This is a genomic window from Mesorhizobium oxytropidicola, assembly GCF_056174625.1.
Map to the genome: position 1 here is coordinate 3627958 of NZ_CM149692.1, position 112273 is coordinate 3740230.

Genomic DNA, 112273 nt, shown 5'->3' on the forward strand with positions numbered 1-112273 from the left:
GGCTTCGGCATTGCGAGCTTCTTCGTCTATCTGTCGAGCTCGTCCTTCATCCTGATCGACCATTACGGGCTGTCGCCTTCGGTCTACAGCGTGTTCTTCTCGATCAATGCGGTGGCCTTCATCGGCATGTCGCAGCTGACGGGACTGCTGGCCGGGCGCTTCGGGCTGAAGCGCGTGGTGTGGGTGGCAGTCACCGGCTATGCCTCGACGATGGTGGTGCTGTTGGCGATCATGGCGACGGGCGTCGACCGGCTCGACGTGATGGCGGCTCTGCTATTCGTCGGCTACGGCTTCCTCGGCCTCGTCATCCCGAGCACCTCGGTGCTGGCCATGGAAGAGCACGGCGAGATCGCCGGTACCGCATCGGCGCTGATGGGCACGCTGCATTTCGCCATCGGCGCGCTCGCCATGGGCGTTGCAGGCGTGTTCTTCGACGGCACGCCGCTACCGATGGTCGCCGGCATCACGCTTTGCGCCGTGATTTCCTTCACACTGGCCAAGGTGACGCTCGGCCGCTCGCGCGAGGCGGTCGAGGCGCCGGCGGAGTAGGCACTGTTTGCAAGCCCATGAAAAGGCCGGGTTTTCCCGGCCTTTTTCATTTCAGCCCTGCCTCGGCCAATACGAAACGCAATCGTGCCTCGACCGGCGCCAGGGGCAAGGGGACCAACTCGTAGCCCAGCTCCGTATAGACGCCGGCCAGCGCATGGTAGGTGCGCTCGGCCTCGTCTGGCGTCTGTTTGCGTTCTTCATCCTGCGCGAAAATGTCCGGCCATGGCGGCGCGATGAACACGCGCGGATTGTAGCGGAAACGCATGGGTGGCGGTTCTGATGTGCTCTGCTGCCGGCAGGCCGCTCAGCCTGAGATAGCCGAGCGTGTCCGGCACACCGCGATCGAAGAAGACCGGTCCTGTCTGATCGATCGCGGTCTGATATGAGCGCATCTCCCAGGACAGCATGAGTTCGGCGAACAGAGCGCGGTCGCTCCAGGGCAGGGCGGTTCCGCCGATGGAGGACTGGTCGCGGATGATGCCGCGTCCGGCTTCGACGGAAGTCGCGAAGCCTGCCCGGCGCAGGGCTGCGATCAAAGTGGTCTTGCCGGAGCCCGGACCACCGGTCAGCACGAAGAATCGATCGGAATCGTTTTGCATTTTTGCCCATGGAGAAAGAGACACGCGATGCGGCGGCTTCGCGGCCCACGGCGCTGCGAAGTCTGGACGGCAAAAAGCGGCCGTTGCGCATGACGTGGTTTGAAGGAGGGGAGAAGTGGAGGTTTCTGTTGCCAGGTACCTCCGAACCCCGCCTAGAAGTGCGAACCCCTAGGGCTTGATTTGAAGCGTTCGCACTGCATTAAGCAGCGAGACGAGCTTCCGCATAGTTGTCGTTGGCAACTATAAGTTTAGCCCGATGACGGTGGTACAATGCCGGGCAAAAGTACGATCTTTACACCTTCGTCGATCCTATTTCGCCCCCAGCAAAAACCGCTCTGTCGTCAACAGCGGCTTTTGGTGGAGGCGCCGGGTACCGCCCCCGGGTCCGAACGGCTTATTTCATCGCCCATTTATCGCCATAGTCGGTCAAGCCGACAAAACGAATATAGGGGGCGTTGCGCGGAAATGAAAGGCCGCAATGGTGCTTTGTCCCTGTGTCAAATAGCGACGGCAAGGGTTGACTTGGGCGCGGTCTCAACGGAAGCTTTGCGAGCGGTGAGGAGTTACCGACCTAGCGCACAAGTTGCGAAGCGCGCCACAGCCCTCATCGATCGGATCCGTGGCGCCGACGAGGGGAATTTTTGATGGCCGACTATCTTGCGGATGTGAAGAAATACGACGCGGGCGCCAGCGCCGACGCGGTCGAAAAGATCGTCAAGCATCTGGGCATTGCGCTGAGGAACCGCGATTCTTCGCTGGTGTCCTGCACCGACCCGAAGGAGCTCGAGCGCGTCAAGGAGAGCTGGGTGGCCAAGAAGCTCGGCGTCAGCGACGGGGCCAAGGCCGACGCCTCGATCGAGAAGACCTGCAAGGCGATGCACGCCGACAACACCAAGAGCCGCGTGACCTTCTATTATCTGGTGGCCAAGGATCTGGGCAAACTCGGCTCGCTCTAACGATCGCGCGTCGATTTGCGAAGGCTGGCGCCGGCGTTGCGGCCAGCCTGCGCTGGTCGACCCCCACTCCGTCTCGGCTTCGCCGAGCCACCTCTCCCCCGATCGACGGGGTAGAGGAAAGGAGCCAAGCTTTCTGCCGTCAACGCTCGTCCAGAAAAGCTCCTTTCCTTTCCCTCCGGAGGGGGAAAGGTGGCGCTGCGAAGCAGCGACGGATTGGGGGAACCACGGGGCAGTCAAGCCTCGCGCCGATCAGTCACGCCAATCACAGAAGATGTGTGCATAGCGTAGCGTAAGCGGGGGAGAATGCCCGCTAGGGCAATGAAGGGCGGCGCAAACGTCTGGAAAGAGTGGTGGGCCGAGCAACCCTTCTACCGTTTTGCTGTGTTCGGTCGCCTGTCTGGCCGCTATAATACCCACACCCTCGAATCGAGCCGGAACCGATGCGCCAATATCTCGACCTCTTGCAGCACGTACTGGACAACGGCGCCGACCGTGGCGACCGCACCGGTACGGGTACGCGCTCCGTCTTTGGCTACCAGATGCGCTTCGATCTGGCGCGCGGCTTTCCGGTCACCACCACCAAGAAGCTGCATCTGAAGTCGATCATCCATGAACTGCTGTGGTTCCTGGCCGGCGACACCAACATCAAATATCTGACCGACCACGGCGTCACGATCTGGGACGAATGGGCCGACGAGAATGGCGACCTCGGCCCGGTCTACGGCAAGCAGTGGCGCTCCTGGCCGGACGGCCATGGCGGCTCGATCGACCAGATCGCCAATCTTCTGAAGGAGATACGCCGCAATCCTCAATCGCGGCGGCTGATCGTTTCGGCGTGGAACCCAGCCGAGGTGGAAGCCATGGCGTTGCCGCCATGCCACTGCCTGTTCCAGTTCTACGTGTCCGAGGGCCGGCTTTCCTGCCAGCTCTACCAGCGTTCTGCCGACATTTTCCTTGGCGTGCCGTTCAACATCGCGTCCTACGCGCTGCTGACGCTGATGGTGGCGCAGGTGACCGGGCTGAAGCCGGGCGATTTCGTCCACACGCTGGGTGACGCGCATCTCTATCGAACCATTTCGAACAGGCGCGCGAACAATTGTTGCGCACGCCGAGGGCGCTGCCGACGATGTGGATCAATCCGGAGGTGAAGGACCTGTTCGCCTTCCGCTTCGAGAATTTCCGGCTGGAAAACTATGTCGCCGATGCGTCGATCAAGGCGCCGATCGCCGTTTGAGGCATGTCGATATTCAGGTGATGCCGGCCTGACCTGAATCTCAACACACCTTGAGTTCGGCGACCGTCAGTCGATGCCGACCATCACGTCCGAGGCCTTGACCACGGCATAGGCCTGCTTGCCTTTTTCGAGCTTGAGATCGGCGACGGCTTCGTTGGTGATCGAGGCGGTGACGATGGCGCCGCCGCCGATGTCGATCCTGACATGCGAAGTGGTGGCTCCCTTGACGATCTCGGTGATCGTTCCCTTGAGGATGTTGCGGGCGCTGATCTTCATCGGGCTCTCCATTTTCAAGTTCCCGCCCGTCTTACCAGAACAATCGAACGGGCATAGGCGTTTTCGCAAGCCGCCGGGCCTTCCCTTGTTATATTCATGCGGATATATCGATCGGCAGGCTTCGGGCCACACGGATTTCAAACCAGGGAGAGTTTTCGATGACGCGCAAAGGTTTTGGATTGAGGGCGATCGCCATTGGCGGTTTTGCGGCGGCGTTGATGGCGGCGGTGCCGGCCGCACATGCGGAAGACAAGGTCGTGGTGTTTGCCGCGGCCAGCCTCAAGGACGCGCTCGATGCGGTGAACAAGGCCTGCGAGGCCGATGTCGGCGAGGCCGCGACCGTCTCCTATGCGGCGAGTTCGGCACTCGCCAAGCAGATCGAGGGCGGGGCACCGGCCGACGTCTTTATCTCGGCCGACCTCGACTGGATGAAATATCTCTCCGACAAGAAGCTGACCAAGCCCGACACCGAGGTGAAGCTGCTCGGCAACGAGATCGTGCTGGTGGCGCCGAAGGACTCGACGGTTGAAACCAAGATCGAGAAGGGTTTCGACCTCGCCAAGCTGGTCGGTGACGGCAAGCTCGCCATGGGTGACTTCAAGGCGGTGCCGGCCGGCAAGTACGGCAAGGCAGCACTGGAATCGCTCGGCGTCTGGTCCTCGGTCGAGGGCAAGGTGGCGCAGGCCGAAAACGTCCGCGCGGCGCTCAAGCTGGTTTCAACAGGTGAGGCCGCTCTCGGCATCGTCTATGCCACCGACGCGCATGCCGAAAAGGGCGTCAAGGTGATCGGCACCTTCCCCGAGGATTCGCATCCGCCGATCATCTATCCGGTTGCCCAGACCGCCGATTCGAAGGACAAGGATACGCCGGCTTTCCTGAAATGCCTGCAGTCCGCCAAGGCCGGCGCGCTCTTTAAGGAACAGGGTTTTACCGTGCTCACGCCGAGCAACTGAACAGGGCCTGATAGCGCAATATGACCTGGCTGCTGGACCTCACTCCCGACGAATGGAATGCGGTCCGGCTGTCCATCAAGGTGGCGACTGTGGCGATGCTTTTCAGCCTGCCGCCAGGTATTCTGATTGCGCTGCTGCTGGCTCGCGGACAGTTCTGGGGCAAGACGCTGCTCAACGGTGTGGTTCACCTGCCGCTGATCCTGCCGCCCGTGGTGACCGGCTATCTCCTGCTGTTGACCTTCGGCAAGCGCGGCCCGGCCGGCGCCTTTCTGGCTGAGCATTTCGGCATCGTCTTCTCGTTCCGCTGGACGGGTGCGGCACTCGCTTGCGGCGTCATGGGCTTCCCCTTGATGGTGCGGGCGATCCGGCTGTCAATCGAGGCGGTGGACCGCAAGATGGAGGCGGCGGCGGGAACGTTGGGCGCCAATCCTTTGTGGGTGTTCGCCACCATCACGCTGCCGCTGATCCTGCCCGGGCTGATCGCCGGCGCCATCCTGGCCTTCGCCAAGGCGATGGGTGAGTTCGGCGCAACCATCACCTTCGTCTCCAACATTCCGGGCGAAACGCAGACGCTGCCGTCAGCGATCTATACTTTCACGCAGGTGCCGGGCGGCGATGAGGGCGCATTGCGGCTGACATTGATCTCGATCGTCATCTCGATGGCGGCACTGGTCGCCTCGGAAGTGCTGGCGCGGCGCGTCGGCCGGCGGATGGACATCGAATGAGTGTGCTGGTCGACATCGGCCATCGGCTCGGCGATGTCGCCATCGAGGCGCGCTTCCAGAGCGCCGGGCGGCTGACGGCGCTGTTCGGGCCGTCAGGCTCCGGCAAGACCTCGCTCATCAACATGATCGCCGGGCTGATCCGGCCCGACAAGGGCCGCATCGCGGTCGACGGCCGCGTGCTGGTCGACACCGATGCCGGCATTTTCATGCCGAAGCACAAGCGCCGCATCGGCATGGTGTTCCAGGACGCGCGTCTGTTCCCGCATATGAGCGTGGCCGGCAATCTGCGCTACGGCCGCTGGTTTACACCGGCGAAGGAGCGTTACGCCGACATGGATGCCGTCGTCGAACTGCTCGGCATCGGCCCGCTGCTGAACAGGCGCCCGGCAAAGCTGTCTGGCGGCGAAAAGCAGCGCGTGGCGATCGGCAGGGCGCTGCTGGCCAGTCCGAAACTACTGCTCATGGACGAGCCGCTGGCCTCGCTCGACGAAGCGCGCAAGGCGGAGATCCTGCCCTATATCGAACGATTGCGCGACGAGACGAAGATCCCGATCGTCTATGTCAGCCATTCGGTCGCCGAGGTAGCGCGGCTGGCGAGCGACGTGGTGATGCTGGCGCAAGGCAAGGTCGTTGCCAGCGGACCGACCGAGGCGGTGATGCAAAGGCTCGATTTGTTGCCGGCGGAAGAGCGCGGCGAGGGCGGTGCGGTGCTGGACACGAAAGTGCTAAGTCACGATGAGGCTTTCGGCATGACCGTGCTTGGCTCGGCCGCTGGCGAGATCCGCGTACCGCGTGTTGCTATGAAGCCCGGGGCTCCCGTGCGTATCCGCATTCGGGCTCGCGATGTGATGATCGCCACGGAGAGACCGACAGGCCTCAGCGCGCTCAATATCCTGCCCGGCACGATCGTCGCGATCCGTCCGGGCGAGGGGCCGGCGGTCGAGGTCGGTATCGACTGCAATGGCGCAGCCGTGCTCGCCCGCATCACCGAGCAGTCGCGGCAGGCGCTGAAACTGCGGCTCGGCGGCAAGGTTTTCGCGGTGGTCAAGACAGTGAGCTTCGACCGGGCCAACACCGGCGCCGGCCTGCCGCTCGAGGTCGATGGCTGACAGGTGCGGCGATCGGCGCTATATTGTTTTGGAATAACGGTATCGCCGCGTTGGCTTCGGTAGGAGTCCTGGTGACCGCGAAGGAGCAAAGATGCCATCGCTGAGCTTGCGGATAAATCTCGATCCAGACGGGCGGATCGGTCCGGGCAAGATCGAGCTTCTCGAGCACATCGCCACTTTCGGCTCGATCTCGGCCGCCGCGCGCGGCATGGAGATGTCCTACAAGCACGCCTGGGACCTGGTCGAGGACATGAACCGGGTGTTCGGCAAGCCGCTGGTTGCGGCACAGACCGGCGGCCGCAAGGGCGGCGGCGCGCAGCTGACGGCGATCGGCCTGGCGGTGGTCAGCCGTTTCCGCGCCATCGAGCGCGCGGCCACCGCAGCGGCTGCGACGCATATGGATGCGCTGCAGGCGGAGATCGATGCGGGCTGAGATCGACTGGAAACTCTACCCCGACGGGCGACTAGCGCGATTTTCTGCGCTTCCGGTGCTCGCGGACTTTAATGTGCGCTCCGCTCCGGTTCTCGAAATTCACGCTCATCGGGACGAGTTTCGAGCCGATCTCAGCGTTGGCGCCACAAAGGGATTAATTCTCTTTCGGCTCGCCGGGCTTGCGCAGCAGATAGGTGTCCATGATCCAGCCCTTTTGCCGCCGGGCTTCCTCGCGGACTTTTTCGATCTCGGCGCCGACATCGCCGAGGCGGCCCGAGAGAATGATCTCGTCCGGTGTGCCGAGATAGGCACCCCACTGGATAAAGACATCCTTGTCGGCCAGCGTGTTGAACGCGCATTTGCCATCGAGCATGACCACTGCCGAGCCTGCATTGGCGGGCAAGCCTTCCTCGGTCAGCCGGCGGCCGGTGGTGATCAATACGGAATCGCCGATACGGTTCAGCGCCACTCTGTGGCTGGCGGCAAGCGCCTGGATGGCGGTGATGCCGGGGATGACTTCCAGTTCGAAGGCGACGTTATCCCTCAGGCGCACGCGCTCGAGGATGCGCAACGCGCTGTCGTAGAGCGAAGGGTCGCCCCATATCAGGAAGGCGCCGCAGCCATCCTCGGCGATCTCGTCGCGGATCAGGGCTTCGTAGATGGCGGCGATGGCTTCGTGCCAGTCGTCGACGGTGGAGCGATAGGAAGACGCCGGCTCGGCGCGCACCGGGACGTCGAATTCGACGCGGCGCGATTTCGGGTTGGTGACGAAGCGGTCGCAGATATCGCGCCGCAATTCGGCAAGGTCGTTCTTCTTGGCGCCCTTGTCTGGGATGAACAGCACATCGGCACGGTTCAGGCCTGATATGGCCTGCACGGTCATATGGTTGGGATTGCCGGCGCCGATGCCGATGACGAGAAGCTTGCGCATGGGGCGAACTCCTGCCCGATCGGAAGCTGTTAGTCCAGACCGCTCGTGTCACGTCTGCAAGCGTGGAAGGGCTTTGAAACGCCACATTGAAACGGCTAGGGTCCTGCCGGCATTCTCGCCGAGGGGGCTTTCATGCTGCGATATGTTCTTACCACCGTGCTGGCCCTGTCGGCAGCACCAGCATTGGCCAACGATTCGGTTGCCGAGCTCGGCACCGGTGGCCTGATCCTGTCGCGCAGCGATGCAGTCGCGATGCAAAGCGAGGACCTCTTTATCTCGCCCGAGAAGGTGACGGTCGACTACGTCTTCCACAACAACACCGACAAGGATGTCGACGCGATCGTCGCTTTTCCGATGCCTGACATTTCGGGCGATCCGGAAGAAATGCCGGCGATCCCTGAAAACCAGAGCGACAACTTTTTGGGCTTCGAGGTGACGATCGACGGTGCGCCGGCAGAGCCTCAGCTCGAGCAGAAGGTGTTCGCGCTCGGCATCGACGTCAGCGCCGACCTCAAGGCGCAGAATGTACCGTTCAACCCGTTCGGCGATGCCGCCAAGGCGGCGCTGGCGAAGCTGCCAAAGGCGGTCGCCGACGACTGGGTCAACCGCGGCATCATCATCGAGGATCCGGAAGGCGACAGCGACCAAAGCGCCACACCGTCCTACGCGCCATGGTGGCAGCTGCGCTCGACCTATTGGTGGCGTTCGACCTTTCCGGCCAACAAAGACGTCCATGTTTCGCACCGCTACAAGCCGAGCGTCGGCGGCACGTCCTCGGTCAGTTTCTTCAATGAGGGCCAGTTCCAGGGCTCATACGCCGCCTACAAGACCCGCTACTGCATGGACGACACGTTCGAGAACGCGGTGCGCAAGGCGGCGAAGGACAATCCGGACGGTTATCCCAAATTCTATGAAAGCCGCATCGCCTATATCCTGACCACGGGCGGCAACTGGGCGGCGGGCACGATCGGCAAGTTCAAGCTGACCATCGACAAGGGCAACGCAAAAGCCCTGGTCTCGTTCTGCGGCGACAATGTCAAAAAGGTTGGGCCGACAACCTTCGAGATGACCGCGAGCGATTTTTACCCCGAGCACGACATCGATATCCTGCTGCTCGAACCATCGGACAACAATGGCGGGGAAGCCAACTGATGCATGTTGCGATCTACGTCGCCATTGCCGAGAACAACGTGATCGGCCGGGACGGCGGATTGCCCTGGCGGCTGTCCACCGATCTCAAGCGTTTCAAGGCCGACACGATGGGCAAGCCCATCATCATGGGCCGCAAGACCTATGAAGGCATTGGCCGGCCGCTGCCGGGCCGGCTGAACATCGTCGTCACCCGCGACAAGAGCTGGCGCGCCGAGGGCATCGAAGTGGCGCATACGCTTGAGGCGGCGATTCAGCTGGCAACGGTGCGCGGACGCTGCATGACCGGCGTCGACGAGGTCTGCATCATCGGCGGTGGCGAGATCTATGCGCAGGCGCTGCCGCTGGCCGACCGGCTGCACGTCACCCATGTGCTGGCCGCCGTCGATGGCGACGCGCATTTCCCGCCGATCGACCTTCAGATATGGCGCGCGGTCAGTTCGCAGGAGGTTCCAGCCGGGGAAAAGGACAGCCACGCGACACGCTATTCGGTTTACGAGCGCCGCCGCCCAATACTTTGATAGACAAAAGGTGCATTGAAGGACGACAAAGGGTCGCTACCGGCCCAAAACGGATGATGTCGGCGGGCCATCGCGTTGAAAGCGTGCCGTGGCGTCCCTATAGAAGAACAACACTGGATTTTGCGCCGTAACTCCGGCGCTTGAGGGAATTCCAAGCGAAAGGACATTCATGCCCTGGAACGACAAGAGCGGCGGAGGCGGCGGCCCGTGGGGCGGCGGCGGCAACAATCAGGGACCCTGGGGGCAGGGGCCGAAGGGGCCAAGCGGCCCGCAGGGGTCGCCTCCCGACCTCGAAGACATCATCCGCCGCGGCCAGGACCGGCTGCGGCGGGCGCTGCCCGGTGGCGGCGGTGCCAGCCCGGCGGTGTTCGGGCTGATCGCTGCGGTGCTGGTCGTTCTGTGGGCATTCCAGGCCGTCTATACCGTGCAGCCAGACGAGGTCGCGGTCGAATTGCGCTTCGGCAAGCCGAAGCCTGAACTCTCCCAGCCTGGTCTGCATTTCCATTGGTGGCCGCTTGAAACCGTCGAGACGGCCAAGATTTCCGAGCAGCTCGTCGACATTGGCGGCGGCAACACCAGCGGCAACGGCCTGATGCTGTCGGGCGACCAGAACATCGTCAACGTGCAGTTTTCGGTGGCCTACCAGGTCTCCGATCCCCGCGCCTATCTGTTCGACGTCTCCGACCCGGACGGCATGCTGCGGCAGGTTGCCGAAAGCGCAATGCGCGAAGCCGTCGGCCGCCGGCCGGCGCAGGACATTTTTCGTGATGACCGCCAGGGCATAGCGGCCTCGGTGCGCGAGATCATCCAGACGACGCTGGACGGCTACAAGGCCGGCCTCAACATCAACGCCGTCTCTATCGAGGACGCAGCACCGCCGCGCGAAGTGGCCGATGCGTTCGACGAAGTGCAGCGCGCCGAGCAGGACGAGGACAAGTTCGTCGAGCAGGCCAACCAATACTCCAACCAGAAGCTCGGCCAGGCACGCGGCGAGGCGGCACAGATCCGCGAAGACGCGGCCGCCTACAAGAACCGTGTGGTGCAGGAAGCCGAAGGTGAGGCCCAGCGCTTCATCTCGGTCTATGACGAATATGCAAAGGCACCGGATGTCACGCGCAAACGCCTTTATCTGGAAACCATGGAGAGAGTTCTGAAGGACTCGAGCAAGGTCATCGTCGAGCAGGGCAACGGACAAGGCGTCGTGCCCTATCTGCCGCTGCCGGCATTGCAGCCCAGACCGCCGGCTCCGGCCGCACCTGCCGCGAACACGGGAGGTGCCCAGTGATGGCCAACCGTCTTCCTGTCTTCGTCGTCATCGCCGCGGTCATCCTGTTCCTGATCTATTCCTCGGTCTTCGTGGTCAATGCGCGCCAGCAGGCGCTGGTGTTGCGCTTCGGCGAGATCGTCGACGTCAAGAGCGAGCCCGGCATCTACTTCAAGGCGCCGTTCTCGTTCTTCGACGCCGATACGGTGCAGCTGATCGAGAACAGGGTGCTGCGCTTCGATCTCGACAACATCCGCGTCCAGGTGTCGGGCGGCAAGTTCTATGAGGTCGATGCCTTCATCGCCTATCGCATTTCGGATCCGCGCGTCTTCCGTGCCGCGGTGTCCGGCCAGATCGAACTGGCTGAAGCGCGGCTGAGGACCCGTCTCGACGCTGCCTTGCGTCGCGTCTACGGTCTGCGCGACTTCGAGGCGGCGCTCTCGGAAGAGCGGGCGGTGATGATGCGCGAAGTGCGCGATCAGCTCCGGCCCGACGCCACCTCGCTCGGCCTGCAGATCGAGGATGTCCGCATCCGCCGCACCGACCTCACGGTCGAGGTTTCACAGCAGACCTACGACCGCATGAAGGCCGAACGCCTGGCAGAGGCCGCTCGGCTGCGGGCACGCGGCAATGAAGCGGCACAGCGCATCACCGCACGCGCCGATCGTGAAGTGGTCGAGATCGTTGCCGAAGCGCAGAAGGAGTCCGAGATCCTGCGCGGTGAGGGCGAAGCCCAGCGCAGTGCCACTTTCGCGGACGCCTACAAGCGCGACCCGGCCTTCTTCGATTTCTACCGGTCGATGAATGCTTATGGCACGGCGCTGGACAACACCGGGACGACCATGGTGCTGTCGCCGAATTCGGAGTTCTTCCGCTTCTTCCGCGATCCGGACGGCAAGGAAGGGCCGGCGAAGCCGCCAGCGGCTCCGGCTGCACCGGCGACGGCACCTGCCGCGCCGACGACACAACCCAGCACCGGCCAGCAATAGCCGGTGCAGGACTTTTTCGCAGCGATAGGCCTGGTCCTTGTCATTGAGGGCCTGGTCTATGGCGGCTTTCCCAGCTTGGCGAAGAAGCTCGCGGGCGAGGTGCTGTCGATGCCGGAGAATGCATTGCGGATCGCCGGGCTGGTCGCGATCGCCATCGGTGTCGGCATCGTCTGGCTGGTGCGGGGCGGATGAGAACGTCAGGTTTTCGTCTGCGGCTAACGGAGGATTTATCCTCTGCCGGTAGTCGTAGCCGCAAACGTGCCGTATTTTTTGCCAACATGGCGCAACGCGGTGTTTTCGCCGCAGCGCTTTCTCTTTCAGAAAGACCGGGAGGCTTCTCGATGACATCCACATTCCTTTTGCGCGCGGCACGGCGGACGTTCATCGCCGGTACGGCAGCGCTTCTTGTCGGTACTGTCGCCGTCCCGTCCTTCGTGACGCCGACCTTCGCGGCAGACGGACCTGCTTCGGTGGCCGACCTGGCGCAAGGCGTGCTCGGCGCGGTGGTCAACATCTCGACCTCGCAGACGGTTAAGGGCACGGAAGGGCCAGGTGCGGTCCCGATGCCGCAACTTCCCGAAGGCTCGCCCTTCCAGGACTTCTTCGACGACTTCTTCAAGAACCGCGGCGGCGACAAGGACAATGGCGCGCAGAAGGTGCAGTCGCTGGGATCCGGTTTCGTCATCGACGCCGAACAAGGCATAGTCGTCACCAACAACCACGTGATTGCGGACGCCGACGACATCGAGGTCAATTTCTCCGATGGCGTGACGCTGAAGGCGACGCTGGTCGGCACCGATACCAAGACCGACGTCGCGGTGCTGAAGGTCGATCCGAAAGGCCACAAGCTCACCGCGGTGAAATTCGGCGATTCCACCAAGATGCGCGTCGGCGACTGGGTGATGGCGGTCGGCAATCCATTTGGCCTAGGTGGCACGGTCACGGTCGGCATCGTCTCGGCCCGCAACCGCGACATCAATTCCGGCCCCTATGACGATTTCATCCAGACCGATGCGGCGATCAACCGGGGCAATTCGGGCGGACCGCTGTTCAACAGCGCCGGCGAGGTCATCGGCATCAACACGGCAATCATTTCGCCGTCCGGCGGCTCGATCGGCATCGGCTTCTCCATTCCCTCGCAGCTTGCCTCGGGCGTCGTCGACCAGTTGCGCCAGTTTGGCGAGACGCGGCGCGGCTGGCTCGGCGTGCGCATCCAGCCGGTGACGGACGACATCGCCGAGAGCCTCGGCATGGCGACTGCCAAGGGCGCGCTGGTCGCCGGCGTCATCAAGGGCGGACCGGTCGACAACGGCACCATCCAGGCCGGCGACGTCATCATCAAGTTCGACGGCAAGGACATCCATGAAATGCGCGACCTGCCGCGCGTCGTCGCGGAAAGCCCAGTCGGCAAGGCTGTCGACGTGCTGATCGTGCGCAAGGGTGTCGAGCAGACGGTGAAGGTCACGCTCGGCCGGCTCGAGGATGGTGAGAAGCTCGCCAGTGGCGAGAATGGCAATACCGATCAGCAAAAGGGCGACAAGGCTCCGGCCGTTTCGACCGCCTCGGTGCTCGGCATGACCGTCGGCGAACTCAATGACGAGACGCGCAAGAAGTTCAGCATTGCCGCCGATGTTTCCGGCGTCGTCATCACCGATGTGGCCAAGGACTCGGCCGCCGCCGAGCGCGGCATCCAGCCCGGCGAGGTGATTACGGAGATCGCGCAGGAATCGGTCGCCACGCCCAAGGACGTCATGGACCGGATCGGCGCGCTGAAGGAGCAGGGCCGCAAGAACGCGCTTCTGATGCTGGCGTCGAAGACCGGCGAGTTGCGGTTTGTGACGATCCGGATGGATTGAGATTTTCAATCCGGCGATTTCAAAAAAGGCGGCTAACGAGCCGCCTTTTTTCTTGCCTGCCAATCCTCGCGCGAAAGCCGGTAGAGCACATGCCGCTTGAGCTCCGGATGGCTGTCGGGAATGCTGGGATGGTCGAAGTCAGCCGATGGGTCGGCCGTCATGCCGAGGCGTTTCATGACGGCGGTCGAGCGGTGGTTTTCCGCGACGGCAAAGGAAACGATCTCGTCGACGGCCAATGTCTCGAAACCGTAGGCCAGCCAGGCTTCCGAGGCCTCGGTGACATAGCCCTTGCCCCAGAATTCGAGCGCCAGCCGCCAGCCGATCTCGATCGTGCCGGCCGGCAGGGATGGCACATGATCGGTATCGAGGAGGCCGATGAAACCGATGCATTCGCCGGTCGCGGCAATCTCGGCCGCGGCGAAGCCATAGCCGTCCTCTTCGATCCAGGCGCGGAATTCGTCCATCTTGGCGTCGGCGGCGGCCCGGTCGCGGCGGAACGGAAAGAATTCCATGACCTGTTCGTCGGAATTGATCCGATGGAACAATTTGCGATCGCGATCCTCCCAGTTGCGCAGGATCAGACGCTCGGTGCGCATGGGTTTCATTGGACGAATTCTTCCTGGCGATAGCCTTGCAGATAGAGCAGTGCGGTGAGGTCGCCGTGGTCGATGCGGACCTTGGCCTGCGCCGCCACGGTAGGCTTGGCATGAAGCGCCACACCGGTGCCGGCGAGGCGGATCATGTCGAGGTCGTTGGCGCCATCACCGACGGCGATGGCGTCGGCCGGTGTCAGGCCAAGCCGTGCGGAGATTTCGAGCAGCGCGTCTGCCTTGGCGGCGCGGCCGAGGATCGGTTCGCCGACCAGGCCGGTGAAGCGTCCGTCTTGTTCGAGCAGGCGATTGGCGCGGTTTTCCTGAAAGCCGAGCATGGCGGCGATGCGGGTCGTGAACACTTCGAAGCCACCCGACACGAGCGCCGTCCAGGCGCCGTTGGCGCGCATGGTCTGGACCAGCGCGAGGCCACCCGAGGCCAATGTCAGCCGATTGGCGACGATGCGGTCGACGACGGCGGCATCGAGCCCCTTCAACAGCGCGACGCGTTCGCGCAGGGCCGGCTCGAAGGCGATCTCGCCATTCATCGACCGCGCGGTGATCGCGGCAACGCGATCCTTGACGCCGATCTCGTCGGCCAGTTCGTCGATGCATTCCTGGTCGATCATGGTCGAATCCATGTCGGCGAGGAGGATCTTCTTGCGGCGCGTTTCGGCCTGCTGGACGATCACATCGACCGGTTGCCCAGCCAATGCGGCGCGCAAGGCAGCATTGACATCGGCGGCGTCAGCCTCTTGCGGCAAGGCAAGATCGCAGGCAATGCCTTCGGCCAGCCAGACGACAGTGCTTGCGCCCACCGACCGCGAGGCCATATTCGCAAGTGACGGCGACAGAGCGCGGTCGGCGGGACGGGAAACAAGCGTGGCAATGAGCGGCATCGAGAATTCCGGCGCGGATGCGGGCGAAGGCCGCGTGAAGAACGCGATCCTGATAGCCGGGCCGACCGCCAGCGGCAAGTCGGCATTGGCGCTCGACCTGGCCGAACGCGCGGGCGGCGTCATCGTCAACACCGATTCCATGCAGGGCTATTCAGTTCTCGATGTGCTAACCGCCCGGCCGGAGGCGGCCGACCTCACACGCGTGCCGCATTTTCTCTACGGCCACGTCCATCCCGGTACCGCCTATTCGACGGGCGCGTGGCTGCGCGATGTGATGAAACTCATCGACGACGGAACGCTGTCGCGGCGGCCAGTCTTCGTCGGCGGCACCGGCCTCTATTTCCGTGCGCTGGCCGAGGGTATTTCGGAGATGCCCGACATTCCGCCGCGCATCCGCGACCGCTGGCGCTACGAGTTGAAGGAGCAAGGCGCGGTCAAGCTGCACGCTCTGCTGCTGCGCGAGGATTCGAGAGCCGCCGTGCAGCTCAAGCCAACCGACAGCCAGCGCGTCGTGCGGGCGCTCGAAGTGCTCGACGCCTCCGGCCGGTCGATCCTGGATTGGCAGGCAGAGCGCGGCCGGCCGCTCATCGACAGGCAGACGGCGCGTTTCCTGGTCATCGAGCCGGATCGCGCAGCGCTGGTAGATCGCATCGAAAGGCGCTTCGACCAGATGCTCGACAAGGGCGCGCTGGAGGAAGTCAGGCAACTTGCGGCCCTTGGCCTCGATCCGGATCTGCCGGCGATGAAGGCGATCGGCGTTCGCGACCTGCAGGCCGCGATGGCCGGACAGTTGAGCTTTCCCGAGGCGATCGAACGCGCCAAGATCGCGACCCGGCAATATGCCAAGCGGCAGGCGACCTGGTTTCGCCATCAGCTGGGGCCGGAATGGCAGAGATTGCGCCCGGGTGACGATCTCGAAACCACGATCCAAACACTTGTTGCTAATGCAACTAAAAAAGTTGACCATGATGGAAAGGTTCGCGCCGAGGTTGCCGGGATTAACGCTCCGTAAGGCGGTCCGTGCCATAAGGTCGATGGGCACTTTTCCATTGGGGAGCAGATGCGTTTCCATAAGGCGGAATCCGCTTTTTTCGTCTTTATTTTCGTGATCCTGGCCGCTGGCCTGGTGACGCTGCACGCCTATGGACTGTTGCAATCCTTCGCCACGGAACTCCATACGCAGTCGGGCCTGGACAAGGTCATCTACCTCAACAAGCTGCTGTTCGCGACGGGCGTGCTGCTTGCGACCGCGCTGTTCTTCGGCATCTTCTTCATCTATCCGCTGATCCGCAAACAGGCGACGGAAGAAGGCAAGCTGCGCGCCATGACGGTCTCGCTCAGCGCCCGCTCCGAAACGCTCGAGCACGCCGCCCTGACCGATGGCCTGACCGGCATGCAGAACCGGCGCTATTTCGACGATGCGCTCAAGGAATATCTGGAAGAGTTCCGGCGCATCGAAAAGCCGGTTGGGCTGATGATCCTCGATCTCGACCATTTCAAGCAGGTCAACGACACGCACGGCCACGATGTCGGCGACGAGGTGCTCAAGGCCGTCGCCAGCTGCCTGAAGGACATGACACGCTACCACGACGTGGTGGCGCGGCTGGGCGGCGAGGAGTTTGCGGTGGTCACACCCAATATGGAGGCGGAGTTACTGGCCAAATTCGCCGAGCGCATCCGCAAGGCGATCGCCAACATGTCGATCCTCTCGGGCAATATCCGGCTCAAGATCACGACCAGCGTCGGCCTTGCCGTCTGGGATCGCAAGGAAACGGCCGAGGAATTCTACCGCCGCGCCGACCGCCAGCTCTATGAAGCCAAGAGGCAGGGCCGCAACCGCGTCTGCGCCTAAAATCCCGAAGAAGGATTCATGAGGCCGGTTGCCTGACGCGGCTTTCTCGACTTCCGGTGCTCACGGACTGAATGTCCGCTCCGCTCCGGCTTCTCGAAAACCACGCCATTCAATCCGGCCTGATGAATTCCCTTTCGGGATTTACCCAAGCTGGTTCGGCGATGTGGAGCCTTGGAAGCTTGGTGCGGCTTCCCAAGTCGGTCGTCAGGGAGCTGTAGGCCTAATCGTTCTGAGGGCGCAGGCCGAAGGTGGCGGGTTTCAGGCCGTAGCGCATATCGAAATCGTCGTCCGACGCCACGCGGGCGGTTGCCGGCTTGCGGTAGTCAGGGTCGCCGGCCTGGCGGCCGGAATCGACCACTTCGGCGAAGGCCATCGCCTGCGGTGTCGGTTTCGGCACGTTGCGCAGCCGCTCGACGATCGCCACCAGATCGACATCATCGCCGCTTTTCGACGAAATGGCCTCTTCGCGCTTGGAGGTGCCGGGAAGCAGGTGGCTGGGCAATCTTTCGAACTTCAGCCGCATGGTCGTCGCCACGCCTTCGCCGAAGGCGATGGCTTCGCGCTGGCCCATGGACGACAGGAAGGCAAGCGTGGAGGCGGACGAGTCGGCGATGGCCGAGCGGATGATCGCCTGGTCCTGCTCGTTGGCGAGCCGCATAGCAAAGAAGGTCGAGCATTGCGACAGGATGGTCGGGTCGAGCTCGCCCGGACGCTGGGTGACGACGCCGAGATAGCAGCCATATTTGCGGCCTTCCTTGGCGATGCGCGACAGAGCGTGCCTGGTCGGCGCGAAGCCGAGACGCGGATCGGCCGGCATGTAGCGATGCGCTTCCTCGCACAGCAACAGCAGTTGCAGCTTGCCCTCGCTCCACAGAGCGAGATCGAAGGCCAGGCGCGCCAGCACCGAACAGACGGAATTGACCACTTCGGAAGGCATGCCGGCCATCTCGAAGCAGGTCACCGGCCGGCCGTGATGCGGCACGCGAAAAATGTTGCCGATCGTTTCGTGGATGGTGTCCTCGATCAGACGCGAACTGAACATGAAGCGGTAGCGTGGATCGGCGGCCGCCGATTCGATGCGCGTCTTCAGCGATTTTAGCGTCGGGCGCTCGTTCTTGCTCTCGAGCATGCCCATGCGCTCGTCGATCTGCTTGAGCAGGTCGACGATGCGGTAAGGCACCGGCGTATCGGCGGTCAGCGCATCGTTGCCGCGCCTGAGATAGGCGCCCGAATTCGGGTTGCGGTAGAGGTTCTTGGCGAGCGGAATGAGGTCGCGTAGAGCGTCGATCTCTTCCGGGTCGGTCTCACGACCGCGAAACAGCACCTCGGCGAATTCCTCGAGCTTGAACATCCAGAACGGCAGGTCGAGTGTCTTGGAATCGACCTTGACGCAATATTCAGGCAACGAGTTCGCGAACTCGTTGTGCGGGTCGAGGATCAGGATGCGCAGATCGGGGCGCGCCTCGATCGACTTGCGCAGCAGCAGCGAAACGGCTGTGGATTTGCCGACACCCGTGGTGCCGACAATGGCGAAATGGCGCGCCAGCGTGTCGTCGATGGCGATGTTGGCAGCGATCGCTTCGTCCTGCGACAGCGAGCCGATGGTGATGGAATGGCGGCCGGCCAGATCATAGACCGCCTGCAGGTCACGGCTGCGGATGCGGTGCGCGACCGCGCCGATATGCGGATAGGTGGTGATGCCGCGGTCGAAGACCGGCTTGGCGCCGGGCTCGGGACCATCACGGACTTCGCCGATCAGCTCGATGCTGACCTCGATGGCGTTCTGGCCCTCACTGCTCCAGGCGCGGTCCGATTTGCCAATGCCATAGACCAGGCCGACGGTTCGCGTCGTGCCCAGATTGATCGAGATCATCTTGCCGACCGTCCAGAGGCCGGTCACCGCGCCGTCGACATCGTCGGCATAGGCGCTGATGGTGGCACGCGCGCCGTCGCATTGCACGACATTGCCCAGGATGCGCCGGTCGTTCTGCTCTGCGTTGCGGCGCTCCTGCGATGTCGGTTCTCCGACGGAAGCTTCGCGTTCGACGTACATGGACTGGCCAATCCCCATTTCCCTGGAGATCGGACCCTACAGGAGTGGGGTTAAGGTCGGATGAGGTCGGATGGTGTAGAGAGGATTAAGTGCCTGGCGAAAATTGTCGCGAAATGGCTCTTCTCCAATCCCAGCCTTTCGCTATAATGGACGAATGGATGATATAGCGAACGACATCTCCTCGACCATCGGCAGACGGATCCACACCGAAAGGACCATGCGGGACTGGTCGCTGGCCGAGCTCGCCGAGCGGTCCGGCGTTTCCAAAGCGATGCTGAGCACGATCGAGCGCGGCATGACCAGCCCGACGGCGACCCTTCTGGTGCGCATCGCGGCGGCCTTCGGCATGACGCTGTCGACCCTCATCGCGCGGGCCGAATTGCAAGGCGGCGGGCTGCTGCGCGCGGCCGACCAGCCGGTGTGGCGCGATCCCGATACCGGCTATGTCAGGCGGCATTTGTCACCGGCCAGCGACATGCCGCTCGAACTGATCAAGGTGCATCTGCCCGCGGGCGCCAGGGTCAGCCTGCCGGCGGCCTCCTACGCCTTCATCAAGCAGCAGATCTGGCTGATTTCCGGACGGCTCGACTTCACCGAGGGCGATGTGGTGCACAGGATGGAGCCCGGCGATTGCCTGGCGCTCGGCGCGCCGTCGGACTGCACCTTCCATGCCCCGGAGGCGGGCGCCGACTATCTCGTCGCGCTGGTCAGGGGCTGAGATCATGGCGAGACGGCCAAAACGCTCCCACAATGGGGGGCCGCCTCTTGACGAGTACAAGGGACCGCCCTGGGGCAAGGGCGATCCTTACCTCTTCCTGGCCTGGCAGGCCGCGCACGCCAAGGCATGGAAAGCGCCGAGCCGCGAAATCATGCTGATGCGCATGGACAAGGCCGAGCGGCTCGGCCTGACCTATGAGGAATACACGCTCGAGATCCTGGAGCGTGGGCGGCATCTCAGGGAAGAAGACACCGAGCGCATCAGCGCCATCAAGGCCGCGCGCAAGCGGCGGCGCGTGCGGCATCTCGACTGAGCCCATTCATCGTTTCCAGAGGACTGGCCATGAATTCCATCGAAATCGGAGCGCTCAGCGCAAGTGCGGAAACGCGGGCGATGCTGGCTGACCTGCTGGTCGAAACGGTTGCCGCCGGCGGTTCGGTCAGCTTCATGCATCCGCTGGCGCCGGAAGCGGCAAACGCATTCTGGGAACGATCTCTGGCCGCGGCGGCAAAAGGCGAAAGGGTGGTACTCGGCGCCTGGGATGGCAAGGTCTTGGTCGGCACCGTCACGCTGCTACTCGACCTTCCGCCCAACCAGCCGCACCGGGCCGAGATCGCCAAGCTGATGACACGTCTTGATTACCGGGGCAGGGGCGTCGGAACGCGGCTGATGCGGGCCGCCGAGCGTCTTGCCGTCGAGAAGGGGCGCACGCTGCTGGTGCTGGATACGGCGACGGAAGAGGGCGCCTCGGGCCTCTACGAAAAACTCGGTTTCACCCTGGCCGGCGAAATACCGGACTATGCGCTGAAACCGCATGGCGGGCTGACCGGCACGCTGATCTACTGGAAGCGCATCGGTGTGACGTCGCGATAGTCCGCGCCGCTCAGGCCGAGGCCTCACTGGAGAGATACCTCAGCAGCCACTGGCGAAAATCCTGTTCGGCACTGGTCAGGCGCGCGGTCGACGCTTTGGTCAGCAAATGGCCCGAGGTGCTGGAGAGTTCGAAATTGGAAAGCGGCACCAGGGTCCTGGTCTCGAGTGCCACGTCGATAAGTGGCCGCGACCCCAGAAGCACGCCGGCCCCGGCACTCGCGGCTTCCATCGCGGCGACGAAGCTGTCGAAGCGGTGCGACCGTTGAGGGTGGCCGGCCAGTCCGGCGGCGGCGAACCATTCCGCCCACATTTCGCGCGCGCCGGCGACCAGAAGCAGCGGCAGGGCTGTCCAATCGGCGGCCCCGGCAAGGGCCGGACTTGCCACCGGCACGAGCCGCTCGGCGGTCAGCCTGTCGGCCTCGCGTCCGGGAAAGAACCCGTTGCCGAAGCGGATGTCGAGCGCGGAACCCGGCAAATCATAGTCGGTCGGCCGATGGATGGTCACCAGATCGAGCTGGATGCGGGGCAGCGCCGCGGCGAGGTCGGGCAGCGCCGGGACCAGTATCAGTAGGGCGAAGGAGATCGGTACCCGGATCGACACGGTCTGCACGGCGCGCGGCTCGAACAGTTCCGTCGTGCTGCTGGAGATGGTGGCAAAGGCCGACTGGATGTGCGGCAGGTAGGCCGCACCTTCCGGCGAAAGCGCGACGCCACGCGCCAGCCGCGAGAACAGACGGGTCTTCAATCGTTCCTCGAGCAGCCGGATATGCTGGCTGACGGCGGCCTGGGTCAGGCCGAGTTCGGCCGCTGCCGCCGTGAAATTTGACAGCCGCGCCGCCGCCTCGAAACTGCGCAGCCAGTCGAGGGGAGGCAGAGCGGGAATGGGTTTTCGAGGCATTAGAGATTTATGGTCTTTGGCCAAAAAATGATAATTTGAGTTATGCCTTCCGCGCGGCCAACATGCAATCGAAACCCTGCGGATCGGGCCGCGGGGCGTAGAGGACGGGAACGGATCTCCATGCTCACCCACGCGCTGATTGGCGACGAAGGCAGAACAATCGAACTTGGCTGGCAAGGCGGGAGGCGCACCCGCTTTCACGCCATGTGGCTGCGCGACAATGCGCTCGACGACAAGACGCGCAGCGCCGGCAATGGCCAGCGGCTGATCACCATCCTCGACATTCCGGCCGGGACGAGGATCGGCGCGGCCGCGATCAAGGACGGCGCGCTGGAAGTCAGCTTCGTGCCGGAAGGAAAAACCGTCAGCTTTCCCACGCAATGGCTGAGTGCCAACGCCTATGATCGCGACGAGCCTCGCGAGCCGGGTTGGACGGGCGATATCGTCCAGCGCTGGACCAAGGCGACGATGCAGAATTCGGTGCCGCGCGCCAGATACGCGGCGGCCTCTCACAGCCGCGGCGTCCTGCGCGAATGGCTTTCGGCGGTGAGAACCTATGGCTTTGCGGTGATGGACGGGCTGCCGGCCGAATCCGGGGCGCTGTGCAAGGTCTCCGACCTGTTCGGCTATATCAGGGAGACCAATTACGGCCGCTGGTTCGAAGTGCGCGCCGAGGTCAATCCGAACAATCTCGCTTACACCAATCTCGGCCTCCAGGCGCATACTGACAATCCCTATCGCGATCCGGTGCCGACGCTGCAGATCCTGTCCTGCATCGAGAATACGGTGGAGGGTGGCGAGTCGAGCGTGGTCGACGGTTTTGCCGTGGCGGCCGCGCTGCAGGCCGAAAACCCCGAAGGTTTCCGCCTGTTGAGTTCCTGTCCGGCGCGTTTTGAATATGCCGGTTCATCCGGCGTGCGGCTGCAGGCGAAGCGCCCGATGATCGAGCTCGGACCGGATGGCGAGCTGATCTGCATCCGCTTCAACAACCGCTCGCTGGCACCTGTCGTCGACGTGCCCTTCGCCGATATGGACGCCTATTATGCCGCCTATCGCCGGTTCGCCGAACTGATCGAGGATCCCTCCTTCGAAGTGACGTTCAAGCTGGAAGCGGGCCAAGCCTTCATCGTCGACAACACCCGCGTCATGCATGCCCGCAAGGCATTCTCGGGCACCGGCAAGCGCTGGCTGCAAGGCTGTTACGCCGACAAGGACGGCCTGCTGTCGACGCTCGCCGCGATCGAACACAGCTTCAAGGAGGCCGCGGAATGAGCGGCCAGGATTTGAACGCTGACAACATCGTCGAATTCATCGCCGACATTTTCGAGCGCCGGGGCGCGGAATCCTATCTTGGCGAGCCGGTGACGATGTCCGAGCACATGCTGCAGGGGGCATGGCTGGCGGAGCAGGACGGTGCGCCCGACGCGCTGGTAGCGGCCGCGCTGCTGCACGATATCGGCCACTACACCAGCGAGTTCGGCACCTATTCGCCCGACGATGTCGAGGACAAGCATCATGACGAGGCCGGCGGCGAGGTGCTGGCGCCGTTCTTCCCGCCCGTCATCGTCGAATGCGTCAGGCTGCATGTCGCGGCCAAGCGCTATCTCTGCGCCACCGACCCGACCTATTTCTCCAAGCTGTCGCAGGCTTCGGTCCATACATTGTCATTGCAGGGCGGACCGATGAGCGCCGGCGAAGTAGCCGAGTTCCGCAAGAACCCGTTCCACGAGGAAGCGGTGCGGGTCCGCATCTGGGACGAGGGCGGCAAGATCGCCAACATGAAGACCCGAGCGTTTCGCGACTACGTGCCGCTGCTGCAGCGCGTCGTGCACGATTTCGCTAATCGCCCCTGATCGCAGCCTTGCCGGGAGGCAGTCCATGTGTTTCCGTTTCGACGGCAAAAGCGTAGTGACTGCGTGCCAGCCGGAGAATTGTCGCTCCGTAGGCGCTCGCGCACCGATGCCGGCCGCACCCCGAGGCGAGCCTGGCCGGCTTGCTGCTGCATGTTCGGTCGAGCCTGCCGAGGCCAAGCATGGTCGCCGGGTAGTGGATCAGTTTGAAACTCGTCGAAGCCAATAGTCGCTTAATATGACTGTAAGCGCCATTGCTGCAACAAGCGCTGGTAGGAATCCGAATGCGAGGCCGACCACCAGGTCCCTGACGTCATAAGTGCCAGGGTATTCTAAGTCGAGATCGCCACAAGGTCCTATGCCTATGACTAAAGTATAGTAAATAACCTCACGATTAAAGTATATTAAAAATAATGACAATAATACCACCGCGTACCCTGCGATGCGATTGAGAACGGTCATTGATCTGGAGCGTCCTCTTAGAATCCCCAAGAGGTTAATGCTAACGAGAACAACGCAGGCGAGGAGGAGCGGTGAGCTTAGAAAAGCTCCTGTGATGAAAGGACCGTTGGCGCCTTGAGTGCACGTGCCGGTGTATCCCAATGCCTGTAGGCCAAACGCAACCAAGAGCACTGATAGAGTTATGCTTGACACGCGGCACCTCGAAACTAGTTAACATGCTTCTTGTGGAGACCGCGAATCATCCGCTTTCGGCTCTCTTAGCCTCGATCAACACAACATGTGCAACGTGGCATGGATGCGCACAAAATTGTAGTACATGAGGTGTAACGAGACCGCATTAGCGTGAGCTTCGTCCCGCTACCGGTCGCCGTCTTGCCGCGATGTCAGTGTCGGTGTATTAGCCGCGACCAACCTGCGGCGTCAATTTTGTCTGCCGCACTGTATTGGCCGCAGATTTGAAGGAGGCGAAGATGAGAATTTGTTCACGCATTTCGCGCCTCCACGGCGGTCGGACCGGCTGACCCGCGCCATAGCGGATTCCGATTTCCTGACGATCTGACGACCGCAACGCTGTCATGCGTCGCGGTCGTTGTCCGTGGCTGCTTCGATGCCGCTGATATCAACGAGATGGTGGGCGCCGACAGGCTCCCGGCCGACGATCGCGGCTGCCTGAAGGCCTGAGATGCGGCTTTGCAACACTCCCTCATGCCATTGTAAACATTGGAAGAATGTCTCTTGCTCCAACCTGTCTGTGAGCCTAGAGCCCGCCCATTCCAACCGTCATCTCCAGAGGAGACCTGTCAAATGTCACGCCAACCCAGATCGACACATTCCGTGCCGGCGCTGGATTTGCGTGCGGCTGACAGGGTTCCAATCGGGAAGAACGGCCATGGCCAGGTCCATGATCCAGCGCAGGCAGGACGCCGAGCGCCTACGCACTGAAGCATATCAAGCATCGCTGCGGCGGGTTTCCGCCATGCCGCGTCCCGCTCCGGATTTCGAGCGGGCGCTCGAGGAAGCACACCGCGGCTTCGGCACGGCGGTTCGCGATGGCAGGTTGTGGCGTCCGAAGCTGAAGACGCGTGACCCCGCGCGTTTGCGGCTGGCGGCAGCACGTCATCTCTTTGCCCTCTACCCGGTCCCGGCTGCGCTCGAAGCGATCTGGCTTGACGGTTCGGGGCTCGATGCCGCTGAGATAAAGCTGCGCAAGACGTGGTACATCGCGGCTGCGGGCGGCAACTCGCTCTACAAGGCGGGCGCCAATGCGTGGCTGTCGCGTAAGGAGGTGCATTGCTTCCTCAACGTGGCCGGCGACTTTGCCTTCGACGAGGCGTTCTGGTTTGCGATCGCGCGGTCCTACACCGAGGATTGCGGGCTGGCTGGGCGACTTGCGCGCACGAAAATCGCGCGCACGCCGCGCGGCGATCTGGCTTTCTGGCGCGAGGTGGCGCGCTTCTTCTGCGAGCACCCTGCCTCGAAGGAGGAGATCGACGACCTCAGCGACTACATGGCCGCCATGCATCGGCGCGACAAGGCGTATAGGTTGAAGGGCCGCACGCTTGCCTCGCTGAACCGGCAGATGTCGGACTGGCATCGCGATCTTGCCGCGATCGAACGCATCGAGGCGATGCGCCGGCGTGCCGCCGCGCGGGCTCAACCCGCCGTCGGCGCACCGGTGCAGAACAACGCATGGGCCGGCTCGCGCCTGCAGGACTGGGAATGGGCTCCGCCGCCGAAGGAGGCGAAGGCGCATGGCGAGTGGTTCTCCATCCGCCAGTTGAAGACGGCGGAGGACCTCGTTGCCGAGTCGAGGGCGATGCATCATTGCGTGTCGTCCTATGCGACCAAATGCATTGCCGGCTATGCCTCGATCTGGGCGCTGCGGCGCAAGGCGCTCGGCAAGATCGAGCGCTTGCTGACGATCGAGCTCGATCCGCAGCACCGGGCGGTCCAGGTGCGCGGTTTCGGCAATCGTCTGGCTACCCCGGACGAGCGCAAGATCCTCGAGCGTTGGGCCAAGGCGAAGGGCGTGTCGCTGCGCGACTGAAACGAAACCCCGCGCGGCGGACATGCCGCGCGGGGCACACTTTTCTCATTGCCGATGCGGGATGGCGGAAGGCCTCCCGAGCTTGCCGGCTATCCCTTGTGGTGCACCTTCTGCAGCCCGTAGACTGGTGTCGGCAGTCCGGCGTGCCTGGCTTTCAGCTGCAGCGACAGGAACTGCGAATAGTGGCGCGACTGGTGCAGATTGCCGCCATGGAACCACAGCGCCTCCTGCTGCGTCGGCTTCCACATGTTGCGCAACTCGCCTTCCCAGGGGCCGGGATCCTTGGTGGTGTTGGAGCCAAGGCCCCAGCATTTGCCGACTTTGTCGGCGGTTTCGCGAGATATCAGATCGGCGGCCCAGCCGTTCATCGAGCCATAGCCGGTGGCGTAGACGATGAGATCCGCGGGCAGTTCCGATCCGTCACTGAGCACAACCGAATGCTGCTTGATCTCGTCGACGTCGACGCCGCTTTTCAGCTTGATCAAACCATCGATGACCAACTGGGAGGCGCCGACGTCGATATAATAGCCGGAGCCGCGCCTGAGGTATTTCATGAACAGGCCGGACTCGTCGTCGCCCCAGTCGAGCATGAAGCCGGCCTTCTCCAGTCCCTTGTAGAACGCCGCGTCGCGTTTCTTCATCTCGGCATAGGCCGGGATCTGGAACTCGTGCAGGATCTTGTAGGGCAGTGAAGCAAAAATCAGATCGGCCTTGGCTGTGGTGATACCATTCTGCACTGCCTGCTCCGAATAGAGCGAACCCAGTCCGATCTCCATCAACGTGTCGGATCTGGAGATATGGGTGCTCGAGCGCTGCACCATGGTGACGTCGGCGCCGGCTTCCCAAAGTGCGGCCGCGATGTCGTGGGCGGAATTGTTGGAGCCGATGACAACGGCTCTCTTCCCGGCATAGGCGTCGGGGCCGGGGTGCTTCGAGGAGTGATGCTGGTCACCCTTGAAGGTCTCCATGCCCTTGAATTTCGGCAGATTGGCCTTGCCGGACTGTCCGGTCGCCAGCACCAATTGCTTGGGCTTCAGGGTGATGTCCTTGCCGTCGCGGTGGACGACGACGGTCCACTCCTTCTTCTTGTCGTCATAGGAGGCGCTCTTGGCCTCGGTCGACGACCAGTAGTTCAGCTCCATCACCTTGGTGTACATTTCCAGCCAGTCGCCGATCTTGTCCTTGGGCGAGAAGACCGGCCAGTTCTTTGGGAAATCGATATAGGGCAGATGGTCGTACCAGACCGGGTCGTGCAGGCAGAGCGACTTGTAGCGCTTGCGCCAGCTGTCGCCGGCCCGCTCGTTCTTCTCGACGATGATGGTCGGGACGCCGAGCTGCCGCAGCCTTGCGCCGAGCGCGATGCCGCCCTGGCCGCCGCCGATGATAAGCGTGTAGGGCTGCGTCTTGAAGCCGAGTTCGGCGGCTTCCTTCTCACGCTCTTCCTTCCATGTCGGACGGTTCTTGCCCGAGCCATGCTTGGCGCCCATCGGCCGTGCGAAGCCAGCCGGTTCCTCGTGGCCTTTCAATTCGACCATGGTGGTCAGCAGCGTCCAGATCTTGCCGTCCTTCAGCCTGATATGGCCAAAACCGCGCGCAAGTTCGGTCTCGAAACTGATCCAGCCCTCGATCAGCCCGCCGCTCTCGGTCGCGTCCTCGCCCTTGGCGAGCGTCCAATGCGACGGCTTTGTCCTCGACAACTGGCTCTCCAGCATGTCGCGGACCTGATCGCGGCCTTCCATGGTCTTGATGTTCCAGGTGAAGGTGACGAGGTCGCGCCAATAGCAGTCCTCCTGGAAACAACCGACGGCCTTGTCGATGTCATTGGCGGCCAGCGCCCCGCCGAATTGGTCGAGCAGGTCGGACAGTTTCTTGCTTGGGGCCTTGTCGAGCATAAGTCTTCCTCCGTGAAATCCTGGCCGTCGTGGTGGCTCCTCCCGAGCCGGACGATCAAGTATCGGCAGAGAGGACGGCGTTCGTCACGCCCCACCATAGTTTCGCGTGGCTTCAAGGACTTATCCGGAAAATGCCGCTCCCGAGCCGGTCTGGGTTTGCGTGATGTAGGCACGAAGCAGTGTCCATCGCGAAATCGTGACGGCCATTTGTCGAATTGCGGAGCGCCTTCATCGCCGGCGTGATTTTTGCCGTTGACAGGGCGCCTTGCCCGCCCGTAGTGTCCGCGACCATGAAAAAGGCACTCATTCTCGTAGGAAGGCGCGTGGGCAAGGCGGTGTAACCGCCGGGCGAAAACCTCCCATGCGCAACACACAGGCTCCCTCGGGGGCCTTTTTTATTGCCTGAAACACGACTAAACGACCAATTACACCCAAATGGCAACGCCCAAGCGGCGACAGTACGGGACCAGACCGATGAGCAACGGACAGAGTGAGCGGCGCGAAATGACGGGCGCCGAAATGGTGGTGCAGGCGCTGAAGGACAATGGCGTCAAGCATGTCTTCGGCTATCCGGGCGGCGCGGTTCTTCCGATCTACGACGAGATCTTCCAGCAGGACGATGTCGAGCACATTCTCGTCCGCCACGAGCAGGGCGCCGGCCACGCGGCCGAGGGCTATGCGCGTTCGACCGGCAAGGCCGGCGTCATGCTGGTGACATCGGGCCCCGGCGCGACCAATGCGGTGACGCCGCTGCAGGACGCGCTGATGGATTCGATCCCGCTGGTCTGCCTGACCGGCCAGGTGCCGACTTCGCTGATCGGCTCCGACGCGTTCCAGGAATGCGACACGGTCGGCATTACGCGGCCCTGCACCAAGCACAACTGGCTGGTGAAGGACGTCAACGAGCTTGCCGCGACCATCCACGAGGCCTTCCATGTCGCAACCACGGGCCGTCCGGGTCCGGTTGTGGTCGATATCCCGAAGGACGTGCAGTTCGCCAAGGGGTTTTATGTCCCGCCGCAGATCGCACCGCGCACCAGCTACCAGCCCAAGGTCCAGGGCGATCTGGAAAAGATCAAGGCCGCGGTCGAGCTGATGGCCGGTGCCAAGAAGCCGATCATCTATTCGGGCGGCGGTGTCATCAATTCCGGCCCGGAAGCGAGCCATCTGCTGCGCGAACTGGTCGACCTCACCGGTTTCCCGATCACCTCGACGCTGATGGGCCTCGGCGCCTATCCGGCATCGGGCAAGAACTGGGTCGGTATGCTCGGCATGCACGGCACCTACGAAGCCAACATGGCCATGCATGATTGCGACGTGATGATCTGCATCGGCGCACGCTTTGACGACCGCATCACCGGGCGGCTCAATGCATTTTCGCCGAACTCGAAGAAGATCCACATCGACATCGACCCGTCGTCGATCAACAAGAACGTGCACACCGAAGTGCCGATCATCGGCGATGTCGGCCGGGTGCTGGAGGATATGGTGCGGCTGTGGCGGGCAACCGCCAAGGCCGACAAGAAGGCGCTCTATCCCTGGTGGGAGCAGATCGCCAAATGGCGCGGTCGCGATTCACTCGCCTACAAGATGAACCACGACGTGATCATGCCGCAATACGCCATCCAGCGGCTCTACGAACTGACCAAGGACAAGGACACCTACATCACCACCGAGGTCGGCCAGCACCAGATGTGGGCGGCGCAGCACTATCATTTCGAAAAGCCGAACCGCTGGATGACGTCGGGCGGGTTGGGCACGATGGGCTATGGCCTGCCGGCGGCGCTCGGTGTGCAGATCGCGCATCCCGATGCGCTGGTCATCGACATCGCAGGCGATGCCTCGGTGCAGATGACGATGCAGGAGATGAGCGCGGCGGTGCAGTACAAGGCGCCGATCAAGATCTTCATCCTCAACAACCAGTATATGGGCATGGTGCGCCAGTGGCAGCAGCTGCTGCACGGCAACCGGCTGTCGCATTCCTACACCGAGGCGATGCCGGACTTCGTCAAGCTGGCGGAGGCCTATGGCGGCCACGGCATACGCTGCGAGAAGCCGGACGAGCTGGACGACGCCATCAAGGAGATGATCTCGGTCAGGAAACCGGTGCTGTTCGATTGCCGCGTGGCGAACCTCGCCAACTGCTTCCCGATGATCCCGTCGGGCAAGGCACACAACGAGATGCTGTTGCCGGACGAGGCCACCGACGAGGCCGTGGCCAACGCCATCGACGCCAAGGGCAGGGAACTGGTGTAAACCGATAGCCAAGGCAGGGCTTGTCGAAAGAAGCCGTGCGCAAACAAAGAATTAGATCAAGAATTTGAGATCCATGTCATGAACGCACAGCACCTTCAACCGACCGGCTCCGCCTACTTCATCGCCAAGGAAACGGAACGGCCGGAGAACCACACGCTCTCCGTGCTGGTCGATAACGAACCGGGCGTGCTTGCCCGGGTCATCGGCCTGTTTTCCGGTCGCGGCTACAACATCGAGAGCCTGACCGTCTCCGAAACGGAGCATGAGAAGCACCTGTCGCGCATCACCATCGTGACGCGCGGCACGCCGCATGTGCTGGAGCAGATCAAGCATCAGCTCGAGCGCATCGTGCCGGTGCATCGCGTGGTCGATCTGACCGTGCGTTCGCACGAATTCGGACAGGAGCGGCCGCTGGAGCGGGAACTGGCGCTGGTCAAGGTCGCCGGCACCGGCGACGCCCGTGTCGAGGCGCTGCGGCTGGCCGACGCCTTCCGCGCCTCGGTCATCGACGCCAATACCGAGCATTTCATCTTCGAGATCACCGGCAAGGGCACCAAGATTGACCAGTTCATCGCCATCATGAAGCCGCTCGGCCTGGTCGAGATCTGTCGCACCGGCGTGGCAGCGATGAACCGCGGCCCGCAAGGGATGTAGAACCCGCTACCGCGCAAAGAGATCCGCTCAACGCCTGGCTCGATCAGTGGCCGGGCGCTGGGCTTTGCGCAGTCGGCGAAAAGCGACAATGATGCTGACGTATCTGGGAGGATAACATGTCACTCGACGCATTCCTCGCACTGCTCGTCTATGCCTTCGTGACCTCGATCACGCCGGGGCCGAACAACCTCATGCTCTTGGCCTCCGGCGTCAACTTCGGCATCGCCAGGACGGTGCCGCACATGCTGGGCATCAGCATCGGCTTTCTCGTCCTGCTGCTTGCCGTCGGCCTCGGCCTTGGCGCTGTGTTGACGGCGTTTCCGGCGCTGCACACTGGACTGACGATCGCCGGTGCCGCCTATCTGCTCTATCTCGCCTGGAAGATCGCGATGTCGCGCTCATTGGGCGGCAAGGGTGCGGCGGAAGCGCGGCCGATGCGCTTCATCGATGCGGCGGCATTCCAGTGGGTCAATCCCAAGGCCTGGGTGATGGCGATCACCGCCATGGCTGTCTATGCCAATGCCGAGCATCCGTTCCTGTCGGTGGTGTTGATCTCGATCGCCTTCACCATCGTCAACCTGCCGAGCGTTTCGATATGGGCAGGATTCGGCACGGCGTTGCGGGGATTCCTGTCGGATCCGGTGCGACTGAAATGGTTCAACATCGCCATGGGCGTACTCTTGGCAGCGACCCTTTGGCCGATGCTCAAATAGGGCTGCCCGACGGTTCAACGGGCTTCGGCCGGCGGCCATGGCCGGCTGCACAACCATTGTGCAGTGCACATTAAATCTTCGTAATGCCGTGTTTTGGCCCTTTTCCAACAAATGCGTGTCCTATCTATCGGCGAAATCGCGGCAATCAGCCGTGAGTTGCGCTAGAATACGACCACCTGGCTATGGCGTGTCGGACGGAGAGGCCTTTGTCGATGCGTGGAAAAGTCATCCTTTCATTGCTTGCGATCGCCTGTGCGGGCGCGGCCTGGCTTTACCTTTCGCCCGACGCGCTGGGCAAGGTTCAGCAGCTCATCGGCGTAAAGCAGGTCGCGACATCGGACAAAGCGGCAACCGACAAGCAGGCAGCAGGGGGCAAGCAGGGGGCCGGCGGCAATGGCGCCCGTTCGGCCTCGATTGTTTCGGCGACGGCAACGACGGCCGACTTCCCGATCCGGCGCTATGCCATCGGCTTCGTCTCCTCTCCAGCTGTGGTCAACATCAACGGACGGGTCTCCAGCCAGATCGTGTCGATCGATGTCAAGGACGGCCAGATGGTGAAGGCCGGCGACGTTCTGTTCCAGCTCGATGACCGCGCGCTCAAGGCGCAACTCGCCAAGGACCAGGCCACGCTCGCCAAGGACCAGGCGCTGCTTGCCAGTTCGAATTCCGATCTTCAGCGCGCCAAGGACCTCGTCGCCAAGCAGGCCGGTACGCAGCAGACCTACGACCAGGCCGTAGCCGCGCAGAAGGCGGCGTCCGCGACCGTCGATGCCGACAAGGCGACGATCGACGCCGACAATGTCCAGCTTGGCTTTGCCACAATCACCGCGCCAATTTCCGGCAGGCTTGGCGCTGTCAGCGTTGCCGTCGGTGATCTCGTCACCACCAGCAACGGCAACAGCAGCACCTCGACGCCGCTGGTGACCATCACCGAGATGGACCCGTTGCAGGTCAACTTCAATCTGCCGGAAAGCAACCTGGCGCTGCTGCACAAGGCGCTTGCCAATCCGCAGCAAGGGGCCGTGACCCTGACCAAGGACGGCGACCCGACGCCGATCGGCAAGGGCACGCTCGATTTCGTCGATTCCAGCGTCGACACCGCGTCGGGCACGATCGCCACACGGGCGAGCATACCGAATACCGATCTTTCGCTGTGGCCGGGCCAGTATGTGAATGTCGTGCTCGACGCCGGCATCATGCCGCAGATGACCTCCGTTCCCACCGTCGCGGTGCAGCCCAGCCAGAACGGACCGTTCGTCTATGTGGTCAAGCCGGACAACACGGTCGAGATGCGGCCGGTGCAGGTGGCGCTGACCGAAGGCCAAAACAGCGCCATCAGCCAGGGCGTGAAAGCCGGTGAGAAAGTGGTCACGGAAGGCCAGACGAGGCTGAAGAATGGCGCCGCTGTGCACGAGGGCGCCGCGGCGGCCGCACCCAAGGTGGCCGAGGCGACCAACACGGGCGAGGCGGCCCGATGATTTCCGAATTCTGCATTCGCAGGCCCGTCGCCACCCTTCTGATGTCGTTCGCCCTCGTGCTGGGCGGATTGTTCGCCTACAAATTCCTGCCGGTGGCGGCACTTCCGAGCGCCGAATTCCCCGTGGTCAATGTCTCGGCTTCGCTGCCGGGCGCCTCGCCGGAAACCATGGCGACATCGGTGGCGACGCCGCTGATCAAGCAATTCGCGACCATCGCCGGCATCGATTCCATTTCGACCACCAACTCGCTCGGCCAGACCTCGATCGCCATCCAGTTCGTGCTCAACCGTGACATCGACGCGGCGGCCGCGGACGTGCAGGCCGCGATCGCGCGCACGCAAAAATCATTGCCGCCGCAAATGACGTCGCCGCCAAGCTACCGCAAGGTCAATCCAGCCGATGCGCCGATCCTCCTGATGTCGCTGGTCAGCGACACGGTTCCGCTGACAGATCTTGATGCCTTTGCCGAAAACGTCATCTCGCCTTCGCTGTCGACCATCGACGGGGTGGCCCAGGTCTCGATCTTCGGCCAGCAGAAATATGCTGTACGCATCCAGATCGACCCGACCGCGCTTGCCGCGCGCGGCATCTCGATCGACCAGTTGCAGGCGGCGGTCGCGTCCGCCAACAGCAATACGCCTCTCGGTGTGCTGCAGAACAACAAGCAGCAACTGACCATCACCGCCAATACCCAGCTGACCGACGCCGCCGGCTTCTCCAACCTCATCATCGCCACCAAGAACGGCCACCCGGTGCGGCTGGGCGAGGTGACCCGCGTCGTCGATTCTGTGCAGACGACGACGACCGCAAGTTGGTACGATGGTACCCGCGCGATCATCATGGCGGTGCAACGCCAGCCCGATGCCAACACGGTCGACGTCGTCGACAGGGTGAAGGCGATGCTGCCGTCCTTCCAGGACCAGATGCCGGGCGCCGCCCAGATAAAACTGCTCAACGACCGTTCGACCTCCATCCGCCAGGCCGTCAACGACGTGCAGTTCACGCTGCTGTTGACCATCGCGCTGGTGGTGATGGTGATCTTCGTGTTCCTGCGCCGGGTGACGGCGACCATTATCCCGGCCGTGGCGGTGCCGATCTCGCTGATCGCCACGCTCGGCGCGATGTTCCTGTTCGGCTTTTCCATCGACAACATATCGCTGATGGGCCTGACGCTGGCGGTGGGCCTCGTCGTCGACGACGCCATCGTGATGTTGGAAAACATCTTCCGCCATATGGAAGAGGATGGGTTGTCGGCCTTCGATGCGTCGCTGAAGGGCGCGCGCGAAATCGGCTTCACCATCATCTCGATCTCGATCTCGCTGGTGGCCGTGTTCATCCCGGTTCTGCTGATGGGCGGCGTCATCGGGCGCATCTTCAACGAGTTCGCCGTCGTCGTGACGGTCGCCATCCTGGCGTCGATGTTCGTGTCGCTGACGCTGACGCCGATGCTGTGCTCGCGGCTGCTGTCGGTGACCAAGGCCGATCGCGACAAGCATGGCCCTGGCCATAAGCAGGACCTCATCACACGCGGCTACGACCGGGTTCTGACTTTCTGCCTGCGGCACACCTTCCTGGTGTTCCTCGTCTTTGTCGGCACCGCGGCGGCGTCGGTGTGGCTGATCCAGGCCTCGCCGAAGGGCTTCTTCCCGCAGGAGGATATCAGCCAGATCTCGGTGACGACCATTGCGCGCCAGGACATTTCTTTTGACGCCATGGTGAAGCTGCAGGGGCAGGTGGCAAGCGTCTTTTCCCATTCGCCCTATGTTTCGCATGTGGCATGGTCGGCAGGCAGCGGCAACAATGCACTGAACCAGGGCCAGCTCTATGTGCAGTTGAAGGACAAGAGCCAGCGGCCCGACATCGAGAAGGTGCAGGCTGACCTGCGCAAGCAACTGGCCGGCGTGGCAGGCATCGAGACCTACATGCAGCCGGTGCAGAACCTGCGGCTCGGTTCACGGTCGTCGGCCAGTGCCTACCAGCTCGTGGTTCAGGGCCTCGATACGGGCCTGACCGACCAGTGGGCGCAGAAACTGAATGACGCGATGGCGGCCGACCACACGACCTTCACCGACGTCACCAGCGACCTGCAGAACAATGCGCTGCAGGCATCGCTGGTCATCGATCGCGACAAGGCTGCCCAGCTCGGCATCGATACCGACACGCTGCGCTCCGCCCTCTATGGCGGTTTCGGCACCGACCAGGTCTCGACGATCTTCGGTTCGGCCGACAGCTACGAAGTCATCACCGAGCTCGATCCCAAGATCGAGTGGTCGCCCGAACGGATGCTCGCCATCCAGATGCGGACGGCGAGCGGCTCTCTGGTTCCGCTTGGTGCCTTCGCCCGGGTCGATCGCACGGCCGGCGCCCTGACGGTCAACCAGCTCGGCCAGCTTCCGGCCGTGACCATCTCCTACAATCTGCCGCAAGGCGTGGCGCTGGGCGACAGCGTGACGCGCATCAACGCGCTCAAAGAGCAGATCGGCATGCCGACGGCGATCTCGACCACCTTTGCCGGCACGGCCAAGACCTTCCAGGACTCACTGGCCAACCAGGGCCTGCTGGTCGGCGGCGCGATCCTGACCATCTATATCGTGCTCGGCATTCTGTATGAGAGCTTCATCCACCCGCTCACAATCCTCACCGGCCTGCCGTCGGCGGTGTTGGGCGCGGTCGTTGCCTTGCGCTTCGCCGGCATGGATCTGTCCGTGATCGCGGTGATCGGCATTCTGATGCTGATCGGCATCGTCAAGAAGAACGGCATCATGATGGTCGATGTCGCGCTCGAATTGCGACGAGAAGGCATGTCCGCCAAGGACTCCATCCACAAGGCCTGCCTGATGCGTTTCAGGCCGATCATGATGACGACGCTGGCGGCACTGATGGGCACGTTCCCGATCGCGCTCGGCACCGGTGCCAGCGCCGAGCTGCGCCAGCCGCTGGGCGTTGCCGTTGTCGGCGGCCTGCTCGCCTCGCAGGCGCTGACCCTGTTCGTGACACCGGTGATCTACGTCTACATGGAGAATTTCTCGGGGTGGCTGGTCGGGCTGATGCCCAAGCGCAAGCCCGACTTGCCCGCGGTCGAGAATCCCGAGCAGCCTTCGCTGTTCGGCATCAACGACGACATCCCGGTCGAGCCGCAAAAGACGGCCGCCGAATAGCCGGCCAGCGGACGCTGATTTCCGCTGGCCCAAGCCGTCATGCTTGCAGCCAGCGGGTCGGAACCGTAATTTGTGGCCATGTCCCATGATCATGACCACGACAACGAACTCGATCCGTTTGCCGCGCGCGTGCGTGCGCTGGAAACCATCCTGACCCGCAAGGGGCTGATCGATCCAACGGCGATCGACGTCATCGTCGACACTTACGAGACCAAGATCGGCCCGCGCAATGGCGCCAGGGTGGTGGCGAAGGCCTGGAGCGATGCTGCCTATGCGGACTGGCTCAAGCGCGACGCGACGGCGGCGATCGAATCGCTGAGCTATACCGGCCGGCAGGGCGAGCACATGCAGGCGGTGTTCAACACCGGGGATACGCACAACCTCGTCGTCTGCACGTTGTGCTCCTGTTATCCATGGTCGGTGCTCGGCCTGCCGCCGGTCTGGTACAAGGCGCCGCCCTATCGCTCGCGCGCGGTGATCGACCCGCGCGGCGTGCTCGATGAATTCGGGCTGACGCTGCCGGCCACCACCAAGATACGCGTCTGGGATTCGACAGCGGAGCTGCGCTATCTCGTCGTGCCGATGCGACCCAAGGGCACCGAAGGCTGGAGCGAGGATCGGCTGACCGAACTGGTGAGCCGCGATGCGATGATCGGCACCGCGCTGGCCAAAGCGCCGGAGGGGGAGCCGGCATGAACGGGCCGCAGGATCTCGGCGGACAGATGGGCTTTGGGCCGGTCGCGCCCGAAAAGGACGAGCCCTATTTCCACGCCGCCTGGGAGAGGCGGGCACTCGGTGTGACGCTCTGCGCCGGCGCCATGGGCGCCTGGAACATCGATGAGAGCCGGCACGCGCGGGAATCGCTGCATCCGGCCGACTACTATGGCTCCAGCTACTACCAGATCTGGATCAAGGCGCTGGAGGTGCTGCTCAAGCGCCATGGCTTCGTCAGCGAACGCGATCTTGAAGCCGGCGAGGCGATCGATGCGGCGGCGACACCGAAACGGGTGCTGAAGGCGGAAAATGTGCCTGCCGTGCTGGCCAAGGGCGGCCCTTGCGACCGGCCGATGGCGGAGCCGGCGCGGTTCAAGGCCGGCGATCCCGTGCGGACCAAAAACTTCGACCCGACCGGCCACACCAGGCTGCCGCGCTACGCGCGCGGTAAGCGGGGCACGATCGAGGTGGTGCATGACGGCTTCGTCTTTCCCGACAGCAACGCGCATGGGCAAGGCGAAAACCAGCAATGGGTCTATACGGTGGCTTTCGACGGCACGGAGATCTGGGGCGAGGGCGCCGATCCGACGCTAACCGTGTCGATTGACGCCTGGGAGAGCTATCTTGAGCCGGCCTGACGGGACCGCCGCCGATTTGCCCGCTGGCCTCGACGCGCCGGTTTTCGCCGAGCCCTGGCAGGCCGAGGCGTTCGCCATGACGGTGGCGTTGCATGACAAGGGCCTGTTCTCTTGGAGCGAATGGGCGGATGCCCTGTCGGCGGAGGTGAAGAAGCCGGGTGCGGCAGCCGACGGCCATGACTACTACGAGCATTGGCTGGCTGCGCTGGAAGGGCTGCTTGCCTCCAAGGGGCTGGCCGCCAAACCCGATGTCGACGCGATGGCGCAGGCCTGGGAACGCGCCGCGCACGCCACCCCGCATGGCAAGCCGATCCTGCTCGAGAATGATCCCGGACCGACCAGATAGGTCGTAGTGGTCTTATCGGTTGTTCTCTTTACGTTCTTGTTTGCGCCTGATAGCCTTACCGTCGGCGGCGCTGAGGCGTTCGCGACGCGTCGATGATGGTGGCGACTGTCTTGTCTTTCCCTTGCGAATCCGGTCTGTCGCGCTGATGGAATTCTCTCCCCAACAGGACGAGGCGCTGCAAGCGGTCGCCCGCTGGCTGCAGGTCGGCCAGCCGCAGCTGTTCCGGCTGTTCGGCTATGCCGGCACCGGCAAGACGACGCTGGCGCGCTATTTCGCCGAACATGTCGATGGCCAGGTGCAGTTCGCCGCCTTCACCGGCAAGGCAGCGCAGGTGCTGCGCTCCAAAGGCGCGGTCAATGCCCGAACCATCCATTCGCTGATCTACCGGCCCAAGGGCGAGGAATCGGTGGAAGACGAGGTGACCGGCAAGACCTCGATGTCGCCGACCTTTTCGCTCAACCGGCAGAGCCCGATCTCGCGTGCGAAACTGGTTGTCATCGACGAATGTTCGATGGTCGACGAGCAGCTCGGCCGTGATCTGATGAGTTTCGGCACGCCGATCCTGGTGCTGGGCGATCCCGGCCAGTTGCCGCCGATTTCCGGCGGCGGCTTCTTCACCGATCACGAGCCGGATTTCCTGCTCACCGAAATCCACCGGCAGGCGCGCGACAATCCGATCCTGCGGCTGGCGCTCGACGTGCGCGAGGGCCGCGAATTCATGCGCGGCGACTATGGCACGGCGCAGGTGATCGGCAAGGAAGACGTCAACCAGGAGCTGGTGCTGAAGGCCGACCAGGTGCTGGTCGGCACCAACCGCACGCGCCGCCGCTACAATCAGCGACTGCGCGAGCTCAAAGGCTTCAATGCCGACTATCCCCAGGCCGGCGACAAGCTGGTCTGCCTGCGCAACGATCCGGCCAAGGGGCTGCTCAACGGTTCGCTGTGGAAGGTGATGACCTCGTCGCGCGAGACGATCAAGCCGGGCATCAACCTGCTGGTTTCGCCGGAAGAGGACGATCCCGACCGCGGCGTTGCCAAGATCAAGCTGCTCAAGGCGGCGTTCGAGGATCCCGACGCCGATATCCCCTGGCAGCAGAAGAAGCGTTTCGACGATTTCGACTACGGCTATGCGCTGACCGTGCACAAGGCGCAGGGCTCGCAATGGAACGAGATCGTGCTGTTCGACGAAAGCTGGGCCTTCAAGGAAACCCGCCAGCGCTGGCTCTATACCGCCATCACCCGGGCCGCCGAACGGCTGACCATCGTCCGGTAGAGCTACGACGACGGCTTTTCTCGCACACCGACCTGCCGGGCGCCGAGCCATTCCCAGGCCTCTTCCTCATCCTCGGCCTTGAAATGCCGGAATTCGATGGGCGACGCCGCAGGCAAGGCGTGTCGCGCGTCCGGCGTCCAGTCCGGTGTGCCGATCGCCGCGCAACGGCCTATATGGTCCAGTGCGTGGGCCGCACCCTGTTTGAGGGTTTCGTCGGAAATGTCGGTCCAGTCGACGCCGTCGTGATCGACCATGCGCACGGCCACGTCGATTCGCTGGTGTAGCGCGTAGGCCGCCTCCAGCAGGCCGAACAGGTTTTCCGCATCGGCCGCCGAAACATGCCCGACCACATCGATGGCGAGCAGGTCGTCGCGAGCGGTGTCGATGCGACGGATCGCCGGCACGGATTGCAGGAAATTCACGGCAGGGCCTCCTTTGGCGAAAGAACGCTGGTCTTCTGGAACACCGGAAACCCCCTATCTGTTCCCGTTAAAGACGCTATAGATGCCCGGTCTCAAGCGCGCCGCGGCTGAATTTGTGGCTTTTGGCGCACCGTCAACCCGCCTGTTTCACGGACGCCAGCCATGCCCGCAAAGCTTTCCGTCAACCTCAACGCCATCGCCATGCTGCGCAACCGCCGCGACCTGCCATGGCCCAGCGTGATCGGCATCGGCCGGCTTGCCCTTGCGGCCGGAGCGCATGGGCTGACCGTCCATCCGCGTCCCGATGAGCGTCACACACGCCATTCCGATCTGCCCGAGATCAGGGCGCTGATCGACGATGAGTTCCCGCAGGCGGAGTTCAACATCGAGGGCTACCCGAGCGAGGATTTCCTGGCACTTGTGGAAAAGCATCAGCCCGAACAGGTGACGCTGGTTCCCGATGATCCGGCACAGGCAACCTCCGACCATGGCTGGAACTTCGCAGCCGATGCGGCATTCCTGACACCGATCGTCAAACGTCTGAAGAAGGGCGGTCTCAGGGTGTCGCTGTTTTCCGATGCCGATCCCGCCGGCATCGCCGCTGCGCGTGATACGGGTGCCGACCGGATCGAGCTCTATACCGGTCCTTATGGCAGTTACCATTCCGATTCCGCAAAGGCGGTCAAGGAACTGGAAAGATTGGGGAAAACAGCCGATGCGGCATTTGCCGCCGGCCTCCAGGTCAATGCCGGTCACGATCTGACGGTCGGCAATCTGCCCGCCCTGGCCAAGCGCATTCCGGCATTGGCCGAAGTGTCAATCGGACATGGGTTGACAGCCGACGCGTTGGAGTATGGCATGGCCGGCACGGTCGGCCGGTTCCTCAGAGCCTGCGGCTGGTAGGGGTAGAGCTTCGCTTGCAGGTATGGCAGCCATAGCGTGCAATTGACGTCGCATCGCAGCATGCGTGAAGCACCGCGCGCTTGTCGGGGAGTGGTCCATGGACCTTGCCAGTCGCGGTAGCGAGGCCGAAACCGTCGAGCAATCGAGCCATTCCGCGGCCGAGCAGCACAGCACCAAGGTTCTGATGCTGGGCGCGCTCGGCGTTGTCTATGGCGATATCGGCACCAGTCCGATCTATGCCTTCCGTGAGGCGCTTCACGCTTCGCCCGGGATCGATACGCGCGCTCACGTGCTTGGCGTGCTGTCGCTGATCGTCTGGGCGCTAACGATCATCGTGACCATAAAATATGTCGCCTTCGTGATTCGTGCCGACAACAAGGGCGAAGGCGGCACGTTGTCGCTGATGTCGCTGGCGCGCAGCGCCTATCCCAAAGGCGCGCGACTGATCCTGGCGATCGGCCTTTGCGGCGCGGCGTTGTTTTTCGGCGATTCGATCATCACACCGGCCATCTCCGTGCTGTCGGCGGTCGAAGGCCTCAAGGTGGTGACCCCGACACTGGACGCTTACGTCGTGCCGATCACTCTGCTCATCCTGGCCATCCTGTTCTCGGTGCAACGCTTCGGCACGGGAAAGGTGGCGGCGGTGTTCGGGCCGGTGACCGCGCTGTGGTTCCTGGCTATCGGCGTGGCGGGGCTCTATCACCTGATGGACGACCTATCGATCCTGCTGGCCATCAATCCGTATCACGCGGTCGCCTATCTGGTCAGCACACCCACGGCCGCCTTTGTCACTGTCGGCGCGGTGTTCCTGGCGGTGACCGGGGCCGAGGCGCTTTATGTCGATCTTGGCCATTTTGGACGCAAGCCTATCGTGCTGGCGTGGTTTTCCGTGGTTTTCCCCTGTTTGCTGCTCAACTATTTCGGGCAGGGTGCCTTTGTGCTGGCCAATGGCGGGAGGCCGACCAATCCATTCTTCCAGATGCTGCCTGACTGGGCACTGATGCCGATGGTGGGACTGGCCACGGCCGCGACCGTCATCGCCAGCCAGGCAGTCATATCAGGTGCCTTTTCGCTGACCCGCCAGGCGGTGCAGCTCAACCTTCTGCCACGCATCGAGGTGCAGCATACGTCCGAAATGAAACTCGGCCAGATTTACATGCCCCGCGTCAATCTGCTCATCGCCTTGGGGGTGATGCTGCTGGTCGTCGGTTTCGGCAGCTCGAGTTCGCTGGCGTCCGCCTATGGCATCTCGGTGACCGGCGAAATGCTGATGACGACGATCCTGCTGTTCGTTGTCATGCGCAAGCTGTGGAAATGGAGACTGGCGGTCGCCCTGCCGCTGACCTTGCTGTTCGGTGTCATCGACAGCGGCTTCTTCCTGGCAAACATCGTGAAGATCTTCGAAGGCGGCTGGGTATCGATCACGGTTGCCTGCCTGATGGGGCTGATCATGGGGACCTGGATACGCGGCACCCGCTATCTCTTCGACAAAACCCGCCGCAACGAGATTCCGCTCGATTTCCTCGCCGCCAATCTCTTGAAGAAGAAGCCGCACCTGGTGTCCGGCACCGCGGCGTTCCTGACCAGCGATCCGCTCAGCGCGCCAACCGCTCTGATGCACAGCCTGAAGCACTACAAGGTGCTGCATGAGCAGAACGTCATCCTTTCGGTGGTGACCGCGCCGCAGCCGGTGGTGCCGGACAGCGAGCGGGTCAAGATGGAGACGGTCAACGAGCTGTTCATGCGGGTGACGCTGACCTTCGGCTACATGGAGCAGCCCAACATCCCGCGCGCACTGGCGATCTGCCGCAAGCAGGGCTGGAAGTTCGACATCATGACGACGTCGTTCTTCCTGTCGCGGCGCTCGCTCAAGGCATCGCCCAACTCCGGCATGCCGGTGTGGCAGGACCGGCTGTTCATCGGCCTGGCGCGCACGGCGGCCGATGCGACCGAATATTTCCAGATCCCGACCGGGCGTGTCGTGGAAATCGGCACGCAAGTCGCTATCTAAAGCAGATACGGCAGGTATTATTGGGCGCCCGCCATGCCCCCGCAGCCGCGAATTCAACCCGCGACCATTGGATTTACAGGCCATTTCCCAAGAGTCTAGCGTTGGCAGCATGGGAGCCATCACGCAACGGCACTTGATATTGCATTGCAGCAAGCGTAGAGCACCGCGCGCTTATCGGAGTGTCGTCCATGGCCCTTGCCAATGCTGGTAGTGAGGCAGAACCCGTCGAACAGTCGAGCCATCCGGAAATCGAACAGCATAGCACCAAGGTGCTGATGCTGGGCGCGCTGGGCGTGGTCTATGGGGATATCGGCACCAGCCCGATCTATGCCTTTCGCGAGGCGCTGGTGGCGTCGTCTCACGGCACCGTTGCTGATCGCGGCGATATTCTCGGTGTGCTGTCGCTGATCATCTGGTCGCTGACGATTACGGTTACGATAAAATACATCATGTTCGTGCTGCGCGCCGACAATCGCGGCGAGGGCGGCGTGCTGTCGCTGATGGCGCTGGCACGCGGCAGTTTCCCGAAGCGTTCAGCGGTGATTTTGGGTATCGGTATCGTCGGCGCCTCGCTGTTTTTCGGCGATGCGGTCATCACACCGGCGATTTCGGTGCTGTCGGCGGTCGAGGGTATGAACGTCGTCACGCCTGCTTTCCAGCCTTATGTGGTGCCGCTCACCCTGGTCATCCTCGCCATGGTGTTCGCGGTGCAGCGCTTTGGCACGGGTGGGGTGGGATTGGTGTTTGGACCGGTGACCGCGGTCTGGTTCCTGGCGATCGGCCTTTCCGGCCTGAAACATATCATCAACGATCCGGAAATCCTCCTGGCGATCAGCCCGCACTATATCGTCGCCTTCCTGATCCATTCGCCGGACGTGGCCTTCGTCACGGTCGGCGCTGTCTTCCTCGCCGTGACCGGTGCGGAAGCGCTCTATGCCGATCTCGGTCATTTCGGCCGCAAGCCGATCGTACTTGCCTGGCTGGCGATCGTTTTTCCCTGCCTGCTGCTCAACTATGCCGGGCAGGGCGCCTTCGTGCTGGCCAAGAATGGCATCGTCGGCCATCCGTTCTTCGAGATGAACGAGGGTTGGGCTCTGATTCCGATGGTGGTGCTGGCAACGGCGGCAACAGTGATCGCCAGCCAGGCGGTGATATCGGGCGCTTTCTCGCTGACCAGGCAGGCGGTGCAGCTCAACATGCTGCCGCGGCTGGAAATCCTGCACACGTCGGAAAGACAGTCCGGCCAGATCTACATGCCGCGTGTCAACCTGTTGCTGGCGCTGGTGGTGATGATGCTGGTGGTCGGTTTTGGCGAGTCCAGCAAGCTCGCCTCGGCTTACGGCATCTCGGTGACCGGCAACATGCTGGTGACGACGGTGCTGCTCTATGTCGTGATGACCCGCATCTGGAAATGGAAGCTGATGGTGGCGATCCCACTGACCGCACTGTTTGCCTTCATCGACGTCGGCTTCTTTGCGTCCAACATCGTCAAGGTGTTCGAAGGTGGCTGGGCTTCGCTTGCGGTGGCCTTCACCATCGTGCTGGGCATGTGGACCTGGGTGCGCGGCAGCCGCTATCTGTTCGACAAGACCCGCCGCAACGAAATCCCGCTCGATTTCCTCGCCGGCAATCTGTTGAAGAAGAAGCCGCAGCTGGTGTCCGGCACCGCCGTGTTCCTGACCAGCGATCCGCTCAGCGCGCCAACCGCTCTGATGCACAGCCTGAAGCACTACAAGGTGCTGCATGAGCAGAACGTCATCCTTTCGGTGGTGACCGCGCCGCAGCCGGTGGTGCCCGACAGCGAGCGGGTCAAGATGGAGACGGTCAACGATCTGTTCATGCGGGTGACGCTGACCTTCGGCTACATGGAGCAGCCCAACATCCCGCGCGCGCTGGCGATCTGCCGCAAGCAGGGCTGGAAGTTCGACATCATGACGACGTCGTTCTTCCTGTCGCGGCGCTCGCTTAAGGCCTCGCCCAATTCCGGCATGCCGGTGTGGCAGGACAAGCTGTTCATCGGCCTGGCACGCACGGCGGCGGACGCGACCGAATATTTCCAGATCCCGACCGGGCGTGTGGTAGAAATCGGTACGCAGGTGGCGATCTGACGCGTTTCGGTCGCCTTTACCTGAACATGTGCGGAGGCGGGCGTGAGCGGCGAATTGGTGCTTGTCACTGGCGGATCGGGCTTCCTTGGTGCCCATTGTATCGTCGAACTGCTGAAGGCGGGCTACCGCGTGCGCACGACGGTACGCTCCGCCAAGCGTGAGGCCGATGTCCTGGCCATGCTCAAGGCCGGCGGCGCCGAGCCGGGCGACAGGCTTTCCTTTGCCATCGCTGACCTCATGAGCGACGCCGGCTGGCCGCAAGCGGTCGCCGGCTGTGACTATGTGCTCCATGTCGCCTCGCCATTTCCGCCCGGCGTGCCCAAGCATGAGGATGATCTGATCATCCCGGCGCGTGAGGGTGCATTGCGGGTGCTGCGGGCGGCGCGGGACGCTGGCGCCAAACGCGTCGTGCTGACCTCGTCCTTCGCGGCCATCGGCTATGGCAAGATGCCGCCCGGGCCGTTCACCGAGGAGAGCTGGACCGATCCTAAGGGCAAGGTCAGCGCCTATGTGAAGTCGAAGACGCTTGCCGAGCGCGCGGCCTGGGATTTCATCGCCGCCGAGGGCGGCAGGCTGGAACTGGCGGTCGTCAATCCGGTCGGCATTTTTGGACCTGTGCTCGGCTCCGACCATTCGACCTCCACCGAATTTGTCCAGCGCATGATGAACGGCGCCATGCCGGGGCTGCCGCGTCTGTCCTTCGGCGTCGTCGATGCCCGCGACGTGGCCGACCTGCATGTGCGCGCCATGACCGATCCGGCCGCCAAGGGCGAGCGCTTCCTGGCGGTCGCTGGCGATTTCATGACCGTGCGGGAAATCGCGCAGACCGTGAAAACGCGGCTCGGCGATGCGGCGGCGCGTGTCACGACGCGTGAGCTTCCCGATTGGCTGGTGCGGATCGTCGGATTGTTCAACGCGGAAGCCGCGCAACTGGTGACGGAACTGGGCAAGGTCAAGAATGCCACCAGCGCCAAGGCGGTGCGTGTGCTCGGCTGGGCGCCGCGATCGCGCGAGGACGCGCTGGCTGCCACCGGCGAGAGCCTTGTTCGGCTCGGCCTGCTCAAGAAATAGCGCGGCGGCAGGAAGACCGGCCGCCGCGCAGTTTTCAGCCAGCCAGGGCGGCCTTGTTGGCTTCCAGAAACTGCTTCAGCGTCTGCGGCTTCCTGCCGGAAAGCGTTTCGACCGCGTCCGTCACCATGGCGATGCGGCCGGACCGCGTGTTGGCGTCGAAAGAAACGATGATGCGGGCGAAGTCTTCCGGAAGGCCCGCCGCCTTGACGCCTTCGGTCAGCGCCTCATCCGGCAACTGGATGACCTCCAGCGGCTTGCCGGTGACTTCCGTCACCAGAGTGGCGATCTCGCTCGTGGTATAGGCGTGCGGGCCGGTCAGCGTGTAGATATTGCTCTCCTTTGTGCCGGATGCGAGGCCTGCCGCGATCGCAGCGGCCATGTCGTCGCGGGCGCCGTGGGCGATGCGGCCGTCGCCGGCCGAGGAGTACCACTTGCCGGATGCAATGGCGTGCGGCAGCGCCAGGAACAGGTTCTCCTGATACCAGCCATTGCGGAAGATGGTGTAGGGGATGCCGCTCGCCTTGATCGCCTGCTCGGTGCCGTAGTGGTCGCCGGCGAACAGCACCGGCGAAACCGGCTCCGGATTGGGCATCGAGGTGTAGAGCAGATGCGAAACGCCTGCTTTCTTCGCAGCCGCCACCGCCGCCTCATGCTGCTTCAGACGCCTGCCGGTCTTGAGATCGAGATCGCCGGTCGAGACGATCAGCACGCGGTCGGCGCCAGCAAACGCCTTCTCCAGCGAAGCCGGATCGTTGAAGTCGGCCGCCCGGACGGTGACGCCAAGTGCCGCCAGATCGGCGAGGTTTTCGGGGTCGCGCGTGGTGGCGATGATGCTTGCCGGCGCGACTTTCTGAGCGTCCAGCAGATGGCGGATGACGGCGCGGCCAAGCTGGCCGGAAGCGCCGGTGACAAGGAGGGTTTCGGTCATGGGGAGATCCTGATTTTGCGCTAGCATGGCGGTTTGGGTAGTGGTCTCAAAAAGAGACCAGCACTAAAATAGGAATTGACCCGGTGCCGTAAAGAAGGCAGTTTTTCGGGAGGTAGGCACACGCAGGGAACCAGCCATGGACAGCCGGATCGTCAATCTGAGATCCAAACTCGACGTCTACAAGGCCATGACCGGCGGCGGAAACCTTGCAGATTGCCCCGTCCGTGAGGTCATCCAGGGGCTCAATGGCAAATGGAGTTCGCTGTTGATGGCGGCGCTGGCAGAACAGCCCTATCGCTTCGGCGAATTGCGGCGGCTGGTTCCCGACATCTCGCAACGCATGCTGACCCAGACGCTCTACGATCTGCAGCGCGACGGCTATGTGCATCGCGAAGTGTTCCCGACCAAGCCGCCCAGCGTCGAATACAGTCTGACTGATCTCGGACGCTCGATGTTCGGTGCCCTGCAGCATCTGCTGCAATGGGCAGACTCGACCACGATGCCGTGCGCGAGGCACGTTCCGGTTTCGACGCAACACAGGCTTAAGCAGCCCGGCAGCGTTCGGCGCGGTGGCTTGATTTCATCAGGCGGCTGAAGGATTGTCCCGGCCAGTTCGGCTTGGGGGCATCGGCATTTCCTACGACATTGCAATTGCAGGCGCCGGTCCGGCCGGGCTGGCCATGGCGCTCTACCTCAAGCGTGCCGGGCACAGGGTCACCATCTTCGAGCGCTTCGAGGAGCCGAAGCCGGTCGGCTCCGGGCTGATCCTGCAGCCGACCGGCCTGACGGTTCTGGCCGATCTCGGCCTGCTCGACGACATACTGGCGCTCGGCGCCCGCATCGATCGGCTGCATGGCGCCGATGCCTCGACCGGGCGCACGGTGCTCGACGTCCGCTACGATGCCCAGCGCGGCCGCCGTTTCGGCCTGGCGGTGCACCGAGCAGCGCTGTTCGGCGTGCTCTTTCGCGCCGCCCGGCGTGAGGCGATCACCATCGAAACCGGTGTCGAGATCGAGACGGTGGAGGCCGGCGAACGGGCGACGCTGATCTGTGGCAAGGGACGAAAGGCAGGGCCGTTCGATCTGGTCGTCGACGCCAGCGGTTCGCGCTCGAAACTACGGCAATGCGTTGGCGCTGCGGGCGCGCCGCGCCCTCTGACCTATGGTGCCTTCTGGGCGTCGCTCGGCTGGCGTGGCGAAGGCTTTGACGAGCACGCGCTCTTGCAGCGCTACGATAAGGCCAGCGTGATGATCGGCGTGCTGCCGATCGGCCGGCCAGAACTCGGTGCCGAAAAGATGGCGGCCTTCTTCTGGAGCTTGAAGCCTGATGATGCAGACGCGGTGCGCGCTGTCGGCATCGACGCCTGGAAGGAGAGGGTGGTGCGGCTGTGGCCGCAGAGCGAGGCGTTCACCCGCCAGATCGACAGTTTCGACCAGCTGTCGCTGGCCCGCTACGGCCACCACACGATGAAGTTTCCCGCCGGCCGCAGGTTGGCCGTCATCGGCGATGCCGCGCATTCGACCAGCCCGCAGCTTGGGCAAGGGGCCAACATGGCGCTGCTCGACGCGGCGGCGCTCGGCCATGCGCTGGCGCGCACGCAGAGCATCGAGGCAGCGCTCGAAGCCTATGCCCGGGCGCGGCGCTGGCACGTGCGTGTCTTCCAGGCGCTGTCGCTGGCGTTCACGCCGTTCTACCAGTCGGATTCCGCGGCACTGCCCTTCATCCGCGACAGGCTGGTGGCGACCATCGCAAAGATCCCGCCGGCCCCGCAGTTTCTGGCGTCGATGGTCGCAGGTACTGTGATCGATCCGTTCAGGCGGGCAGGATTGACGGAAGCGCGATGGCCGGATCGTTCCGGTGGATGAGGCTCGACAGAAATGATCCCTTCGCTTGCAGGAAGGCATGCAGGCGCTGCGGATAGTCCGGCGCCACGGCGTGCCTGATCGACGGGCGATCACTCAGCGCCTGCCGCCAGGCCTGGACAAGCGGCATGCCGTCCAGGATGCCGAAATCGCCGATCAGGTCGAAGGCGTCGAGATATCTGAAGACAGGCCCATAGACCGCATCGACGAGCGAGAAGCGGTTGCCGGCGAACCATGGGCCAATCCGGCCGGTGCCGTCCGCCAGTTCGGCCTCAAGGCGATCAAACATGCCCACCAGCCCGCGGGACTCGGCGAGGAAGCCGGCCTCGGTCGGCGCTGAATAGAACCGGCCGATGGCGTTGAGGGTGGCCGAGCCGAACTCGATCCAGGCGCGGTGCCGGGCACGTGCATAGGGGGCGGCTGGGTGAAGCGGATTGGCCTGTGTCTCCTCGAGGAATTCGAGGATGGCCTCGGATTCGAAGATCGTCGTTTCCTCGCCACTTTGCCGCACGCGCAGCAGCGGCACCTTGCCGAGCGGCGAGATCGCCTTGAACCAGCCCGGCTTGTCGGCGAGGTCGATGTCGACGCGTTCGAACGGCACGCCTTTCTCGGTCAGTGAGATCGCGGCGCGCTGGACATAGGGGCAGAGAGGGTGGCTGACGAGGATGAGCTTGTCGGTCATCTCACTCTCCCCAGACATAGTTCAACGCACCGTTTTCGACGCGCGTCGACAGAAACATCAGGCGGGAATTCTTTGGCGGGGGACCGTCGAGGCGATCGCCTGATGCCATGTCGAAGGCTGCGCCGTGCCATTGGCAGACCAGCCTGCCATCCCTGCAGTCGAGCGGTCCACCGAAATGCAGGCAGACATTGGCTGCGGCGCGGATGCGTTCGCCGCTGCGCCAGACATGGACCTCCCGGCCGAAGAACGGAGCAATCAAGCTGCCCGTCTCAGGGACGTCGGCGACCTTGCAGATTTCGTGTTTCATGGGATTTGCCTTTTTAATATCGATGCAATTGCATGTATGTAGATGCTAATGCATTGATCGTCAAGCTTGATGCATCTGCATCTATCGCCTAGGGTAGGTCATGACCGAGAGAGCCACGCCTTCGCCGGAAGCCATCAAGGCCTGGGCTCGCCTGATGCGCGTGTCGCGCCAGCTGGTGGAGAGTGCCGAGGACGCGCTGAAGGAGGGCGGCCTGCCGCCGCTTGCCTGGTACGATGTGCTGCACGAGCTCGCCGAGGCGGGCGAGGGCGGCTTGCGGCCGTTTCAACTGATCGAGCGCACTTTGTTTGCGCAGTACAACATCTCGCGCTTGCTGGCCCGGCTCGAGGCCGACGGGCTGGTCGAAAAACTGCCGGTGGCCGATGATGGTCGCGGCCAGACCATCCGCATCACGGCCAAAGGGCGAGAGACGCGTCGGCGGATGTGGGCCATCTACGGACGGTCGATCGCCGAACTGGTTGGCGCTAGGCTTTCGCCGGAGGAGCTGAACACGCTGTCGGCGCTGCTTGGCCGGCTGCGCCATCCGCCGGCCGGCGATTGAGGCTGGCCAACACCAAGCGGCCATTGCGCAGCGTCGCTGTTTGCAGGCGAATATTTCTACTTTTCCCTCTTGCGCCTGTCATTGGATTGGGCAATATGCCGAACCGTAACGTACGGTACGGATTTTGGGTGGCCAACGGCCTCGGCCTTCAAACGGGAACAGAGCGTGTTGCTGGCAAACGCCGACATCGACAACAGCCAGGGGCTGACGGAGCGGCAGAAGGCCGTTCTGGATGCGGCGCTGCGGCTGCTGGTCGAGGAGGGCGATCAGCTGACCATGACCGCCGTGGCGCGGCGGGCGAGCTGCTCCAAGGAAACCCTCTACAAATGGTTTGGTGACCGCGACGGGCTGTTGACGGCAACCGTGCAGTGGCAGGCCTCCAAGGTGCGTGTGGCGCCGGTTGACGGCAAGGGGCTCGACCTTGCCTCGCTGACGGCAAGCCTGGAACGTTTTGCATCCGACTGGCTGAAAGTGATCTCCAGCGATACCTCGATCGCGCTCAACCGGGTGGCGGTCGGGCATGCTGGCTCGGGCAAGGATAATCTCGGCGCGGTCGTGCTGGAGAATGGCCGCTTCGCGCTGGCCAGGCGGCTGAAGCCGGTGCTCGAGGCCGGGCGCCAGGCCGGGCTTCTCGACTTCGCGGACGCCGAGACGGCGTTCCGCACCTTTTTCGGGCTGGTTGCCCGCGACGTGCAGATCCGTCTGTTGCTCGGCGACCGGCTGGAATTGACTGAGGCGACGATCGGCGGCGATGCCGTGCGCGCGACGCAGCAGTTTCTCGCTCTTTTCGGAGCAAAAACCGGGCCGCAGGGCCTCTGATCTTAGAAACGGGAAGGAAGTAAAAATGCGCGTCTATTACGATCGTGATGCCGATCTCAACCTGATCAAGGGCAAGAAGGTCGCCATCATCGGCTATGGCAGCCAGGGCAGGGCGCACGCGCTCAACCTTAAGGATTCCGGCGCCAAGGAAATCGCCATCGGCCTCAAGGCCGGCTCGGCGACCGCCAAGAAGGTCGAGGCCGACGGGCTCAAGGTGATGAGCGTCGCCGACGCCGCCAAATGGGCCGACCTGATGATGATGGCAACGCCCGATGAATTGCAGGCCGACATCTACAAGAACGAGATCGCGCCGAACATCCGCGATGGTGCGGCGATCGCCTTCGCGCACGGCCTCAACGTGCATTTCGGCCTGATCGAGCCGAAGTCGACCGTCGACGTCGTCATGATCGCGCCGAAGGGCCCGGGTCACACGGTGCGCGGCGAATACCAGAAGGGCGGCGGCGTGCCGTGCCTGGTCGCCGTCAACCAGGACGCTTCGGGCAACGCGCTCGACCTGGCGCTGTCCTACGCCTGCGGCGTCGGCGGCGGCCGTTCGGGCATCATCGAGACCAACTTCCGCGAGGAATGCGAGACCGACCTGTTCGGCGAGCAGGTTGTGCTCTGCGGCGGCCTGGTCGAACTGATCCGCGCCGGTTTCGAGACGCTGGTGGAAGCCGGCTACGCGCCCGAAATGGCCTATTTCGAGTGCCTGCACGAGGTCAAGCTGATCGTCGACCTGATCTATGAAGGCGGCATCGCCAACATGAACTACTCGATCTCGAACACCGCCGAATGGGGCGAATATGTCTCGGGACCGCGCATCATCACCGCCGAGACCAAGGCCGAGATGAAGCGCGTGCTGAAGGACATCCAGACTGGCAAGTTCACCTCGGAATGGATGCAGGAATACCGCGCCGGCCTGTCGCGCTTCAAGGGCATCCGTCGCATGAACGACAGCCACCAGATCGAAGAGGTTGGTGCCAAACTTCGCGCGATGATGCCGTGGATTTCGAAGAACAAGCTGGTCGACAAGGCCAAGAACTGAGCGAAGTCCAGACAAGCTTTATCCAAAAGAAAGGGCGGCGCCAGCCGCCCTTTTCTCATTCCGCATGTTGTTTCCGGTCGGTCAGCTATAGGGCGACTGGCACTGATTGGCGCCGCCTCGGCTGGCACCTATGCTGGCACCAGCCCGTGGCGCAGCATGACCTCCGTCGCCTTGGCCAGGTCAGGCTTGCCTGGAACATTGATCACCTCGGCAATCTCGTCGAAGTAGCGGCGCCCGATGGCCCCAGGCGTCAGCACGGCCAAAGTCCGCGACACACCGTCGTGCAGGTTCTCGTGGTGATGGACACTTCCGCGCGGAATGAAGACAGCATCGCCGGCGACGAGTTCCTGCTTTCGGCCATCGACGGTGATCGTCAAAATGCCCTCCAGTCCATACAGCGTTTCGTCCGCCTCCTGATGGTAGTGGGGCGCCGGTACCCGGGCGCGGGACGGGACGACGAATTCAAAGACGGTTGCACCCTTGTCGGTGACGAGGAAGCGCAATTCCAGCTCACCGATCCTCAAGACGCTCTCAGTACCCGCTTCCATCGACATGCTCCTTGTTGTAAAGTGGCTTTACGTATTTTTGTAAAAGGACTTTACAACAATGTCAACCGCCAGCCAGACGGCAGAATCGTCGGAGCCTGACAGAGAACTGCGCCCACCCTTCTTCGGGGCACTCCTGCGCATCACCTGGCAGCACGTTCGCAACCAGATGCACGAGGCCATTCATGCCGCCGGCTTCACCGACTTCCAGGACGCTCACTTCGCCGTGTTCTCCTATCCCCTTCCGGATGGCGTAAGGCCGTCGGAACTGGCTCGCCAGAAGCGAATGTCGAGGCAGGCGATCAACTACCTCCTCATCCAGCTCGAGGAGCTCGGCTATATCGAGCGGCGCTCTCCCGAGGGCAGCGATCGGCGCCTCATCTACCTGAGCGCGCGTGGATGGCAGCTTGTCGAGACGATTTTTCTTGCCTGCGGCGGTTGCACGCGGAATGGGAGGAGGAGATCGGTGAGGAGCGATTCAACGTCTTCCTTGACGTGTTGAAGCAGCTGTCCGCGAGGGCGCAGCAGGATCACTCCAGCTGAACGATCGTGGCCGCGTGCTGCACGTCACTGTGTTCGCGGTTTTGTTCCGCGGTCGTGCCAGTGAGGCTTCGGCTCCGCCTTGCCCGTGCACAAAAACGGCGCCGCGATGCGCGGCGCCGCATGGGTAATCGTCAACCAGCGCTGCTCAGCTATAGGGCGACCAGCATTGCTGACGCGGGCCGCCATAGGGCTGGAACGTGTTGTCCCAGGCACGATACGACCGGTACCTGCTATAGCACCACTGGACATGGGCGTTGGAAAGCCGACCGGCGCGGTAGTAGCGGCGCGGCCGCGGCGCATCGTAGTAATTGTAGTTGTTGTACATGCTGCCGAGGCCGAGCCCCAGGCCAAGGCCAAGGATCGCGGCACCCGCATCGTCATCATAATAGCGGCGATGGTGATGGCGGCGCCAACGCCAGTCATCGCCGCTGTTCCAGTTTCCACGGTCCCAGTTTCCACGGTTCCAGTTTCCGCCGGTTCCAGTTTCCGCCGTCCCAGTTATCGCGGTTCCAGTTGCCACGGTTCCAATTGCGACCGCCGTCATGACGGCGCCATCTCCAGTCGTTGTCGTTGTTGAGTTGGCGGTCGTTACCGCCCGCCCAGTCGTCGCGGACCGGCATGACGGTCGGCGCAGCGGTGCTGGTCGGAATCGACAGGTCCGGCTGCAGGATCGGTCCGGCGGCGGACGGTGCCGTGATGCCGGAGACAATGCCGAGCGCAATCAGCCCGGACTTGATGGTCGAAGAAAAGAGCGAATTCATTGCACTCTCCAAGAGATACAGGCCCCACGCCTACCCTGGGAATGGGCCTACTGTGGATCTTTGCGTCTGAACGGCGGATGAACGGAAAGGTTCCGTCAACCATGGCGCGAATGCCTCCAGGACCAGTCGATCTTGGCTTGTGGTCCTGCGATCTTGTTTTCTCCGGCACTTGCAGGCAAAGGTCGGGGCATGTCGCTGCGCCTTGCCACCTTCAATGTCGAGAACCTGATGAACAGGTTCGATTTTTCCGGTTATCGCAACCAGCTCAACGAGGACCGGACGCTGGCGCTCTTCGATATCCAGAGCGAGGCCGAATACAAGATGCTGGAGCAGGCCCGCGCCATCGCCCAATCCGACGACGCGCGCCAACTGACGGCGCTGGCGATCGCCGCCACCCGGGCCGACATCATTTGCATGCAGGAGGTCGACAATATCGAGGCGTTGAAGGCCTTCGAATATGGTTATCTGTTCAAGATGGTGGGGCAGGGCTACCGCCAGAAATACACCACGTCCGGCAATGATTCGCGCGGCATCGATGTCGCGGTGATGATGCGCAACGAGACCGCGCAGGGCCAGCCGATCGAATTCGTGCGCATGACCAGCCACGCCTACGTCACCTACGAGCAGTTCGGGCTGCACACGCCGGAACTGGCGGCGCTCGGCAACCAGGCCAATGAACGCATTTTCCGGCGCGACTGCCTGGAAGTCGACCTCATCGTCGGTGGCGTGCCGCTGACGCTCTATCTCGTGCATTTCAAGTCGATGGGCTCGCCACGCAACGGGCTCGATGGGCGCGAGGCGACGATGCCGGTGCGCATGGCGGAGGCGCTAGCGGTACGCCGGATCATCGAGGAGCGTTTCGGTGCGGATCACGCCGCCGACAAGCGCTGGGCGATCTGCGGCGACATGAACGATTACCGCCAGCGCGTGAAGATCGCGGGCGACGATGTCGACGGCTATCGTTTCGAGGTGGTCGACGAGAACCAGTCCTGCATCAACGTGCTGACGGCTGGCGGCTTCTGCGAGAACGTCGTCGAGCGGCGGCCGGAAATGAACCGCTGGACCTTCTATCATACACGCGGGCCTGAAGAGCGGCATCTCTGCCAGCTCGACTATATCCTGCTGTCCAAGGGACTTGCTGCGAGGAATGCTACCGCCGTTCCCGACATCATCCGCAAAGGCCAGCCCTGGCGCACGATCTTTCCGGCCGGCCAGGAAGTCGAGCGTTTTCCGCGCGCCGGCTGGGACCGGCCGAAAGCGTCGGACCATTGCCCGGTGGTGATCACGCTGGATATGGTTTGATAGGCATGAGTTTCGACCTGCCGCGCAATGTCATCCTGCCGGTCGATGCCATCGACGTCCGGCTCGATCCCGGCCCGCATCCTTTCGCCAGGGATAATGCAGCGGCGATCGCCGAGAACTGGCAGCGCGAGATTGCGGCCAATCCGGCACTGTTCGACGGCACGGTGGTGCTGCTGTCGCAACTTGCCTGGCGCGACAACCGCCTGATTGGCCGCTGTCACGCGGTCAACTACTCCACCTTCATGCTGTGGCGGAAGCGGCGCGAGAATTCCGGCGCCGAGCACGCCTATGCCCATGCCATGCTGGTCGCCGGCGACAATGCGCTGGTGGCGATCCGCATGGGACCGCGAACGGTCAATGCCGGCCGCGTCTATTTCGCCGCGGGCTCCTTCGAACCCGTCGATTTCCGCGACGGTCTGGTCGATGTCGATTTCAACATGATCCGCGAGGTGCGCGAAGAGACCGGCCTCGACCTGTCGGATGCCCAACGGGGCGAACGCTACCATGCTTTGTCGACGAACAGCGGCACGGTGATCTTCCGCCGCTATCACGAGCCAGCGCCGGCCGATGAGATCGCCCGCCGAATCTCAGCTTTCGTCGCCACCGAGACCGATCCGGAGATCGAAGGGCCGGTGATCATCCGCCATGCCGCCGACCTGCCGGAGGGACTGTCGCCACACATGAAGCCACTGGTCGAGTGGCATTTTGCGAGCAAGGATTAACGGAGCGCCTTGTCCTGCGCCGCCTTGCGATCATTGCGGGCGGCGACGAAGAACAGGATAAAGCCGATGCCCAGCAACCCACCCATGGCCATTCCCATGGTCTGGCCAACGACCGCCTGGAAATCTGCGGTGACGCGGTCGGGATTGGCCATGCCGTAACGGGCGAGATACCACCAGATGCCTGCAAGGAAGGCCTCGATGATGATCATCGCCAGGATTACGCGTGCCTTCTTGCTCATCCGTTGACCCTCCACCTTTGCCAAGGCACTAGCATTGCAGGGTCTGTTGTGACAGACCATGGATGCGGCCTCGCCACATTTTAGCAATGCTGATCACAGGGAATTAACGCGAAGAGGCGAACTATAGCGAATCATGCGGCGCTTGCGAGGGTTGCTTTGCGAAAGCCTACTTTAGTCTTTGGTGGTCTTGTCGTGCTTGGCGTCCTCTGGGCGACCTTGACGACGAGCGGTCAGCTTCTGACCGGTCGCTGGTCCTTCACAAAAACCGTCTATGTCGATCGCGGCACCTATTTTCGCCTGAAGGTCGACGTGACCTATCGTGGCGAGCCACAGCATTTCGATATCGTCGTCGGCTGCAACGTTGTCGACATCGGCTACAAGGACGGCTCGGGAACGCATGAGGTCGGGCTGGTGCCGACCGTCTATGGTCGGCGCATGAGTGATGGCAAGGGGCTCGTGGTGCGGGTGCCCAATGCTTGTAAGGCGCCCGCCACGGGGACTATAAATATCCTGAGGACTTCACGCCGCTTCTGATCGTCTATGACAACGCCGAGAAGTTGAATTTTGGCGTCGCCTACCTTTCGGACGATGCCTATGACAGCCCGTTATCACAGATGCATTTCGGCAAGGCGACGGTGCAGAAGGCCACGCGGTCCGAGTTCGAGGAGTTCCGAAAGAACGGGCCGCCCAATCTGATATCGCGTGAGCAGTATCACTCGATTCAGCCGCCAAACGTCGTCGAAGCGATGGGCCTGAAGCGGGTCTGGCCAACCTTCGCGCGAAACTGCTGGGCTTCGGAGCGGTTTCGCCTGCCAGACGAGGTGAAGCCATATTTCGCGAAACTTCGGCCGCCTGGCTCGCCACGCTATTGGGGCCTTTCGGGCGCCGATGAGACCCCTGCACTTACGCTTGTCGTGCAAAAGCTCCTGCAGCGCGATGACGGTGGCGTAGGGCGCAGTTTCTCATCATACATGGATCCTGAGCGCATGCCGAGCCTCGGAATTCCCAAACGCGGAGTTCGAGGGCTCGGTTTCAGTTACCCGGCGGCCTATTACCCCGTCTCCAGCCCGCTCTCCTCCGACAAATGGCCGACAAAGCCGACGGAGGCGTCTCCTGTATTTTCAGGCCGGGGACCTGTCCTCATCAGCGAACTGCACATCGAAGGCGGCAAATACCGGGGCTTTGGCTATTGTTCCGATTCTCCCGCATGGTCGATGAGCAATAAAAACAGCGAGTATCTCGAAAGTACGCCGGTAGTCCATGGCGTCGATGGTGAGGAATTCTCCCTTCCGCAGCACAATTGGAGAGGGATGGTTAGAATTTTCTTGGAGAACGACGAATATATTTATTTTCCGGCAGTGATATGGATCGACTCTACGAGGGGTGACGTCTGACTCCCTCAAATCGCCGCGAGCGGGTTTATCGCTGCGTGTTCAACATTCACGAGGGCTCGAGCCCCGATGGGCGCTGTGCCGCGGCGGGTGAAGCTCGGCAGGTCGGCAACGCCGAAGATTTTGATCCGCCGCTCTATTCGTGCCGCAGCGCGTCGATCGGATCGAGCCTGGCGCCGCGCAGGGCGGGGAAGAAGCCGAACACCATGCCGATCAGGGCGGAAAAGCCGACCGCTAGCAGAATGACGGCAGGGCTTGGCGCGAAGGGTATCGTCAGCGTCGCTGAGGCAAGGCCGGCCAACGCCAGCCCGATCAGGATGCCGATAATGCCGCCAAGCAGCGACAGCACCGTCGCCTCGACCAGGAACTGGATGAGGATGTGCTTTTCATGCGCGCCGATGGCCAGCCTGATGCCGATCTCGCGGGTGCGTTCGGTGACCGAGACCAGCATGATGTTCATGATGCCGATGCCGCCGACCAGGAGGCTGACGCCGGCGACCGCGCCCAGCATGCCGGTCATGGTGGTGGTGGCGCTGGCCATGGCGTCGGCGATCTGGGTCATGTCGCGGATGGCGAAATCGCTTTCGCGGTCGGGCGTCATGCGGCGCGCATCGCGCAAAATGTCCTCGACGCGCGGCTGCAACTCGCTGGTCGGCGTGCTGTCGTCGGCGGCGATGTAGATGTTGTCGATGTCGCGGTTGCCGGCGATGCGGCGCTGATAGGCATGCAGCGGCATCAAGACGACATTGTCCTGGTCCTGGCCGAAGCCGGTATAGCCCTTGGGCTCGAGCAGGCCGATGATCTTGCAGGAGGTGCGGTTGACGCGGATGATCTCGCCTTCGGGATCGCCGGCGCCGAAGAATTGCTGCCGCACGGTCTCGCCGATCAGGCAGACGCCGGTGCCCGAGCGGGTTTCGGAATCGCTGAACGGCCGGCCCGAAACCAGCTTCCAGTCGCGTGCATCGAGATAGGCGCTGTCGGTGCCGGTGACGCCCGATGTCAGGCTTTCTGTGCCGAAGATGACCCGCACCTGCTTTTGCGAGGCTGGCGAGATGGCACGCGCGCCGGTCAGATGCGCGACAAGTGCTTCCAGGTCCTTTTCGGCCAGCGGACGCACCACCTGGTCGAGCCCGCCAGGGCCGCCGGGACCGGCCGGGCGGCCTGACCGGACGACCAGCAGATTGCTGCCGAGTTTGGAAATGTCGGCCTTGACCTTTTGCGTGGTGCCGGAGCCGATGGTCAGCATGGCGATGACGGCGGCGACGCCGATGACGATGCCGAGCAGCGTCAGGAACGAGCGCAGCACGTTGCGGCGAATCGAGCGCAGCGAGAGGCGGACGGTTTCCCAGATCATGCCAGCTCTACCTTCATGGTGTCGGAGGCGACGTGGCCGTCGAGGAAGCGGATGGTGCGCTCGGCGTAACCGGCGACGTCGGCCTCATGCGTGACCATGGCGATGGTCAGGCCGAGCTCCTTGTTGAGCTTTGTCAGCAGCTCCATGATCTCATGCGTGCGGGCGGTGTCGAGATTGCCGGTCGGCTCGTCGGCGACGAGCAGCGTCGGCCTGGTGACGATGGCACGCGCGATCGCCACGCGCTGCTGCTGGCCGCCGGAGAGTTCGGCCGGCGTGTGGTGCTCGCGGCCGACAAGCCCGACCTGGGCCAGCGCCTGCATGGCAAGGTCGCGGCGCTCGCGGGCGGCCACGCCACGATAGATCAGCGGCAGCTCGACGTTCTCCGCCGCGGTGGTGCGCGCCAGCAGATTGTAGCCCTGGAAGACGAAGCCGACATAGAGGTTGCGCAGCATGGCGCGGCGGTTGCGGTCGAGCCGGCCGGCGTCGACGCCCATGAAGGAATAGGTTCCGGCCGTCGGCGTGTCGAGGCAGCCGATGATGTTCATTGCCGTCGACTTGCCCGAGCCGGACGGGCCCATGATGGCGACGAACTCGCCGCGCTTGATGGCAAGGTCGACGCCGGCCAATGCATGCACCCGGGCCTCGCCCTGGCCGTAGCTTTTCCAGACCTTGTCGAAGGTGATGAGGGGCGCGCCGGCGGCCACGGAATCAGCTCCGCGGCTGCGAGGCCGTGATGACCTGCGCGCCTTCTTCCAGGCCGGAGGTGATCTCGGTCAGTTCGCCATCGGTCGAGCCGACCTTGACGTTGACCGGATGCGGCCGGCCATTCTCCAGCACATAGAGCGTGCGCGAGCCGTCGGTGGGGGCCGTTGCGGCCTGACGCTGGCGATTGCCGCCGGGACGGCCCATACGGCCGGTGAACAGGTCGCTGAAGCTCCACGCGCGCGCTGCTTGCTGCGCCGGGCGATAGCGGAAGGCGGAGGCGGGCACGGTGAGCACATCCTTGGCCTGTCTTGTGACGACCGAGACTGTGGCGGTCATGCCGGGGCGCAGCAGCAGCTCGTTGTTGTCGACTTCGAGCCGCGCATTGTAGGTGACGACGCCGTCCGTGGTGACCGAGGCATAGGAGATGTCGCGGATCTCGGCATTGAACGGCCGGTCCGGGAAGGCATCGACCGTGAAGCGGGCATGCTGGCCCGACTTGACGGCGCCGATGTCGGCCTCGTCGACCGCCGCGACCAGTTCCATGTTCCGCAAATCCGCGGCGATAATGAACAGCACCGGCGCCTGCAGCGAGGAGGCGACCGTTTGGCCGGGGTCGACCGAGCGCGTCAGCACGATGCCGTCGATCGGCGCGTAGATGGTGCTGTTGGCAAGGTCGGTCTGCTGCGATTTCAGATCGGCATTGGCGATGGCGAGATTTGCTTGCGCGCTGTCGAGCGCCGCCTTGGCGCGGTCGCGCGTCGCGGTTGCCGCCTCGAGCGACTGGTCCGTCGCCATGCCACGCTTGGTCAAGGCGGCGGCGCGCACCAGCGCGCTCTCGTTCTCGGCGAGCGTCACCGTGGCGTCCTCGACATTGGCGGCCGCGCCTTTGGCGGAAGCCTCGGCGCGCTCGATCTGGACCTGCAGCTTGGCGGTGTCGAGGGCAGCCAGCACGTCGCCCTTCTTCACCTGTTGGTTCTCATTGACCGAGACCGAGCGTATGATGCCGGAGAGCTGGCTGGAAATGTCGACCTGGGTGAGCGGCTGCAGCGTACCCGTCGCCGACACTTGGACCGTGAGGTCGGCCTTGGCGGCCGGCACGGTGGTGTAATCAATCTTGGCGGGCGCGCCCGCATACCATTGATAGAGGCCAAGACCGGCGGCAAGCACGAGCAGGGTCAGCAATGCATAGAGCCAGCCACGCCGGCGCGACTTGCTTCGCCCCTTTTTATCGAGCCCAAGCGCCGTCTCGATGGCGGAATCCGATTCCGTCTTTGGCAGATTGACAATCTGGTCCACGCTGGACCCCTATGATGCGCAATGTCCCTATCTGTTCACAGATCAGGCTTGATGGTCCGAATATCAAATTAAATTTCGCCCATGTTGGGATTGAGGCAGGAATGCAAACGCGGAATTACTTACTTTACGATGTGTTTACGACCGAGCGACTGGCCGGCAACCCGCTGGCGGTGGTGTTGGATTGCAAAGGTCTGGACACGGCCGCGATGCTGGCCATCGCGCGCGAATTCAACCTGTCCGAATCGGTCTTTGTGCTGCCGCCGGACAATCCCAAGCATAAAAACCGTATCCGCATCTTCACGCCCGACTATGAAATGCCGTTCGCGGGCCATCCAACGGTGGGTTCGGCAATCGCGCTTGCGGAACTCTCCGGGGAGGGCAGCGCCGGCATCTTCGTGCTGGAAGAAAATATCGGCCCGGTGCGCTGCGCCGTCAGCACGCATGATGGCGCCACCTTCGCCGAGTTCGATCTCGCCAAATTGCCGGAGCCGCTGGAACTGTCCGCCGATCCGCAGGCGATTGGTGCCGCCCTTGGCCTGGCGCCGCATGAGATCGGTTTCGAGAATCACCGCGTCGCCTTCTGGTCTGCGGGCGTGCCCTACGTGACGATCCCGGTCGCCAATCTCGAAGCGGCGGCCCGCATCCGGCTGGACAACCAGGCCTGGTCGGAACTGGCGCCGCGCAAGAGCGAGTGGGCCTTTGCCAGCCCCTATGTCTATTGCCGCGAGACGGTGAACCACGAAAGCGCTTTCCATGTGCGGATGATCGTGCCCGGCACGCCTTCCTATGAAGACCCGGCGACGGGCTCGGCGGCAGCGGCCTTTGCCGGCGCCATCATGCATTTCGACGGTCCGACGGATGGCGTTTCACAGCTGTGGATCGAGCAGGGGCTGGAGATGGGACGGCCGTCGCGCATCCGCCTCGAACTGACGGTGCAAGGCGGAAAACTGGCCTCGGCGCGCATCGGCGGCCATGCGGTGAAGGTGGCGGAAGGCAAGCTATTCGTTTGAGACGTGCGGCACTTCAGCGATTTGTCGGGAAATGATTCCGGCAGGGCTAGACATGACCGATGGTGGCGGCTATATGCCCGCCAACGCCGGTTTTTGCCGGCCGAGTGGGTGCGTAGCTCAGTTGGTAGAGCAGCTGACTCTTAATCAGCGGGTCCACAGTTCAATCCTGTGCGCACCCACCAAATTCCTAGAAGAGTTGGTGGAAAGACCCTGAAAGTGGGACGTTTCGCTGCCGTCCGGCGGCAGTACCGTTCGACTGCTATTGCACAGTTGGTCGCAGATAAGTGAGAATCGCCTGGGTTATGGCGATGACGCCGTCGACAGCTCCAAAGTCCGTCTTGCTTTTGCCGACCGTCCATTGCAACTCGGGAGCTTCCGGCAACTTAAGCGCCCGATTTATTCCCCAACCCGAGAGCATAAGGAGTTCAAAAGACGTGGGCTCGCCAAGCTCGTAATAGGGAAAGCGAAAATACAGCCAAACCGGCCCGCCATATCCAAGCTTGAAGGTCATGGTGACCGAAACATTGTGACCAAATCTGTCTTCAAAAGCTCCGCCAAAACTGAGGTCTGTGGCATCATAGTTATGCCATTGCCTTGCCAACCCCAGAGCGCTCCATGTCTTAAGGGTATGGGCTTTCAGTTCCTTGCGATTGGGGAATTTTGTCATTTCAGGAGTTAGATGGGTAGGCGGATCACTGTAGCCGGTTTCAGCTCTCCACTCTTCCGCAGCGTTGCGGAGATCTTCAAAAGTCTGGACGGTTTTCGGATCCGGTTGGTCGAATCTGATCGAAATTCGCCATTGAGAAATCATCTCTCGCAGTTCTTCGACCGTGTGGCCCGAGCGTTCCGCCCAATCCTCCGTAGCCAATATCCATGGTGAGTTGTATTTCAGGCCCGCAAAAGCTCCGATCTTTCGATCGAAATCTCTGACAATCTGCGCATAAATGTCCCGAAGACCCTGTTTGGGGTCTCCGAATATCTGCGAGGGCTCATTCATCGGGTGTGATCCGGGCGTTGCGAACCTACTTCTCCGACACGCCAGCCTCGGCAAAGCTCGCCATCCTCGCATGGCACTCCAACGCCGAGCGGACGATGTTGACGGCGAGGCAGGCGCCGGAGCCTTCGCCGAGCCGCATGCCGAGATCGAGCAGCGGCGGCAGGCCGAGCGCTTCGAGCAGGCCACGATGGCCCGATTCGGCGGAGACATGGGCGGCGATGGTATGGGCGAGGCCGGTCGGATGCAGCCTTGCCAGCGGGGCTGCGGCGGCGGTGCAGACGAAGCCGTCGAGCAGCACGGGTATGCCGAGATGGCGGGCGGCCAGCGTGGCGCCGAAGATGGCGGCGAGTTCGCGGCCGCCGAGTGAAGCGGCAACGCCCAGCGGGTCGGCGAGGGCGGCGGCATGGCGCTTGAGGCCGGCTTCGATGGCGACCACCTTGCGCTTCAGGCCGGCATCGTCGACGCCGGTGCCGCGTCCTGTCCATTTTTCGGCACCGCCGCCGAACAGCGCTGCTGAAATGGCAGCCGCCGGCGTGGTGTTGCCGATGCCCATTTCGCCGAAGCAGATCAGGTCGAGATCTTTCGTCACCGCGTCATGGCCAGCAGAGACAGCAGCGAGAAAAGCTTTCTCGTCCATTGCCGGCACTTGCGTGAAGTCGCCCGTGGGATGATCGAGGTCGAGCGGGATGACGTCGAGTTCGGCGCCGGCGATGCGGGCGAGCTGGTTGATGGCGGCACCGCCGCCGGCGAAATTCGCCACCATCTGCACGGTGACTTCCGAGGGGAAGGCCGACACGCCTTGCGCGGTAACGCCATGGTTGCCGGCGAAGACGAAAACCTTGACCCTGTCGAGTTTCGGCATGTCGCGGCCCTGCCAGCGTGCCAGCCAGGCGGCGATGGTCTCCAGCCGGCCGAGGCTGCCTTGTGGCTTGGTCAGCGTGTCCTGGCGGCTGGCAACGGCCTTTGCGGCGGCATCGCTGCCGGCGGGCAGGTCGAGGCAGGCGGCGCGCAGTTCATCGAGGGATTTGAAGGGCATGGGGGCAAGGTCTCCAGAAGGGAATCAGGCCAAGGGGGATCAAGAGAGGGCTACGGAAGCGACGAGCAGCACCGCGATTTCGCTGACCTGCTGCAAGGCGCCGATCGTGTCGCCGGTCTGGCCACCGATCTGGTTGAGGCAAAGGGCATGGAAAGCGGCAAAGAACAGGCCAAGCAAGATCAGCGCGGCGACGGCGCCACCGACCCCGAGCAGGAGCAGCGGGATCGCGCCGAGCACTGCGCCGGCGATCGCGGTTTCAAGCGAGACGGCGCCGGCGCCGGCCGAGAGGCCGTCCGAGCGCGCCGGGGGCAAGAGGTGCATGAAGGCGCCCAGCACGCCGCGCGAGGCCGCATGTGCGGCAACAAGGGCAAAGAGAGCCTGAGTGGGATCCACTAGCTCGGAAAGCACGTTCCAGCGGATCAGCAGCGACAAGGCGAGCGCCATGGCGCCATAGGCGCCAATGCGGCTGTCGCGCATGATGTCGAGCTTGCGGCCGCGCGATTTGCCGCCGCCAAAGCCGTCGGCGACATCCGACAGTCCATCCTCGTGCAGGCAGCCGGTGGTGAGCACGGTCGAGACAAGGGCAAGGGCTGCTGCCGGGCCCATGGCAAGGCCAAACCGTTCCGCCGTGGCGAAGATGATGGCGCCGATCAGACCGACGACGAGGCCAGCGACCGGTGCGGCCCAGATCGCGGCGGCGAGGCTGCGGCCGCGAAAGTCGAGATCGGGCAGGGGCAGGCGGGTGAAGAAGACCAGGCAGAGCGCGATGTCGTCGAGGATTTGCCGTGGCGAAAGGGTCAAATTCGGGAGCTTCATGCGCCGGCCCTCGCTATCGCATGGAAGAAGGTGCCGCTGACATGGCCGCGCCGGTAGCCGGAGGCCCCGATTGGATTGCCCTGGCCATCGGCGAGGTCGGCCAGCGGCTCGTCATTGCCGGTGGACGTCATCTGCGCATAGTGGAACTCATGGCCGCGGATCCGCGCGCCTTGAGCCCCCAGCGGGCAATCGGCGCGCAGCCGCGCCTCGCGGTAGCCGAGGTTCATTTTTCTCTTGGCGAAGCTGGTGGCATGGCCGAGCAGGCCGAGCATGCGGTGCGTCTCGCCGGAAGCATCCTCCAGCGCTTCACCAAGCACCATGAAGCCGCCGCACTCGCCATGCACCGGCTTCGTCGCCGCAAATCTTGACATGCCGGCTTTGAAGGTCTCGGCGGCGGCGAGCTTTCCGGCATGAAGCTCGGGATAGCCGCCGGGCAGCCAGCAGACATCGCAGCTGTCGTCAGGAGCCTCATCGGCAAGCGGCGAGAACGGGACGATTTCCGCGCCGGCCTTGCGCCAACAGGCGGCAACATGCGGATAGAGGAAGGTGAAGGCGGCATCCTCGGCCAGCGCGATGCGTTGACCGGGCGGCTGCAGCGCATCGCCGAAGCCGCCAGCCGCCGGGGTAAGGGGCGTTGCCAGCCTCATCACGGCGTCGAGATCGAGCGATTTCTCCGCCATGTCCGCCAGCCTGTCGAGATGCGCCATCAGATCATCATACTCGCCGGCCTGGACGAGGCCGAGATGCCGCTCAGGCAGGTTCAGGGTAGGGTCGCGTAAAATGGCGCCGACGACGGGCAGGCCAATCGCTTCAATCGCATCACCGGACAGGCGCCGGTGGCGCTCGCTGCCCAGCCGGTTGAGCACGACGCCGGCCATGCGCACATCTGGATCGTAGGTGGCAAAACCCTTGGCGACAGCGGCCGCCGTGGTCGACTGGCCGGACACATCGAGCACCAACAGGACCGGCAGGCCGTAGAGCCGGGCGAGATCCGCGGCCGAGCCGGTTCGCCCCGGCGCGGCCGGAATGCCGTCGAACAGGCCCATGGCGCTTTCGAGGATGACGAAATCGGTGTCGTCGGCCTGTTGCGCGGCGAGCGCATTGAGCAGCGACGGTGGCATCGCCCAGCTGTCGAGGTTGACGCCGGACAGGCCGGTGGCGGCGGTGTGGAAACCGGGATCGATATAGTCGGGGCCGGATTTGGCGCCGCGCACTTTAAGGCCGCGCCGGGTGAGCGCGCGCAAAATGCCGATGGTGACGCTGGTCTTGCCCGAGCCAGAGCGCGGCGCGCCGATGATGATCGCGCGGGCGGTCATGCTTGCCCCGTCAATGCCGCGCGCATGGCGACGATGCCGCCGACGACGATCAGCGCCGGCGAGGTCAGCCCTGCGGCGGCGGCTTCCTCGGCAATGGTGGCGAGCGTGGCGACGACGGTTCGTTCCTGCGGCGTGGTGGCGGCGACGATCACCGCCGCCGGTGTCGACGGCGCCAGCCCGCCATCGAGCAGAGCTGCTGCGATGAGCGGCAGATTGGCCATGCCCATATAGACGACGACAGGCTGACCGGTTCGGGCGACCGCCGCCCAGTCGATGTCGTCGTCGGTGCCGGCGGCGTGGCCGGTCGCCAGGATCACCGCCTTGTTGATGCCGCGCATGGTGGCCGGGATGCCGGTGGCGGCGAGCGCGCTGAGGCCGGATGTCAGGCCCGGCAGCACGCGGAACGGAATGTTTTCACGCGCCAGCGCCAAGGCTTCTTCGCCGCCACGGCCGAAAATATAGGGATCGCCGCCCTTGAGCCGGACGACACGGCGGCCTTCGCGCGCCAGCCGCACCAGCAGAGCGGTGATGTCGTCCTGCTTCATCGACGGTCTTCCGCCACGCTTGCCGGCAAAGAAAAGCTCGGCGTTCGCGGCAACAGCGACGACATCGGGCGAGACCAGCGCGTCATAGACCAGCGCATCCGCCTCGGCCAAAGCCGCCAGCACTTCCAACGTCAGGCAGCCGGGGTCGCCGGGGCCGGCGCCGGCCAGCCAGACATGGCCCGGCTCCAGCCGGCGCGGCTTGAAGTTCAGACGGGCGAGCGCCTGTTCGAGCGTGGCGTTTTCGCCGTTGTTTTTGGTGTTGCCGCTCACAATCCGTCCCGTCCGCGAAAACGCCGTTGGTAGTGGGCGTCGTACAATGAACTCTCGCCAAAGCCTTCCGCCGCCAGCGAGCGGCCGACGAAGATGATCGCGGTGCGCTCCATCGGATCGGCGGCAAGCTGTGCCTCGATGGTCGCCAGCGTTCCGGTCAGCAAGCGCTCATCCGGCCAGGAGGCGCGAAAGACGATCGCCACCGGACAATCGCCGCCATAATGCGGCGTCAGCTCGCTGACGACGCGGTCGATAGCGTGGATGGCAAGATGAATGGCAAGCGTGGCGCCGGTGCGGCCGAAGCCGGCCAGCGTTTCGCCGGGCGGCATTTTTGACGCGCGGCCCGAGACGCGGGTCAGCACCAGGCTTTGCGCGACTTCGGGAATGGTCAGCTCGCGGCGCAGTGCGGCCGCCGCGGCGGCGAAGGAGGGAACGCCTGGTGTCAGCGTGTAGGGGATGCCGTGCCTTTCCAGCCGACGGATCTGCTCGGCCACCGCGCTCCACACCGACAGGTCGCCGGAATGCAGGCGCGCGACATCGTAGCCTGCCTTGTGGGCCTCGACATAGGCCGCCTCGATCTCGTCGAGCGACATAGGCGCGGTGTCGATAAGTTTCGTGCCCGGCGCGCAATGCTGCAGCAATTCAGGCGCAACGATCGAGCCGGCATGCAGGCAGACCGGACAGCTTGCCAGGAGCTTCGCGCCGCGCAGCGTGATGAGGTCGGCGGCACCTGGACCAGCGCCGATGAAATGAACAGTCATGGCGCGTCTCCGCTGATGGCGATGGCGCATGTGACCGGGCCGAGCACGGTGCGAGGGCCGAGCAGCCTGGCGCCGGCCCCGGCAACGGCAAGGGCCGACGCTTCGGAAACCGAGGGCGTGCCGGCGACTTCCTGCGAGAGGCTGGACCTGCTGAGCGTTCCCGGCGCGGCGGCCTGAAGTGCCGCTTCGTCGACGATGATGACCGGAAGGTTCAGCGTGCGGCCAGCGGCGGCGATCGCGTCTTCATCCTTCTTGAGCGCGGCGGTGGCCAATGCAGACAGCGCCGTCATGGCCAGCCCGTGCGCTTCAAGAGCGGTTTCAATCGCGGCAAGCACGTCTTCAACGCCAACGCCTTTTCGGCTGCCGATGCCCGCGACGATCATGGCTTCACCCAGCTCCATTGGGTGACCGGCATGGCAGGCCGCAAGGCCTGCATTGAGCCGACCGGCGAGGCGCGCGAAATGTTTATCCGGGTAAGATCGCCGCCCAGTTTTATGTGCTGAGCGAGAAGCAGGGCTTCCATCTCCAGCGTCACCGCATTGGCGACCAAGCGGCCACCAGGGCGCAGTGCCTTGATGGCGACCTTCAACACCCCGGTGTCGCTGCCGCCACCGCCGATGAAGATCGCATCCGGCGTGTCCAGCCCGGCAACTGCCTTTGGGGCGCTGCCTTCCACCACCACCAGTCCGGGAACGCCACAGGCGGTGGCGTTGCGGTGGATGCGGGCGGCGCGGCTCGGGTCGGCCTCGATGGCAATCGTGCGCATCAAGGGGTGGGCGAGCATCCACTCGATGCCTATCGAGCCCGAGCCGGCGCCGATGTCCCACAGCAATTCGCCGCGCCTCGGTGCCAGCGACGACAGGGTAATGGCGCGAATTTCGCGTTTGGTGATCTGGCCGTCATGGTCGAACAGATGATCGGCGAGACCAACCGTCAGCGGCAGGACACGGGCTTGCGGATTCGAATCAATTTCGATGGCCAGCACGTTGAGCGGATTGATGTTTGCGAGGTCGAAAGCATCGGCGCGGGCGGAGCGCTTGTCCTCTTCGGACCGCCAAGAGCCTCCAGAACCGTCAGCCGCGAGGCGCCGAAATCGAGTTCGGTGAGCAGGCGGGCAATTGCCGCCGGCGCTTCACCATCCGATGTCAGCGCCAGGATGCGTGCGTTTGGCTGCAGCAACGGGCGAAGCAGGTCGAGCGGCCGGCCATGCAGCGAGACGGTCTCGATATCCTGCAGCGCCCAGCCAAGACGGGCGGTGGCCAGCGAAATGGCCGATGGCGCGGGAATGACATGCATATCCCGTGGCTCGACCTTGCGGGCGAGGGTGGCGCCGACGCCGTGGAAAAAAGGATCGCCAGAGGCGAGCACGCAGACGTTCCTGCCGGCAAGCGCCAGCACCTCGCTCATTCCCGCATCGAAAGGGACCGGCCAGGGGCAGGGCTTGCCCTTGGCGAAGGACGCGACAAGGGCCAGATGCCGCTTGCCGCCGAAGATGAATTCGGCTCTGGCAATCCGCTGCTTGGCCTCGTCGCCGAGACCCGCTAAACCGTCCTCGCCGATGCCGATCACCGTCAGCCATTTCGGTCTGGCGCCGCGCGAACTTTCAGCAGGCATGATGACCCACCGCATTCTGATCCTCGGCGGCACCACGGAAGCCCGGCAACTGGCGAGCAGACTGGCGGTACGCGCCTCGGTTACGCTGTCGCTGGCCGGCCGCACCGAAAGCCCGGTCGCGCAAGGCGTCCCCGTGCGAAGCGGAGGCTTTGGCGGCGCCGATGGTCTGGCCGCCTATCTCAGGCAGACCGGCGCCGACTTGCTGATCGACGCCACGCATCCCTATGCGGCGCGAATCTCCGTCAATGCCGCGCAAGCCGCGCGGCTGACCGGCGTGCCGATCCTTGCCCTGCGCCGTCCCGGCTGGGAGCCCGTCGAAGGCGACCGCTGGACGGAGGTCGATACAACCGGCGATGCCGCGCAGGCGCTTGGACCGGCGCCGCGCCGCGTCTTCCTGGCGCTTGGCCGGCAGGAGGTTGCCGCTTTCGAAGCCGCACCCAAGCACCATTATCTCATCCGCAGCGTCGATCCGGTCGAGCCGAAGCTGGCTGTGCCCGATGCTGACTATCTGCTGGCGCGGGGCCCGTTCCACGAGCCGGACGAGCGCGCGCTGCTCGAAAAGCATCGCATCGACGTCGTCGTCTCCAAGAACAGCGGCGGCGCTGCCACCTACGGCAAGATTGCCGCCGCGCGAGTGCTTGGCATCGAGGTGATCATGGTGCGCAGGCCTGATCTGCCGGAGGTGCCTTCGGCTGAAACCGTCGATGAGCTCGCCGCGATGATCGATCATTTTGTCGAGCCCGCTGCCGAGCGCGGCGTGTAGACCAGCGCCGGCCTGTCGCCGCGCTTGATGATGCGAGTTTCCGGCGAGCCGATGATGATGCAGGTCGCCATGTCGGCCTTCTGCGCGTCGACATCGGCCAAAAGGTAGACCTCGATGCGTTCGTCCGGACGGCCGGCGGCGCGGCCGAAAATCACAGGCGTGGTGCCGGGCAGGATCGCGGTCAGGCATTCGAAGGCGCGGCCAAGCTGCCAGGGACGGGCCTTGCTGATCGGATTGTAGAGCGCGATGACGAAGCCGGCGCCGGCTGCCGCCAGGAGGCGCAGTTCGATCAGCTCCCACGGCTTCAGATTGTCGGACAGCGAAATGGCGCAGAAATCATGGCCGAGCGGGGCGCCAATGCGGGCGGCAACGGCGAGCATGGCGGTGATGCCGGGCACGACCGCGACATCGACCGCGCGCCATTCGGCCGGCCCTGCCTCGATCGCCTCGCAGACGGCGGCCGCCATGGCAAACACGCCGGGATCGCCGCCGGAAACCACGGCAACGTCATGGCCCTCGGCGGCCTTGATCAAGGCATCCCTGGAGCGGGCGAGTTCCTCGCGGTTGTCGGAGGCGACGCGGGTCTGGTCCGGGCGCAGATCCAGCCGGTCGAGATAGGGCTTGTAGCCATAGAAGAATTTCGCCTCGGCGACGGCGCGGCTGGCTTCAGGGGTGACCTGATCGGCATTGCCGGGCCCAAGGCCGATGACGGTGAGACGGCCGCTCATGCCTGTGCCCCCAGCGCGCCAGGCCGGCCGGACCAGCCGGCGACCAATATGATGGCGAAGTAGGGCGCCTTGTCGTCCTGTTTGTCGGCAAGCTTCATCGAGACACTGCCGGCCATGGTGCCGCGCTCGACATAGACGGCGCGTGTCAGCTTGCCGGCGGCTTCCAGCGCCCGCCTGATCTTGGGCAGATTGCGGCCGACCTTCATGATGACGGCGGCGTCGGTGTCGGCCAGCCGGCGGGTCAGCTCGAACTCGCTCATCGTGCCGGGCAAAACCGTCAGCACGTCATCGCCCTGGACGATCGGCACACCGGTCTGCGACCAGCAGCCGGACATTGCGGTGACGCCGGGGATGACTTCCGTGGGGAAACGATGAGCGAGGCGCACATGCAGATGCATGTAGGAGCCGTAGAAAAGCGGGTCGCCTTCGGACAGGACGGCAACCATTTTGCCGGCTTCGAGGTGTTCGGCGACTTTTTCGGCCGACTCTTCGTAGAAACCAGTGATCTGCGCGCGGTAGTCGTCGTGATCCTTGTCGATTTCGGTGGTGACGGGATAGAGCAGCGGCAGCTCCAACATGTCCGGCCGGAAGCGCGCCTCGACGATGGCGCGGGCATTGCTGTTGTTGCCGCGCTTGGCGAAATAGGCCACCACATCGGCCTCGGCCAAGGCCCTCGCGGCCTTAAGCGTCAACAATTCGGGGTCGCCGGGACCGGTACCGACGCCGACGAGACGGCCTTTTGGAAGCGCGTTCACAGGCCGGGCCTCGCCAGCGAATTGAGCGCGGCGGCGGTCATCGCGCTGCCGCCAAGCCGGCCGCGCACAACGGCATAGGGCACGCCATAGGAATTCTCGGCCAGCGCATCCTTCGATTCGGCGGCGCCGACGAAGCCCACAGGCATGCCGATGATGGCCGCCGGCTTCGGCGCGCCATCACGCAGTTTTTCCAGGAGATAGAACAGCGCGGTCGGCGCATTGCCGATGGCGACGACCGAACCCGCCATGCGCTCGCCCCACAGGTCGATGGCGGCAGCCGAGCGGGTGTTGCCGATCGCCTTGGCGATGTCGTGCGTGCGCGGGTCGCGCAGCGTGCAGATCACCTCGTTGCCGGCCGGCAGCCGGGCGCGGGTGACCCCATGCGAGACCATTTCCGCGTCACAGAAGATAGGCGCGCCGGCCGCCAGAGCCTTGCGGGCGGCGGCAACGAAATCGCTGGAGAAGACAAAATTCTTGGCGGCTTCGACCTGGCCGCAGGCATGGATCATGCGGATGGCGACATCGGCCTCGGCGTCCGAGAAGCGCGACAGGTCCGCCTCGGCGCGGATAATGGCAAAGGAGCGCTCGTAGATCGCCGTGCCGTCGTGGATATAGTCGTAGGCGGCCATGCTCATTTCCGTTTTTTGGTTTGGGCCTGTCGGTAAGCCTCGGCGATTGCCGCCGGCCCGAGCCTTGTCAGGCAAGCGGCGGCGGTTTCGCCTTGATATCGTGCGCTGCGGATCATTGCTGCGACGCGACTGACGCCGCGCGCGGCGTCATAGCCCGGCCTGTAGCCGGCAGGAAGGGCCTTTGCCGTCGCGTTCACGACAAGTCCGGCTCCATTTTCGCCGCCGACGATCGTGAGCGCCGCCGGGCCGGGATGCGCGCAGCCCTTGGCGCAGCCGGAAATGTGCAGCGTGAAGTCGAGGCTATCGGCGTTTTCGGCGGCGATCGCCTCGGCGAGGTCGCGCGTGGCGATGCGGCCGGAGGCGCAGGCCGGCGTGCCGGGGCAGGCGGCAATGCGGGTGCGCGGGTCGGCGGGGGCGGTGACGAAGCCGAGGGTGGCGGCGGTGTGTTGCAGGGGCTGGGTGGCGGCGGATGGTTGGCCGAGGAAGAGCAGGGCGCGGCCTGGGGCGAGGCGGATTTCGGTGGTGCCGAGGGTGAGGGCGTGTTGGGTGAGGGCGATGATCTTGTCCGCGGGCATGCTGCCGTAGGGAAGGCCGATGCCGAGGGCGAAAATGTCGCCGGCTAAGGGGAAAAGGCCGATAGGTTTGCGCGAGGCGCCCCCCTCTGTCCTGCCGGACCCGGCCCTCCGCTGTCGCTCCGGGCGTTCGTCGCTCGGAAAGCCAAGCAATTGGCTTTCCGTCCGCTGCGCTGACCACTCCTCACCCCCCACAAGTGGGGAGATCGGCAGTTTCGGCGCCGGCTTTCCCTCGTCAGCCATGGAAACTGGCGAAGGCGGGCGTGCATGAGCAATCTCCCCCCTCGTGGGGGAGATGTCCGGCAGGACAGAGGGGGGCGCCTCGCGCAAACCTGTCAAACATAGCCAACCCGCCAGAGACGCCAATTGCCTCTCGGACAAATCACGCGCATGGGCGTCGCGGCCCTTCTCAGCAACCATTCGGAGAGCAGCGACAGTGATATCGCGCGCTGCATCGTCCTCAACCGTCGCAAGCAGTTTCGGGCTTTGGCCGTCAACAGCGACAGATACAGTCCACAGAACGCCTTCGCCGCACTGCACCGCCTTCAGCCGCACATCGGCCGTCACCGCATCCATCGTCAGTTGTCCGCCGCCATCGACAATGACCGACACCTTCGGCCCAAGCCGCTGCGTCAGCCCAGCTTCTTCGACCGCCACCCTGATCCGCTCAGCCAGCGGCCGGGGACCGGCGATCTCCTGCGGATCGATGCCCGCCAGTGGCCCGGTCTCCACCGGCACGCCAGTGCGCACGGCAATGCCCAGCGCATCGACCTCCGCCGCCAGCAGTGCTGCGCTCTCCGCCGTCAGACCGCGTATCTGCAAGCTTCCACGCGCGGTGACTTCCATGATGCCGTTGCCATGCCGCAGAGCGGATTCAGCTAACCCGATCAACAGCTTCGGCGTCAGCCCTCCAGCAACCGGATTGACCCGTACCAGCAGCCCATCACCCGTCAGCATCGGCGCCGACAAGGCCGGACAGGCGCCGCGACGTGAGAAGGCGTTCATGCCGCCACTCCCAGCGCCTCGGCCTCGGCAATCAGCGCGGCGAGATCGTCGTCGATGGAATTGCGCAAGGGGTGCCAGAGGCCACGCCGGCGCGCCGACAGGAAGCGTTCGGCGATGATTTTCGCGGCGGCCGGGTTTTCCCGCAGGATGAAAGCGCGAACTTCCGCGTCGCCGACATAGGCATCGTGCACCGCCTCGATCAGCGCGCCTGAAATAGCGTGAGTGGTTTCGGCGAAGCCGACCAGCCGGTCGACGGTTTCGGCGAATTCGGAGGCGCCGCGCGGGCCGTGGCGCATCTGGCCTGATATGAATCGGGCATTGACGGCGCGGGCGCGCACCACCCGCGACACGGCCTCACTGATCGAGCGTGGCTTGGGTTTTTGCGGGTCTGTGGTGTCGAGCACGATGACGTCGGCGTTCCGGCCAAGCGCGGCAAGGGCGGCGGAAAAGCCGCCGATGAAGGCGACGTCGGCGGAACCTTCAAGAATATCGCGGCCGGGATCATCGCCGGTGTGGACGAGAAGATCGGCCTCGGCGATGCGGGTTTCGAAAGCGCCGGGCGCGGAGATACCTTCGCCGCCGGCGCCGCCATAGGCGTGCGAAGTGGCGTCGAGATAGGCGCGGCCGATCTCTTCGCGCGCGCCCCAGTCGCCGCTCGATAAAAGATCCTCCACGCCGGCGCCATAGGTGCCGGGCGAGGTGCCGAAAATGCGGGGGCTGATCTTGCCATCCGCGCGCGTCCTGGCCGCGAGCGGATTTTCCGAATCCTCTTCGTCGCGCGCGGCAACGGCGTTGGCGGCGGCGTCGATCAGCGCGATCTGGGTCGGGAACATGTCGCGGAACAGGCCTGAAATGCGCCAGGTGACGTCGACGCGCGGGCGGCCAAGTGCTGCCGGCGGCAGCACCTCGATGCCGGTGATGCGGCCGGTGGCAGTGTCCCATTGCGGCCGGCAGCCCATCAGCGCCAGGCCTTGGGCGATCTCTTCGCCGCCGGTGCGCAATGAGGCCGAGCCCCAGAGATCGATGACCAGCGAGCGCGGCCAGTCGCCATGCGACTGGAGGTAGCTGCGCACCACTTCTTCCGCCGCCGCCCTGCCCAGATCGTAGGCGGTCGGCGTCGGCATGGTGCGTGGGTCCGAGGTGAACAGATTGCGGCCGGTGGGCAGCACGTCGGACCGGCCCCGCGCTGGCGCGCCGGCCGGACCGGCCTTGACGTGGCGGCCATCGAGCGCGGCAAGCAGCGCCGACCTTTCAGCCTCTGCACTCTGGCGGCGCATGGTATCGGGCTCGTCTTCAGCCGCCCGGCCATAGATGTGCAGGCCATCCTTGATGGCGAAGTCCTTGAGGTCGCAGAGCCAGGCGTCGATGCGGCGCAGCGCCTCGTCGGGCGCATCGGTCCTGGCAACGCCGGCTTCGGCGGCGAGACCAGTCTTTTGCGCGGTGTCGACGATCAGCTTTGCCAGGCGGTCGCGGCGGCGGCGGTCGAGCCCGTCGGCCTGGGCGTATTCGTCAACCAGGCGCTCGAGTTTGTGCTGGTTCTCGTCCAGTCCGGCGCCGGTCAGCGGTGGCGGCAGATGGCCGAGCGTGACGGCGGCGATGCGCCGCTTGGCCTGCGCCGCTTCGCCCGGGTTGGAGACGATGAAGGGATAGATGACAGGTACTGCACCGGTGACGATCTCGGGAAAACAGGTTTGCGACAGCGCAACCGTCTTGCCGGGCAGCCATTCCAGCGTGCCGTGCGCGCCGACATGGATCAGGGCGTGGACGCCGAGCGACTTGCGCAGCCACAGGCCGAAGGCGAGCAGGGCATGGCGCGGCGGCAGGGTCGGGTCGTGGTAGTCGGCGCGGCGGTCGGCCGAGCGGCCGCGATCGGGGGCCAGCGCCACGGTGATGTTGCCGAAGGTCGCGGTGCGGAAGGGGAAGCACTTTTTGCTTGATAGCGAAGGTTTGCGCGAGGCGCCCCCCTCTGTCCTGCCGGACATCTCCCCCACTTGGGGGGAGATTGCGCCCTTATCTCCGCTTTCGCCAATCTCCAAAGATGCGAGAGGGGGCGAAGCGCTGAAGCTGCCAATCTCCCCCCTTGTGGGGGAGATGTCCGGCAGGACAGAGGGGGGCGCCTCGCGCAAACCTGTCTCTTCTTCTGCTTTTCCCCACGCCGCCTCGACGGCGGTCATTGCCTCAACGTGCAACTCCTTCGAGAAGGAGAGATACTCCTCCAGTCCCAGCCCATCATTGCCCCGCTCCAGCAAGTCCAACAACGCTCGCGGCGATTGCGGAATCCCCTCAACCACATAACCCTGTTCGCTGAGGTCATGTAGCATGGCGAGCACACTCGACGGGACATCAAGGCCGACCGCATAGCCAGTCCTGCCCGGCGCACTTGGGTAATCCGGGATCAGGATAGCCAGCCTGCGCTCGGCGCGCGGCGTCTCCTGCAACTTGATGAAGGCGGCCACACGGTCGGCCACCTGCGCCACGCGATCCGGTTCCGGCCGGTTGGCGAAGGCGCGGTGGCCAAGTGCCGGATCGACATCGCTTTCGCCCTTGAAGGAAATGGCGCCAGCGAGGATGCGGCCGTCCAACTCGGGCAGCACGACATGCATGGCAAGGTCGGCGGGCGCCAGGCCGCGCTGGTTGTTTTCCCAGACGTCGCGGCGGGTGGTGGCGACGATGACCTGGAAGACCGGCACGCCGGCGCGGTCGAACAGGGTTTCGACGCCGGGCTCAGCACCGGAGGCGAAGGCGGTCGCGGTGATGATGGCGGCGGGTTTAAGTGCGGCCAGTGCAGTTTCGACGAAGGCGAGGGAGATCGGGTCTTTCAGGCTGGAGACGAAGATGGGGACCGGGAGCATGCCGCGCTGGCGCAGTGTTTCAAAAAGGGCGTCGATCGGTGCGACATCGGCGGCGAGCAGCATCGAGCGGTAGAACAGGATGGGAATGACGGGAGCGGCGTTTCCCTCCCCCTCGAGGGGAGGGTGGCCCGCAGGGCCGGGTGGGGTCGGTACGACCGGGTGTGGCGTTTCTTTTGAGTCGGCGCGTTTCGGAGAGGACCCCACCCCCGGCCTGCGGCCGGACCCTCCCCTCGAGGGGGAGGGGAAGACGCCGCGGCTTGGCTCGTAGTAGCCGGCCTTTGGCACTGCCACCGGCTCCACAACGGCAGTATCCCGTCCAGCCAAACTGGCCAGCCTCTGCACCAGCGCATTCATATTCGCCAGACCGCCCTCGCGGAAATAGCCGAGCAGGCTATCCAATTCCTGGCGCGGCAGCGTCGAGGCTTCGATCAGCCTGAGGTCCTCGTCATGGCTCTCACCTGGCAGCAGCGCGAGCTTTATGCCGCGTTCGCGGGCGATCGTGGCCAGCTGGTCGCAGCCATAGCGCCACCAGTCGTAGCCGCCGAGGATGCGCACCAGGATGATCTTGGCATGGCGGGCGACGCTGTCGATCCAGAGGTCGACGGACATGGGATGGCGCAGGTCGCGCAGAGCGGCCAGCCTCATCGAGGGCAACCGGCCGGCGTTGGCCTTCCACGCGGCCGCCAGGCCGGCGAGGTCGCTGTCGGTGAAGGACAAGGCCACGATATCCGCCGGCGTCTGCCGCAGATCGACCGGCTCGGCGAGATCGTCGAGCGAGGCGGAGGTCGTGGTGAGGATATGCATCGCGGCCCGTGTCTGAAATCAGCCGGCGAGTATACGCTCGATCGCCGGGCGGTTCAGCCCCTTCAGGCCGATCACGACGAGGCGCGAGCGTCGGTCGTCCTCGGCGGTCCAGGCGCGATCGTAGTAGTGGTTGACGCGCGGGCCGACGGCCTGCAGCAGGAGCCGCATCGGCTTGCCGCCGACCTCGACGAAGCCTTTCACGCGCAACACGTTTTCCTGTTCGGCGGCGGTGGCGACGCGCTTTGCCAACTCGTCCGGATTGGCGATCGAGGCAATGTCGACGATGAAGGTGTCGAAGTCGTCATGCTCATGGTCGAAGGCGCCGTCATGATGGGATTTGCGGTTTTCGATGTCGTCCTCGACGGCGAGACCGAGTCCGAGCAGTACGGAAGGATCGACCTTGCCGTGTGCTGTCGGCACGATCTTCACGGCACGGGCGGAATGTTCGCCAATGATGGCGTTGGCGCGGGCCGAGCCGGCGGCATCCATCAGGTCGCTCTTCGACAGGATGATCAAATCGGCGCAAGCGATCTGATCCTCGAACACTTCCTCGACCGGGTCGTCATGGTCGAGGCTGTCATCCTGCGCGCGCTGCGCCTGCAGCGCGTCCATATCGTTGGCGACGCGGCCTTCGGCAAGTGCGGGACCATCGACCACGGCGATGACGCCGTCGACCGTCACGCGGCTCTTCACCGTCGGCCACTGAAAAGCCTGGACCAGTGGCTTGGGCAGAGCGAGGCCTGAGGTTTCGATCAGGATGTGGTCGACTTTCGGCGTCAGCGACAGGATTTGATCGAGCGCCGGCACGAAATCGTCGGCGACGGTGCAGCAGATGCAGCCATTGGCCAGTTCGACGATGTTTTCCTCCGGGCAGGTGTCGATGCCGCAGCCCTTCAAAATCTCGCCGTCGATACCGATGTCGCCGAACTCGTTGACGATGATGGCAATGCGCTTGCCGCCGGCGTTTTCCAGGAGATGGCGGACCAGCGTCGTCTTGCCGGCGCCGAGGAAGCCGGTGACGACGGTGCAGGGGACGCGGGAGACGGAAGCGCTCATGATCAATCCTTCAACAGGTCGAGAGGTGGAATGCGGGCAACGAGGCCGCGCTTGAGGGAATCAGGCCGGCCGCGCCATGGAATGAGGCCGTCCGTCGAGGTGGCGAAGAGCTTTGCGCCGGTGACGAGGTCGGCGCCGCTGGTCGCGGTCAGGTCGCCGAACACATAGCTCCAGCAGCCGTCGCGCAGGATCGCCGCACTGAGGCGGCGCTTGCAATTGCCGAGGCATTCGACCGTGCGCACGCGGATATGGTCGTCAGACGCTGCACGGCGCGTGTCATCAGCCAGCAGTTCGCCGGCGCGGGGATGAGCATCTGAGCCGGTTTCGTCACGGCAGGAAGCGCAGACGATGACGGTGACGCCGGCCAAGGCACCGCCGTCGGCGGACGAATTGTCCGCTGTGCCAGCCGAAAAACTGCTGTTCTGGTCCAAAAAGCCGGGCTCCTTGCCCGGAAACCCGCCGGGCGATCGGATTCTCTTGTCGCAGACGGCAGGTCTCCTGGCTCGCGGGTCATCGCCTTGGGTGCCGCCTTCCCGGGAACATCCCAGTGGCTTTCGGCCTTGGCTCTTCGCTTACAGTTGCGGGGACAGCCGCGGATTTGGGATTTTGTCCCGCACCGCATTCCCTCTTAGCCCCTGCCGTTGCGGGCAAGGGACCATCTGGACCGGATTTAGGCTTTTGTGGGCAGTGGTGTCAACGCGCGGCTACGACATGGCTATGTCGGCCAGCGCCGGGCCCAGACCGCCGGCTGGCGTCACTGCCATGCGTTCGAGCCCAAGCCAGCCCTGCATCTGTTTCAATTCCTCGAACAGTTGCGCGGCGGTTTCTGGCGGTGCGCCAGGCTCGGAGTAGGCGGCATGGACGCGCAGGACACTGGCCGGCCGGTCGGCCTTGAGGTCGACACGCGCCACGATCCGGTCGCCGAGCAGGAAGGGCAGGACGTAATAGCCGTATTGGCGCTTCTCAGCTGGCGTATAGATCTCGATGCGGTAGTGGAAATCGAACAGCCGCTCCGAGCGCGATCGTTCGAACACCACAGGGTCGAACGGCGCCAGCAAGGCGCGCGCCTCGATTTTGCGGGGCAAACGGGCATCCTTATGGAGGTAAGCCGGCTTGTCCCAGCCTTCGACCCGCACCGGCACCAGTTCGCCAGTCTCGACCAGTTCCTCCAAACGCCCCTTCATGTCGGCCGGCGACAGGCGGAAATAGTCGCGCAAATCGCTTGATGTCGCCACGCCATGGGCGCGGGCGGAAATGCGCAGCAATTCGCGATGCGCGTCCTCGGCTGATGGCACCGGCAGGTCGAGGATCGCCGGCGGCAGCACGCGTTCGGGCAAATCATAGAAGCGCTCGAAGCCGCGGCGATGCGCCGTGGTGATGCGCCCGGCCCAGAACAGCCATTCGAAGGCATGCTTGGCATGGCTCCAGCCCCACCAGCCGCCCGAACCTTTCTGGCCTTCCAGCGCCGAGGCGGCGATCGGGCCGCGTTCGGCGACCGCGCGGTAGATCTCTTCTATATAGGCGGCGTGCTCGCGGCCCCATTTGGCCAGGCCCAGATACATCTCGTCGCCTTGCTCGGCGCGCTGCATGCGCCAGCGCATCAGCGGGTAGGTCTCGACCGGCAGGAAGGAAGCCTCGTGCGCCCAGTATTCGAAGACCGTGCGCTTGCGCGTCACGGCGGCATTGTCGAGCAGAGCGAGCGGGTAGGGGCCGAGCCGCGAATAGAGCGGCATATAATGAGCGCGCACCACCGCGCTGACGGAATCGATCTGCAGCAGGCCGGTGCGCGAGAGCACGCGGGCGAAGTGGCGGCGGTCGGGCGTACCGCCAGGGCGAGGGTCGAGAAATCCTTGAGCGGCGAGCGCGATGCGCCGGGCGGTGGCAAGCGAGATCTTTTCCTTCATGCAGCTGTCACTCTAAGGGCGTCCAGGTCGAGGGTCCGATGGGTGATTCCGGCCCATGCTAGCAGGGTTTTGGCGGCAACCCTGTCAGGAGAGAAAAGTGGAGTGAAAAGCGAAGGAAATCAAACAGGAGCGGATCGGACCAGTTTCTCCGGATATGGCGTCCAGGTCCGCGTTTTGAACAAGGTTTGACTTGCTTCGCTGGAAGTGCTGCGCTAACCCTCGCCGCGTTGCAGCATAGGCCCCTTAAAACGGTTCAGCGGTTAATCTGTCACGCTTCCGCATTAAGGTCCGGTGCTGTAATCAAAGTGGATTGGCGCCAACGGAAAGCCGCTGCATGAACGCACTCCTCAGTTCGTACCTGCCCATCGTCCTGTTCATCGGCGTGGCGCTGGTCGTCGGCCTGGCGCTGCTGGCCGCACCGTTCCTGCTGGCCTACCGCAATCCCGATCCGGAAAAGCTTTCCGCCTACGAGTGCGGTTTCAACTCGTTCGACGATGCCCGCATGAAATTCGACATCCGCTTCTACCTGGTGTCGATCCTGTTCATCATCTTCGATCTCGAAGTGGCCTTCCTGTTTCCCTGGGCCGTCTCCTTCTCGAAGATCGGCATGCTCGGCTTCTGGTCGATGATGGTGTTTTTGGCAGTGCTGACCATCGGCTTTGCCTATGAATGGAAAAAAGGAGCGCTGGAATGGGATTGAACGACAGTTCAGGCACCCTCGTCGCGCCGAAGCCGAAGGGTATCATCGATCCCAACACCGGCAGGCCGGTGGGGGAGGACGATCCCTTCTTCCTCGAAATCAACAATGAGCTTGCCGACAAGGGTTTTCTGGTCACCTCGACCGAGGCGCTGATCACTTGGGCGCGCTCGGGCTCGCTGATGTTCATGACCTTCGGTCTGGCGTGCTGCGCCGTCGAGATGATCCACACCTCGATGCCGCGCTACGACTCGGAGCGCTTCGGCGTCGCGCCGCGCGCGTCGCCGCGCCAGTCCGACATCATGATCGTCGCCGGCACGCTGACCAACAAGATGGCGCCGGCGCTGCGCAAGGTCTACGACCAGATGCCGGAGCCGCGCTACGTCATCTCGATGGGCTCCTGCGCCAATGGCGGCGGCTATTACCACTATTCCTATTCGGTGGTGCGCGGCTGCGACCGCGTCGTGCCGGTCGACATCTATGTGCCCGGCTGCCCGCCGAGCGCCGAAGCTTTGCTCTACGGCATTCTTCTCCTGCAGAAGAAATTCGCCGCACCGGCACGATCGAACGGTAAATCCATGGCCGCATCCCTTAGCGAACTGTCGACCTATCTCGGCGAGAAGCTGATCGGCCGCGTCACTGACGCGGCGATCGCCTATGGCGAGCTGACCATTCATGTCGAGACGCGCGATCTGGTCGAGGTGATGACCTTCCTGCGCGACGATGCGCGCTGCCAGTTCATCTCGATCATCGATGTCTGCGGCGCCGATTATCCGTCGCGCGCCAAGCGCTTCGACGTCGTCTATCACCTGTTGTCGCCGAAACAGAATGTGCGCATCCGCGTCAAGGTGCAGGCCGACGAGGAGACGATGGTGCCGTCGATCACCGGCGTCTATCCCGGTGCCGACTGGTTCGAGCGCGAGACCTACGATCTCTATGGCGTGCTGTTCTCCGGCCATCCCGACCTGCGCCGCCTGCTGACCGATTACGGCTTCGAAGGCCATCCGCTGCGCAAGGATTTCCCGCTCACCGGCTTCGTCGAAGTGCGTTACGACGACGAAGCCAAGCGCGTCATCTACGAGCCGGTGGAACTCAAGCAGGAATTCCGCAATTTCGATTTTCTTTCCCCTTGGGAAGGCACGGACTATGTGCTGCCCGGGGACGAAAAAGCCAAGACGAATTGAGGCGCCAGAATGGCTGAAACCTCCGTCCGCAATTTCAACATCAATTTCGGGCCGCAACACCCTGCGGCGCACGGCGTTTTGCGCCTCGTGCTGGAGCTCGACGGCGAAGTCGTCGATCGCGTCGATCCGCATATCGGCCTGCTGCATCGCGGCACCGAAAAGCTGATCGAGGCAAAAACCTATCTGCAGGCGGTGCCTTATCTCGACCGGCTCGACTATTTGCGCGCCGATGAACCAGGAGCACGCCTTCGCGCTTGCCGCCGAGCGCCTGCTCGGCATCGAGGTGCCGAGGCGCGGCCAGCTGATCCGCGTGCTTTATTGCGAAATCGGCCGCATCATGTCGCACATCCTCAATGTGACGACGCAGGCGATGGATGTCGGCGCGCTGACGCCGCCGCTGTGGGGCTTCGTCGAGCGCGAAAAGCTGATGGTGTTTTATGAGCGCGCCTCCGGATCGCGCATGCATGCCGCCTATTTCCGCCCCGGCGGCGTCCACCAGGATCTGCCGCGCCAGCTGGTCGAGGACATCGGCAAGTGGATCGACCCGTTCCTGAAGTCGATCGACGACCTCGATCGTCTGCTGACCGGCAACCGCATCTTCAAGCAGCGCAATGTCGATATCGGCATCGTCTCATTGGCCGATGCCTGGGCCTGGGGCTTTTCCGGCGTCATGGTGCGCGGTTCGGGGGCGCCTTGGGACCTGCGCAAGTCGCAGCCCTATGAATGCTATTCGGAAATGGATTTCGACATCCCGATCGGCAAGAACGGCGACTGCTACGACCGTTACCTCGTGCGCATGGAAGAGATGCGCCAGTCGGCACGGATCATGCGCCAGTGCGTCGATCTCTTGCTCGGCAAGGAAAGCACCGGCCCGGTGTCCAATCTCGATGGTAAGGTGGTGCCGCCGAAGCGCCAGGCAATGAAGCGGTCGATGGAAGCGCTCATCCATCACTTCAAGCTCTACACCGAGGGCTACCGTGTGCCGGCCGGCGAGGTCTATGCGGCCGTCGAGGCGCCGAAGGGCGAATTCGGCGTCTATCTGGTCTCCGACGGCTCGAACAAGCCGTACCGCTGCAAGCTGCGCGCTCCCGGTTTCGCGCATCTGCAAGCCATGGATTTCCTCTGCCGCGGCCATATGCTGGCCGACGTCACCGCCGTTCTCGGCTCCCTCGACATCGTGTTTGGTGAGGTCGATCGCTAAATGTCAGTCCGCCGTCTCGCAGAAGCCAGCGTCCAGCCAGCCTCCTTCGCCTTCAACCGGGCGAATGCGGCCGCGGCTAAGCAATGGATCAAGAAGTACCCGAAAGGCCGCGAGCAGTCGGCGATCATTCCCTTGCTGATGATCGCGCAGGAGCAGGAAGGCTGGGTCACCAAGGCGGCGATCGAGACGATCTCGGACATGCTCGGCATGCCGCGCATCCGCGGGCTCGAAGTCGCGACCTTCTACACGCAATACCAGCTCAATCCGGTCGGCACTCGCGCCCACATCCAGGTCTGCGGCACCACGCCCTGCATGCTGCGCGGTTCGGAAGCGCTGATGGATGTCTGCCGCTCGAAGATCCATCACGACCAATTCCACACCAACGACAAGGGCACCTTGTCTTGGGAAGAGGTCGAGTGTCTCGGCGCCTGCGTCAATGCGCCGATGGTCATGGTGTTCAAGGATACGTTCGAGGACCTGACGCCGGAACGGCTGGCTGAAATCATCGATCTCTATGATGCGGGCAAGGGCGCCTCGGTGGCGCCGGGACCGCAGAATGGCCGCACCGGCTCGGAGCCGGCCTCCGGCCTGACGACGCTGAAGAGCGAAAAGGCGATCCTGAAGTCGACCCGCGACAAGGAAGCCAAGGCGGCGACCAAGGCGGCCAAGGATGCGGCCGCTACTGCTCCGGCCCCGGCTGCTCCTGCAGCGCAAGCACCTGCTGCTGCCGCTCCTGTCGCGCCGTCCAATGCCAGCAAGCCGAAGACCGATGCGCCTGAAACCAGCCCGGCCCTGAAGACGCCCTCGGCCACCAAGGTGGCGCCGGCGGTGGAGACGGCGGCGAGCGTTTCGGCACCGCCGCATTCGGCCGCCAACGCCAATACGGCGGCGCCGGAAGTCGAGCAGGTCTCCAAGCAGCGCAACGGGCCGACGGCAAAGGCCGAACCGGTCACTGCCTTCAAGGCGCCGGAAGCCAAGACGCCGGCGGCAAAGCCGGCGAAACCGTCGCTGGAGGACAAGAACCGCCCGGCCGGTATCGACAGGCCGGCCGCGGTCGACGATCTCAAGCTGATCTCCGGCGTCGGCCCGAAGATCGAGGGCGTCCTGCATACGCTGGGCATCTTCACTTTCGCGCAGGTCGCGTCGTGGAAGAAGGCCGAGCGCGATTGGGTGGACGGGTATCTTTCCTTCCACGGCCGCATCGAGCGCGACGACTGGGTCAAGCAGGCCAAGGCGCTCGCCAAGGGCGGCGTCGCCGAATACATCCGCGTTTTCGGCAAGAAGCCGGTCTGAGAGACGAAAAATGCTTCAGGACAAAGACCGCATCTTCACCAACATCTACGGCCTGTTCGACAAGTCGCTGGCCGGCGCCATGGCACGCGGCGCCTGGGACAACACGCCCGGCATCGTTGCCAAGGGGCGCGAATGGATCGTCAACGAGATGAAGGCGTCTGGCCTGCGCGGCCGTGGCGGCGCCGGCTTCCCGACTGGGCTGAAATGGTCGTTCATGCCCAAGCAGAGCGACGGCCGGCCGAGCTATCTGGTCATCAATGCCGACGAATCCGAGCCCGGCACCTGCAAGGACCGCGACATCCTGCGCAACGACCCGCACACGCTGGTCGAAGGCGCGTTGCTCGCTGGCTTTGCCATGGGCGCGATTGCCGCCTACATCTATGTGCGCGGCGAGTTCATCAGGGAGCGCGAGGCGCTGCAGCGCGCCATCGAGGAGGCCTATGAGGCCAAGCTGATCGGCAAGGGCAACACTTCAGGCTACGATTTCGACGTCTACATGCATCACGGCGCCGGCGCCTATATCTGCGGCGAAGAGACCGCACTGCTGGAAAGCCTCGAAGGCAAGAAGGGTCAGCCCAGGCTGAAGCCGCCATTCCCGGCCAATGTCGGCTTGTACGGTTGTCCGACAACCGTGAACAACGTCGAATCGATCGCGGTGGCGCCGACCATCCTGCGCCGCGGCGCGGCCTGGTTCTCGTCCTTTGGCCGGCCCAACAATGTCGGCACCAAGCTGTTCTGCGTCTCCGGCCACGTCAACAATCCGTGCACCGTCGAAGAGGCGATGTCGATCCCGTTCCGCGAGCTCATCGAAACGCATTGCGGCGGCATCCGAGGCGGCTGGGACAATCTGCTGGCGGTCATTCCGGGCGGCGCCTCGGTGCCGCTGGTGCCGGCCGAGCAGATCATCGACACGCCGATGGATTTCGACGCGCTGCGCGACCTCAAATCCGGCCTCGGCACGGCGGCCGTCATCGTCATGGACAAGTCGACCGACGTCGTGAAGGCGATTGCCCGGTTGTCCTACTTCTACAAGCATGAGAGCTGCGGCCAATGCACGCCATGCCGCGAAGGCACCGGCTGGATGTGGCGGGTGATGGAGCGGCTGGTGCGCGGCGAGGCGCAGAAGCGCGAGATCGACATGCTGCTCGACGTCACCAAGCAGGTCGAGGGCCACACGATCTGCGCGCTGGGCGACGCCGCGGCATGGCCGATCCAGGGCCTGATGCGGCATTTCCGCGGCGAGGTGGAGCGCCGCATCGACGAGTTTTCGCGCAACGCGCACCGCGCCGAACCGGTGATGGTGGCGGCGGAATAGACGAATTTGTGAGTTTGGGAATAACGGGGCGGGGCGAGCGAAGAAACGACGAGGAGAACTCTATGGCGGCGTATTCGACACCCTACCCAATGATGCTCAATTTGGACCAGATCGAGAAGATGAACCAGGACCTGACCAGGATGATGCCGAAGGAGATGGCCAGCGCCATCAACCTTTTCGTGCATCCTGTCGCGGGTGCGGCGGCGATGTCGGCGCTCGGTATCGGGCTTGCCAACCACGCCTTCGGCGTCTGGCTGGGCGCGCTCACAGGAGCCGCCGAGGCATCACAGCGCCTGATGCAGCCTCTGATCGAGGATTTCGAGGCGCGCGTCGGGAGTTTCGACGACACAAGCGTCCCCGCCACCAAAGCGCGAGCGACAACGAAAACCCTGATTGCCGAGGCGCAGTCCTTTGCGCAGGAGGTCACCGATATCGCCGCCAAGGAAGCCGCCACCATGGCGCCTGCGGTGAATGTCGCTCCGGCAACAAGCGAGGCAGCCGACGTGCTGCTGCCCGAGGATTTCAGGCAGCCCAAGGCCATGGACAAGCCGGCGAAACCGTCTGACCTCAAGGCGATATCGGGTATTGGCCCGAAGCTGGAAAAGGTGCTCAACGGGCTTGGCATATGGACATATGCCCAGATCGCCGCCTGGTCGACGCAGGAGATCGCCTGGGTCGACGATTATCTGTCGTTCAACGGCCGCATCGGCCGCGATGACTGGACTGCCCAGGCGGCTGTGCTGGCCGCAAAGAAGTGAATGAAATGCCGGGCGCTGCGTCTGCCGCGCCCGGGAAATGAGATTGCGGGAAATCCGCAGGGGTTTGAAGCGAATGGCAAAGCTCAAGGTCGACGGGAAAGAGATCACTGTACCCGACCACTACACGCTGCTGCAGGCGGCGGAAGACGCGGGCGCGGAAGTGCCGCGCTTCTGCTTCCATGAGCGGCTGTCGATCGCCGGCAATTGCCGCATGTGCCTGATCGAGGTGAAGGGCGGGCCGCCCAAGCCGCAGGCTTCCTGCGCCATGGGCGTGCGCGATTTGCGCCCCGGCCCGAATGGCGAGCCGCCGGAAATCTTCACCAACACGCCGATGGTCAAGAAGGCCCGGGAAGGCGTGATGGAGTTCCTGCTGATCAACCATCCGCTGGACTGCCCGATCTGCGACCAGGGCGGCGAGTGTGACCTGCAGGACCAGGCGATGGCCTTTGGTGTCGATTCCTCGCGCTATCACGAGAACAAGCGCGCCGTCGAAGACAAGTATATCGGCCCGCTGGTCAAGACGGTGATGAACCGCTGCATCCACTGCACGCGCTGCGTCCGCTTCACCACCGAGGTTGCCGGCATTTCCGAGCTCGGCCTGATCGGCCGCGGCGAGGATGCCGAGATCACCACCTATCTCGAACAGGCGATGACCTCGGAATTGCAGGGCAATGTCATCGATCTCTGCCCGGTCGGCGCGCTGACCTCCAAGCCCTTCGCCTTCCAGGCGCGGCCGTGGGAGCTGACCAAGACCGAATCCATCGACGTGATGGACGCGGTCGGCTCGGCGATCCGTATCGACAGCAGAGGCCGCGAAGTGATGCGCATCCTGCCGCGCGTCAACGAGCAGGTCAACGAGGAGTGGATCTCCGACAAGACCCGCTTCATCTGGGACGGATTACGCACGCAGCGCCTCGACCGACCCTATGTGCGCAAGGACGGCAAGCTGGTTCCGGCGAGCTGGGCTGAAGCCTTCGGTGCAATCAAGGACGCGGTGTCGAAGACGACGCCCGAGAAGATCGGCGCCATATCAGGCGATCTCGCCGCGGTCGAGGAAATCTACGCGCTGAAGCTGTTGATGGCTTCGCTCGGTTCGAAGAACACCGACTGCCGCCAGGATGGCGCAGCCCTTGATCCGGCGCTCGGCCGCGCCAGCTACATCTTCAACCCGACCATCGAAGGCATCGAGCAGGCCGACGCGGTGTTGATCATCGGCGCCAATCCGCGCTTCGAAGCCTCGGTGCTCAACGCCCGCATCCGCAAGCGCTGGCGGGTCGGCAATCTGCCGGTCGGCGTCATCGGCGATGTCGGCGACACGCGCTACGAATATGAACTGCTCGGCGCCGGACCGGATTCGCTCAAGGATCTGGCCGACGGCAATGGCAAGTTCTTCGAGACGCTGAAGAAGGCGACGCATCCGCTGATCATTGTCGGCCAGGGCGCGCTGGCGCGTGCCGATGGCACGGCTGTGCTCGGCCAGGCGGCGAAGCTCGCAGCTTCCGTCAACGCCGCCCGCGCCGACTGGAACGGCTTTGCCGTGCTGCACAATGCGGCGGCCAGAGTCGGCGGCCTCGATCTCGGCTTCGTGCCGGGCGAGGGCGGCAAGGATGTTGCCGGCATGCTGGGCGAAACGGACGTGCTGTTCCTGCTCGGCGCCGACGAGATCGACATGGGCAAGACCGGCGGCGCCTTCGTCGTCTATGTCGGCACCCATGGCGACCAGGGCGCGCACCGCGCCAATGTCATCCTGCCGGCGGCCGCCTACACCGAAAAGTCGGGTACCTACGTCAACACCGAAGGGCGCGTGCAGCAGACCAACCGCGCCGGCTTCGCACCGGGAGATGCGCGCGAGGACTGGGCAATCCTGAGAGCCCTGTCGGATGTGCTCGGCAAGAAGCTGCCGTTCGATTCGCTGCCGCAGCTGCGCGCGAAACTCTATGGCGAATACCCGCATCTGGCCCGCATCGATCAGGTCGCGGCCGGCAATGCCGAGGATATCGCCAATGTGGCGAAACTCGGCGGGCGGCTGAACAAGGGCACCTTCACCTCACCGGTCAAGGATTTCTACCTGACCAACCCGATCGCGCGGGCGTCCGCCGTGATGGCGGAATGCTCGGCACTGGCCAAGAGCGGCTTCAAGCAGGCGGCGGAATAAGCATGGACACCTTCTTCTCCTTCTACGTGCTGCCGGCGCTGCTGATCCTCTTGAAGTCAGTCGTGCTGATCGTGGTGCTGCTGGTCTTCGTCGCCTACATCCTCTACGCCGACCGCAAGATCTGGGCGGCGGTGCAGTTGCGCCGCGGCCGAACGTCGTCGGCCCCTGGGGCACGCTGCAGGCCTTCGCCGATCTGTTGAAGTTCGTCTTCAAGGAACCGGTCATCCCGTCCGGCGCCAACAAGGGCGTGTTCCTTTTGGCCCCGCTGGTGTCGGCGGTGCTGGCGATCTCGGCCTGGGCCGTCATTCCGGTCAACCAGGGGTGGGCGATCGCCAACGTCAATGTCGGCATCCTCTACGTCTTCGCCATCTCTTCGCTCGAGGTCTATGGCGTGATCATGGGCGGCTGGGCGTCCAACTCGAAATATCCGTTCCTCGGCGCGCTGCGTTCGGCGGCGCAGATGGTGTCCTACGAAGTCTCGATCGGCTTCGTTATCGTTACCGTGTTGCTCACCGCCGGTTCGCTCAACCTCAGCGATATCGTGCTGTCGCAGCAGGGTGGAATTGGCACGCGGCTTGGCCTGCCCAACACGTTCCTCGACTGGAACTGGCTGGCGCTGTTCCCGATGTTCATCATCTTCTTCATCTCGGCGCTGGCCGAGACGAACCGGCCGCCTTTCGATCTGGTGGAAGCCGAATCGGAACTCGTCGCCGGCCACATGGTCGAATATTCGTCGACGCCGTTCCTGCTGTTCTTCCTCGGCGAGTATGTCGCCATCGTCTTGATGTGCGCGCTGGCCACCATCCTGTTCCTCGGCGGCTGGCTGCCGCCCTTCGACTTCGCGCCCTTCACCTGGGTGCCCGGTGTCATCTGGTTCGTGCTGAAGGTCTGCTTCGTGTTCTTCGGCATCTCCATGGTGAAGGCCTTCGTGCCGCGCTACCGCTACGACCAGCTGATGCGGCTGGGCTGGAAAGTGTTCCTGCCGATCTCGCTGTTCATGGTGGTCGCCACCGCAGCCTTCCTCAAGATCACGGGGTTTGCGTGATGTCCGCTCTCGGCCAAGCCGCCAAATCGCTGCTGCTGCAGGATTTCGTCAGCGCCTTCTTCCTGTCGATGCGCCAGTTCTTCGCGCCGAAGGAGACGATCAACTATCCGCACGAGAAGGGGCCGACCAGCCCGCGCTTCCGGGGCGAGCATGCGTTGCGCCGCTATCCCAATGGCGAGGAACGCTGCATCGCCTGCAAATTGTGCGAGGCGATCTGCCCGGCGCAGGCCATCACCATCGAGGCCGGCCCGCGCCGCAATGACGGCACCCGCCGCACGGTGCGTTATGACATCGACATGGTGAAGTGCATCTATTGCGGCTTCTGCCAGGAAGCCTGCCCGGTCGACGCCATTGTCGAGGGGCCGAATTTCGAATTCGCGACGGAGACGCGCGAGGAACTCTACTACGACAAGGACAAGCTGTTGGCGAATGGCGACCGGTGGGAGCGCGAGCTGGCGCGCAACATCTCGCTGGACTCGCCCTACCGCTGATATTTGACGCATGGACGGGGCGAGGGGCCTCGTCTAAGGACACAACGAAACTTGCCGACCGGAGGCGGTGGCAAGCAAGATCGGGCAGGACGCAAGCGTCGTGTCCGGACAGGAACCCGGGGGAACCCCAATGCTGAGTGGACTAGAGGCGGCCTTTTTCTACCTCTTCGCCTTTGTCGCCGTGGCGTCGGCGTTCATGGTCATTTCGTCGCGCAACCCCGTGCATTCGGTGCTGTTCCTGATCCTGACCTTCTTCAACGCCGCCGGCCTGTTCATGCTGACCGGCGCCGAGTTCCTGGCGATGATCCTGCTCGTCGTCTATGTCGGCGCGGTCATGGTGCTGTTCCTGTTCGTCGTCATGATGCTCGACGTCGATTTCGCCGAGATGAAGGAAGGCGCCCTGCAATACGCGCCGATCGGCGCGCTGGTCGGGCTGATCCTGGCGGCGGAGCTGATCGTGGTGCTGGGCGGTTACACATTCGCACCGAAGCTGGCCGCGACGGTTTCGAAGCCTATTCCCGATCTCGCCGCGCGCTCGAACACGGCCGCACTCGGCGACATCCTCTATACCGACTACCTCTACTACTTCCAGATTTCGGGCCTCATCCTGCTGGTTGCCATGATCGGCGCCATCGTGCTGACGCTGCGCCACAAGGAAGGGGTCAAGCGGCAGTCGATCGCAGCCCAGGTCGGCCGCACGCCGGCCACCGGCATGGAAATCCGCAAGGTCAAGTCGGGCGAAGGAGTTCTGAGATGGTCGTCGGCATCGCGCATTATCTGACCGTATCGGCGATCCTGTTCACACTCGGCGTGTTCGGCATCTTCCTGAACCGCAGGAACATCATCGTCATCCTGATGTCGATCGAGCTGATCCTGCTCGCGGTCAACATCAATTTCGTCGCCTTTTCGGCGGCGCTGCATGACCTCGTCGGCCAGGTGTTCGCGCTGTTCGTGCTGACGGTCGCTGCCGCCGAGGCTGCCATCGGACTTGCCATTCTCGTCGTCTTCTTCCGCAACCGCGGCTCGATCGCGGTCGAAGACGTGAACATGATGAAGGGTTGACGGAACCACCATGTATCAGGCCATCGTCTTCCTTCCACTGCTCGGCTTCCTGATCGTCGGCCTGTTCGGCACGTCGCTCGGCGCCAAGGCATCCGAATACATCACCTCCGGCTTCCTGGTGATTTCGGCGGTGCTGTCGTGGGTTGCCTTCTTCAGCGTCGGTTTCGGCCATGGTGAGGTGTTCACCGTGCCGGTGCTGCGCTGGATCCAGTCCGGCGGGCTCGAAGCACCCTGGGCGCTGCGCATCGACACGCTGACGGTGGTGATGCTGGTGGTGGTCAACACCGTGTCGGCGCTGGTTCATATCTATTCGATCGGCTACATGCACCACGATCCGAACCGGCCGCGCTTCTTCGCCTATCTGTCGCTGTTCACCTTCGCCATGCTGATGCTGGTGACGGCCGACAACCTCGTGCAGATGTTCTTCGGCTGGGAAGGGGTGGGCCTCGCGTCCTATCTGCTGATCGGCTTCTGGTACAAGAAGCCGTCCGCCAATGCCGCCGCCATCAAGGCCTTCGTCGTCAACCGCGTCGGAGATTTCGGCTTCGCTCTCGGCATTTTCGGCGTGTTCGTGCTGTTCGGTTCGGTTAATCTCGGCACCATCTTCGCCAACGCAGCAACGTTCATCCCGGCTGAAGGCGCGCCGCAAGGTGCGGCCGTGCTGACCTTCCTCGGCCATGCGCTGGACAAGCAGACGGCGATGACCGTCGTGTGTCTGCTGCTGTTCATGGGTGCCATGGGCAAGTCGGCGCAGGTGCCGCTGCACACCTGGCTGCCGGACGCCATGGAAGGCCCGACGCCGGTCTCCGCACTCATCCATGCCGCCACCATGGTGACGGCGGGCGTGTTCATGCTGGCGCGGCTGTCGCCGCTGTTCGAACTGTCGCATTCGGCGCTGACCGTGGTGACCTTCATCGGCGCCTTCACCGCCTTCTTCGCGGCGACCGTCGGTCTCGTGCAAAACGACATCAAACGCGTCATCGCCTATTCGACCTGCTCGCAGCTCGGTTACATGTTCGTGGCGCTCGGCGTCGGCGCCTATGGCGCTGCGATCTTCCATCTGTTCACGCATGCCTTCTTCAAGGCGCTGCTGTTCCTTGGTTCGGGCTCGGTCATCCATGCCGTCTCCGACGAGCAGGACATGCGCAAGATGGGTGGCCTGCGGAAGCTGATCCCGACCACCTACTGGATGATGGTGATCGGCACGCTGGCGCTGACCGGCGTCGGCATTCCTGTGACGGTCATCGGCACCGCCGGCTTCTTCTCCAAGGACGCGATCATCGAAAGCGCCTTTGCCGGACATAACTCGGTCGCCGGCTTTGCCTTTATCCTGCTGGTCATCGCCGCCTGCTTCACCTCCTTCTATTCCTGGCGGCTGATCTTCATGACCTTCCACGGCGAACCGCGGGCGAGCCATGAGGTGATGCACCACGTGCATGAATCGCCGCCGGTGATGCTGGTGCCGCTGTTCATCCTGGCCGCCGGCGCGCTGTTTGCCGGCATCATCTTCCACAATTCGTTTATCGGCGAAGGCTATGCCGAGTTCTGGAAGGCGTCGTTGTTCACGCTGCCAAACAATCACATCCTGCACGACATCGAAGAACTGCCGCTGTGGGTCGAGCTGTCGCCCTTCATCGCCATGCTGATCGGCTTCGCGCTGGCCTGGAAGTTCTACATCCGCTCGCCGGAAATGCCGGTGACCCTTGCGAAGCAGAATCGCGGGCTTTACGCCTTCCTGCTCAACAAGTGGTATTTCGACGAGCTTTACGACTTCCTGTTCGTTGGCCCGGCCAAGCGCCTCGGCCATTTCCTGTGGAAGACCGGTGACGGCACCATCATCGACGGGCTCGGGCCGGACGGCATTTCGGCGCGCGTCGTCGATGTCACCAACCGCGTCGTCAAGCTGCAGACCGGCTACCTCTACCACTATGCCTTCGCCATGCTGATCGGCGTTGCCGCACTCGTCACCTGGATGATGCTCTGATGACCGCCTGGCCAATCCTCTCGCTGGTCACCTTCCTGCCGCTGGTTGGTGTGCTGCTGATCCTGTTCATAAGGGATGACAGCGAAAACGCGCGCCGCAACATCCGCTCCATTGCGCTGTTGACGACGACGGCCACGTTCATCATCTCGCTGTTCATCTGGACCGGCTTCGACAATTCGCAGGCCGGCTTCCAGTTCGTCGAGAAATTCGCCTGGCTCGACTCCGGCATTTCCTACCATATGGGCGTCGACGGCATTTCCATGCTGTTCGTCATCCTGACGACCTTCCTGATGCCGCTCTGCATCCTGGCGTCATGGGAAGCGATCGAGAAGCGCGTCAAGGCCTATATGATCGCCTTCCTGCTGCTCGAGACGCTGATGATCGGCGTGTTCTGCGCGCTCGATATCGTGCTGTTCTACGTCTTCTTCGAAGCCGGTCTGATCCCGATGTTCATCATCATCGGCGTCTGGGGCGGCAAGCGGCGCGTCTATGCCTCGTTCAAGTTCTTCCTCTATACGCTCGCCGGCTCGGTGCTGATGCTGCTTGCCATCATGGCGATGTTCTATCAGTCCGGCACGACCGACATCCCGACGCTGTTGACGCACCAATTCCCGGCCAACATGCAGACATGGCTATGGCTCGCCTTCTTTGCCTCCTTCGCGGTGAAGATGCCGATGTGGCCGGTGCATACCTGGTTGCCGGATGCCCACGTCGAGGCGCCGACGGCAGGTTCGGTCATCCTGGCCGCCATTCTCCTGAAAATGGGTGGGTACGGCTTCCTGCGCTTCTCGCTGCCGATGTTCCCGTTGGCATCCGAAATGTTCGCGCCGCTGGTCTTCACGCTGTCGGTCGTCGCCATCATCTACACCTCGCTGGTGGCGCTGATGCAGGAGGACATGAAGAAGCTGATCGCCTATTCGTCTGTCGCCCATATGGGCTTCGTCACCATGGGCATCTTCGCCATGAACCAGGAAGGCGTGCAGGGCGCGATCTTCCAGATGCTCAGCCATGGCCTCGTGTCGGGCGCGCTGTTCCTTTGTGTGGGCGTCATCTATGATCGCATGCACACGCGTGAGATCGCCGCCTATGGCGGGCTGGTCAACAACATGCCGAAATACGCCACCGTTTTCATGGTCTTTACCATGGCCAATGTCGGCCTGCCGGGCACCAGCGGCTTCGTCGGCGAGTTCCTGACCATGCTTGGCGTGTTCCGGGTCAACACCTGGGTGGCGTTCTTCGCTGCCACCGGCGTCATCCTGTCGGCGGCCTACGCGCTCTGGCTCTATCGCCGGGTGATTTTCGGCGCGCTGACCAAGGACAGCCTGAAGAACCTGCTCGACCTGTCGCCGCGCGAGAAGTTCATCATCTACCCGCTGGTCGTGCTGGTCATCTTCTTTGGCGTCTATCCCGCTCCCGTCTTCGATGCGACGGCCCAATCGGTCAAGTCGCTCGTCACCAATGTCACCGCATCCATCGGCGCCGCGCAGACCGCGGCGGCGAACTGACCAGAGGTTTTGCGAACCATGACGCCGGACCTTCTCTCCAGCCTGTCGCTCTCGACGCCCGAGCTGATCCTTGCCATCGGCGCGCTCGCGCTGCTGATGGTCGGCGCCTATTCGCGCGCCAACACCGCCAATACCGTGACCGGCCTTGCTGTCGCCGTGCTGGTGGTCGCCGGCGCCTGGCTGATCTTTTCCACCGGGCTGGGCAGTGCCTATGGCAACGCCTTTATCCAGGATCCCTTCTCCCGATTCATGAAGGTGCTGTCGCTGGTCGGCTCGGCGGTGACGCTGGTCATGTCGATGCGCTTTGCCAAGGCGGAGCATTTCGACAAATTCGAATACCCGGTGCTGATTCTGCTGTGCACGCTCGGCATGATGCTGATGATCTCGGCCAACGGCATGATCGGGCTCTATCTCGGCCTCGAACTGCAGTCGCTGGCAATCTACGTGCTGGCGGCGATCAACCGCGACAATCTGCGTTCGACCGAAGCCGGCCTGAAATACTTCGTCCTCGGCGCGCTGTCGTCGGGCATGCTGCTCTACGGCATCAGCCTGGTCTACGGCTACACCGGCAACACCGGCTTCCAGGAAATTGCCTCGGCACTTGGCAGCGGCGAGCGCCAGCTTGGTCTCGTGGTTGGCCTCGTCTTCGTGCTGGCCGGCCTTGCCTTCAAGATCTCGGCGGTGCCGTTCCATATGTGGACGCCGGACGTCTATGAGGGCGCGCCGACGCCGGTGACGGCTTTCCTTGCGGCGGCACCGAAGATGGCGGCGATGGCGCTGATCGTGCGCGTCACCATGGGCGCGTTCAAGCCGATCGCCGCCGACTGGCAGCAGATCATCGTCTTCATCTCGATCGCTTCGATGGCGCTCGGCGCCTTCGCCGCGATCGGCCAGACCAACATCAAGCGCCTGATGGCCTATTCCTCGATCGGCCATATGGGCTACGCGCTGGTCGGCCTTGCCGCCAACAGCCAGGCCGGCGTGCGCGGCGTTGCCATCTATATGCTGATCTACCTGGTGATGACGCTCGGCACCTTCGCCTTCATCCTCGCCATGCGGCGCAAGGAAGGCAATGTCGAGCAGATCAGCGATCTCGCCGGGCTTGCCTCGACCAATCCGATCATGGCGACGATTCTCACCATCCTGATGTTCTCACTGGCCGGTATTCCGCCGCTCGCCGGTTTCTGGGGGAAGTGGTACGTCTTCCTCGCAGCCATCAACGCCAACCTCTACGCGCTGGCGATCATCGGCGTGCTGGCCTCGGTGGTGGGCGCCTATTACTATCTGCGCATCATCAAGATCATGTGGTTCGACGAACCGGTCGGCGGCTTCGTACCGATGGCCAGTGAACTGCGCCTCGTGCTCGGCGTCTCCGGCGCCTTCGTGCTGTTCTATGTGCTGATCGGCGGGCCGATCGGTACCTATGCCGAAGCCGCCGCCAAGACATTTTTCTGACGGGATGGCATTTCGGCTGGCTCCAACCTCGGCGTCGGAAGGGTTCCGGCTCGAGGCCCATGACAGTATCGGTTCCACCAACACGGTGGCGCTGGACCACGCAAGGGCAGGCGACCCGGGCAGGCTGTGGGTCGTTTCCAAAAAACAGGAAAGCGGGCGCGGCCGGCGCGGCCGCGCCTGGGTGTCGTCCGAAGGCAATCTGGCGGCGACCTTGCTGGTCGTCACCGGCGGTGAACTTCGTCTTGCCGCGACGCTGGGTTTCGTCGCCGGCCTGTCGCTAGCCGACGCGCTCGATGCCGTGGTGCCGAAGGGCCGCATCGCCATCGGGCTTGATGGCGCAAGCCAGGGACAAAACCGTTTCGAGCTGAAATGGCCGAACGACGTGCTTGCTTCCGGTGCGAAGCTCGCCGGCATCCTGCTGGAGTCGGCGATACTGGATGGCGGCCGCTTCGCGGTCGCGGTCGGCATCGGCGTCAATGTGGTGGCGCATCCAACCGATTTGCCTTATCCCGCGACATCGCTGCACGCGCTCGGCGCGACATGCGATGCCGAAACGCTGTTCCTGGCGCTGTCGGATGCCTGGAGCGAGAATGCCCGCCTGTGGGATGAAGGGCGCGGTCTTGCCGCTGTCAGGCGGCGCTGGCTGGCGCGCGCGGCGGGGCTTGGCGGCGAGGTTGCTGTCAGAATTGACGGTAATGTGGTGCGTGGGGTGTTCGAGACCATTGACGAGGACTGCCGTTTCGTGATCCGCGACGATGAGGGGACTGTCCTGACGATCGCCGCCGGCGATGTGCATTTCGGCGCGGTGGCGTCCGCACGGGTATAATGGGCTTGGCCTCAAGGGCCAGGAAGGGAAAAATCATGGCGAAAGCGGAAAACGCCGAACTCGTCTTCGTGCCGCTCGGCGGCGTCGGCGAGATCGGCATGAACTTCGCCCTCTACGGCTACGGTCCGCCGAGCGCGCGCGAATGGATCGTCATCGATGTCGGCGTCACCTTTCCAGATGCCAGCCTGCCCGGCGTCGACCTGGTGCTGCCCGATACGCGCTTCATCGAGGAGAACCTCGCCAATCTGCGCGGCATCATCATCACCCACGCGCATGAAGATCATTACGGCGCGCTGCTCGACACCTGGCCGAAGCTGAAGGCGCCGGTGTGGATGACGCCGTTCAGCGCCGGGCTGCTGGAAGCCAAGCGACAGGGCGAGCAGGGCGCACCGAAAATCCCGCTGACGATCTACCGGGCGGGCGAGAAATTCACTGTCGGCCCGTTCGAGATCGAAGCCATTCCAGTGGCGCACTCTATCCCCGAGCCGATGTCGCTGGCGATCACCTCGCCGGCCGGCACCGTCATCCACACGGGCGACTGGAAGATCGATCCGGAACCGACGATCGGGCCCAAGACCGACGAGGCGAGGTTCCGTGCCTATGGCGACAAGGGCGTCTTGGCGCTGATCTGCGATTCGACCAATGCGCTGCGGGAAGGGGAATCGCCGTCGGAAGTGGCGGTTGGTGAAGGGCTCAAGGGCGTCATCCAGAGTGCCGTCGGCCGGGTCGCCGTCACCACCTTCTCCTCCAATGTCGGGCGTATCGTCTCCATCGCCAAGGCGGCACGCGATGCCGGCCGCCAGTGCCTGGTGCTTGGCCGCTCGCTGAAGCGGGTCATCGATGTCGCGGACGAGCTTGGCTATATGGACGGCCTGCCGGAATTCATCGCCGAGGAAGATTTCGGCTTCATCCCGCGCGAAAACCTCGTCATCATCTGCACCGGCAGCCAGGGCGAGCCGCTTGCGGCGCTGGCGAAACTGTCGCGCGAAGAGATGAAGTCGGTGTCGCTGACGGCGGGCGACACGGTGGTGTTTTCCTCGCGCACCATTCCCGGCAATGAGAAGGCGATCCTCGAGATCAAGAATCGCCTGATCGATCTTGGCATCAAGATCATCGAGGATGGCGACGCGCTGGTGCATGTCTCCGGCCATCCCCGGCGCAGCGAGTTGCGCAAGATGTATGAATGGGTGCGCCCGCAGATCGGCGTTCCCGTGCATGGCGAGGCGGCGCATCTGGTGGCGCAGGGCTCGCTGATGTCGACCTCCCGCATCGGTCAGGTGGCGCAGGTGCGCGATGGCGACATGCTCAGGCTCGCTCCCGGTCCTGCCACCATCATCGACCAGGTACCGTTCGGCCGCATCTACAAGGACGGCAATCTGATCGGCACCGACCAGGCGATGGGCATTCGCGACCGGCGCAAATTGTCCTTTGCCGGCCATGTCGCGGTCAATGTCGTGCTCGACGACAAATACGAGCTCGCCGGCGACCCCGACCTTGTCGCCATCGGCGTCGCCGAGGCTGATGCCAGCGGCGAGACGCTGGAGGATTTGATGATCGACGCGGCCGTCGGTGCGGTGGACTCGATTCCGCGCCAGCGCCGCAAAGACCTCGACCTGGTGCAGGAGGCGGTACGGCGCGCGGTGCGCGGCGCCGCCAACGAAGCCTGGGGCAAGAAGCCGCTGGTGACGGTGTTCGTCACCAGGTGAAGGTGGAAGTGGTTCGCTACACGTTCAGCTGATAGCTGACCGGAAGCCAGCGAAAAGAACCGTTCACCGATTCGATGTAGCCCAGGCCCGGAAATGGCATGTGATGGCCGCCGACCAGCAGGCGCTGGTCGGCGGCCATCCTCAGCAGTCGCTCGCGGGTCTCGACCGCCTGTTCCTTGTCATCATCGAAATCGGCATGCCACTGCGGCTGCTGGATGGACACGACATAATGCAGGAACGCGTCTGACCAGATCAGCAATTTCTGGCCGTCGCTCTCGACGAGAAATGCCAGGAGACCGGGGGAATGACCTGACGCGTCGATGGCGGTAATGCCCGGCAGAACCTCATCTCCGGGCGCCACGAATGTTGCCCGATCGGCCAGCCCGGTGCAAATCTGCCTGAACAGATCACGGTTGGCCAATCTGGCCTCGCGGACCGCGGTTCCCTCGGCCCAGAAAGCGAATTCAGCCGCGCCGAATACATAGCGTGCCCGGCTGAAAACCGGCTCGCCATTCCTGACCAGCCCGCCGATGTGGTCCGGGTGGCCGTGCGTGATGACCACCACGTCGATATCGTCAGGCCCAAGCCCAAGGTCTCTCAAACAGTCCAGCAGTGAGCTGCCCTCATCTCCGCATCCGGTGTCGAACAGGATCGTTTCAGAACCGGTGTCGATCAGCGTCGGGATGAAACAATGCTCGTACCGATCCTGGTCGATGAAGTTCGAAACCGCGAGTTCGAGCACGGCGGTTGGCGATTGTCCGGCTGCGAAGGCCGATGCAAGGTTGTCGCGAACATCGACGGCGTCGAGCAAGGCGGCAATCTTGAATGATCCGAGATCGAAGGTGAAAACGCGGGCGCGGGCAGGGCGGATGTAAGACATTGCCGTTTGTACTTTGCGGTTGCCGGGCGGACCAGCCTCGATAGCGATTCGCGAGAATGTTCACCAAAGTGCGACAGTGCGCGCCTCGTGGATGGCTGTTGATCTCAGCCGATTTGACGTATGACGCGAGCCATTGGACAGAGGAGAGATTGCGCGCACATGCTCGGACGGCTGAACCATGTCGCGCTTGCGGTGCCGGATCTGGCCACTGCCGTTGCTGCCTACCGCAACACGCTTGGGGCCGAAGTGACGGAGCCGCAGGCTTTGCCGGAGCATGGCGTCACCGTGGTGTTCGTCAATGTCGGCAACACCAAGATCGAATTGCTGGAGCCGCTGGGCGAGGGCTCGCCGATCACCGCTTTCTTGGCGAAGAGCCGTCCGGCGGCATGCATCATCTCTGCTACGAGGTCGACGACATCCTGGCCGCGCGCGATCAACTCAAGGCCGCCGGCGCCCGCGTGCTGGGCGACGGCAATCCCAAGATCGGCGCGCATGGCAAGCCGGTGCTGTTCCTGCATCCGAAGGATTTCTTCGGCACGCTGATCGAACTGGAGCAATCATGAGCTGGGTTTCGTTCACCGCCCTGTTTTTTGCCACCTGGTGGGTGGTGCTGTTTGCCGTGCTGCCGTTCAGCATCCGCACACAGGACGACGATCACGACGTGACGCTGGGCACGGTTCCAAGCGCGCCGCGCGGGCCGCATATGCTGCGCGCGGTGATCCGCACCACCATCGCCACGGCGATCCTGATGGGCATTTTCTATGGCCTGACACATGGGCTCGGTTACAGCCTCAACGACATCCCCCACATCGTGCCGGATTTCGGCCAGACCCCGGCAAAATAGATCGTTCGGCAAGGGTGCTCCTACGGCATCGGAGCGCTGCGGGCAGGGATCAAAAATGCGACCACATCTCGCGGCCGTACGCCGGCTGACGCAAGGTCATGCACCGTGGCAACTCGCCGCGCTAACCAGATGATTGCACAAAAAAAATGCAAGGCACGAGGCCTTGCAATTAAACGCGTCCGATCTGTTTCCGGTTTCCGGCGGCAGCGAGTAACCGCGCCTAGATCGCATCCTCCCAAGACTTTGACCGCGTAGGAGAGCAGATTTTTCTCCGCCCTCTCGGTTATCGCGGCACACTAGCCTAAGCCGAATGAAAATGTCACGAAGAATTTTGCCTCGAAACAGGCATTCTCGTGCTGCACTGCACAATAGTATGGCATGCTTTGCTTTCGAAACGATCACGGAGCCTTTGCGGCATGTCCTGAATTGACGCGCGCAAAGAATTGACGGCCAAGTCCGAAGACGTTCGCTATGCTCAATCGCCGGTGCGGCCTGATCCGGAAACCGAAGGATTCCGGGCCGCAACGCACTGATGTGCGGCCATGCCCGGGTTTCCATTCCGCCATGAAATGGCTATGAAGCCGGGTCAAGCAAGCCTGCGTCGCGCCGATTCTGGCGTGGCCGTTCTCATTCACGGACCAGTCCATGCGTTTGTCGCGCTATTTCCTGCCAATCCTCAAAGAAAATCCGCGTGAGGCCGAGATCGTCTCGCACCGGCTGATGCTGCGTGCCGGCATGATCCGCCAGCAGGGGCAGGGTAGCTTCTCCTGGCTGCCACTTGGCAAACGTGTGCTGGACAAGGTTTGCCAGATCATTCGCGAGGAGCAGAACCGCGCCGGTGCGCTGGAAATCCTGATGCCGACCATCCAGTCAGCCGATCTGTGGCGCGAAAGCGGTCGCTACAACGACTATGGCAAGGAGATGCTGCGCATCAAGGATCGCCAGGACCGAGACATGCTCTACGGTCCGACCAACGAGGAGATGGTCACCGAAATTTTCCGCGCCTATGTGAAGTCCTACAAGGATTTGCCGCTCAACCTCTACCACATCCAGTGGAAGTTCCGCGATGAGGTGCGGCCGCGCTTCGGCGTCATGCGTTCGCGCGAGTTCCTGATGAAGGACGCCTATTCCTTCGACCTCGACTTCGAGGGTGCGAGGGCTGCCTACAACAGGATGTTCGTCTCCTACCTCAGGACGTTTACGCGCATGGGCCTGCAGGCGATCCCGATGCGCGCCGACACCGGGCCGATTGGTGGCGACCTCAGCCACGAATTCATCATCCTTGCGGACACCGGCGAGAGCCAGGTTTTCTGCCATCGCGACTATCTTTCGCTTGCCGTGCCGGGCGCCAGCACCGACTTCGCCAATGACGGCGAGATATCCGATATCGTCAAGACGTGGACGACGCCCTACGCCGCCACCGACGAGATGCATGACGAAGCGACCTGGGAAAAGGTGCCCGAGAGCGACAAGGTTTCGGCACGCGGCATCGAGGTTGGCCACATCTTCCACTTTGGCGAGAAGTACTCCAAGCCGATGGGCGCCAAGGTGACCGGACCTGACGGCAAGGACCATTTCGCCTCCGGCGGCTCCTACGGCATCGGCCCGTCGCGGCTTGTCGCCGCGATCATCGAGGCCAGCCACGACGAGAACGGCATCATCTGGCCGGACGCCGTGGCGCCGTTCGACATCGGCCTGATCAATATGAAGGTGGGCGACGCCGATTGCGACCGTGTCAGCGATGAGCTTAATGCCGCCTTCACCGCCGCCGGCAAGGATGTGCTTTACGACGACACCGACCAGCGGCCGGGCGGCAAGTTCGCCACCGCCGACCTGATCGGCCTGCCCTGGCAAGTGATCGTCGGGCCGCGCGGCGTGGCCGCCGGCGAGGTCGAGATAAAGAATCGCAAGACCGGCGAGCGCGAAACGCTGCCGATCGCCGATGCGAAAAAACGCTTCGGTGTCGCCGCATGAGCGAGGCGGCGGCGACAAGATCGGCGGGCGCCGGCCCGTTCTCCTTCTTCGAGCGCACGGTTGCCTGGCGCTATCTGCGTTCGCGGCGCAAGGAGACGGTGATCTCGGTCATCGCCTCGATCTCCTTCCTCGGCATCATGCTGGGGGTGGCGACGCTGATCGTCGTCATGGCCGTGATGAACGGGTTCCGCGCCGAGCTGTTGACGCGCATCCTCGGCGTCAACGGCCATCTGATCGTGCAGCCGCTCGATTCGCCGCTCGAGGACTACGCCCAGGTTGCCGGCCGCATAAACGGCGTGCCCGGCGTCAAATACGCTATCCCGCTGATCGACGGCCAGGTGCTGGCGCAAGGCAATGTCGGCGGCGGCACGGGCGCGCTGGTGCGCGGTATACGCGGCGAAGATCTCGGCAAGATCGCCATCGTCGCCAACAACATCAAGCAGGGTTCGCTCGCCGGTTTCGACTCGGGCGAGGGCGTCGCCATCGGCAAGCGCATGGCCGAGAATCTCGGCCTGACGCTGGGCGACACCATTACGCTGATCTCGCCCGATGGCGACGTGACGCCGATCGGCACGACGCCGCGCATGAAGGGCTACAAGATCGCCGCGATCTTCGAAGTCGGCATGTCGGAATATGACACCTCCATCGTCTATATGCCGTTCTCGGAGGCGCAGCTCTATTTCAACATGGACGGGCGCGCGCAGACGATCGAGATCTATGTCGACAATCCCGACAATGTCGACGCGCTGAGACCGAAAGTGGAAGAGGCGGCGCAGAGGCCCATCGACATGGTCGACTGGCGCCAGCGCAACGAGACCTTCTTTCGGCCCTGCAGGTCGAGCGCAATGTCATGTTCATGATCCTGACGCTGATCGTTCTGGTGGCGGCGCTCAACATCATTTCGGGACTGATCATGCTGGTGAAGGACAAGGGGCACGACATTGCCATCCTGCGCACCATGGGCGCCTCGCGCGGGGCGATCCTGCGCATCTTCCTGATGACGGGGGCGGCGATCGGCGTCACCGGCACGCTCGCCGGCGTGCTGCTCGGCGTCGTCATCTGCACCAACATCGAATCGATCCGCCAGTTCTTCTCCTGGATGACCGGCAAGGTGCTGTTCAACCCGGAACTCTATTTCCTCAGCCAGCTGCCGGCGAAGATGGATCCGCGTGAGACGACCTATGTCATCATCATGGCGCTTGGGCTGTCCTTCCTGGCGACGGTGTTTCCGGCATGGCGGGCGGCCCGCCTCGATCCGGTCGAAGCCTTGAGGTACGAATAGTGGCCGAGGTCATTATCGAACTGAAGAGCGTCGAGCGGCACTATGTCCAGGGGCCGCGCAAGCTCACCATCCTGAACGGCGCCGATTTTTCGCTGAAGCGCGGCGAGATGGTGGCGCTGGTGGCGCCATCCGGCACGGGCAAGTCGACGCTGCTGCATACGGCCGGCCTGCTGGAACGCCCCGACGCCGGCGATGTGATCCTGTCCGGCCGGGCCTGTGGGCGGCTGTCCGACGACGAGCGCACGTCGATCCGCCGCAACGATGTCGGCTTCGTCTACCAGTTCCATCATCTGCTGCCGGAGTTTTCCGCACTGGAAAACATCATGATGCCGCAGCTGATCAAAGGCCTGTCGCGCAAGGAGGCCTCCGAGCGCGCGGCGCAACTGCTCGACTATATGCAGATCGGCAAGCGCGCCTCGCACCGGCCTGCTGAATTGTCGGGCGGCGAGCAGCAGCGCGTGGCCATAGCGCGCGCGGTCGCCAATGCGCCGCTGGTGCTGCTGGCCGACGAGCCGACCGGCAATCTCGATCCGGTCACCGCCTCTTATGTGTTCGAAGCGCTGGAGGCGCTGGTGCGGCAATCGGGCCTCGCGGCGCTGATCGCCACCCACAACCACGAACTGGCATCGCGCATGGATCGGCGCGTTACGCTCGCCGACGGCAAGGTTGTCCCATTGTAGGCTGCGCGATGGCGTGTCTGGCCGCCTGTGGTTCGCACACCCGGCTCGTGTTATCATAGGCTCTGGGAGACGGCGGACGCGCCGTGAGTGCCCGCCCGCTCCCCACTGTGGGAGGAACGAATGGCTTACTACGTACTGCTGTCGAATTTCACAGATCAAGGTATCAAGACGATAAAGGATACTCAGAAGCGTGCTGAGGCCTTCAAGGCGATGGCCAGCAAAAGCGGTATCAAGGTTCACACCCTGTTGTGGACGCTTGGCCAGCATGACGTCGTAGCGATTGCCGAAGCGGACGACGACATTGCAGCGACGGCACTAGCCCTGTCTATCGCATCGCTAGGGAACATCAGAACTCAGACACTGCGGGCGTTCGACACGGCAGATATGACCAAGATAATGGCAAAGATGGCCTGACCGGTGCATAGGCATTCACACCATCTCGGCTAGTCACCGCGGCTCACACCAAGGTGCGTTGGAGGCTTCCCGCCCGCAGCGGGCTCAATGGCAGCAATCGCAGTTGCGACTTCCGGATTATCGGGAACTGCCCGACTGCGGGCGAGAAGATCGCTTGCCGCAGAGTTGAGATCACCAAGGGCGAGGTGCGCCATCCACCACGCTTGGCGTGATCGCGAAGCGCTTCGGGATGGTACGTTCTAGGGCACTCGCTGGTCGGAGGCCGCCGTGAAAAAGATCATTCTCGGGGTTGCTGCATTGCTGTTCTTGGCAGCCGTCCTGGCGACCGTCTATTCATTGATCTTCGGTTGCCCGCATGGCGGTTCATACCGGTGCGTGCAGGGCTTCAACCGGGAAGTCTGTGGCTGCCCGCAATCGTAACCTTCGCGGCGCTCCTCGCGAAAAGGCCCGCCTCGTGCAGGCAACAGCAGTTTCACTCGTACCTCCCAGCGAGCGGTTAATCTTTCGCTAACCGTGCCCGATTCCCGCTTTAGCTCCATATCCCTGCGGCCGTTGACATTGAAACAAAATTAGAACAAATTGCGAACATATCAACAACAGGAGAGAGTTATGACCGATCTGGTTCAGGATGTCATCTCACTGGTTTGCATGAGCACCTTCCTCATTTCCATGGCGATCTGGATCGGCGCCATGTGATTTGGCGGCTCTCGCCGCCTTGGTTTCCGGCGGACGAAAACCGCTCCGCCGTTAAACCTTTCTTGCCGCCGCGACGTTAGGGTAGCTCCTCTAAGGCAGGAGCAACGTCCAGGTGTCGCCCATCGTCACGGCCATTCTGGTGGCCAGCAATCTCGGGCTGATCTTTCTCTTGATGACGGTGCCGCTTGGTTTGCGCACGGTCCGGATGAGCCGCGTGATCGCGATGGACCGCCATCGCCTCTGGCAGGCGCTGTGGCCGCTTGGCAGCGATGCCGGCTGGTCCGGCGAGATCCTGTCGGCGCAGCCGCTGGACGGGGAGGGTGTGTCCCGCATCATGCTGTCGTGGGAAGGCCGCGATGGCAAGCCGATCGAACGCAGGGCGCGGTTTGAAGACGTTGTCGAGGGCAGCCGCTTTGCCATGCGCGTCCTCGAGGATACCGCGCTCGATGGCTCGTTCTGGAAAGACTATCGCGAAACCGCCGAACTCGTCTCCGAAGGCAGCGGCACGCGGGTGACGCTCAGCCAGACGGATCGTTACCGCGGCGCTGCCTTTCTGGTGTTCCGTTACTTCGCCATGCGCCGCGAGCTGTCCAAGCTGCAGCGTTGGGCGGTAACCGGGCAATATCGCAAGGGTGGCTGGTTCGAGCATCCGCTGAGCCAGGTCGGCTTTGCCGTGCTGTCGGCACTGATCCTGTGGCCGTTCTTCGGCCTCCATCTCGGCGGCCTGGCGCTGGCCGCTATCCTCACCTCGGTCGTGGCCCTGCACGAGCTCGGTCACATGGCGGCATTCCGGCTGATGGGCCACCGCAAGGCGCGGATGATCTTCATCCCGCTGCTCGGCGGCATCGCCATTGGCGGCCGGCCCTATAACAGCCGTTTCGAAGTGGCCTTCGTGGCGCTGATGGGGGCGGGTTTCTCCGCCTTCCTGGTGCCGATCGTCATTGCCGCCAGCGCGTTTGCCGGTAGCGAGGGGCACAAGGCCGCGGCCGCGCTGCTGGCGGCGCTGGCAGGCTGTGCGGCCCTGTTCAACATTGCCAATCTGGTGCCGGTGTGGAAGTTCGATGGCGGCCAGGTGCTGCGCCAGATCTGCCCGGGGCCGGTCGCGCTGGCGCTGGCCTCGTTCTTCCTGCTGTCCGTCTTCCTGGCACTCGGCCGACAGGCAGGCTTCTCCTCCGGCTTTCTGATCGTGGCGGGAGCGGTCTTTTCGATCCTCAGCCTGCTCACTGTCGGCAGCGGCGTGAAGCCGCGCTACGAGTTGGAGCCAATCCGCACCGTTGACCGCTTCGCCATCGCCGGCGCGCTGCTGGCGGTGTTCACCATTCATGGCTGCGGCGTGTTGTGGGCGTCGGCGCAACTGCTTTGAGTTGGTTGGGCCAGAAAGGGTCAACCAGTCTTACGGGCGGCCTCGGCCGGCAAAGCCGCCACGGGACCGAACACATCTTCGAAGGCTGATTTCAGCGCCAGATCAAGGTCGGCCATGCCAACGGGAAGACCGAGATCGACGAGGCTGGTGACGCCGTGATCCTGCACGCCGCAGGGCACGATACCGCCGAAATGGGAGAGGTCCGGTTCGACATTGATGGCGATGCCGTGAAAGCTTACCCAGCGCCGCAGCCGGATCCCTATTGCCGCGATCTTGTCCTCGGCCGGCGAGCCGTCCGGCAGGGCAGGGCGGTCGGGCCGCACCACCCAGACGCCAACCCGGTCCTCGCGGCGTTCACCGCGCACGTTGAAGGCGGCAAGCGTGCCGATGATCCACTGTTCGAGCGCGGCGACGAAAGCGCGCACGTCCTCGCGCCGCCGTTTCAGGTCGAGCATGACATAGGCGACCCGTTGGCCGGGCCCATGATAGGTGTATTCGCCGCCGCGGCCGGCCGAAAGACCGGAAAGCGATCGGGCTCGATCAGGTCCTCGATGCGGGCGCTGGTGCCGGCGGTGTAGAGCGGCGGATGTTCGACCAGCCAGACCATTTCGCCGGCGGCACCGCTGCGGATCGCCTCGGCTCGCGCTTCCATGAAGGCCAGCGCATCGGGATAGGCGGTCAGGCCAGGCTCGATGCGCCACTCGACCGGTGCCGAACCGGGGAGCGGCAGGAACGACGTGGCGATCTGGCTGCGTTCTGTCATGGGTTTTCGTTTTTTCGCTTGTGCCGTCGTGATCAGGCTGCACGGGCGACATGCATCTGTCTCCCATATGGCGTCAATCGCTGGAAACGTCCAGTTCCGGCCCTGCATTCCAATCCTGTGGACCGTTATACCAATCGCCTGAGATTATTGCGTGCCGCGCACTTGTTTCGCCGGAAACGATTTGCTACACGCCGCGAGCCGGTCGGTTCCGGCTCCTACCACGTGCGGTCGTGGCGGAATTGGTAGACGCGCAGCGTTGAGGTCGCTGTGGGGCAACCCGTGGAAGTTCGAGTCTTCTCGACCGCACCAAATTTCCTGAAGCAAGCCTTCGGACGCCTTCAGGTAACCTCCGGCAATCTGGCGATCATCAGACCCCCGGCACGGTGCCGGCCGCTCTACAAGGTCTGGACCTCGGGCCCGTTCGGCAGATCGACGGTCACGACGAGGCCGGTTGGCTGGTTGTCGTGCAACTCGATCTTGCCGCCGTGGCCCTGGATGATATCCGCGACGATCGAGAGGCCCAGCCCGAAACCGTGTTTCGAGGCAACGCCGCGTGACATGTCTTCTTTGAAGAAGGGTTCGAAAACGCGGGAGCGCGCCGTCATCGAAATGCCCGGTCCGTCGTCGCCGACCGCGATGTGCGCCGCCGTGTCGGTCTGAGTCAATGCGACGGTGACGTTGCCGGCGAATTTGACCCCGTTGTCGCACAGATTGGTGATCGCACGCGCCAGCGCATTGGGCTTGCACCAGCCCAGAAGCCTGTCGGGTCCGGAATAGGAAACCGAAAACCCGACATCGGAGAATTCGGCGCAGACGGTTTGCAGCACGCTGGCTATGTCGGCCCGCTGCAGCTTTTCCGTCGAGACGTCGTTGCGCAGATAGGTCAGGGTCTCGTCGATCAGATCCTCGATGTGCCGGACGTCGGACAATATGGCGGTTCGAACGGGGCCGTCATCCATGCGCTCGGCGCGAAGCCGCAGCCGCGTCAACGGCGTGCGCAGATCATGACTGACGCTGCGCAACATGCGCGTGCGGTTCTCGATCATCGTGCGGATACGCGTTCTCATCCTGTTCAGCGCGCGCGCCAGGCCGACCATTTCGATGGAGCCGCGTTCGGCGAAAAAGCTCGTTGCCATTCTCGATCTCGGCTTCCCCCACCGCGTTCGAGATGCGCTTCAACGGCTCCGTCACGGCCCAGACCGCAAACAGCCAGATCAGCACGGGCAAGGCGATGAAAGCCATGAACCTGTAGAACGAGACGCGGACGAAGCCTGATGTCAGCCAGGAATCGGGCATGCCGAAATGCGCCAGGACGCTCTGCTGGTCCAGATCGATGACAAACGCGTACCTGCCGCCGATTCTCTTCCAGCGCCCAGCGACCGAGCTGCTTTCGATCTGGAGAAGCCATGTGATGCTTCGCCATTGCAGGTAGGAATCTGGAATATTGCTGATCTGCTGCCTGGGCAGGATCTTGAAATCAAAGCCGGCGCGTGTTGCTGCGGCCAAAACAGCGCCGCGGGCTTCGGTTGGTGTTTGGCGCAACAAGGCAGCGACAATTGCAGCCCGCCTGGCGCTATCTTCCACGACGGGAAGGTCGACATTCTCTATCAGGCCTTCGACGACCGATCCGGCGGACATGATCACGATCACCGCGATGAAAATGATCGCCGCGAACTGCCCACGCACCGACTGCGGCAGGAAGCGGCGGACCAAATCCCTCACGCTTCCTCCACCGTGGCGGTGAAGATGTAGCCACCCAGCCGGACAGTCTTGAGAAGAACCGGATCGCGCGCGTCCTTTTCGATCTTCTGGCGGATCCGGCTGACATGGACGTCGACGCTGCGCTCGATCGGGCCGGCAAGCCCGGCATGGGTGACACTGAGAAGCTCCTCGCGCGACAGAACCCGGCCGGCATTGCGGCAGAACGCCAGCAAAAGATCGAATTCATGCGTGGTGGTCGCAACCCGCGCATTGCTCGGATCATGCAATTGCCGGCGAACGGGATCGAGGCGCCAGCCATTGAAGCGAAGCACCTTTGTGCGGTCGCGTTCGTCGGGAGCGTAGGCCGTGCGGCGCAGCAACGCCCTTATCCTTGCCGTCAGCTCGCGCGCGCTGAACGGTTTGGTCACATAATCGTCGGCGCCGATCTCCAGTCCGAAGATACGGTCGATTTCCTCGCCAAGCGCCGTCAGCATCAGGATCGGAACGTTCGTTTGCGCGCGAAGCCGGCGACAGATGCTGAGGCCGTTCTCGCCAGGCAGCATGATATCAAGCACGATCAGATCGAATTTCTGGTTGCGAAGCGCGGCGTTCATGCGGGCGCCGTTGCCGGCGATTTCGACGATCATGCCGTTTTCCGTGAGCGTCTCGCCCAGCATGCGCGCGATCTCGATATCGTCTTCGACAATGAGGATATGCGGGCCTTGCCTCGGCGATTTGAACTCGGCGTTCAAATCGATCCGGCTTGCCGCAGCCTGCATTGCATTATGTGTGGGCATCAAAACCGATATCCGACAAGGAGCATGCCCATGGGCTGGACCTTGTCGACAACAACAGGGCTGTCGGCAGCGTCACCCATGAGAATGCCGACCCCCGCCTGGCCGCGCACCATCCAGTTGCGATTGAGCATATATGTGGCGGAAATCGAAAAATCGGCGCGCTTCAACCCCGCGCCGGCATCATACTGGGCCAACCCCGAGCGGGCCGATTGTTCTGGCGTGACGCCGAAGTAGGCCTGCATGTATTTTTCGTCGGCGAAGACGACCGATGCGCCGGCGCCGACCACCAATGACTGGGATAGCGGCCGGGTCACCTCGATGCCGAGCGTGCCCTCCAGGCCGTCGCTGCCGCCGATGGTCTTGTCCAGTTGCGCGTAGATTTCCGCCGGGCCGAATTTCACCGCCGCCTTGGCGCCGACGACCGCGCCCATGTCCACATCCCCCAGGCCGCGCAGACGGTCGGCATCGTCCTCCTTGCGGCCCATGTCGTAGCCAAGCCGCGCACTGAGTTTGAACGGCCCGTGTTCGTAGACGGCGACGTTGGCGCCCGTCGGATCGATTCTCACCGTGTCGAGGAATGTCGCCGATATGAAAGGCACCGGCATGACCTTGAACTCGTTGCTGCCCTCATATTTGGGGACAATGATGGCGCCGCCGCCCAGGACGACATGCCAGTCGGCCAGTTTCTGTTCGAAACGCCCGAAACGCGATGGATCGGGAGGCGGGGTCAAATCCTCAGTATCGACGGCAATGGCGTCCGCCGCCAGCACGATCTCAGAATGCGTTGAAAACAGGATTACCATCGCCGCGAGAGAGGCCCGGCCGGCGAAGAGCCCAGAAACCATTTTGTACATGCATGCTCCAGAGCAGCGAGGCAGTAAGAGCCCCCCGATGCTCGGACTATTTCAGGCGAAGATGGCTGCATGCGTGAAGTGATGTTAAGTTTTGTTGCGCAATCTTGGCCCGATCTTGTCGCCCGGCGACAAGATCGGGAGGTCAATCGACGACTTCTGCTTCCAGAGCGCCACCTTGCCCTCGGCCACCGTCAGAGCGGCGAAATGCTCGATAACGGCCAGGCGATAGGCCGTGATGTCGATGGAACAGCTTCGAAAACGCGGCCGCGGTCTCATAGCCGACACGGGTCGCAATCCGTGCAATCCCCTCGTCGCTTGTTTCGAGCAGAAATGCGGCCTCCGACATCCGGCGTGAGATCAGATAACGGTACATGGGCTCGCCAACGAGCTTGGTGAAGCGAGCCGAAAACGCCGACCGACCAAGCCCCACGCTTTGCCCGAGGTCGCCAAGCGTCCAGGGCCGATCCGGTCGTTCGTGGATCAACTGAAGGGCCGGCCCTATGTGCGGGTCCGCCATCGCTCCCAGCCACCCGCCTTCTCCGGGGCCGAGCGACTTGATCCAGCTTCGCAACACCTCGACGAAGAGCACTTCAGTCAGACGTGAGAGCGCGACGCCTTGTCCGGGACGCTCGAACGCCGCCTCGCTCACCATGCGTTGCAGAATCGCCTCGAGCCATCCTCCGTCTTCCGTCGGCTTCAGGAGAAGCAGGGGTGGAAGCAATTCCAAAACGCTGCCGCGCGACGGCCGCGCCACAGTGAAATTACCACAGATCATCGTCGCGAGCGGCTGCGCGCCGCCTCCGTGACGAATGAGGCCAAGACGCCCGGCCAGCCGATCAATGTCGACAATCGGCAACGGCTCCGTCCGGCTATCCGAGTAGATTACATGGGGCTCGCCACGCGTGACGACCACAAAGTCGCCCTCGCTCATGTGGAGTTCTCGTCCCTTTTCGAGCGCGAGGGTAGCCGAGCCACGGCTGAGATAGTGGAACAGGGCGTAGGGGCGTTTTGGCAACGCGACATTCCAGGGATGGCCGAGTTCGAAGTGGAACAGCAAGGTTCCGCCAAGGCGAACGCGATCGAGCACTTCAGCGAGGATGTCCATCTTTCCGATGTTAGTACGACGGACGGTCAGACACAATATTCGGACGATTGAGGCCTAACGTCCAAAGACTCCACGTACTAGTTGATCGCAAGTCGAGCCAACAGGTCGCGCGGCAACCATCACCCGAACGGCGGATGGAAGAACCGCGACTTTTGCCGACACGCCTGCCCTTCCTCGGACCCACGTCGTCTGTCATCTCAACAGGAGCAACCAATGCGAAATCTTCTACTCTCTGTCGCCACCGTCCTCATGGCCGGAGCAACAGTCGCGGCCCCCGCCCAATCAGCTCAACTGCCCAAGGGGGCGGCTCACAATATCGTGCTCGTC

General features: G+C 63.5%; 101 protein-coding genes, 2 tRNA genes, 1 other RNA gene, 13 pseudogenes and 1 riboswitch (2 of these 118 running past the window's edge). Of the genes and pseudogenes, 74 read left to right on the forward strand and 43 right to left on the reverse strand.

The annotated features are described in order from the left end of the window. Positions 1-549 carry the final stretch of a multidrug effflux MFS transporter gene (locus AC0V8S_RS18070; RefSeq protein WP_475432658.1) on the forward strand. The gene continues 657 nt to the left of window position 1, outside the view, so only the last 549 of its 1206 coding nucleotides appear in the window; its start codon lies off the left edge, out of view; its stop codon occupies positions 547-549. A 46-nt stretch (positions 550-595) separates the two neighbouring features. Here AC0V8S_RS18070 and AC0V8S_RS18075 read toward each other — a convergent pair. Both AC0V8S_RS18075 and ssrA read right to left on the reverse strand, forming a co-directional pair. Further along, a pseudogene (locus AC0V8S_RS18075) lies at positions 596-1148 on the reverse strand (AAA family ATPase). A 114-nt stretch (positions 1149-1262) separates the two neighbouring features. Further along, positions 1263-1623: a transfer-messenger RNA gene (gene ssrA, locus AC0V8S_RS18080) on the reverse strand. Between the two features lie 169 nt (positions 1624-1792). Between ssrA and AC0V8S_RS18085 the strand changes: the two genes are divergently transcribed. Next, complete coding sequence (locus AC0V8S_RS18085; RefSeq protein WP_064983857.1) at positions 1793-2104, forward strand: DUF2853 family protein; 312 nt, start codon at positions 1793-1795, stop codon at positions 2102-2104. A 440-nt stretch (positions 2105-2544) separates the two neighbouring features. Further along, positions 2545-3338 (forward strand): annotated as a pseudogene (locus AC0V8S_RS18090) (thymidylate synthase). Between the two features lie 66 nt (positions 3339-3404). Here AC0V8S_RS18090 and AC0V8S_RS18095 read toward each other — a convergent pair. Beyond that, positions 3405-3614 carry a TOBE domain-containing protein gene (locus AC0V8S_RS18095; RefSeq protein ID WP_095202217.1) on the reverse strand — a complete coding sequence of 70 codons (210 nt, stop codon included), beginning with the start codon at positions 3612-3614 and terminating at the stop codon, positions 3405-3407. Positions 3615-3772: 158 nt separating this feature from the next. Here AC0V8S_RS18095 and modA point away from each other — a divergent pair, with 158 nt between their 5' ends. The 4 genes from modA to AC0V8S_RS18115 all read left to right on the forward strand — a co-directional run bounded on the left by modA (position 3773) and on the right by AC0V8S_RS18115 (position 6834). After that, positions 3773-4567 (forward strand): molybdate ABC transporter substrate-binding protein, encoded by a 795-nt coding sequence (gene modA, locus AC0V8S_RS18100; RefSeq protein ID WP_183460694.1) that lies wholly within the window; start codon positions 3773-3775, stop codon positions 4565-4567. 20 nt (positions 4568-4587) lie between these two features. After that, positions 4588-5292, forward strand: a complete 705-nt coding sequence (gene modB / locus AC0V8S_RS18105) for a molybdate ABC transporter permease subunit (RefSeq protein WP_183460691.1) — start codon at positions 4588-4590, stop codon at positions 5290-5292. After that, positions 5289-6401, forward strand: coding sequence for a molybdenum ABC transporter ATP-binding protein (gene modC, locus AC0V8S_RS18110; RefSeq protein WP_475432659.1), 1113 nt, complete (start codon positions 5289-5291; stop codon positions 6399-6401). Before modB ends, modC begins: the two co-directional genes overlap by 4 nt. A 91-nt stretch (positions 6402-6492) precedes the next feature. Then, complete coding sequence (locus tag AC0V8S_RS18115; protein ID WP_095202221.1) at positions 6493-6834, forward strand: winged helix-turn-helix domain-containing protein; 342 nt, start codon at positions 6493-6495, stop codon at positions 6832-6834. Positions 6835-6988: 154 nt separating this feature from the next. Here AC0V8S_RS18115 and cobF read toward each other — a convergent pair whose 3' ends face one another. After that, positions 6989-7765, reverse strand: coding sequence for a precorrin-6A synthase (deacetylating) (gene cobF / locus AC0V8S_RS18120; RefSeq protein WP_475432661.1), 777 nt, complete (start codon positions 7763-7765; stop codon positions 6989-6991). Between the two features lie 132 nt (positions 7766-7897). On the opposite strand from cobF, the gene AC0V8S_RS18125 reads away from it, so the two are divergent. The 6 genes from AC0V8S_RS18125 (at position 7898) to AC0V8S_RS18150 (ending at position 13544) form a co-directional block, all read left to right on the forward strand. Next, entirely contained in the window at positions 7898-8917 is a 1020-nt protein-coding gene (locus AC0V8S_RS18125) for a DUF4424 domain-containing protein (protein WP_475432663.1), read from the forward strand. Next, positions 8917-9435, forward strand: a complete 519-nt coding sequence (locus AC0V8S_RS18130) for a dihydrofolate reductase (protein ID WP_183460681.1) — start codon at positions 8917-8919, stop codon at positions 9433-9435. Before AC0V8S_RS18125 ends, AC0V8S_RS18130 begins: the two co-directional genes overlap by 1 nt. 169 nt (positions 9436-9604) lie before the next feature. Next, complete coding sequence (hflK, locus tag AC0V8S_RS18135) at positions 9605-10720, forward strand: FtsH protease activity modulator HflK (protein ID WP_183460679.1); 1116 nt, start codon at positions 9605-9607, stop codon at positions 10718-10720. Then, positions 10720-11688, forward strand: coding sequence for a protease modulator HflC (gene hflC / locus AC0V8S_RS18140; RefSeq protein ID WP_475432664.1), 969 nt, complete (start codon positions 10720-10722; stop codon positions 11686-11688). Before hflK ends, hflC begins: the two co-directional genes overlap by 1 nt. A gap of 3 nt (positions 11689-11691) precedes the next feature. Next, on the forward strand, positions 11692-11880 hold the full coding sequence (locus AC0V8S_RS18145) for a DUF2065 domain-containing protein (RefSeq protein ID WP_183460678.1): 189 nt from the start codon (positions 11692-11694) through the stop codon (positions 11878-11880). A gap of 149 nt (positions 11881-12029) precedes the next feature. After that, entirely contained in the window at positions 12030-13544 is a 1515-nt protein-coding gene (locus AC0V8S_RS18150; protein ID WP_183460676.1) for a DegQ family serine endoprotease, read from the forward strand. Between the two features lie 32 nt (positions 13545-13576). On the opposite strand, the gene AC0V8S_RS18155 is transcribed toward AC0V8S_RS18150, so the two are convergent. Continuing rightward, a complete protein-coding gene (locus AC0V8S_RS18155; protein ID WP_475432665.1) occupies positions 13577-14149 on the reverse strand; it encodes a GNAT family N-acetyltransferase in 573 nt (190 codons plus the stop codon). Further along, positions 14146-15033 (reverse strand): phosphoserine phosphatase SerB, encoded by an 888-nt coding sequence (serB, locus tag AC0V8S_RS18160; protein WP_183460672.1) that lies wholly within the window; start codon positions 15031-15033, stop codon positions 14146-14148. The genes AC0V8S_RS18155 and serB overlap by 4 nt, the downstream gene beginning before the upstream one ends. Here serB and miaA point away from each other — a divergent pair. Next, complete coding sequence (gene miaA, locus AC0V8S_RS18165) at positions 15023-16045, forward strand: tRNA (adenosine(37)-N6)-dimethylallyltransferase MiaA (RefSeq protein WP_475432666.1); 1023 nt, start codon at positions 15023-15025, stop codon at positions 16043-16045. The two genes, serB and miaA, sit on opposite strands and share 11 nt — an antisense overlap. Positions 16046-16093: 48 nt before the next feature. Continuing rightward, a complete protein-coding gene (locus AC0V8S_RS18170) occupies positions 16094-16885 on the forward strand; it encodes a GGDEF domain-containing protein (RefSeq protein WP_095202236.1) in 792 nt (263 codons plus the stop codon). A gap of 220 nt (positions 16886-17105) precedes the next feature. Here the strand turns inward: AC0V8S_RS18170 and AC0V8S_RS18175 are convergent, their stop codons facing one another. Then, positions 17106-18938: an ATP-binding protein gene (locus tag AC0V8S_RS18175; protein WP_183460668.1), complete on the reverse strand. Its 1833-nt coding sequence runs from the start codon at positions 18936-18938 to the stop codon at positions 17106-17108. Between the two features lie 154 nt (positions 18939-19092). Between AC0V8S_RS18175 and AC0V8S_RS18180 the strand changes: the two genes are divergently transcribed. The 3 genes from AC0V8S_RS18180 to AC0V8S_RS18190 are packed head-to-tail and all read left to right on the forward strand — an operon-like array spanning position 19093 to position 20529. Continuing rightward, a complete protein-coding gene (locus AC0V8S_RS18180; protein WP_475432667.1) occupies positions 19093-19656 on the forward strand; it encodes a helix-turn-helix domain-containing protein in 564 nt (187 codons plus the stop codon). Between the two features lie 4 nt (positions 19657-19660). Then, positions 19661-19969: a hypothetical protein gene (locus tag AC0V8S_RS18185; protein ID WP_475432668.1), complete on the forward strand. Its 309-nt coding sequence runs from the start codon at positions 19661-19663 to the stop codon at positions 19967-19969. Positions 19970-19998: 29 nt separating this feature from the next. Then, positions 19999-20529, forward strand: a complete 531-nt coding sequence (locus AC0V8S_RS18190; protein ID WP_475432669.1) for a GNAT family N-acetyltransferase — start codon at positions 19999-20001, stop codon at positions 20527-20529. A gap of 10 nt (positions 20530-20539) precedes the next feature. Here the strand turns inward: AC0V8S_RS18190 and AC0V8S_RS18195 are convergent, their stop codons facing one another. Continuing rightward, positions 20540-21427: a LysR family transcriptional regulator gene (locus AC0V8S_RS18195; RefSeq protein WP_475432670.1), complete on the reverse strand. Its 888-nt coding sequence runs from the start codon at positions 21425-21427 to the stop codon at positions 20540-20542. Positions 21428-21547: 120 nt separating this feature from the next. Here AC0V8S_RS18195 and tmpA point away from each other — a divergent pair, with 120 nt between their 5' ends. Beyond that, positions 21548-22699: a 2-trimethylaminoethylphosphonate dioxygenase gene (gene tmpA / locus AC0V8S_RS18200; RefSeq protein WP_475432671.1), complete on the forward strand. Its 1152-nt coding sequence runs from the start codon at positions 21548-21550 to the stop codon at positions 22697-22699. After that, positions 22696-23280, forward strand: a complete 585-nt coding sequence (tmpB, locus tag AC0V8S_RS18205) for a (R)-1-hydroxy-2-trimethylaminoethylphosphonate oxygenase (RefSeq protein WP_475432672.1) — start codon at positions 22696-22698, stop codon at positions 23278-23280. The genes tmpA and tmpB overlap by 4 nt, the downstream gene beginning before the upstream one ends. Before the next feature lie 1032 nt (positions 23281-24312). Here tmpB and AC0V8S_RS18210 read toward each other — a convergent pair. Then, positions 24313-24435 (reverse strand): hypothetical protein, encoded by a 123-nt coding sequence (locus AC0V8S_RS18210; RefSeq protein ID WP_475432673.1) that lies wholly within the window; start codon positions 24433-24435, stop codon positions 24313-24315. Positions 24436-24628: 193 nt separating this feature from the next. Between AC0V8S_RS18210 and AC0V8S_RS18215 the strand changes: the two genes are divergently transcribed. Then, entirely contained in the window at positions 24629-25786 is a 1158-nt protein-coding gene (locus tag AC0V8S_RS18215) for a PcfJ domain-containing protein (RefSeq protein WP_475432674.1), read from the forward strand. An 89-nt stretch (positions 25787-25875) separates the two neighbouring features. Here AC0V8S_RS18215 and AC0V8S_RS18220 read toward each other — a convergent pair whose 3' ends face one another. Beyond that, on the reverse strand, positions 25876-27678 hold the full coding sequence (locus AC0V8S_RS18220; protein WP_475432675.1) for an NAD(P)-binding domain-containing protein: 1803 nt from the start codon (positions 27676-27678) through the stop codon (positions 25876-25878). 504 nt (positions 27679-28182) lie between these two features. Here AC0V8S_RS18220 and AC0V8S_RS18225 point away from each other — a divergent pair. The 9 genes from AC0V8S_RS18225 (at position 28183) to AC0V8S_RS18265 (ending at position 38908) form a co-directional block, all read left to right on the forward strand. Continuing rightward, a complete protein-coding gene (locus AC0V8S_RS18225; protein WP_475438652.1) occupies positions 28183-29934 on the forward strand; it encodes an acetolactate synthase 3 large subunit in 1752 nt (583 codons plus the stop codon). Between the two features lie 78 nt (positions 29935-30012). Further along, positions 30013-30588 (forward strand): acetolactate synthase small subunit, encoded by a 576-nt coding sequence (gene ilvN / locus AC0V8S_RS18230; RefSeq protein WP_183460648.1) that lies wholly within the window; start codon positions 30013-30015, stop codon positions 30586-30588. A 116-nt stretch (positions 30589-30704) separates the two neighbouring features. Further along, positions 30705-31301 (forward strand): LysE family translocator, encoded by a 597-nt coding sequence (locus tag AC0V8S_RS18235; protein ID WP_475432676.1) that lies wholly within the window; start codon positions 30705-30707, stop codon positions 31299-31301. Between the two features lie 212 nt (positions 31302-31513). Beyond that, positions 31514-32779, forward strand: coding sequence for an efflux RND transporter periplasmic adaptor subunit (locus AC0V8S_RS18240; RefSeq protein ID WP_475432677.1), 1266 nt, complete (start codon positions 31514-31516; stop codon positions 32777-32779). Beyond that, entirely contained in the window at positions 32776-35937 is a 3162-nt protein-coding gene (locus tag AC0V8S_RS18245; protein WP_475432678.1) for an efflux RND transporter permease subunit, read from the forward strand. The genes AC0V8S_RS18240 and AC0V8S_RS18245 overlap by 4 nt, the downstream gene beginning before the upstream one ends. Before the next feature lie 78 nt (positions 35938-36015). After that, complete coding sequence (nthA, locus tag AC0V8S_RS18250) at positions 36016-36633, forward strand: nitrile hydratase subunit alpha (RefSeq protein ID WP_475432679.1); 618 nt, start codon at positions 36016-36018, stop codon at positions 36631-36633. Further along, complete coding sequence (nthB, locus tag AC0V8S_RS18255; protein WP_475432680.1) at positions 36630-37289, forward strand: nitrile hydratase subunit beta; 660 nt, start codon at positions 36630-36632, stop codon at positions 37287-37289. Before nthA ends, nthB begins: the two co-directional genes overlap by 4 nt. Beyond that, positions 37276-37635 (forward strand): nitrile hydratase accessory protein, encoded by a 360-nt coding sequence (locus AC0V8S_RS18260; protein ID WP_475432681.1) that lies wholly within the window; start codon positions 37276-37278, stop codon positions 37633-37635. Before nthB ends, AC0V8S_RS18260 begins: the two co-directional genes overlap by 14 nt. 145 nt (positions 37636-37780) lie before the next feature. Continuing rightward, positions 37781-38908, forward strand: a complete 1128-nt coding sequence (locus AC0V8S_RS18265; RefSeq protein WP_475432682.1) for an ATP-dependent DNA helicase — start codon at positions 37781-37783, stop codon at positions 38906-38908. 2 nt (positions 38909-38910) lie between these two features. On the opposite strand, the gene AC0V8S_RS18270 is transcribed toward AC0V8S_RS18265, so the two are convergent. Continuing rightward, positions 38911-39330, reverse strand: coding sequence for a SpoIIAA family protein (locus AC0V8S_RS18270; RefSeq protein ID WP_475432683.1), 420 nt, complete (start codon positions 39328-39330; stop codon positions 38911-38913). A gap of 162 nt (positions 39331-39492) precedes the next feature. Between AC0V8S_RS18270 and AC0V8S_RS18275 the strand changes: the two genes are divergently transcribed. The 4 genes from AC0V8S_RS18275 (at position 39493) to AC0V8S_RS18290 (ending at position 45423) form a co-directional block, all read left to right on the forward strand. After that, positions 39493-40233, forward strand: a complete 741-nt coding sequence (locus AC0V8S_RS18275; protein ID WP_475432684.1) for a pyridoxine 5'-phosphate synthase — start codon at positions 39493-39495, stop codon at positions 40231-40233. Between the two features lie 97 nt (positions 40234-40330). Further along, entirely contained in the window at positions 40331-42244 is a 1914-nt protein-coding gene (locus tag AC0V8S_RS18280) for a potassium transporter Kup (RefSeq protein ID WP_475432685.1), read from the forward strand. Between the two features lie 188 nt (positions 42245-42432). Beyond that, a complete protein-coding gene (locus AC0V8S_RS18285; protein WP_475432686.1) occupies positions 42433-44352 on the forward strand; it encodes a potassium transporter Kup in 1920 nt (639 codons plus the stop codon). Positions 44353-44394: 42 nt separating this feature from the next. Continuing rightward, complete coding sequence (locus tag AC0V8S_RS18290; protein WP_475432687.1) at positions 44395-45423, forward strand: SDR family oxidoreductase; 1029 nt, start codon at positions 44395-44397, stop codon at positions 45421-45423. A 34-nt stretch (positions 45424-45457) separates the two neighbouring features. Here the strand turns inward: AC0V8S_RS18290 and AC0V8S_RS18295 are convergent, their stop codons facing one another. Beyond that, positions 45458-46351, reverse strand: coding sequence for an SDR family oxidoreductase (locus AC0V8S_RS18295; RefSeq protein ID WP_183460624.1), 894 nt, complete (start codon positions 46349-46351; stop codon positions 45458-45460). Positions 46352-46487: 136 nt separating this feature from the next. Between AC0V8S_RS18295 and AC0V8S_RS18300 the strand changes: the two are divergent. Further along, a pseudogene (locus tag AC0V8S_RS18300) lies at positions 46488-46897 on the forward strand (winged helix-turn-helix transcriptional regulator). 53 nt (positions 46898-46950) lie between these two features. Further along, positions 46951-48216 (forward strand): FAD-dependent oxidoreductase, encoded by a 1266-nt coding sequence (locus tag AC0V8S_RS18305; protein ID WP_475432688.1) that lies wholly within the window; start codon positions 46951-46953, stop codon positions 48214-48216. On the opposite strand, the gene AC0V8S_RS18310 is transcribed toward AC0V8S_RS18305, so the two are convergent. Together AC0V8S_RS18310 and AC0V8S_RS18315 are read right to left on the reverse strand one after the other, a co-directional pair. After that, the gene (locus tag AC0V8S_RS18310) at positions 48164-48895 is read right to left on the reverse strand and encodes a glutathione S-transferase family protein (RefSeq protein WP_475432690.1); all 732 of its coding nucleotides are present in this window, start codon (positions 48893-48895) and stop codon (positions 48164-48166) included. The genes AC0V8S_RS18305 and AC0V8S_RS18310 overlap by 53 nt on opposite strands. Before the next feature lies 1 nt (position 48896). Then, positions 48897-49202: a Rieske (2Fe-2S) protein gene (locus tag AC0V8S_RS18315; RefSeq protein WP_475432691.1), complete on the reverse strand. Its 306-nt coding sequence runs from the start codon at positions 49200-49202 to the stop codon at positions 48897-48899. A gap of 100 nt (positions 49203-49302) precedes the next feature. Here AC0V8S_RS18315 and AC0V8S_RS18320 point away from each other — a divergent pair, with 100 nt between their 5' ends. The 3 genes from AC0V8S_RS18320 (at position 49303) to ilvC (ending at position 51625) form a co-directional block, all read left to right on the forward strand. Continuing rightward, positions 49303-49761 (forward strand): MarR family winged helix-turn-helix transcriptional regulator, encoded by a 459-nt coding sequence (locus AC0V8S_RS18320; RefSeq protein ID WP_475432692.1) that lies wholly within the window; start codon positions 49303-49305, stop codon positions 49759-49761. Positions 49762-49926: 165 nt separating this feature from the next. Then, positions 49927-50580 carry a TetR/AcrR family transcriptional regulator gene (locus tag AC0V8S_RS18325; protein ID WP_475432693.1) on the forward strand — a complete coding sequence of 218 codons (654 nt, stop codon included), beginning with the start codon at positions 49927-49929 and terminating at the stop codon, positions 50578-50580. 25 nt (positions 50581-50605) lie between these two features. Continuing rightward, a complete protein-coding gene (ilvC, locus tag AC0V8S_RS18330) occupies positions 50606-51625 on the forward strand; it encodes a ketol-acid reductoisomerase (RefSeq protein ID WP_010910140.1) in 1020 nt (339 codons plus the stop codon). A gap of 128 nt (positions 51626-51753) precedes the next feature. On the opposite strand, the gene AC0V8S_RS18335 is transcribed toward ilvC, so the two are convergent. After that, positions 51754-52173 carry a cupin domain-containing protein gene (locus tag AC0V8S_RS18335; RefSeq protein WP_475438653.1) on the reverse strand — a complete coding sequence of 140 codons (420 nt, stop codon included), beginning with the start codon at positions 52171-52173 and terminating at the stop codon, positions 51754-51756. A gap of 58 nt (positions 52174-52231) precedes the next feature. Here AC0V8S_RS18335 and AC0V8S_RS18340 point away from each other — a divergent pair. Beyond that, positions 52232-52713: pseudogene (locus AC0V8S_RS18340) on the forward strand (MarR family winged helix-turn-helix transcriptional regulator). Positions 52714-52858: 145 nt separating this feature from the next. On the opposite strand, the pseudogene AC0V8S_RS18345 reads toward AC0V8S_RS18340, so the two are convergent. Further along, a pseudogene (locus tag AC0V8S_RS18345) lies at positions 52859-53474 on the reverse strand (BA14K family protein). Positions 53475-53663: 189 nt separating this feature from the next. On the opposite strand from AC0V8S_RS18345, the gene AC0V8S_RS18350 reads away from it, so the two are divergent. Then, positions 53664-54776: an endonuclease/exonuclease/phosphatase family protein gene (locus AC0V8S_RS18350; protein ID WP_475432695.1), complete on the forward strand. Its 1113-nt coding sequence runs from the start codon at positions 53664-53666 to the stop codon at positions 54774-54776. A gap of 5 nt (positions 54777-54781) precedes the next feature. Then, a complete protein-coding gene (locus AC0V8S_RS18355; protein ID WP_475432697.1) occupies positions 54782-55498 on the forward strand; it encodes a hypothetical protein in 717 nt (238 codons plus the stop codon). Here the strand turns inward: AC0V8S_RS18355 and AC0V8S_RS18360 are convergent. Next, on the reverse strand, positions 55495-55737 hold the full coding sequence (locus AC0V8S_RS18360; RefSeq protein WP_475432699.1) for a hypothetical protein: 243 nt from the start codon (positions 55735-55737) through the stop codon (positions 55495-55497). The two genes, AC0V8S_RS18355 and AC0V8S_RS18360, sit on opposite strands and share 4 nt — an antisense overlap. Before the next feature lie 192 nt (positions 55738-55929). Here AC0V8S_RS18360 and AC0V8S_RS18365 point away from each other — a divergent pair, with 192 nt between their 5' ends. Further along, positions 55930-56271, forward strand: a complete 342-nt coding sequence (locus tag AC0V8S_RS18365) for a hypothetical protein (RefSeq protein ID WP_475432700.1) — start codon at positions 55930-55932, stop codon at positions 56269-56271. Positions 56272-56294: 23 nt separating this feature from the next. Then, positions 56295-57131: a hypothetical protein gene (locus tag AC0V8S_RS18370; protein ID WP_475432701.1), complete on the forward strand. Its 837-nt coding sequence runs from the start codon at positions 56295-56297 to the stop codon at positions 57129-57131. 133 nt (positions 57132-57264) lie between these two features. On the opposite strand, the gene AC0V8S_RS18375 is transcribed toward AC0V8S_RS18370, so the two are convergent. From AC0V8S_RS18375 to AC0V8S_RS18385, 3 genes are read right to left on the reverse strand one after another with little or no spacing between them, the layout of a single operon-like run. After that, positions 57265-58482, reverse strand: a complete 1218-nt coding sequence (locus tag AC0V8S_RS18375) for an ABC transporter permease (protein WP_475432702.1) — start codon at positions 58480-58482, stop codon at positions 57265-57267. Then, positions 58479-59186 (reverse strand): ABC transporter ATP-binding protein, encoded by a 708-nt coding sequence (locus AC0V8S_RS18380; protein WP_475432703.1) that lies wholly within the window; start codon positions 59184-59186, stop codon positions 58479-58481. The genes AC0V8S_RS18375 and AC0V8S_RS18380 overlap by 4 nt, the downstream gene beginning before the upstream one ends. A gap of 4 nt (positions 59187-59190) precedes the next feature. Continuing rightward, the gene (locus tag AC0V8S_RS18385) at positions 59191-60483 is read right to left on the reverse strand and encodes an efflux RND transporter periplasmic adaptor subunit (RefSeq protein WP_475432704.1); all 1293 of its coding nucleotides are present in this window, start codon (positions 60481-60483) and stop codon (positions 59191-59193) included. A gap of 101 nt (positions 60484-60584) precedes the next feature. Between AC0V8S_RS18385 and AC0V8S_RS18390 the strand changes: the two genes are divergently transcribed. Both AC0V8S_RS18390 and AC0V8S_RS18395 read left to right on the forward strand, forming a co-directional pair. Continuing rightward, a complete protein-coding gene (locus AC0V8S_RS18390; protein ID WP_475432705.1) occupies positions 60585-61493 on the forward strand; it encodes a PhzF family phenazine biosynthesis protein in 909 nt (302 codons plus the stop codon). Positions 61494-61599: 106 nt separating this feature from the next. Beyond that, positions 61600-61675, forward strand: a tRNA-Lys gene (locus AC0V8S_RS18395). Positions 61676-61752: 77 nt separating this feature from the next. Here the strand turns inward: AC0V8S_RS18395 and AC0V8S_RS18400 are convergent. From AC0V8S_RS18400 to cbiE, 8 genes and pseudogenes are all read right to left on the reverse strand, one after another. After that, on the reverse strand, positions 61753-62490 hold the full coding sequence (locus AC0V8S_RS18400; protein ID WP_475432706.1) for a hypothetical protein: 738 nt from the start codon (positions 62488-62490) through the stop codon (positions 61753-61755). Positions 62491-62515: 25 nt separating this feature from the next. Beyond that, positions 62516-63526, reverse strand: coding sequence for a nicotinate-nucleotide--dimethylbenzimidazole phosphoribosyltransferase (gene cobT, locus AC0V8S_RS18405; protein ID WP_475432707.1), 1011 nt, complete (start codon positions 63524-63526; stop codon positions 62516-62518). 39 nt (positions 63527-63565) lie between these two features. Beyond that, on the reverse strand, positions 63566-64342 hold the full coding sequence (cobS, locus tag AC0V8S_RS18410) for an adenosylcobinamide-GDP ribazoletransferase (protein WP_475432708.1): 777 nt from the start codon (positions 64340-64342) through the stop codon (positions 63566-63568). Continuing rightward, the gene (locus AC0V8S_RS18415; protein ID WP_475432709.1) at positions 64339-65658 is read right to left on the reverse strand and encodes a cobyrinate a,c-diamide synthase; all 1320 of its coding nucleotides are present in this window, start codon (positions 65656-65658) and stop codon (positions 64339-64341) included. Before AC0V8S_RS18415 ends, cobS begins: the two co-directional genes overlap by 4 nt. Continuing rightward, positions 65655-66473 carry a uroporphyrinogen-III C-methyltransferase gene (cobA, locus tag AC0V8S_RS18420; RefSeq protein ID WP_475432710.1) on the reverse strand — a complete coding sequence of 273 codons (819 nt, stop codon included), beginning with the start codon at positions 66471-66473 and terminating at the stop codon, positions 65655-65657. The genes AC0V8S_RS18415 and cobA overlap by 4 nt, the downstream gene beginning before the upstream one ends. After that, positions 66470-67234: a precorrin-4 C(11)-methyltransferase gene (cobM, locus tag AC0V8S_RS18425; RefSeq protein WP_475432711.1), complete on the reverse strand. Its 765-nt coding sequence runs from the start codon at positions 67232-67234 to the stop codon at positions 66470-66472. The genes cobA and cobM overlap by 4 nt, the downstream gene beginning before the upstream one ends. Continuing rightward, positions 67231-67617 carry a cobalamin biosynthesis protein gene (locus tag AC0V8S_RS18430; protein WP_475432712.1) on the reverse strand — a complete coding sequence of 129 codons (387 nt, stop codon included), beginning with the start codon at positions 67615-67617 and terminating at the stop codon, positions 67231-67233. The genes cobM and AC0V8S_RS18430 overlap by 4 nt, the downstream gene beginning before the upstream one ends. After that, positions 67614-68848 (reverse strand): annotated as a pseudogene (gene cbiE, locus AC0V8S_RS18435) (precorrin-6y C5,15-methyltransferase (decarboxylating) subunit CbiE). The gene AC0V8S_RS18430 and the pseudogene cbiE overlap by 4 nt, the downstream one beginning before the upstream one ends. Before the next feature lies 1 nt (position 68849). Between cbiE and AC0V8S_RS18440 the strand changes: the two are divergent. Continuing rightward, positions 68850-69611, forward strand: coding sequence for a cobalt-precorrin-6A reductase (locus AC0V8S_RS18440; RefSeq protein ID WP_475432713.1), 762 nt, complete (start codon positions 68850-68852; stop codon positions 69609-69611). Here the strand turns inward: AC0V8S_RS18440 and AC0V8S_RS18445 are convergent. The 8 genes from AC0V8S_RS18445 to AC0V8S_RS18480 all read right to left on the reverse strand — a co-directional run bounded on the left by AC0V8S_RS18445 (position 69575) and on the right by AC0V8S_RS18480 (position 79916). After that, positions 69575-70339 (reverse strand): precorrin-3B C(17)-methyltransferase, encoded by a 765-nt coding sequence (locus tag AC0V8S_RS18445; protein ID WP_475432715.1) that lies wholly within the window; start codon positions 70337-70339, stop codon positions 69575-69577. The genes AC0V8S_RS18440 and AC0V8S_RS18445 overlap by 37 nt on opposite strands. Further along, the gene (locus tag AC0V8S_RS18450; RefSeq protein WP_475432716.1) at positions 70336-71094 is read right to left on the reverse strand and encodes a precorrin-2 C(20)-methyltransferase; all 759 of its coding nucleotides are present in this window, start codon (positions 71092-71094) and stop codon (positions 70336-70338) included. Before AC0V8S_RS18450 ends, AC0V8S_RS18445 begins: the two co-directional genes overlap by 4 nt. Next, a complete protein-coding gene (locus tag AC0V8S_RS18455) occupies positions 71091-71723 on the reverse strand; it encodes a precorrin-8X methylmutase (RefSeq protein ID WP_475432717.1) in 633 nt (210 codons plus the stop codon). Before AC0V8S_RS18455 ends, AC0V8S_RS18450 begins: the two co-directional genes overlap by 4 nt. Before the next feature lie 2 nt (positions 71724-71725). Beyond that, entirely contained in the window at positions 71726-73300 is a 1575-nt protein-coding gene (gene cobG, locus AC0V8S_RS18460) for a precorrin-3B synthase (RefSeq protein WP_475432718.1), read from the reverse strand. Next, the gene (locus tag AC0V8S_RS18465; protein ID WP_475432719.1) at positions 73297-76956 is read right to left on the reverse strand and encodes a cobaltochelatase subunit CobN; all 3660 of its coding nucleotides are present in this window, start codon (positions 76954-76956) and stop codon (positions 73297-73299) included. The genes cobG and AC0V8S_RS18465 overlap by 4 nt, the downstream gene beginning before the upstream one ends. A gap of 18 nt (positions 76957-76974) precedes the next feature. Beyond that, positions 76975-78012: a cobalamin biosynthesis protein CobW gene (cobW, locus tag AC0V8S_RS18470; RefSeq protein ID WP_183460580.1), complete on the reverse strand. Its 1038-nt coding sequence runs from the start codon at positions 78010-78012 to the stop codon at positions 76975-76977. 2 nt (positions 78013-78014) lie between these two features. After that, complete coding sequence (locus AC0V8S_RS18475) at positions 78015-78443, reverse strand: DUF1636 family protein (RefSeq protein WP_475432720.1); 429 nt, start codon at positions 78441-78443, stop codon at positions 78015-78017. A gap of 40 nt (positions 78444-78483) precedes the next feature. Continuing rightward, a riboswitch (cobalamin riboswitch) is annotated at positions 78484-78687 on the reverse strand. Positions 78688-78716: 29 nt separating this feature from the next. After that, the gene (locus AC0V8S_RS18480) at positions 78717-79916 is read right to left on the reverse strand and encodes a winged helix-turn-helix domain-containing protein (protein WP_475432721.1); all 1200 of its coding nucleotides are present in this window, start codon (positions 79914-79916) and stop codon (positions 78717-78719) included. A 334-nt stretch (positions 79917-80250) separates the two neighbouring features. On the opposite strand from AC0V8S_RS18480, the gene AC0V8S_RS18485 reads away from it, so the two are divergent. The 17 genes and pseudogenes from AC0V8S_RS18485 (at position 80251) to AC0V8S_RS18565 (ending at position 98593) form a co-directional block, all read left to right on the forward strand. After that, the gene (locus AC0V8S_RS18485) at positions 80251-80616 is read left to right on the forward strand and encodes an NADH-quinone oxidoreductase subunit A (RefSeq protein ID WP_475432722.1); all 366 of its coding nucleotides are present in this window, start codon (positions 80251-80253) and stop codon (positions 80614-80616) included. Further along, positions 80607-81187, forward strand: a pseudogene (locus AC0V8S_RS18490) (NuoB/complex I 20 kDa subunit family protein). Before AC0V8S_RS18485 ends, AC0V8S_RS18490 begins: the two are co-directional and overlap by 10 nt. A 4-nt stretch (positions 81188-81191) precedes the next feature. Next, on the forward strand, positions 81192-81797 hold the full coding sequence (locus AC0V8S_RS18495; RefSeq protein ID WP_183460574.1) for an NADH-quinone oxidoreductase subunit C: 606 nt from the start codon (positions 81192-81194) through the stop codon (positions 81795-81797). A gap of 9 nt (positions 81798-81806) precedes the next feature. Further along, positions 81807-82998, forward strand: a pseudogene (locus AC0V8S_RS18500) (NADH-quinone oxidoreductase subunit D). Beyond that, positions 82999-84291 (forward strand): NADH-quinone oxidoreductase subunit E, encoded by a 1293-nt coding sequence (locus AC0V8S_RS18505; RefSeq protein WP_183460572.1) that lies wholly within the window; start codon positions 82999-83001, stop codon positions 84289-84291. A 10-nt stretch (positions 84292-84301) separates the two neighbouring features. Then, complete coding sequence (nuoF, locus tag AC0V8S_RS18510; protein ID WP_183460571.1) at positions 84302-85606, forward strand: NADH-quinone oxidoreductase subunit NuoF; 1305 nt, start codon at positions 84302-84304, stop codon at positions 85604-85606. Positions 85607-85668: 62 nt separating this feature from the next. Further along, complete coding sequence (locus AC0V8S_RS18515) at positions 85669-86364, forward strand: NADH-ubiquinone dehydrogenase (RefSeq protein ID WP_475432723.1); 696 nt, start codon at positions 85669-85671, stop codon at positions 86362-86364. A 73-nt stretch (positions 86365-86437) separates the two neighbouring features. After that, the gene (gene nuoG, locus AC0V8S_RS18520) at positions 86438-88519 is read left to right on the forward strand and encodes an NADH-quinone oxidoreductase subunit NuoG (protein ID WP_183460567.1); all 2082 of its coding nucleotides are present in this window, start codon (positions 86438-86440) and stop codon (positions 88517-88519) included. A 2-nt stretch (positions 88520-88521) separates the two neighbouring features. Beyond that, positions 88522-89564 (forward strand): annotated as a pseudogene (gene nuoH, locus AC0V8S_RS18525) (NADH-quinone oxidoreductase subunit NuoH). Beyond that, positions 89564-90055: an NADH-quinone oxidoreductase subunit NuoI gene (gene nuoI / locus AC0V8S_RS18530; protein ID WP_095204089.1), complete on the forward strand. Its 492-nt coding sequence runs from the start codon at positions 89564-89566 to the stop codon at positions 90053-90055. Before nuoH ends, nuoI begins: the two are co-directional and overlap by 1 nt. A gap of 130 nt (positions 90056-90185) precedes the next feature. Further along, positions 90186-90836, forward strand: coding sequence for an NADH-quinone oxidoreductase subunit J (locus AC0V8S_RS18535; protein WP_475432724.1), 651 nt, complete (start codon positions 90186-90188; stop codon positions 90834-90836). Further along, positions 90809-91117 carry an NADH-quinone oxidoreductase subunit NuoK gene (gene nuoK, locus AC0V8S_RS18540; protein WP_183460565.1) on the forward strand — a complete coding sequence of 103 codons (309 nt, stop codon included), beginning with the start codon at positions 90809-90811 and terminating at the stop codon, positions 91115-91117. The genes AC0V8S_RS18535 and nuoK overlap by 28 nt, the downstream gene beginning before the upstream one ends. Before the next feature lie 10 nt (positions 91118-91127). Continuing rightward, positions 91128-93101: an NADH-quinone oxidoreductase subunit L gene (gene nuoL / locus AC0V8S_RS18545; RefSeq protein WP_475432726.1), complete on the forward strand. Its 1974-nt coding sequence runs from the start codon at positions 91128-91130 to the stop codon at positions 93099-93101. Beyond that, positions 93101-94606: an NADH-quinone oxidoreductase subunit M gene (locus AC0V8S_RS18550; protein WP_183460561.1), complete on the forward strand. Its 1506-nt coding sequence runs from the start codon at positions 93101-93103 to the stop codon at positions 94604-94606. Before nuoL ends, AC0V8S_RS18550 begins: the two co-directional genes overlap by 1 nt. Positions 94607-94624: 18 nt before the next feature. Beyond that, the gene (gene nuoN / locus AC0V8S_RS18555) at positions 94625-96061 is read left to right on the forward strand and encodes an NADH-quinone oxidoreductase subunit NuoN (RefSeq protein WP_475432727.1); all 1437 of its coding nucleotides are present in this window, start codon (positions 94625-94627) and stop codon (positions 96059-96061) included. Between the two features lie 4 nt (positions 96062-96065). Next, positions 96066-96887: a biotin--[acetyl-CoA-carboxylase] ligase gene (locus tag AC0V8S_RS18560; protein WP_475432728.1), complete on the forward strand. Its 822-nt coding sequence runs from the start codon at positions 96066-96068 to the stop codon at positions 96885-96887. Between the two features lie 35 nt (positions 96888-96922). Then, complete coding sequence (locus AC0V8S_RS18565) at positions 96923-98593, forward strand: ribonuclease J (protein ID WP_475432729.1); 1671 nt, start codon at positions 96923-96925, stop codon at positions 98591-98593. 16 nt (positions 98594-98609) lie between these two features. Here AC0V8S_RS18565 and AC0V8S_RS18570 read toward each other — a convergent pair whose 3' ends face one another. Continuing rightward, the gene (locus AC0V8S_RS18570) at positions 98610-99473 is read right to left on the reverse strand and encodes an MBL fold metallo-hydrolase (protein WP_475432730.1); all 864 of its coding nucleotides are present in this window, start codon (positions 99471-99473) and stop codon (positions 98610-98612) included. A gap of 159 nt (positions 99474-99632) precedes the next feature. Here AC0V8S_RS18570 and mce point away from each other — a divergent pair. From mce to AC0V8S_RS18610, 8 genes and pseudogenes are all read left to right on the forward strand, one after another. Next, positions 99633-100036: pseudogene (gene mce / locus AC0V8S_RS18575) on the forward strand (methylmalonyl-CoA epimerase). Next, the gene (locus tag AC0V8S_RS18580) at positions 100033-100317 is read left to right on the forward strand and encodes a DUF1467 family protein (RefSeq protein WP_475432731.1); all 285 of its coding nucleotides are present in this window, start codon (positions 100033-100035) and stop codon (positions 100315-100317) included. The pseudogene mce and the gene AC0V8S_RS18580 overlap by 4 nt, the downstream one beginning before the upstream one ends. 645 nt (positions 100318-100962) lie before the next feature. Then, on the forward strand, positions 100963-102291 hold the full coding sequence (gene proS / locus AC0V8S_RS18585) for a proline--tRNA ligase (RefSeq protein WP_475432733.1): 1329 nt from the start codon (positions 100963-100965) through the stop codon (positions 102289-102291). After that, positions 102288-103573 (forward strand): annotated as a pseudogene (locus tag AC0V8S_RS18590) (lipoprotein-releasing ABC transporter permease subunit). The gene proS and the pseudogene AC0V8S_RS18590 overlap by 4 nt, the downstream one beginning before the upstream one ends. After that, complete coding sequence (locus AC0V8S_RS18595) at positions 103570-104253, forward strand: ABC transporter ATP-binding protein (protein WP_475438654.1); 684 nt, start codon at positions 103570-103572, stop codon at positions 104251-104253. The pseudogene AC0V8S_RS18590 and the gene AC0V8S_RS18595 overlap by 4 nt, the downstream one beginning before the upstream one ends. Positions 104254-104373: 120 nt before the next feature. Beyond that, positions 104374-104667, forward strand: a complete 294-nt coding sequence (locus AC0V8S_RS18600; protein WP_475432735.1) for a GYD domain-containing protein — start codon at positions 104374-104376, stop codon at positions 104665-104667. 267 nt (positions 104668-104934) lie between these two features. Beyond that, positions 104935-105087 (forward strand): hypothetical protein, encoded by a 153-nt coding sequence (locus AC0V8S_RS18605; protein ID WP_475432737.1) that lies wholly within the window; start codon positions 104935-104937, stop codon positions 105085-105087. A gap of 388 nt (positions 105088-105475) precedes the next feature. Beyond that, entirely contained in the window at positions 105476-106726 is a 1251-nt protein-coding gene (locus AC0V8S_RS18610) for a site-2 protease family protein (protein WP_475432738.1), read from the forward strand. 20 nt (positions 106727-106746) lie between these two features. On the opposite strand, the pseudogene lipB reads toward AC0V8S_RS18610, so the two are convergent. Further along, positions 106747-107489: pseudogene (gene lipB, locus AC0V8S_RS18615) on the reverse strand (lipoyl(octanoyl) transferase LipB). Positions 107490-107713: 224 nt separating this feature from the next. On the opposite strand from lipB, the gene AC0V8S_RS18620 reads away from it, so the two are divergent. Beyond that, positions 107714-107798, forward strand: a tRNA-Leu gene (locus AC0V8S_RS18620). 86 nt (positions 107799-107884) lie between these two features. Here the strand turns inward: AC0V8S_RS18620 and AC0V8S_RS18625 are convergent. The 5 genes from AC0V8S_RS18625 to AC0V8S_RS18645 all read right to left on the reverse strand — a co-directional run bounded on the left by AC0V8S_RS18625 (position 107885) and on the right by AC0V8S_RS18645 (position 111946). Further along, positions 107885-108586: a sensor histidine kinase gene (locus tag AC0V8S_RS18625; protein ID WP_475438655.1), complete on the reverse strand. Its 702-nt coding sequence runs from the start codon at positions 108584-108586 to the stop codon at positions 107885-107887. Beyond that, positions 108492-109211, reverse strand: a complete 720-nt coding sequence (locus AC0V8S_RS18630) for a hypothetical protein (RefSeq protein ID WP_475432740.1) — start codon at positions 109209-109211, stop codon at positions 108492-108494. The genes AC0V8S_RS18625 and AC0V8S_RS18630 overlap by 95 nt, the downstream gene beginning before the upstream one ends. Further along, the gene (locus AC0V8S_RS18635; protein WP_475438656.1) at positions 109208-109969 is read right to left on the reverse strand and encodes a response regulator; all 762 of its coding nucleotides are present in this window, start codon (positions 109967-109969) and stop codon (positions 109208-109210) included. The genes AC0V8S_RS18630 and AC0V8S_RS18635 overlap by 4 nt, the downstream gene beginning before the upstream one ends. A gap of 17 nt (positions 109970-109986) precedes the next feature. Beyond that, positions 109987-110841 carry a MipA/OmpV family protein gene (locus tag AC0V8S_RS18640; RefSeq protein ID WP_475432741.1) on the reverse strand — a complete coding sequence of 285 codons (855 nt, stop codon included), beginning with the start codon at positions 110839-110841 and terminating at the stop codon, positions 109987-109989. 142 nt (positions 110842-110983) lie between these two features. After that, a complete protein-coding gene (locus tag AC0V8S_RS18645) occupies positions 110984-111946 on the reverse strand; it encodes a cupin domain-containing protein (protein ID WP_475432742.1) in 963 nt (320 codons plus the stop codon). Between the two features lie 213 nt (positions 111947-112159). Between AC0V8S_RS18645 and AC0V8S_RS18650 the strand changes: the two are divergent. Beyond that, positions 112160-112273: pseudogene (locus AC0V8S_RS18650) on the forward strand (alpha/beta hydrolase) (it continues 656 nt past the right edge of the window).

Bases quoted from the DNA above. Each gene is read 5' to 3' on its own strand.
- miaA (WP_475432666.1), top strand. From the start codon at position 15,023: ATGAGCGGCATCGAGAATTCCGGCGCGGATGCGGGCGAAGGCCGCGTG.
- AC0V8S_RS18355 (WP_475432697.1), top strand. From the start codon at position 54,782: ATGAGTTTCGACCTGCCGCGCAATGTCATCCTGCCGGTCGATGCCATC.
- AC0V8S_RS18310 (WP_475432690.1), bottom strand. From the start codon at position 48,895: ATGACCGACAAGCTCATCCTCGTCAGCCACCCTCTCTGCCCCTATGTC.
- tmpA (WP_475432671.1), top strand. From the start codon at position 21,548: ATGCTCACCCACGCGCTGATTGGCGACGAAGGCAGAACAATCGAACTT.
- AC0V8S_RS18185 (WP_475432668.1), top strand. From the start codon at position 19,661: ATGGCGAGACGGCCAAAACGCTCCCACAATGGGGGGCCGCCTCTTGAC.
- AC0V8S_RS18180 (WP_475432667.1), top strand. From the start codon at position 19,093: ATGGATGATATAGCGAACGACATCTCCTCGACCATCGGCAGACGGATC.
- AC0V8S_RS18400 (WP_475432706.1), bottom strand. From the start codon at position 62,490: ATGAATGAGCCCTCGCAGATATTCGGAGACCCCAAACAGGGTCTTCGG.
- AC0V8S_RS18320 (WP_475432692.1), top strand. From the start codon at position 49,303: ATGACCGAGAGAGCCACGCCTTCGCCGGAAGCCATCAAGGCCTGGGCT.
- AC0V8S_RS18560 (WP_475432728.1), top strand. From the start codon at position 96,066: ATGGCATTTCGGCTGGCTCCAACCTCGGCGTCGGAAGGGTTCCGGCTC.
- AC0V8S_RS18640 (WP_475432741.1), bottom strand. From the start codon at position 110,841: ATGTACAAAATGGTTTCTGGGCTCTTCGCCGGCCGGGCCTCTCTCGCG.
- AC0V8S_RS18285 (WP_475432686.1), top strand. From the start codon at position 42,433: ATGGCCCTTGCCAATGCTGGTAGTGAGGCAGAACCCGTCGAACAGTCG.
- nuoI (WP_095204089.1), top strand. From the start codon at position 89,564: ATGTCCGCTCTCGGCCAAGCCGCCAAATCGCTGCTGCTGCAGGATTTC.
- AC0V8S_RS18580 (WP_475432731.1), top strand. From the start codon at position 100,033: ATGAGCTGGGTTTCGTTCACCGCCCTGTTTTTTGCCACCTGGTGGGTG.
- AC0V8S_RS18495 (WP_183460574.1), top strand. From the start codon at position 81,192: ATGGCCGCATCCCTTAGCGAACTGTCGACCTATCTCGGCGAGAAGCTG.
- AC0V8S_RS18225 (WP_475438652.1), top strand. From the start codon at position 28,183: ATGACGGGCGCCGAAATGGTGGTGCAGGCGCTGAAGGACAATGGCGTC.
- AC0V8S_RS18190 (WP_475432669.1), top strand. From the start codon at position 19,999: ATGAATTCCATCGAAATCGGAGCGCTCAGCGCAAGTGCGGAAACGCGG.
- AC0V8S_RS18240 (WP_475432677.1), top strand. From the start codon at position 31,514: ATGCGTGGAAAAGTCATCCTTTCATTGCTTGCGATCGCCTGTGCGGGC.
- hflC (WP_475432664.1), top strand. From the start codon at position 10,720: ATGGCCAACCGTCTTCCTGTCTTCGTCGTCATCGCCGCGGTCATCCTG.
- AC0V8S_RS18125 (WP_475432663.1), top strand. From the start codon at position 7,898: ATGCTGCGATATGTTCTTACCACCGTGCTGGCCCTGTCGGCAGCACCA.
- AC0V8S_RS18635 (WP_475438656.1), bottom strand. From the start codon at position 109,969: ATGCAGGCTGCGGCAAGCCGGATCGATTTGAACGCCGAGTTCAAATCG.
- tmpB (WP_475432672.1), top strand. From the start codon at position 22,696: ATGAGCGGCCAGGATTTGAACGCTGACAACATCGTCGAATTCATCGCC.
- AC0V8S_RS18515 (WP_475432723.1), top strand. From the start codon at position 85,669: ATGGCGGCGTATTCGACACCCTACCCAATGATGCTCAATTTGGACCAG.
- AC0V8S_RS18645 (WP_475432742.1), bottom strand. From the start codon at position 111,946: ATGGACATCCTCGCTGAAGTGCTCGATCGCGTTCGCCTTGGCGGAACC.
- AC0V8S_RS18265 (WP_475432682.1), top strand. From the start codon at position 37,781: ATGGAATTCTCTCCCCAACAGGACGAGGCGCTGCAAGCGGTCGCCCGC.
- cobM (WP_475432711.1), bottom strand. From the start codon at position 67,234: ATGACTGTTCATTTCATCGGCGCTGGTCCAGGTGCCGCCGACCTCATC.
- AC0V8S_RS18350 (WP_475432695.1), top strand. From the start codon at position 53,664: ATGTCGCTGCGCCTTGCCACCTTCAATGTCGAGAACCTGATGAACAGG.
- AC0V8S_RS18115 (WP_095202221.1), top strand. From the start codon at position 6,493: ATGCCATCGCTGAGCTTGCGGATAAATCTCGATCCAGACGGGCGGATC.
- nthB (WP_475432680.1), top strand. From the start codon at position 36,630: ATGAACGGGCCGCAGGATCTCGGCGGACAGATGGGCTTTGGGCCGGTC.
- cobS (WP_475432708.1), bottom strand. From the start codon at position 64,342: ATGAAGCTCCCGAATTTGACCCTTTCGCCACGGCAAATCCTCGACGAC.
- modC (WP_475432659.1), top strand. From the start codon at position 5,289: ATGAGTGTGCTGGTCGACATCGGCCATCGGCTCGGCGATGTCGCCATC.
- AC0V8S_RS18480 (WP_475432721.1), bottom strand. From the start codon at position 79,916: ATGAAGGAAAAGATCTCGCTTGCCACCGCCCGGCGCATCGCGCTCGCC.
- nuoG (WP_183460567.1), top strand. From the start codon at position 86,438: ATGGCAAAGCTCAAGGTCGACGGGAAAGAGATCACTGTACCCGACCAC.
- cobG (WP_475432718.1), bottom strand. From the start codon at position 73,300: ATGAACGCCTTCTCACGTCGCGGCGCCTGTCCGGCCTTGTCGGCGCCG.
- AC0V8S_RS18195 (WP_475432670.1), bottom strand. From the start codon at position 21,427: ATGCCTCGAAAACCCATTCCCGCTCTGCCTCCCCTCGACTGGCTGCGC.
- AC0V8S_RS18130 (WP_183460681.1), top strand. From the start codon at position 8,917: ATGCATGTTGCGATCTACGTCGCCATTGCCGAGAACAACGTGATCGGC.
- nuoF (WP_183460571.1), top strand. From the start codon at position 84,302: ATGCTTCAGGACAAAGACCGCATCTTCACCAACATCTACGGCCTGTTC.
- AC0V8S_RS18570 (WP_475432730.1), bottom strand. From the start codon at position 99,473: ATGTCTTACATCCGCCCTGCCCGCGCCCGCGTTTTCACCTTCGATCTC.
- AC0V8S_RS18275 (WP_475432684.1), top strand. From the start codon at position 39,493: ATGCCCGCAAAGCTTTCCGTCAACCTCAACGCCATCGCCATGCTGCGC.
- proS (WP_475432733.1), top strand. From the start codon at position 100,963: ATGCGTTTGTCGCGCTATTTCCTGCCAATCCTCAAAGAAAATCCGCGT.
- AC0V8S_RS18280 (WP_475432685.1), top strand. From the start codon at position 40,331: ATGGACCTTGCCAGTCGCGGTAGCGAGGCCGAAACCGTCGAGCAATCG.
- AC0V8S_RS18220 (WP_475432675.1), bottom strand. From the start codon at position 27,678: ATGCTCGACAAGGCCCCAAGCAAGAAACTGTCCGACCTGCTCGACCAA.
- nuoK (WP_183460565.1), top strand. From the start codon at position 90,809: ATGGTCGTCGGCATCGCGCATTATCTGACCGTATCGGCGATCCTGTTC.
- AC0V8S_RS18565 (WP_475432729.1), top strand. From the start codon at position 96,923: ATGGCGAAAGCGGAAAACGCCGAACTCGTCTTCGTGCCGCTCGGCGGC.
- AC0V8S_RS18465 (WP_475432719.1), bottom strand. From the start codon at position 76,956: ATGCATATCCTCACCACGACCTCCGCCTCGCTCGACGATCTCGCCGAG.
- AC0V8S_RS18625 (WP_475438655.1), bottom strand. From the start codon at position 108,586: ATGGTCGGCCTGGCGCGCGCGCTGAACAGGATGAGAACGCGTATCCGC.
- AC0V8S_RS18155 (WP_475432665.1), bottom strand. From the start codon at position 14,149: ATGAAACCCATGCGCACCGAGCGTCTGATCCTGCGCAACTGGGAGGAT.
- AC0V8S_RS18170 (WP_095202236.1), top strand. From the start codon at position 16,094: ATGCGTTTCCATAAGGCGGAATCCGCTTTTTTCGTCTTTATTTTCGTG.
- nthA (WP_475432679.1), top strand. From the start codon at position 36,016: ATGTCCCATGATCATGACCACGACAACGAACTCGATCCGTTTGCCGCG.
- nuoL (WP_475432726.1), top strand. From the start codon at position 91,128: ATGTATCAGGCCATCGTCTTCCTTCCACTGCTCGGCTTCCTGATCGTC.
- ilvN (WP_183460648.1), top strand. From the start codon at position 30,013: ATGAACGCACAGCACCTTCAACCGACCGGCTCCGCCTACTTCATCGCC.
- AC0V8S_RS18095 (WP_095202217.1), bottom strand. From the start codon at position 3,614: ATGAAGATCAGCGCCCGCAACATCCTCAAGGGAACGATCACCGAGATC.
- hflK (WP_183460679.1), top strand. From the start codon at position 9,605: ATGCCCTGGAACGACAAGAGCGGCGGAGGCGGCGGCCCGTGGGGCGGC.
- cobW (WP_183460580.1), bottom strand. From the start codon at position 78,012: ATGAGCGCTTCCGTCTCCCGCGTCCCCTGCACCGTCGTCACCGGCTTC.
- AC0V8S_RS18235 (WP_475432676.1), top strand. From the start codon at position 30,705: ATGTCACTCGACGCATTCCTCGCACTGCTCGTCTATGCCTTCGTGACC.
- serB (WP_183460672.1), bottom strand. From the start codon at position 15,033: ATGCCGCTCATTGCCACGCTTGTTTCCCGTCCCGCCGACCGCGCTCTG.
- AC0V8S_RS18390 (WP_475432705.1), top strand. From the start codon at position 60,585: ATGCAAACGCGGAATTACTTACTTTACGATGTGTTTACGACCGAGCGA.
- cobF (WP_475432661.1), bottom strand. From the start codon at position 7,765: ATGCGCAAGCTTCTCGTCATCGGCATCGGCGCCGGCAATCCCAACCAT.
- modA (WP_183460694.1), top strand. From the start codon at position 3,773: ATGACGCGCAAAGGTTTTGGATTGAGGGCGATCGCCATTGGCGGTTTT.
- AC0V8S_RS18335 (WP_475438653.1), bottom strand. From the start codon at position 52,173: ATGGAAGCGGGTACTGAGAGCGTCTTGAGGATCGGTGAGCTGGAATTG.
- AC0V8S_RS18455 (WP_475432717.1), bottom strand. From the start codon at position 71,723: ATGGCCGCCTACGACTATATCCACGACGGCACGGCGATCTACGAGCGC.
- modB (WP_183460691.1), top strand. From the start codon at position 4,588: ATGACCTGGCTGCTGGACCTCACTCCCGACGAATGGAATGCGGTCCGG.
- AC0V8S_RS18445 (WP_475432715.1), bottom strand. From the start codon at position 70,339: ATGAGCGGCCGTCTCACCGTCATCGGCCTTGGGCCCGGCAATGCCGAT.
- AC0V8S_RS18600 (WP_475432735.1), top strand. From the start codon at position 104,374: ATGGCTTACTACGTACTGCTGTCGAATTTCACAGATCAAGGTATCAAG.
- AC0V8S_RS18375 (WP_475432702.1), bottom strand. From the start codon at position 58,482: ATGATCTGGGAAACCGTCCGCCTCTCGCTGCGCTCGATTCGCCGCAAC.
- AC0V8S_RS18415 (WP_475432709.1), bottom strand. From the start codon at position 65,658: ATGACCGCCCGCGCGATCATCATCGGCGCGCCGCGCTCTGGCTCGGGC.
- AC0V8S_RS18550 (WP_183460561.1), top strand. From the start codon at position 93,101: ATGACCGCCTGGCCAATCCTCTCGCTGGTCACCTTCCTGCCGCTGGTT.
- AC0V8S_RS18175 (WP_183460668.1), bottom strand. From the start codon at position 18,938: ATGTACGTCGAACGCGAAGCTTCCGTCGGAGAACCGACATCGCAGGAG.
- AC0V8S_RS18245 (WP_475432678.1), top strand. From the start codon at position 32,776: ATGATTTCCGAATTCTGCATTCGCAGGCCCGTCGCCACCCTTCTGATG.
- AC0V8S_RS18485 (WP_475432722.1), top strand. From the start codon at position 80,251: ATGAACGCACTCCTCAGTTCGTACCTGCCCATCGTCCTGTTCATCGGC.
- AC0V8S_RS18430 (WP_475432712.1), bottom strand. From the start codon at position 67,617: ATGATCGTCGCGGGCATCGGCAGCCGAAAAGGCGTTGGCGTTGAAGAC.
- AC0V8S_RS18360 (WP_475432699.1), bottom strand. From the start codon at position 55,737: ATGAGCAAGAAGGCACGCGTAATCCTGGCGATGATCATCATCGAGGCC.
- AC0V8S_RS18215 (WP_475432674.1), top strand. From the start codon at position 24,629: ATGGCCAGGTCCATGATCCAGCGCAGGCAGGACGCCGAGCGCCTACGC.
- nuoN (WP_475432727.1), top strand. From the start codon at position 94,625: ATGACGCCGGACCTTCTCTCCAGCCTGTCGCTCTCGACGCCCGAGCTG.
- cobT (WP_475432707.1), bottom strand. From the start codon at position 63,526: ATGCCCTTCAAATCCCTCGATGAACTGCGCGCCGCCTGCCTCGACCTG.
- AC0V8S_RS18440 (WP_475432713.1), top strand. From the start codon at position 68,850: ATGACCCACCGCATTCTGATCCTCGGCGGCACCACGGAAGCCCGGCAA.
- AC0V8S_RS18085 (WP_064983857.1), top strand. From the start codon at position 1,793: ATGGCCGACTATCTTGCGGATGTGAAGAAATACGACGCGGGCGCCAGC.
- AC0V8S_RS18150 (WP_183460676.1), top strand. From the start codon at position 12,030: ATGACATCCACATTCCTTTTGCGCGCGGCACGGCGGACGTTCATCGCC.
- AC0V8S_RS18505 (WP_183460572.1), top strand. From the start codon at position 82,999: ATGTCAGTCCGCCGTCTCGCAGAAGCCAGCGTCCAGCCAGCCTCCTTC.
- AC0V8S_RS18315 (WP_475432691.1), bottom strand. From the start codon at position 49,202: ATGAAACACGAAATCTGCAAGGTCGCCGACGTCCCTGAGACGGGCAGC.
- AC0V8S_RS18535 (WP_475432724.1), top strand. From the start codon at position 90,186: ATGCTGAGTGGACTAGAGGCGGCCTTTTTCTACCTCTTCGCCTTTGTC.
- AC0V8S_RS18295 (WP_183460624.1), bottom strand. From the start codon at position 46,351: ATGACCGAAACCCTCCTTGTCACCGGCGCTTCCGGCCAGCTTGGCCGC.
- ilvC (WP_010910140.1), top strand. From the start codon at position 50,606: ATGCGCGTCTATTACGATCGTGATGCCGATCTCAACCTGATCAAGGGC.